The following is a 114,051-nucleotide window of genomic DNA, read 5'->3' as shown; positions in this document are numbered from 1 at the left end:
GATGCAGCCATCCTGTCTGTCAGAACACACGAAAACTGTTGCAAACGGGACGCGTTCATATAGAGGAGTAGTGAGCAGTAGCGTTTCAACGTCGTCAGGGCTTCGCGACAAGGCCGCCTATGTCGCCGAGATGGGTCGCGGATTGCGCGCGGCGCTGCCCGTCATGCTGGGTTTCGTGCCGTTCGCGCTCGTGCTGGGCGCGCAGGCCGCGCAGAAAGGGCTGAGCCTGTTCGAAGTGCCGATGATGACCGGCATGAACTTCGGCGGCGGCTCCGAATTCGCGGCGATCCATCTGTGGTCATCGCCGCCGCACATCGCGCTGATCGTCGCGATGTCGTTCCTCGTGAATTCGCGCCACATCCTGATGGGCGCCGCATTCGAGCCGTATATCCGCCGCCTGCCGCGCCGCCGCGCGTTCTTCGCGCTGTTCTTCATGTGCGACGAAAGCTGGGCGATGTCGCTCGCCGACGCAAGGGCCCGCTCGGCCACGCACATCAGCGTGCCCTATTACGCGGGCATCTGCATGGGGCTCTACCTGACGTGGATCTCGATGACCACGCTCGGCGCGGCCGTCGGCCCGACGATCGGCAACGTCGAGCAGTACGGCTTCGACATGGCGTTCACGGCCGTGTTTCTGGTGCTGCTGCGCGGGATGTGGAAAGGGATGCGTGCGAGCCGCCCGTGGTTCGTGAGCCTCGTGGTCGCGGCGGCCACGCACCTGGCCGTGCCCGGCGCGTGGTACGTCGCGGCCGGCGCCTGCGCGGGGCTGATCGCCGCGCTGCTGTGGGAGCCGCGCGATGCCTGATTTCCCGGATTTCAGCACGGTCGCGACGATCGTGCTGATGGCGTCGACCACCTATCTGTCGCGCATCCTCGGCTACGTGCTGCTGCGCAACCGCACGCTGAGCCCGCGGATGGCGTCGGTGATGGAGAACGTGCCCGGCTGCGTGCTGATCTCGGTGATCGCGCCGGCCTTCGTGTCGACGCGCCCGGCCGATCTGCTCGCGCTGGCCGTGACGCTGATCGCGGCGACGCGCCTGTCGATCCTGCCGACCGTCATCGTCGGCGTCGTGTCGGCCGGTCTGCTGCGGCACCTGCTCGGCTGAGCGGTTCCGACCCGCCGCGCGCGCCGCGGCACGGCCACCGACGAACGGGCGCGCGATGCGCCCGTTTTCACATCCGCGCCCGTCGCGCGACACGACGATCCTCACACGGGAATGCTAGCCTTGTGGCTTGCGCCACGCTGCATTCCCCTCTCATTGCCCAACTCCGCGAGGATCGTCCCGATGCAAGAAACCCGCCCGCTGTTCGACCGCGTCCTGCTCACCAACGACGACGGAATCGACGCCCCCGGCCTTGACGTGCTCGAACAGGTCGCCACGCAACTGGCGCGCGAAGTGTGGATCGTCGCACCGGCGGAAGACCAGAGCGGCACGTCGCACTCGCTGAGCCTGCACGAACCGCTGCGCGTGCATCGCAAGGGCGAACGCCGCTTCGCGGTGCGCGGCACGCCGGGCGATTGCGTCGCGATCGCGGTCAGCCACCTGATGAAGGGCGCGCGGCCCGACATCGTGCTGTCCGGCGTGAATCGCGGCGGCAACCTCGGTACCGAAACGGTGTTTTCCGGCACGGTGGGCGCCGCGATGACGAGCATGCTGGTCGGAGCGCCGGCCATCGCGCTGAGTCAGGCCTTCACCGATCGCAACGCAGTGCCGTGGGACACGGCACGCGCGCTTGCGCCGGACGTCATTCGCCGGCTCGTGGCCGCGGGCTGGGACAGCGACGCCTGTCTGAACGTGAATTTCCCGCCGCGGCCCGCCGATGAGGTGCGAGGGCTGAAGGTGACGAACCAGGGCGCCGGCACGCTGCAGGGCGTCGAGATCGTGTCGGGGCGCGACCCGCGCGACCTCGAGTATCACTGGCTGAAGCTCTCCCGCGCGCCGCGCGACGACGATGCGGATTCGGAAACGGTCGCGCTGGGTGAGGGGTATGTCGCCGTCACGCCGCTGAAATTCGAGCGCACGCACGATCAGGCACTCGCGCAACTGCGGTCGCGGCTCGGCTGATCGCGTCGCTCGGCAAGCAAGCGGTCGCGGTAATCGCGCGTGTGACACCTGCGCGCGGGTTCGCGGCCGCATCCGCCTTCGGTGCTTCGGTGCTTCGGTGTGTCACCGACTCTCGCCTCACGTCAGATTCATTCCCCCGTCGAGCATCACGATCTCGCCCGTCACATAGTCGGACGCGACGAGCATCGCGACCGTCTGCGCGATGTCGTCCGGCGTCGCCGCACGGCGCATCGGTGCGCGCTCGCGCCAGAGCTGCTGCGCGTCGGTCCAGTCGGCCGTGAGCGGCGTATCGACGAGCCCCGGCGCGACCGCATTGACGCGAATCGCCGGCGCGAGCGTTTTCGCGAGCAGCCGCGTCGTGTGATTGAGTGCCGCCTTCGCCGCCGCATACGGAATCGACGCCCCCTTCGGGCGCACGCCCGCATGCGAGCTGACGTTCACCACGCACCCGGCCCGCCCGTGCGACGCCGCCTCGCGCAGCGCCGCCTCCGCCTCGGCAACGAGCCGGAATGGTGCGATCACGTTGATCTCGTGCATCTCGCGCCATACGTCGGGCGTCGCCGCAGCAAGATCGTCATGCGGAAGCACGCGGCTCACGCCCGCATTGTTGACGAGCACGTCGAGCCGCCCGTGCACGGCAACGGCTTCGCGGATCAGCCGCACACGCTCGGTATCGTCGGCGAGATCGGCCTGCACATAGGCCGCGCCGAATTCGCGCGCCATCGCGCGTCCCACGTCGGCCGAGCTGCGCGAATGCAGGATCACCGCGTAGCCGTCCGCCGCCAGCCGGCGCGCAATCGCCGCGCCGATCCCCGACGTCGATCCGGTGACGAGCGCGACCGGCCGATGCACGCGCGACGCGCGCGGCTCGGCGACGGTTTCGGTTTCAGGTTCCGTTTCGGAAATCGGGGCAGACATCGGGGGGAGCGGCGCGTCCATATCGGGGAACCCTGTCAGTGGCGTTCCCGCATCATAAGCGCGACGACGCCCCATGACACGAACGTGACGGCGGCCACCACCGGGATTGAATCGGTGAGCGGTCGGCCGTCAGGTGCCCGATCCGTTCGATGCCGAGCCGGAGCGGCATGAGCGCGCCGGCCGGGACGGAGACCGTCGCCTGCTGTCGCGCCCCGTTTGCGTGTGGGCCGCCGAAGCAGTCACCGCGTTGGCGCATGGCTTCCCCGCCGCGCGGCCCGAGGACAGATCCCCGGGGCAGGCTGCTTCCTGCGTCGCGGCCGCGCCCCGCACCGTCAAATGAAGGGAAGGAGAAGCGGCCCGCGTCGCAGCGGGCCGCTTGCGGCGGCTACTTGCCTGCCAGTGCCAGCGACGGCGCGAGCGCGCTGTTCGGATCCTGCCCGTTCCAGGTGCCGACCCAGGCGTCGTTCGGCGTCGCCCCCATCACGAAGTCGAGCGTGCCGCCGGCCTTCATCTCGTCGTACGTGATGTACGGCCGATGCAGCGGCGTGCCGTTCAGGCTGACCGACTGGACGTAGCGATTGACCGATGACGGCGCGCCGCCGCCGGCCGCATGCGCGGTCACCTTGAAGCGCCGCGTTGCGCCGAACTTCAGGCTCTTTCCGTCCCCGCCGCCCGACGCGACCGGAATGTCGATCGTCGCCTCCTCGAACAGCGGCGTGCCGAGGTAGAACACGCCGCCCACCGGGTTCAGCGAATAGATGCCGAGCGCGGACAGCACGTACCACGCGGACAACTGCCCGCAATCGTCGTTGCCGGGAATCGCCGAATCGCGCACGCGGCGCGGATCGGCCAGCGCGGCCTTCAGGCTGTCGCCGCTGAGCAGCGCGCGATCACCGGCCGTCAGCGTCAGCGAGTACATGTCGTCCATCACCGAACGCACGCGATCCTGCGTCTTCGACGGCATGCCCGCGACGTCGTACAGGTACGGCAGGTGGTTCGCCGGCTCGTTCCCCGCGAAGAACTGGCCGCTGCGGCCGGTCAGGTCCGGAAAGCCCTGGTTGTAGAGGAAGGTCAGCGGGTTGGCCGGATCGAACGTGCGATCGAGCTGCGCGATGAACTGGCTCTTGCCGCCGAGCAACGCGACGAGGCCGGGGAAGTCGTGGAAGACGTTCCACGTATCGACCCACGAATTCGATTCGGAGAAGTCCGTCTTCTCCGCCGCCGTCGGGTCGAAGCCCGCCACCCAGTTGCCCTGCGGATCCTTCGGCTGGGCAAACTTCCAGCCGTTGTTCGGCGTCGTGTTGAACACGTTGCCGTAGTTCTGGCTGCGCTGCAGGTAGGGCCGATAGTCGGCCGTGCTCTTGCCCGCCGCCTTGCCGACCGCGGCCGTCGCCCAGTCGTCGAACGAATAATCCTGCGTCGTTGACACCGACGCGTTGTCGCCGGCGTACACGTAGCCGCTCTGACGATACTGGTCGAAGCCGTGTGCGCTCGCGCTCTGCGTGGTCTTCAACGCGGTCCAGATGTCGTCGATGCCCGCGCTCGTCAGGTGCTTCAGGTAAGCATCGGCGATCAGCGGGATCGACGGGTGGCCGGCCATCGTGAAGGTTTCCGTCTGCGCGAGCGGCCACACCGGCAGTTCGCCCTTGCCGTTCTGCCTGAACTGCGTGAGCAGCGACTTCACCCAGCCGTCGACGCGCTCGGGCTGCACCAGCGTCATCAACGGCGACTCGGCACGGAAGGTGTCCCACAGCGAGAACGTCGACGAATAGTCGAAGCCCGGATTCGCATGCTTGCTCGTGGTCGGCGGCGACGTCGTGCCGTCGTTGGTCGAATCGGTGCCGACGTAGCTGCCGTCCGCATTGTTGTAGACGGTCGGCGCGAGCATCGTGCGGTACAGCGACGTGTAGAACATCGTCCGCTGGTCGGCGCTGCCGCCCTTGATCCGGATCCGGTCGAGCGCGGCGCTCCACACGCGCTCGGCCGCACCGCGCACCTGGTCGAACGACTTCGCGCCGACTTCCGAGGCGAGATTGGCCTGCGCATCCGCGACGCTCGACGGCGAGATGCCGACCTTCACCGTCACTGCACCGCCGTCGTTGCCGTCGGCGAACGTCAGGTAGGCCTTGAAGCCGTCCGCGCTGAACGCGACGTGCTTCGTATCGAACGGCTTCGAGAAACGCGCGACGAAATACGTCGGCTTGTTGTTCGCCCAGTTGTTCGTGATCTCCCAGCCGGCGATCGTCTGCGCATCGATGACCTGGATTTTGCCGCTCGCGGTCGAGCCGCCGATCGGGTTGTCGATGCTGACGATCATGCTGCGCTTCTGCGCGGCCGCGCTCGGGAAATACGTGTAACGATGCACGCCCGCATGCGCGGTGGCCGTCATCTCCGCGAGGATCTTCGCGCCCTGCACGTTCCACGGCGTGTGGCCGCTGCCGACCGGCGCCATCTTCACGCGGTAGTAGCCGGGGCTCGCGGTTTCGTCGTCGTGGCTGAACGACGCGTGGTAGGTGATCGACGCATCGGCGGCGACCTTCGCCAGCGTCGCGGTGTCGACCGGCGCCAGCGTCGGCAGGAACCGCACTTCGCCGCCCGAGCCGATGCCGGTGCCCGACAGGTGCGTATGCGTGAAGCCGGTGATGAACGGATCGTCGTACTGGTAGCCCGACGTGCGATCCCAGTTCCACGGCAGCGTGTGCGCGCCGCCGGTCGTGTCCGGCCCGAGCTGCACCATCCCGAACGGCACGGTCGCGCCCGGGTACACGTGGCCGTGGCCCCGCACGCCGCTGCTCCAGTCCGCGTTGATGTCGAGATTCGCGGTGCCGATCATCGGGGCGACGCTGTGCAGCACCGACCGTTTGGTCGCGCCGCCGTTTTCGCCTTGATCGTTCTGATCGCCCTGGTCGTTCTGGTTGCCTTGATCGTTCTGGTTGCCCTGCGCGTTCGGCCGCTGCGCGAGCACGCTCGCATCCGTCGAGCCCTGATCGCCCCCGCACCCCGACAGCACGGCAAGGCACCCGATACCCACCACATGACGTAGCTTCATCCGTTCGTCCCTCCCTCTCTCTGCGTCGATCCTGTTGGCAAGAACCGCTCGTTGATCTCCCCGGCTGTTATGGCGCGCTGGCCGCCTGCGGGAACGACGGCATCGCGGATGCGTTGGTGCCCCACGTCGTGGCGCTCGCGTCGGCCGTCATCGCATACGACAGCTTTCCGCCCTTCGCGATCTGCTCGAACGGCAGCCACGCGGTGGAGTAAGGTGCGCCGTTCAGCTTCAGCGACTTCACATAGAACGACGCGCTGTCGCTCGACCCTGCCCCCGGCGCGACGATGTGCAGCAGGCGGTAGCTGCCGTCCTTCTGCCCGACGCGCACCGTGATCTTCTCGAACTGCGGGCTCGACAGCGCGACACCGCTCTCGCCCGGCACGACCGGATAAAGACCAAGCGCGGCCCACACGTACCAGCCCGAGATCGCGCCGAGATCGTCGTTGCCCGGCAGCCCGGCCGCGTCGGTGCCGAAATCGTTCGCGAGCGACGCATGCAGCACGCGCTGCGTATGCGACGGCGCACCGGCCCACGCATACACCCACGGCACGGCCATCGTCACTTCGTTGCCGACGTAGAAATACGGCTGCACGGTGCCGATGTTCAGGTGCGTGAAGAACGTGTCGAGCCGCTTGATGACCGGCGCGGCGCCGCCGGCCTGCGCGACCACGCCGGCGAGATCGTGCGGCACGTACCACGTGTATTGCTCGGCATTGCCTTCCATGAAGCCGGTGCCGTCGGTGACCCATGCGCCGGCCGACGTCTTCGGCTGGATCGCGCCCCGGTCGAACAGGTTTTCCCAGTTGCTACTCGACTTCAGCAGCGTGCCGGCCGTCGCCGTATCGCCGAGCGCCGTCGCGAAGCGCGACACCGCAAAATCGCGCACCGCGTATTCGAGCGTGTTCGAGGCGGTCTGGTTGTCGCCCGAGCCCGACGACGGCACGTAGCCGAGCCGGTCGTAGTCCGCGCGGCTGCCCATCACCGGCGTGCCGGCGCATGCGGCGCCCGGCGCCGTGCTGCGCTTCATGATCGACAGCGCGGCCTGCGTGTCGAAGTTCGTCGCACCGAACGCATGCGCGTTCGCGACGATGATCGAGCCCGCGTCGCCCGGCATCACGGCCGTCTCGGTATTGAAGTACGCCCAGCGCGGGAACGCGCCGCACGCCTTCGCATCGAGCACGAGCGACTGCACGATGTCGCTGGTCCGCACCGGATCGAGCAGCGCCTGCAGCTGGATGAACGAGCGGTCGATGTCCCAGCCGGAGAAGTTCGCGTACATCGTGCGGCCTTTCTCGACCTGACGTGTCGGCGCGGCCGCTGCGCCGTTCGACGCGTAGAAATCCGGGTACTGGCCGTTCACGTCGTTGAACACGTTCGGGTGCAGCGACGCGTGATACAGCGCGGTGTAGAACTTCGTCTTGTCGGCGTCGCTGCCTCCCGTGACCTGGATCGCATTCAGGCGCGCGTTCCACGCGGCGCTCGCAGCGCCGCGCACGGTGTCGAAGCGCCAGTTCCGGTTGCCTCGCGCATCCGTTTCCGGATTCTCGGCACGCAGGTTCGCCTTCGCATTCGCTTCACTGGCGAACGAGATGCCGAGCTTCATCATCACCTCAGGGTGCTTGCGGTCAACATTGAACGTCACGGTCACCGGGCTGTTGTTCGACAGCGCCGGCTTCGCCGCGAACGGCTGGCTGAATTCCGCGTAGTAGTAGACGGGCACCGCATGCCCGGCCCAGCAGAATCCGCCGCCCGCGATCGTGCCCGACAACGCGCGGTCGCCGACCTGGCGGATCGTGTCGCTCGTCGTGCCCTGCGCACGGTTGTTCAGCACGGTCGGATCGATCGCGATCGTCGCCTGCTGGCCCTGCGCGAGCGCCGGATACGTGAAGCGCGCGAAGCCGGTGCGCACCGTCGTCGTCAGCTCGGCCTTGATGCCGTTGCCGAGCGTGACGCCGTAATAGCCGGCCTGCGCGGTTTCGTTCGCGTGGCTGAAGCTGGCCGGCGTGCCGGCGTCGCCGGGCGCGAGCTGCGGCATCACGTTCAGGTAGCCGCCGTTCGCCCAGCAGCCGGTGCCGCTCAGGTGCAGGATGCTGAATGCGTTGATCGACGTGTCGCCGTACCAGTAGCCGCCGGAGAAGCCGGAGCCGTCGCCCTTGCTGCTGTCGTATTGGGCGGTCGGCGTCATCGGGCTCCATTGCATCATCCCGAACGGGACCGTCGGCCCGGGAAACGTGCCGCCGCCGAGGCCCGAGCCGACCGGGTCGGCCGGCTGGTCGGTCGCGTAGTCGGTGCCGATCAGCGGATTGACGTATTGCGCGACGCGGATGTCGGCGTTTTTCTTCGACGACTCGTTGCCGCTGCTGTTGTCGCTTTCATTGCCGTTGTCGTTGCCGCCGTTGCCGTTCTGGTTGCCCTGCGACTGCGCGGCAGCCGACATGTTCGCCGCAGCCACCGACGGCGAATCGCCATCGCCGCCGCAGGCAGACAAGACAACGCACAGCGCCAGCAGCGCCGTTCCCAACCCCCAGTTCCTGGACATCGCCCGTCTCCGTATCGTTCTTGAATCAGGATGTTGATTCGAACTACTGATCTTTAAATCAGGATGCTTTTGATGGATTCCGCTTGCCCGGCCGATCGGTCGAAAATCCCGGGTGCGTGTACTTATTTCCGTATTCGAGCACCTGGAAAAAGACGCGCCGGCATGTCGAAATACCGGCGCCCAGGAGCGGACAATGCGCACAAGCGTGCCCAAATAAACGCGTTTTCTCTACCCCGTGTTTTTACGAATTTTTATTTCGTTTATCTAAACACGAGGTTATTGATTCGGTTTTTATGCGAAATGGAACATTGAATGCACGATTGGCAATCAAGGCTGCTTCGGCAGATCGACATAGTCCTCGAGTTCGCCAGCGATATACAGCCGCTTGCCGAGTCGCGGGTATTCGCAGACGTCGTGTTCGAGCCGCTGCCCGCCGACGAGCAGTTCCAGCGGCGTATCACCGGTGTTCTGCACCGTATGCGCTTCACCGCCGCGCGGAAAGCCGATGAAATCGCCCGGTCCGATTTCACTGGCGCGTTCACCGATCGTGACCGCGCCCGTACCTGACAGCACGTAGACGAACTCTTCTTCGTACAGGTGACGGTGATACTCGGCCGATTCGTGACCGGGCATCAGCGTGAGCAGGTGAATACCGATTTGCGTCAGGCCGGTCAGGTCGCTGAGTTGTCGCTTGAAGCGAACGGCATTGGGATTCAGCGAATGCACCGCGCGCGTCGGTTCCATCTTCGCAATATCGGCGGCCTTCAGCAGTTCCCGGGGACAGGGAGTCGACATGGGGATCTCGCAAGCGTGAATTCTTTGGTTGAACGCGGCGCCGGCGTGGCGCGCGCAGCGGCCATTGTCCGACATTTTCACGCTTGCGGAGGGGTTGCGAGCCCCGCCATCGCGAGCGGCTAGCGCGCGTGAATGAGTGAACCTCCGCGCGCGCCGCCACTGCACTGTCGCCGCTCAGCGCACGTGCACGCCGCGCAGTTCCGTCAGCAACGCCACGAGACGATCGATGTGCGCGTCTTCGGTCCGCCACGACGACACGCTGATCCGGAACGCCGGCCGCCCTTGCCACACCGTCGCGCCGAACCACACGTCGCCCGACGCCTGCGCGGCCGCGAGGATCGCCGCCGTTTCATCGTCGGTGCCGGCGCGCACGAGCACCTGGTTCAGCACGACGCGGTTCAGCACGTCGTAGCCGGCGGCACGCAGGCCGTCCGCGACCCGCGCCGCCTGCGCGCAATGCTGCTCGACCATCGTGGCCACGCCGGCGCGGCCGAGCGAACGCAGCGCGGCCCACACGGGAATGCCCCGCGCGCGCCGCGAGAATTCCAGGTTCAGGTTCTTCTGCGCGTCCTGCGCGCCGCTCAGGTACACGGCGTCGCTGTTCATCGCGGTCGCGAGCGCGGCCGCGTCGCGGCAGATCACCATCGCGCCGTCGTACGGTGTGTTGAGCCACTTGTGGCCGTCGGTCGTCCAGCTGTCCGCGCCGTCGATACCGTCCGTCAGCGCGCGCTTCGACGATGCGCGGGCCCACAGGCCGAACGCGCCGTCGACGTGCACCCACGCGCCGGCCGCCTTCGCGGGCGGAATCAATGCCGCGAACGGATCGAACTCGCCGGTGTTCACTTCGCCGGCCTGCACGCAGAAGATCGTCATGTCGTCGAGCGGCGGCAGCTGTGCCGGGTCGATGCGGCCATGCGCGTCGACCGGTGCGACGACGAGGCGCTTCATCCCGAAACCGAGCACGCGCAGCGCTTTCTTCACCGTGATGTGCGCGAGCTCGGAGATCACGACCTTCACTTCGGGTGCGCCGATCAGGCCGTCCGCGTCGACGTCCCAGCCCTTGCGTGCGAGCAGCGCGCGCCGCGCGGCTACCAGCGCGACGAGCGTGCAGGCCGTCGCGCTCGTGCCGAAACCGACCGCGCTGCCTTCGGGCAACCCGAGCACGTCGACGACCCAGCGCGCGGCCTGGCGCTCGATCGTCGCGGCGACCGGTGAATTCGCGTACGACGACGCGCACTGGTCCCACGCGAGCATCAACCGCTCGGCCGCCGCCGCGGCCGGCAGCGCGGCGCCGATCACGAAGCCGAAGTAGTTCGGTCCGTTCGACGCGACGGTCGCAGGCGTGCCGCGCTCGTCGAGCAGGCGCAGCACGTCGTCGGCCGGGCGGCCCGTATCGGGCAGCGGCTCGTCGAACGCCGCCAGGCCGGCCAATGCGGCCGCGTCGGGAAACGCGCGCCGCTCGTTCGTCGCGGCCAGATACGCGTGCGCGCGCCGGTCGGCGTCGGCCAGCAATGCAAGTTCGTCCATGTCGGTTGCCTCGGTGGGAATCAGAGTTGCAAAAGATCGCGGCCGAGCTGCTGCAGCGCGCCGTCGATCCGCTTGTAGTACGTGAACTTGCCGGCGCGGGTCGCCTGCACGAGCCCGGCATCCGCGAGGATGCGCATGTGGCGCGTGGTCGTGGCCGGCGCGATGCCGAGCTTCTCGGTGATGTACGTGCAGCACACGCCGAGTTCGTCGAAATCGCCGTGCGGCTGCGGCGGGAAATGCTTGCGTGGCTGCTTGAGCCAGCGCATCACGGCCAGGCGGCTTTCGTTGGCCAGTGCGCTGATGCGGGTGACGTCGTCCATGGGTTCGGTTTCATTTAACGTTTCGAATATTAGCTAAATGACGAAATGTGGGCAATCGATTCGAAGGGCGACTTGAGCTGACGCTGTGGTGTGGCCGGTCGCCGTATCGGCACCGGATGCGATCGCGGCAGGCGCGTCGGTGCAACGCTTCGCACGCAGCGCCGGAAACGCGCTTCAGCTCGCCGTCGATGCTGAACGGCCATTCCGCGTACAAGTCTGGCCCGATACGCATTGCGATGCCGTCATGCGCGGCAGGATCGTCCGGATGCGGCTGCGTGCCGTGTGCGGCGAGATACGCGGGGGACGCGTACACCACGCGCCGCGCACGGTCGAGCGAGCGACTACGCACCGAACTGTCGCTTGGCGCGGCTCATCCGCCAATGCTGGGGATACAAGGGGCGCGCGTAAGCGTTACCGTGAAATGAAGGCGCGGTCAGTCAACGAACCCGCGCCCGCTTCCTTGTTCGAGAGGGAGGGTTCCCTCGCTCAATCCCACGGATTCACGATAGCAACGCCGGTTTCAACAAAATCGGCGACATTGCGCGTCACGACGGTCATGCCATGCACGAGCGCCGTCGCGGGCAATGAGTGCGTCACGCTCGGACCGCCGATCCGGTATAGGGAGTCGTGCGCATCGTTGCGCGATCGCCGTATCAACCGGCAGCACGCGACCCGCGAACTCCGGCAGGACATGCTCGTCAAGCCATGCCCGCAGAAGGGCGCCTTGAGCCGTGTCCCGGCGTTCGATCTGCAAGACGCCAGTCTCCAGTTCCATGATCGTGATTGCCGAAACAAAGCGCGTTGGCGCGTCAACGGTTGAACCCCAGGCCGCCAGGTTTCTGTCCGCCTTGCCCGTTCGTACCCTCCGGAGTTCCGACACGACGTTGGTATCGAGAACGAACATCATCAAAAATCAACCTTTTTGATACCGATCTCCACGCGCGGAGGGGCAAACTCGATGTCCTCGACACCGGGCATGGCCAACGAGTCGGCAATGTTGCGCCGTTGCTGCGTGAGACGCTGGTATTCCTCGAAACTCAGCAGCACATGGGCAGTCTTGCCACGGTCCGTAATGAACACCGGGCCATCCTTTGCTGCTTTCTTCGCTTTGGCCACGTCCTGGTTGAGCTCGCGACTCGAGAGCGTGGTGATGGTCATCATGCACTCCTCAAACCAATCAATGTAGGTGTGTTACATCAACAGATGAGATTGCGCGGCATTGCCTGCCCCGGTTGATCCGGCCCCGCGCGCGGCGTCTTCATCGATACCTCGTGCGCCTGCGCACGAACGCCATTTCCGGCGACAAAGTCGTCTAGCAGGAAGCGTCAATATGCACCGCAACGAATCGTCTCCGTTCGATCACGCGCCCCCGATTCCGAGGCCAACCCATGCCGAGCTTCGCCGTTGCCGAAACGAACACGCCACAATGGCCACCCGATGGGCATGGAGTTGGCGTCGCTGCATCGAATTCGACGCAACTGCATCGACATGCGTTCACGCCGGGAGCACCTCCGCCAACCTGTCGATCAGCGCCCGCACGCGCCGCGGCTGCACCGCGTTGCCCGGAAAGACGATCTGCAAATCGACGTCGCCCGGCGAGAACGCGCGCAGGACTTCCACGAGCGCGCCGGACGCCAGATCCTGTTCGACGTCGACCAGCGACTTCAGCGCGACGCCGTACCCCGCTACGCACCACGCGCGCACGAGGGCGCCATCATTGGCCACCCGCCGGCCGCGCACCGTCACGCGCCGGGGTTCGCCATCAACGCTGAACGGCCATTCGGCATACAGGTTCGGCCCGAAGCGCATCACGATGCAGTCGTGTGCGGCAAGATCGTCCGGATGCCGCGGCGTGCCATGCGCCCCGAGATACGCGGGCGACGCGCATACCACGCGCCGCGCACGGCCGAGCGAACGGCTGCGCAGCGAACTGTCGGCAAGCACCCCGCGGCGGATCGCGAAATCGAGCCCCTGCCCGACGACATCCACGTAGCCGTCACCCAGATGCAGATCGACCGTGACGCCCGGATGCTCGGCGAGGAACGCGTCGACGACGGGCACCACGCGCTCGCGTCCGAGATCGGCCGGCGCGCTTAGGCGCACGGGGCCCGACAGTGTCTGCACGCCGAGCCGCACGCGGCTTTCGAGTTCATCGGCCTCGGCCAGCAGGCGCCGCGCGCCGTCGACGAGCGTGCGGCCTTCGTCGGTCAGGCTGATCGCGCGCGTCGTGCGCGTGAGCAGCGCCGCGCCGTAGTGGCGCTCGAGCGCGGTCAGCCGCTCCGACATGGTGGCCGGCGACAGCCCGAACTCGCGGCCCGCCGCAGCCAGTCCGCCCTTCTCCACGATGCGCAGGAACAGCGCGAGATTGTCGAGCAGCATTATTCGCCCCTTCCGAACGATATTTTCGAAGTCTGCCCAATTATCCGAAATATCCGCAAGCGATACAGTGTGGCAACACTTGGCCACGCGGCCACCCTCGACACGTCGATCACCCAAAGGAAACCCGCTATGGAATACCGCACCCTCGGCCGCTCCGGCCTCAAGGTTCCCGTCCTGAGCTTCGGCGCCGGCACGTTCGGCGGCACCGGCCCGCTGTTCAGCGCATGGGGCAACACGGGTGTCGACGAAGCGCGCCGCCTGGTCGACATCTGCCTCGAAGCCGGCGTGAACCTGTTCGACACGGCCGACGTATATTCGGACGGCGAATCCGAGCGCGTGCTCGGCGCCGCGATCAAGGGACGCCGCGACCAGGTACTGATCTCGACGAAGACGGGCCTGCCGACCGGCAGCGGCCCGAACGACGCGGGCACATCGCGCGCGCGGCTGGTCCGCGCCGTCGACGACGCGCTGCGCCGCCTCGACACCGACTACATCGACCTGCTGCAACTCCACGCATTCGATGCGAGCACGCCGGTCGAGGAAGTGATTTCGACGCTCGACGATCTCGTGCGCGCGGGCAAGCTGCGCTACATCGGCGTGTCGAATTTCGCCGGGTGGCAGATCATGAAGTCGCTGGCGGTGGCGGACCGGCACGGCTGGTCGCGCTACGTGGCGAACCAGGTCTACTACTCGCTCGTCGGCCGCGACTATGAGTGGGACCTGATGCCGCTCGGCGCCGACCAGGGGCTCGGCGCACTCGTCTGGAGCCCGCTCGGCTGGGGCCGGCTCACCGGCAAGATCCGACGCAACACGCCGCTGCCCGAAGGCAGCCGCCTGCATGAAACAGCCAGCTTCGGGCCGCCGGTCGACGACGCACGCCTGTACGACGTGGTCGATGCGCTCGACGCGATCGCGGAGGAAACCGGCAAGACCGTGCCGCAGATCGCGCTGAACTGGCTGCTGCAGCGCCCGACGGTATCGTCAGTGATCATCGGCGCGCGCAACGAGGAGCAACTGCGGCAGAACCTCGGCGCGGTCGGCTGGGCGCTGACCCACGCGCAGGTCGCGAAGCTCGACGCAGCGAGCGCGGTGGAAGCGCCTTATCCGTACTTCCCGTATCGCCGCCAGCAGGCGTTCGCGCAGCTCAATCCGCCGCTGCGCGGGTAAGCGCCGGCGGCCTGCGGACCTGCGAACGCGGCCGTGCAGCGCTAAGCCGGCACGCGCGCATCGCCGAGCCGCACGACCTTGTCGCCCGGCCCGATGACCGAGCGCCGGTGCGTGATCGCCACGACCGTGACGTCGCGGGCCAACAGCCGCACGTGTTCCATGATGTCGCGCTCGGTGGCTTCGTCGAGCGCGGAACTCGCTTCGTCGAGGAACAGCACGGTCGGCTCGCCATACAGCGCACGGGCGATCGCGACGCGCTGGCGCTCGCCGCCGGACAGCTTCAGCCCGCGCTCGCCCACCGTCGTGCGGAAGCCGTCCGGCAGGCTCTCGATGAACGTCAGGATCGTCGCCTTCGCCGCTGCTTCACGCAGACGCTGCGCATCGCGCGGCCGGCCGAGCAGGATGTTGTCTTCCAGGCTTTCGTTCAGCAGCACGACATCCTGCGGCACGACGGCCACCGCGCCGTACCAGTCGGCGCGATCGATCTCCGCGAGATCGACGCCGTCGACGAGAATGCGCCCGCCGGTCGGCTCGATCGACTTCAGCGCGAGCTTGAAGACGGTGGATTTCCCCGCGCCGGTTTCACCGACGAGGAACGTGATCGCCCCCCGTTCGGCGACGAAGTCGACGTCGGTCACGCCGCGGCCGTTGTCGTACGCATAGGCGACGCGGTCGAACACGATGCGCCCGTCGCGCGGCGCGAACGCCGACGCGTGCGACACCTGCCGCTCCTCGGGCGCCGTCCACAGCGCCGCGAACGGCCCGAGCGCCGCGCGGGAGCGTGCGCACTCGCCGACCGCGCGCGCGATCATCTCGAACGGCTGGTTCAGCTGCAGCAGCAACGTGTTGAACAGCACGATGTCGCCGATCGACAGCGCGCCCGCCGCGTGGCGCGGCAGCAGCAGCCAGAACGTCACCGCGAACTGGATCGCGAGGCCGAGGCCCAGCGCCGCAAGATAGCGGACGTGCTGCAGCACATACGCGCGCCAGCTGTCGCGCACGACACGTGCTTTCTCCGAGAAACGTTCGTTCATCCAGCGATGACTGCCGAAATGCCGGAGCGTTTCCATCGCGTTGATCGCGCCGCCGACGAAGCGCGCATTCTCCTGCCCGGCCTCGATCGCGCGATCGAGGAACGCGCGCGAGCGCCGCGCGCCGACAATCGCGATCGTCACCGCGACCGCACCGTAGGCAGCGGTGATGGCCACGACCTCGACATTGATCAGTGCGCCGAGCGTGACGAGCGTCAGCACGATCTGCAGCGCGCCGGGGATCAGTTCCATGAGGCTCAGCTGCACGATCACCGACAGCGCCCGGCTGCCGCGCTGGTTCGCGTTCTGGATTTCGGCGGGATTGTGCTCGACGAAGAACGCCGTGGTCTTCTTCAGGATGCGCTCGAAAAAGCGCGTGCTGGTGATGAAGCCCAGATTCTCCGAGCTCATGAACGCCAGGTACTGCACCACGCGTTGCAGTGCGCTGGAGAGGCCCAGCAGCACCGCGTAGAGCACGAAGCCCGGGATCAGCGCGTGGACCACGTCGCGGTGCGACAGCGCGTCGATCAGGCGTGAGAACAGATAGGGGGCGGCAACCGCGCTCGCGCTCGACAGGATGACGACCGCCACGACCGTCAGCAACATCAGGCGATCGGCCTCCCAGTAGGCCCGCAGGACCTCGGTGATCGGATGCGACGCACGGGTGTCGTTCATGGCGGGATGAACCGGGCACGGCGCAGCCCGGTTGGCGGCGATGGGCGAAAAAGTCTAACAGAGTGAAAGGCGTGGCGTCGTTCGGGCGGGATGGCGGCGGTGTTGCGCGGAAGAAAGCCCGCGGCTCCAGAATGCGCGAAGGCCAAACCTGACGGCTCCAAGCGCAGCCGACGTGATCGCCGCGGGTTCTGCCTGACGGTCGACGTCGTGAGAATGTGTCGAATCGTGGCACCATGAAATGCGGTCATCATGGGCCTACCCATGGAGCCGCGAACTTCCTATCGTGAGACCTGCGACGCGCCGGCCGGATCGGCAGCGCACCCTCTTCTCCTCGACAGGTCCGCCAACATGAACGCCAACGACACCGGACTGACCGTACGCGCGGTCACGGAACACGACTACGACCAGTGGCTGCCGCTGTGGGACGGCTACAACCGCTTCTACGGCCGCTTCGACGACACGGCCCTGCCGCTGCGGGTCACGCAACTCACGTGGTCGCGCTTCTTCGACGGTTACGAACCGGTGCACGCGCTCGTCGCGGAGCGCGCCGGCAGGCTCGTCGGACTCGTGCATTTCCTGTATCACCGCAGCACGACGCATATCGGGCCGACCTGCTACCTGCAGGACCTGTTCACGCTCGACAGCGAGCGCGGCGAGGGCATCGGCCGCGCGCTGATCGAAGCCGTGTACGACGCCGCGCGTGCGCATCGCGCCGAACGCGTGTACTGGCAGACACACGAGACGAACCACACGGCGATGCGGCTCTACGACACCGTCGCGGAAAAAACGGGCGGAATTGTTTACAGAAAGACGCTGCCGCGCTGAGTACAGTTAGTCGGGTATTTATCCCCCGCTCATTCGACGCATTGGCGACCCGCCACGTGCGCGAGACCGTCGGTGGACATGTGCCGTCCCAACCCACGGTAGCCCGCGGGATACGAATTCGTCCTTTCACTGGATATTTGTATCCCCAAGGACACCATTTCGATATGTCAGTTTTCGTCGCTCATAATGGGGCCAGATTAACCCTCTGGACTGGCCATTCCCCTGCTCTGGAGCTTCAAATCTCGGCTATACACTCCCCGCACGTCCAACGAAATCAAACGTCTTCGGTCTCATCCGCCGCCCTCCCCGTCCCCGGTTGTTCCATTGGCGTGCCGTTGATCGCAGCCACGAGCGCCAGCACCCCGCGTTTTTCACGCAGCTTCAATTCTCGGAAGCCCGCAAGCAGCAGTTCTTCGTCGCGGGTTAGCGCCAAAGTTCCGGGGTCGGACGTGCGGCCGGTAAGCAAATACTGGACATCTACACCCAATTCCGCGATCCCTACCAGATAACTCACATCGGGAAGTCTGGCCCCTTTTTCGTAGTTGACCTGCGCATGTTGTTGAACTCCTCCCGCCGCCGCGAATTCGGTCTGGTTCATCCCCAGTCGTTTCCGCTCCAGCCTCAGGCGTACAGAAAATATATCCAGTTGATTCATTTCCATTGACATATGCTCAATTGACCCATAACATGGCTGGTATGGTCGATCGGACACTGACGGTAGCGAGATGCATCTGACAATGCCGTCGCTCTTTCGCAGGAGGCGATATGACTTCCACCTATGAAATCTGCGGCGCACTCTCCGTTGTCGGTGGCTTCCGACGCAATCACGCGCAGCAGTTCGCGCAAAGCTTGCCCGCTTCCGCGACCGTGTACTGCGTCACTGACGCCGTCACGCATTCGGTCATGATCCGCGTTCGCGGTGCACTTACCGATCAAGAGGTCACCTCTATCGAAGGCGATCTGAAAGAATTCTCCCAGAAGTGGGCTCGAACCGCCGCCGTATTCAGTCGCATACGGTTCGGCGAACAATCCCTCATGCCCCTCGCGCCGGGCCGACACGTCGAACGGTTGCAGGATCCGGCGAAAGAATACGTCCGGCATCACACGCCTACGCCGCCGCATTCTGATAGTCAAAACACTCAGATACTGTCGGCTCCGCTCGGATGATCCGCCAAGGCTATCTAAAAGCTGAGATTTTCGCCCCAATCGGGACACTGGTTTCCCCCCAACCTCTGGAGGTTCGCAATGGAAGAGCCCGCACCGTACAGCCTCTCAGGCGCACTGCCCGTCCAAGACGACTTGAACGATGAACAACTCGATCGGGTATCCCGGCACCTGAGCGGTATCGCCACCGTGTACGTGAAACACGACACCGTAGCGCATACCGTTTCATTGTGCATCTCGGGTACGTTGATGCGTGACGATGCGCGTTACATCGAACAACGCATCGAACGCTTCGCCGAGGAGCATGCTCGTGCGGCCTCTATTCTACTTAGCGAGTGGAACGGTGTGACGAGCGAGCTTGTTGTCGGAATGAACTGGGACGCCCAGTGCCTCATCAAGCTGGCAGCGATCCAGGAACAACTTGGAAAGCTTCCGGAACGATATTTCGATTTTCTCTTGCGACTGGAACCCGCGGGTGCACCAGCGCGTGGCAAGCAGTTCTTGTCGGTTTCGATCGAGACCAGCGACGAACAGCAGGTTGTGTAACGCAAGATCAGCGTTACAGATACTCCGCGCGAATAAGATGTCGAGGTGCCGAAGCACGGCGTTGGCTACCGCTCGTTTAGCAGGGGGCCGCCCGATAAGTCGGTAAACCATCCGAATTGAAAACCGCGCGAAACATCCGCGTCGCCGCTCATTCGCATGCGCTCAAAGCAGTGGCCGAGCCTTGATCCAGAGAAACAGCGGCACGCGCGCCCACTGTTTCAGTTGCTCCGTATCGGCATGATCGGGCGGCGGCTCACGCAGCGACACGATCGCAAACCCGGCCGCTTCCAATGCCTCCATGTATGCCTGCAGCGGCAGCGACCAACCCGCGAAGTGCATCGACAGCCCGTCGCGCGTTTCGACGCCATCGAAATGCTCGCGCCCGAAATAGCTGCCCTTCAGCACGAACGGCGCATCGTGTTGCGGTCCCGCGAAGCCACCGCGATCGCGGAACGGATGCACGAGCGAGATGAACAGCGTGCCGTCCGGCTTCAGCACGCGGCGCGCCTCGTTCAACGCGCGCTGCATGTCGTCGAGATCCATCAGCACGTTGTACGCCATCACGAGATCGAAGCTGGCCGCGTCGAACGGCAGCGACGCCGCATCGGCCAGCTCGTAGCGATGCGCGGAATCCGCGTGACGCGCGGCGTCGAGCATCGCGGGCACCACGTCGGTCGCGGTCACGTCGTAGCCGAGCGCCTTCAGCTCGCGGCTCACGCGGCCTTCGCCACAACCGATCTCCAGCGCGCGGCCGGTGTCGCGGCCAATATAGGCCGCGAGCCCCGCGCGGTATTTCCAGAACGCGTCGTGCCCCGGCTTGCCGGCCCAGTCGATCCATTGGTCGGCGACTTGCGTCCAGTGTTCGGTGATGGCTGTCGTGTCGGTCATGTGCGCTCCCGCCCGGTGTGCGTCGTTGGCTCAGGATGCGCATGGTAAGCCGAAGCGGCGGAACGCGTGAGCGGAGTACGCCGCTTTGCCGGTTTCCGTTTCCGGCCACGACGTTCTACAGTGACATAAAACAATCTGCGCCGTTGCACGTCGCCGCCGCCCGACGATACGCACCCGATTCCGAGGACATCCCATGCCGAGCATCCTGGCCGCGCCCGCCACTCTCCCCCCGAGCCCCGTCGCGGCAGAAACGCGCATGGTGCACGACGTCGCGACGCTCAAGCCGTCCGACTACCGTGCGGCGGACGGTGCGTCGTGGGTCATCGCCACCCTCACGCCGGCCGCGGACAGCGGCGCGAACGTAACCGGCACGACGTACTTCGACACTGCGAAAGGCCAGACCGTCCCGGTACCCGACGCGCGGCGCCGCTATGCGAATCGCGGCACGTGGCAGGTCGTCGCGAGCTCGAGCCCTTCCGTACCCGCCACCGGACGCTACGACTGGCTGACGCTCGCGTGGCTGCCGATCAACCGGCGGCCGCTGCCGCAAACGCCCGAGCACCTGTATTCACCGTTCATTCGCGGCGGCACGATCGTGTATCGATGGAATCCGGCCGCGGAAGGCGGCGAGCAGTTCGGCAACGTGCGGATGATCTTTCCGGAATGGACGCAGCAGGTGGCCGATGCGTTGCGGTCTGCGACAGCAGCGTCACCGGACGGGGCCAACGCGTCGTCTGCACCGCCACCGCTCGATCGCCTGAAAGCGGACACGAATCCGATGACCGCCGTGCTCGACTTCAGCGATGCACTGCGTGACGAGCCGGTCGAGAAGGTCGTCGCGCAGCTGCCGGGCCTGCTGCGGGTGAAGGATCTGCACGAACTGTCGGCGATCGTGTTCCTGTGCCTGTCCGGATCACGCGCCGAAGACCGGCCGCGCTTCGCGGAAATGATCCACGAGTCGATCGCATCGACCGACGACAGCGCGCGGCTGCTTGCGATCGCCTATGGCGCATTCGCCGCCGGCCGGGCGCGGCCTTATCCGTTCAACGATGCGGGGCAGACGGCGCGTATCAACGACGTATTCGGCGCGTTGAAGCAGCGGACGGCGGCACTCAACGTGCCGGTTGTGGAAGGGTCGCCTTGGTATGAGTTCTTCACCGCGTATCGGCTCGGCGGGGCAGTGTCGGGAAACCGCCCATAACGGGCAGCGGCACAACAGGCACGGTCAAACCGTCGCGCAACAGCCGCGTCGTCGCCCAAACTCGCCGCCGCCCGCCGTCTGACCCTCGCTAAGACCCGTCCTACGCAAACACCTGCGTGAATCGGCCCCGGCCGAATGATCCAGAAGGTGCTGCGTCTTACCATGGCATGACGCACCAACGACCGGCCGACCGACGTGTCGTTCGCGCCTCCGTCCGCCCGCTCCGTCGCACCTGCCACCGGCCCCGCGCGATTCGTTCGCGATCTGCACAGAAGATGTTCACCCGGCGGTGACGCGATTTCGACCCGGCCTCCCTATAGTTCGAACCACTCACTTTCCACCAGGAGCACACACATGTTTTCCTTCTCGATCCGCAACCTCGCCCGCTATGCCGTCCTCGCGTCGGCCGCCACCATGCTGCCCGCCGCCGAAGCCGCATCCAGCCTGCCCGCGACGCCGACGATCCGCGCAATGGCCGGTGCGCAGCCGATCGACCATCTCGATCCGAAGACGACCGCGCTCGTCGTCATCGATTTCCAGAACGAATACCTGAACGGCAAGATGCCGATCGCCGACGTTCAACAGGCGATCGCCAACACGAAGCGGCTGATCGCTTTCGCCGATCGCAACGGCATGCGCGTCTACCAGGTGCAGCACATCGCGCCGGCCGGTTCGCCAGTGTTCGCGCTCGGCGGCAAGACCATCGAGTTCATTCCCGAGATGAAGCCGCGTGCGACGGACACCGTCGTGCAGAAGGAAACGGTGAGCGTGTTCGCGAGCACCGATATCGACAAGCGCCTGAAGGCAGACGGCGTCAAGACGCTGGTGATCGCCGGCCTGATGACGCACGCGTGCGTGGCCGGCGCCGCCCGGGATGCCGCGCCGCTGGGCTACAACGTCGTGGTAGCATCCGACGCGTCTGCCACGCGCGCCATCGTCCGCGCTAACGGCCAATCGATCGACAAGGACACGCTGCACCGTGCCGCGCTTGCCGAGATCGAAGACACGTTCGGCGACGTGAAAACGACGGCCGACATCCTCGCGCTGCCGCTGCGCTGATCGCCCGTCGTGCCGCGCCGGCCCTGGCTGGCGCGGCGAATCCGGAAACCTTCCTGACCGCGCATCGGAACCCGCCATGGATCAGCTGCTCGCGATGCGCGTCTACCGAAACCTGGTCGAAGCCCGGGGATTCTCGGCCGCGGCCGATCGCCTCGACACGACCCATTCGACCGTATCGCGCCAGTTGAAGCTGCTCGAAGCGAGCCTCGGCGTGCAACTCGTCAACCGCAACACGCGGAATTTCTCGTTGACGCCCGCCGGCGCGCGCTACTACGACGCATGCGTCGACATCCTCGAACGCGTCGCGGCGGCATCGGAAGACGTGACCGACACGCCTGGCCAGCCGTCGGGCGTGTTGCGCGTCAGCATGCCGCTGTCGGTCGGCACGCTGGAGATGCCCGCATGGTTGCCCGCGTTTCGCCGCGCGTACCCGGACATCCAACTCGACGTGTCGTGCAGCGACCGCTTCGTCAATCTGATCGGCGAGGGGTTCAACGTCGCGCTGCGCATCAGCAGCGGCCTGCCGGACTCCGACCTCGTCGCGAGAACGCTCGCGCTATCCGATGAAATTCTCGTCGCGTCGCCCGACTATGTCGCGCGTCGCGGTCTGCCACGCACGCCCGCGCACCTCGAGAAACATGACTTGCTCGCCTATAGTGGAAGCGACGACCGGACGAGCTGGCGCGCCACGCCGCCGCGCGGTGCACCCGTCACGATCCGGCTCGACGGCCCGCTGCGCATCGACGCGATCACCGCGCTGCATGCGGCAGTGATCGCCGGGCTCGGCATCGCCGCATTCACGCACCATACGGTGCGGGACGACATCACGCACGGGCGGCTCGTCCCCATCCTGCCCGGCCATACGCTGGCGAAACGCCACTACTACGCGCTGTATCGGAAATCCCGGCATGTAACGCCCAAGGTGCGCACGTTCGTCGATTTCGTCGCAACGCTTTACGACGCGCACGCATGACGCGGCGGCGCGTTCGCGCCTGCTGCGCCGTTCAGGCCGTCAGCCGCAGCGGCCGCCGGCGCGATATTCAGTCGATCCGATTCGGGGAAATCGCGGCTCACGTGATCGAGCTCGAAAGAAAGCCATGGTCGACACGTGCCGAATCGATTTTCGATCTATTCGACCTTTTGAATCGCATCGTCCCGTGCTAGATTTCCGCCCGGCCACAGAGCCATCTCAAATAACCCGAACTAAAAAAGACCAAATCATGAAATCTGTATTCCGTCATGCCGCACTGGCACTGGTAACGATCGGCTTCCTGTCAGGCTGCGCGAGCAGCGTGACACGCGACGCCAGCGATCAAGCGGGGGCCATCGCAACGGCGTCGACGCCCAAATTCGGCTCGAAACCCGTGATCGTGCAAGTCACGCTCGACAACGCCGCCCAGGAAGCGCTGAAAGACAATCTGAAATTCAGCCCCGAGAACCTGAAAGGAAAAATCGAAAGCGCACTGGCCGCACGCAAGCTGCTGGCAAAGGCGGATTCGACCGATGCGATGCACCTGAACGTGGAAGTCACCGGCATTCGCGTGCGCTCGAGCTTCTCGGCCGTCATGTTCGGCTTCATGGCGGGCAACGATCATGTCGATGGCACCGTGACGCTCGTCGACGCCGACAATCATCAGGTCGACCGCTTCAAGGTGTCGGCTTCGTATGCGCTCGGCGGCATCGCCGGCGGCATGGACGATACGCGCATGAATTGGCTCTACGAGAAGTTCACCGAGAAGACGCTGACGACGCTCGAACCGGCGGCTGACGCGCAACAACAGGCAGACGCCGCGCAGGCGAAGAAGTTGTAATCGTCGACGCCCGACGGGCCGCGCATGCGCGGCTCGTCGGGCGGTCACCCCGGCGCGCGCCGCTTCGACGACGAAGCGGATATCGAACGGGGAGACGTTCAGCGGGCGCGTTCGTCCTTCAGCATGCCCTTCAGCAGCAGACACGCGCCCCCACCCACCGCGCTCACGCATGCGACATAGCCGAAGTAAAGCTGATAGCCGCACATGCCCGGATACGCGGTGGTCAACCAGCCGTTCAGCAGCGGCAGGAACACATCCGGCGAATAGCCGAGCAGCGAGATGATGCCGATCGCGAGCCCCGTGATGCGGGCCGACACGTCGCAGCGTTCGAGCACGCTCCAGTAGAGGCCGCGCACCGCATACGTCAACAGGCCGATCACGATCACGACGCCCACGAGCAGCGCGATCTGGTCGAGCGACGGAAACACGATCAGCCCGACGAACGCGAGCGCCGCGCAGAACAGCGCGCCGCCGAGCACGTTCAGTGTGCCGATGCGATCGCCGACGAAGCCGCCGCCGATGCCGCCGATCGGCCGCATCCACAACTTCAGCGACGCGATGAAGCCGGCCGCGACGATCGACATGCCGACGCCCTTCTGCTGCAGATACGGCGTAATGCTGTAGGTCGCCCACGACAGGTGGTAGCCGCAGAACACGATCAGCGCGAAGACCCGCAGCCGGCGATTGCGCGCGAGCGTGAGCAGGTCGCGGCCGAGGTGGCCTTTCTCCGCTGTCACCGCATCGTGCGCAGCCGCCCCGCCCGCATCCTTGACGAACAGCAGCAGCGCGCCGAGCGCGATGCATACCGTCGAATAGCCAACGACCACCTGTCGGAAAGCGCCGCCGTGCGACACGCCGCGCGTGTCGACGAGCCAGGCGAACAGCGCAAGCGACGCGGTCGCCAGTAGCGCCTCGATCAACCCGCGGCCGCCGTCGAGAAACCCGAAGAACCGACCCTGCTCGCTCGGCCGCGCGATCGTCTTCACGCGCTTGATCACGGACGCCCAGAACGTCAGGCCCGTCGTCACGCGCCAGCCGCAGAAAATCGCCATCAACGTCGCATACGACGGCGCGCTCGCATTCGCATACCAGAACCCGAGCGCGCCGGTGCCCACGAGCGAGAAGCCGATCAGCCAGCGCGGCGGCAGCCGATCGGCGAGCCAGCCGCTCGGCAGGTAGCAGACGAGGAAGGTGGTGCCGAGCGCCGAATAGAGATAACCGAGCTGCGTGCGCGTGATCTGGAACAGGCCCAGCATCGTGTCCTGGTAGAACTGGCGCAGGTACAGCATCGGGTAGATCGCGCCGGCCGCGCAGACGAGCAGCGCAAGCTGAACGTAGCGGCCAGTGGACGCAGTGGTGGCGGTGTCGCCGGGGGGCGCGGTGCGCAGCGCCGCGTCATGGTTCGTCATGCGTCTCCTCCATCGGGTGATCCCCGCCGGCCGCTGGCCGGCTTAATGCAATTCATGCAATGCGCGAGTGAATGCCCGGTGCTCGCATCTGGCAGCGGTCCTATTCCGTTTAATCAGCCGACATGAGTCGGTTCGCGGCCGCGCCCACCGGCCGCCACCAGGCATTCACGCCCGCACGCTTGACGACAAAAAATCGGCCGCCCGGGGAGAGCGGCCGCCAAGGAGAGATCCCTGTATGGGATGCCGGCGGATACCACTCCGGACCGGCCTGGGTATTGTTGACGAACGCCATTCCAATGACCATCAGACCGGTCTGAATTGCAGCCTGCCCGCCTGAAAATCACGGCGTCCCGAGCCTGCCGACTCCATCGAATCCGCAACGCGTCGTTACGTTCTCGACGGGAACCCCCATACGCGGCAACCTGTCGAATCGCCGCACGACCGTCGACGGCTTCATCGCCGTGGCGGACAATCACTTCTCCTCCTTCGCTCGTCCACGTCCAACTGTTCCTTTTCATGCTGAGCATCGGTCCCTTCTCGATCCGAGTCGTCGCGGTAGCCGCCGCCGCGCTGGTGGCGTGGCTCGTCGCGCGTTTCATCCAGCGCCGCCCGCCTGACGGGCATCACAAGACGGCATCGAGCTTGATACTCGACGTGCTGCTGCTCGGGCTGATCGCCGCGCGCGTCGGCTATATCGCGCGGTGGTGGAGCGACTATGCGGCATCGCCACGCTCGATCGTCGCGCTCGGCGACGGCGGCTTCGACTGGCGCATCGGCCTGGCGGCCGCCCTGGTATTCGCGGGCTGGCGCCTGCGCCGCTTGCCCGCGCTGCGGCGACCGGTGCTGGCCGGCATCGTCGCGGGCCTCGGTGCGTGGGGCGTCGCGCAAGGCACGCTGGCGACGTTGCAGCAGAGTGCACCGCCGCTCGCCGCGATGCAGCTTCAGGCACTCGACGCGACGCCCGTGTTGCCGGCGAGTTTCCTCGGCAAGCCGGTCGTCGTGAACCTGTGGGCGACATGGTGCCCGCCGTGCCAGCGCGAAATGCCGATCCTCGAACAGGCGCAGCGTGACCATCCTGGCATCACGGTGCTGATGATCAACCAGGGCGAAAATGCGCAGGTCGTGCGCGCGTTCCTCGAACAAAAGGGCCTGCGCTTCGATCACGTGCTGCTCGATCCGTCGTTGCACGCGATGCATGCCTATGGATCGCGTGGACTGCCGACCACGCTGTTCTTCAACGCAAAAAGCGAACTCGTCGAATCGCACATGGGCGAGCTGACCGCCGCGCGGCTGAAGGATACCGTCACGCAGCGCTTCGGGCAGTAATGCCCGGTGGCTGACCGGAAAGCGCCGCCACGCCGCTTCGTCACATCCGCGCTTCGACCACGACCAGCCGGTACACGAAGACCGATCCGATAGGCCCCGTCAAAGGCGTCAGCGCGATCGTGTCCAACTTGCGCGACGGCCTGCACATCGACCAGGAGACGGATGCCATCACGCCGTATCTGTATGCGGCGCTCCGCCTGATGGCATCGCCGATGTGGCATCGGCCTACGCCGAAGGGCTCGACTAGGAGCCGCGTGACTTCAACGCCGGACCAGAGCATGCGCGCAAGCAAATGCAAGCACTGCATGCGTCATCACTAGCGGCGCCGGCCTACGTCGTGGGCCGGTCAGACAGACGGACGCTGGCGCTTCACCCGGTGCCAATAGCCGGCGGCACCGCCGCACGACACCCGTGAACCATCAGCGCGTGCACGCTAAGCGTAGTATCAGTCTCGGTCAAATGGCGGATCAGGTACGGTTGGCCTGTCATCGACACTGCGCTGTCTTCCCGTGAAGTGGGCGATATACCCGTGCGCGACTGGGCGGTCACGATGTGAGCACTCGGTGGCCGGCTCGAGTCGGGTAGCGCCGGGATCCAATTGCCGTGCCGGCATGTGCTGCACAAAATCCACAATATCCATTGCCATGGTTCGGTCTTCAGGGATACCGGAATGTGCCAATGCTTGTGCGACCCCGCGCCAGACTGCCAATGTTTCGATATGTGCGTCCCATAACACCATTGTTGCCCGCTCATCGAGCACGGATCGGTAAAAGCGTGGGGCAACTCCACGAGACTGCATCCGTACAACGGCCTGCGTCCGAAAGCGTTGTGTCTCACCGCGAACCAGCCTCGGCGTTGCGTTGGCGTCGACCCCGTGTTCGCGCAACTGTCGCGCAAACACCTCGCGCCATGTGCGCAGATCCCGCTTGCGCGGATTCAGACACCGCCCGTCAGGACCACGCACCCGAACACACAGATGTACGTGCGGATGCGGTTGGTCATCATGCTGTGCGAACACGTACGATCGTCCGTCGCCGAATATCTCGCGCGCGAATGCCCTTGACGCCTCTCGGACGGCCGCGCGGTCCGTGCCCGCTGGCATTGATAGCATCAAATTGAAGGTTTCCCGACGCCGGCTTTCTTCCGGCATCCCCCAACCACCCCACCGCCATTCGTCAAAAAGGTCCTGCAGGGCAGCGTCTCCGACCAACACTCGCTCGTCCTGGTCTTCCAGCTCGACATGGCCATCGCGTGAAATATATTGCAGATGTCGCCGCACCGCACCCATGCCCTGTGCGCCTGACGCTCTGTTGGTAATCTTGACCATGACCTCGGGCGCGCGTCGAAGCGTCAAAGCCAGCCGTTCGCGCAGACGCAGCGCATCGCGCGGCAATGCCACGCCGGTCAGATGCGGCGCGCGCACATGCCGCAGCGGCTCATGAAACAGTCGATCGCCCCAGTTGACGAGCAGCGCATCGACGTACTGTCTGGGAAACGGCATCTCAACGGCTCCATCGGTCCAGATTGGTTTGCAGCAACTGTGCGACAAACCGCAGATGTGTGAGGATTACGACGCGCGAGTGCTCCCAATCGGACACGTGATGGCCCTCGCCCGTGTTGCGAGCAAGCTCACCCAGCCGCGTACGAATCGCGGCGAGCTGCCGATTCGATTCCGCAAGCAGCATCATCTCCCGGTTTCCCAATTGCGGCTCGCCGGTCAGATGAGCGCGAATTAACGCAGCAATCCATCGATTGGCGGTGAACCCCTGGACATGGGCCAGCCCTTTGATACATTGCAACTCGGCCGGCATCAGACCCACACCGATCCGTACAAACGGCTCGCTCGGCATCGAAAGTATTGCGGCCGTGTCCGGCGGGTCATGGGCAATGTCCAGTGCTTCGGCCACGAGCCGCCTGATCCCCTCGCCGGCGCTCACCCCGTTCTGCACACATCGTGCCTGCCACAAAGGCTTTAGCGCGCCCAGTTCGACCGCAATGCGCGCTCGGTTTCGCGATCCCATGTTCGTCTACCGTTGGCCAGGCAACTGCATGGCGGGCGCGTGATTGATTTCTCGCGACGGGGCAGACGATTGCTGGGGTTCGTCCTTTTCCGTTCGCGCGGAAGGAGCCGTCGGATCGAACACGCGAGGTCGGGGAAGCTCGACGCCCTCAGCGTGAAGCGCGTCGAGCATGCGCACAGCGCGACGCTTAACACGATTGACCGAACGATCACTGAAACCCTGCTCGCGCATAGCCGCCACAATCACGGCGAGCTGAATCTCATCGTCCAGCGATCTCGAGTGGCGCACCGGTGCGCCCATGGGACGGTCTGGACTTTCGCCGCGGGCACCCGCAGGCGTTGCAGTCGTCGCTGCTTGTGGCTGCAGCGCAAGATGCTCGGAATCGCGATCGCGCGTGTGTTCAGTCGGCCCGTTCAACTCAGCAAGGCGTGCGAGCTCGGCAGGCTTCGGTGTGTACCCGCTTACCTCAATACCGATTGAAGCGGCCTCCAGCCATACTTCGCGGCAAAAAGCGCCGTGTCCCGACACGCGAATGCGCGTCCACGCCTTCGCCTGCACCAGATCCATCATGGAAGCAACAATGTCTGTATGAGTGTGCGTCGTGACGAGATATCGCCCCCGATCCTCGAATGCCAGCGAGTATGGAGCATCCTTCAGGAAATATTGACCGCCGGCGCGCAGGTAGCTTCGCTTAACTCGCTCTGGCGCGTCGGCGATCTGCGTGAACTTCGGCGCCGAATTTATCGCGCCGGTGTCGGACACACCGTCCGTGCCGGCGTCGTCTCGCCCCGCCTCGACGCGGCTGCCACCAGCCTGCTCTCGTAGCAGGGCGCGCGCCGCATCAAACTCGCTGCGCCGACGCGCAAGCATTGCGAGGTAGCCGAATTGTTGTACTGGAAAGTGCTCCGACGGGGGGCGTCGCGCTATGTCGACGTCCGGAGTCCATTCAGGCTCGATGGCGTTCATGGCGAAGCTCGCACTGCGTGCGAAAAGCGTCGGCGACTGGGCATCATCCATCATGTACCTCACCGGTTTTGGGTCGCGCAATGCTGCGCTGCGCGGCGTCACCATACATATTGATATTGCGGACGACCGCATCGCTACCGCTGCGGGTCATCGACGTCGCCACGCCCGTCCACTCGTGACCTGGCTTGCGCGAGCGCGGCTGCACGCGCGGCTTTCACGCGAGCCCATGACGCTGCATGCAGCGCATCGAGCTTCGCGTCCATGCCATCGAATCCCATTTCCCGCGCAGATTTTTTCAGCGACGCAACCGCCCGCTCAAGCTGATCGCGGGCTCGGTCCCACGGGTAGAGCTTCGCGCGCTCACCTTCGTAGACAATCTGTACGTCTGCGCCGTTTAGGCGATGGCGCTCGTCCATCCACCGCAACCGGTCCGACACGAATGTCATCTTCCTCTTCGCGTGAAATACCACGCTGCGTGGTGCCACCTCTTGAACAAGGAAATGCTCGGTATTGAATACCTCCCCGCGATAGGGGCCTCCGTTCTCTCGTGGTGTGGACATCCTCAGCGCAGCCCCAAAACGCCGCTCGGCCGCCAACTTGACGTCAGTGGGCACGGCGTCGAGCCCGTATATGAGTTCGCCTGCCGCATGACGTGGCCCACGGTTCGAATGCTGCCCCTCGCCCGTGGTTTCGGTAATTGAGCTCGCCGCCGGTTCGTGAGTGAATGCCTGTTTCCCTTCCTCCGGGGTCCCGGATGGCCGTGTCGACGCGCGATCACTACCTGAGCTGTCGACCTCGGCGTGCCGGCGCACGTCGTCCGCCGCCGTACCCTTGCCCGCCTTCCTCGATCCCATATCTCCGTCTCCCGTCAAGTTAAACGCCATACCCTCGGTTCGCGCTCGGCTCGCCTTGGCCTCAGTCGACGCAGGCGCTGGCGTATCGAGTACCGCACGCCGCAACAGCTCGCCGACCGCGTCCTTTCCGTCGAGCACCGCCATATCGTTAAAGTCGGTCGGCAACTGATTGGCAATACGCGCCCCTGATGCGAACCGAGGAGCGACCAGTCGTGCATGCGCATCGCGCGCCGCGTGCTCCGCATGCGCATATCCAGCACCAAGATCGGCCAGAATCACAAGCTCATCCTTCGGGTGCTGCGCGCGCCATACCGTTGCCACTTTGGGCAAATTTCCGCTCGACAAAGCCGCAAGCGTGTACCACCCTGTCGCCTGCAATGCCGATACGGCAGTCGCCACGCCCTCGGCAATCAGAACCGGCAAGCACGCGTCGCGTCGACACTGTTCGGGCATAACCGACCACCAGCCCCCTGCCTTCGCACCGCCTGCCAGTGACGATTTACGCCCTTCGCAATCGATCAGTTCGAGTGTCGAGATCTGATGACCGATACGAACAGGCACGATCAACACACGTCCCAAGAGAGCGGCGTCATTGGATTTCGGGGCGTAGCCGAGCAGCACGTGCAACTCTTCTGCCTCAAGCTCGCGCAGGGTCGGCAACGGCGCAATCTGCTTGCGCGTCAGATAAGGATGATCGGGCGCCACGGGCCGTGCCCAATGCCAGATACTCAGCGCCTCACGGGCGACGGCGGCGCGGCGAGCCCGACGCTTACGCTCGAGCGGGGCTTCGGCGCCCACAATGAGGGCACGCGCCGGCGCGGGCCGAGCTGCGACATCGCCAACGGCGCGCGAGCCGGCCAGATCGAACCCATGCTCGCGGGCCAGCCAAAACAGCGACGCAAGCGTTATCGCCCCACTTTCGCTCGCCGAGCGCCATGTCGCACGCGCCGAGCGTGCATCGTAATTTGGCGCCGTCTGGCTCCATGCATCCCACAGATCAAAACCTGCCTCGCCAAGCCCCTGCTTCACGGCGAACGCCATATCGACCCATGTCGTATAGTCGTCGGCCGGAATCGTCGCCAAAGCCGCGCGCACGCGATCCGCCTCACTGATATATGCAACGCTCATTGAACACCACCACTTGCCCGCGCAGCAGGACTCCAGACGCGTTTGCGCGAGCCCGCCTCAGCATCGGTCATGCCGTCTTCGTCACGCGCTAACCGACGTCCGGCGCGCGCAACGTCATCTGCCGGCACCCCCAGCAGCGTGAAATGCCGATCCACATATGCAGCGGCCTCCTCGCAACTGATATCGTCCAAAGCCTGCGGCAACTCGCGCTGATCCCAGGCGTGTACAAGTTCCAGATAGTCCGGTCGCACATGCGCCAGCTCGCCTGTCTGATCATCGACTTCGTCATCGCTCAGTTCGCGCAGTCGCTGCTCAATTTGTGCACCAAATCGCACGAGATCGAGCGCAGGCACCGTAGGCGCGGCCATCAACCGTGAAGTGAACGCACGATCGCGCCAGTAGCAGATCCGGTCCGCCAAAATCGGCCTGGTATTCTCGAGAAGAATGATTTCCTTGTCGCGATCGAGCTCCTTGATCTCTTGCGGCAGCATTAGCGCACGACGTTGATCGGAAAAGCTCTCGCTCGCACCGCTGCGCGCACCGAACATGCCATTCGATCGGCTCGTCGTGCGCGATTGCTCCGTGCGCGTGCCGAGCATCTCGGAGTAAGCATTGGCGTCCTTCTGTTCGCGCGGGGCGAAGAGGATCTGCATCGCGTGATTCGTGACAATGGTCCGCGCGTCAGGTCGGCCATAAACAGATTCGAGCTGGGAGTCGGATTGCACGATCGAGAGCAGGCGCAGGTTGTAGCCCGCCATATAGGCCACCGCACGCGCGATAATCTGGATTTTTCCGATCGCCGTCATCTCGTCAAGCAGCAGCAGGCATTGAAATTTCAATGCCGGATTGTCCTCTGCCAACTCTTTGGTGTTCAGATTCACGAGCTGCGAGAACATCAGATTCATCAGTATCGCCGCCTCACTTAAGTGATCGGGCGTCACGCCAAGATATACGGACATCTTGCGGCGTCTGACGTCTCGAAGATCAAAGTCGTTCGCGCTCGTCGCCGCGTCAACAATCGGGTTGGCCCAGATCGTCAGTGGCGCATTAAAAGTCGCCAGAATGCTCGCTAGGACCTTGTCGTCATTCGCGAGGAACCGATTCAGTGCATCAATACAGGCTCGGCTCAAGTACTGTCGATGCTGTATAAGCATCCGATTCAAGTATGTTTTGACCGGCAGACCATTTCCCGATGATTGCCGCAGTACCTCGCCCATTGTGATCGGGTAGTCGGGCACCCCGCTCGCGCCAGCACGACGGGCCTCACGCCAATCGCACAGCAGCAGGACCAGTCCCAACAGAAGGTTGCGTGCCTGGTCCTTCCAGAATTCGTCATGCCCGCCGGCCGGATACAACACGTAACCGATCGCCAGAATGTCGCCGACGCGAAACATGCCGTCTGCCAATACCGACAACGGGTTATAGCGGTGCGTGCGGCCATCCCCTGCGAACGGATTGAACAGGTACACAGCGTGTCCGTGCGCGCGCCGGAAGCCCGCCGTGAGGCGAAAATTTTCCTGTTTGATATCAAGCACGACCACGGAGTCGGAATAGGTCAGCAGATTCGGAATCACAATCCCCACGCCCTTTCCTGAACGAGCGGGCGCGGCGAGTAGCACGAATTGCTGACCGGCAAAGCGCAGATAGCGGCCACGCCAACGGCCCACCACCAGCGTCGGTTGAGACTTCGCGGGTGCAATCTGTCTCATAACAGCCCCGCCCGACGAATCTCCGCCTCGTTCGCGAAGCGCGCGTCGCCATACAAGGGTCCGCGGCCGGCTTGTTCCAGCCACGCATACACGGCAAGCGCAGGGCCGCCGAAGGCGACGAGCAACCCCATGAGGCCCGCACCGAGCACACGTCGCCCCATATTCGGAAGACGGCCGTCGTACCATGCCCCTAACGCGTCAAGCCATGTTGACCAGCCTGCGCGGATGGGATTGCGGTGCATGCTTGCATACAGTACACATGAGGCCAACCATTCGGCTGCGGCCAATCCGGCGTATATCGCGATCGTGATGGCAAGCGTGAGAACCGTCACACGCCACGCTTGAGTAAGCGTCTCAGACACGTCATGCATCGCAGCACCTTTCGGCCTGGTTAAATTCGACGGCGGCCTTCTCGCGCGGGTCGAACCAGACTTCGGTCATCGCCCAGCGTTTGCCGACCTGGACACCGTGCGAGTCCAATACGGGCTGCGCCTCCATGTGCGCGATCACGTCGATGGTCAAGCGCAGCACGCGCTTGAGCGAAGCAATGTCCCAGGCGGCTGCCTCGGGATGCTCCTTTGCCATGAGCGCAAACCGCTCGATGGCAATGCCCGCACTGGACGCATGAAAACTCGTCATGGAGCCGGCGTGCCCCGTGGTCAAAAGCTTCAGGAAGTCGTACGCTTCAGCTCCTCGGAGCTCGGCAAGCAACACCCGGTCGGGACGCATGCGCATGGCGCAGGCAATCAAATCTGCAGGCGTTACGCGTGCGCGCCCCTGCGAGCCTTTGCTATAGAGCAGATGGACGCAGTTTTCGAGATGCCGAATGAACAGCTCGCGTACGTCTTCGATCGTCACGATGCGCTCGCTCGCGCTCAGGAATCGGCACAAGCTGCGCATGAAGCTCGTCTTGCCGGATCCCGTGCTGCCGACAATGACAATATTGCGGCGTGCTTGCACGGCGCTTTCGAAGAAGGCGGCAAAATCACGCGCTTCGAGCCGCTCGACGAGCATCCGATCGACTCCGCGCAACGCCAAGCCGGTCTTACCGAGACCGTCAACGTGTCGCCAAACCGTGTTCTCGAACATGCCGTCGGCGCGATGGCACTCAAGCGTCTTTTCATCCGCGCTCGGGCGCCTGATGGTGACCGATACCGTGCGCGACGGCACCACGGGCGGCACTACGAGTTGGAGGCGCGCGTTGTCTGGTAACAGCGCGGAAAGCAATGGATGCTCGGTCGAGACGCCCTGATTCGTCAATGTGGCAATCGCCACGGCGAACGCCATTAGTCGTTCGAAATCGAGTTCCGGTAAATCATGTGCCTGCCACCCCCGATGGGTTTCGGTCAAAATGCGCTGCGGTCGGTTGATCACGAGCTCCGTTACTGCCTCGTCGGCGAGTAACGGTGCGAATGAACGCATCAGCTCCGTCACCGATGCATCATCTGGTAACACCGGCATCGCATCGGCTACGCGATCGGTTTGCGGCTGAAGTGTTGCCTCGAACGCCTTCATCGCACACCCTCCGGCTCCAGTGCATAGACCGAGCTGAAATCCAGATCGCGAGCCAGGACAATCGTGAACTCGGTACCCTGATGTTGCCTGAGAGTTGGGGCAATATTGATGGTCTGATCGAGTACGCGCGTGGCCATGTCGTTGCCTTGCGCCTGTGTGTTCTGGTAGACAATCGTGCCGTTGCCATTGCCGCCGCGCGTGGCCAGATAACCGATTGCGTCTTGACTCAGTCCGAGCATCATGGCCGCGCCCACGCGCGCGCCCCAGTGATTATCGATCGATCCATCCATACCCATGCGGCCCAGCGCGTCGGCTACTGGCGAATCGATCTGTACGGTGACACCGTGCGGTGTAGCAACCCGTGCTGACAGAATAAATACACGTCGTTGCCCGGGCGCAAGATTCGCGCGATATTCGCAATTGATTTGCGAGCCGCGCTCGATGAGCACCACGTGCCCGTCGTCGGAATAGACGTTACGTGCGACCGTGCAAGTCGATATACCTGCTTGGGTGGAATCGAACGCGGTGTCGCCCGCGCAATCGATCTTCGTGCCCTGAGCGAGTAGCAAACTGCGGTTGCCGATAAACGCTGCCATCACCTTCGGCACGCGCGTCGGCGTGAGCGCCTGAGACAACGGCTGTGAGAAGGATTTCGCCCGCTCCTCGACCATACCGACAGTCGTATTCGACGGCTGCTGGTCCGCGTGCACGGGCAAAATACTGGGGGCAGCTGACTCACTCTCGCTCGCGTCTGCCATTTGCCCATTGCTGGCCCCCACGGCAAGCAACGGCGCGTCGTAGTAGCTGCGTACCGGTGCAGCACGATCACTGGACGGCGCAGCCTGTACCGCGGCCGGTGCTAACGTCGGTGTGGGCATTGCAGCGGCCGACGCAGACTCGGCAAATGCCGGCGCCTCGTCGAACACCTTTTCGTGTGCGCCTCGCGCATGGAGCGCACTGCGGCGCGAACGCACAGCATCGTCTCGGTGAGCGAGTACACCGTGAACTGTCCAGACTGCGCCTAGTAGTGCAAGTACGATGATCGCGAGCGGTATCAGCCAGTTGATGAACGATCGTCGCCCGAACCCACCTAGGCTGGGCATGCCGCGATCGAGCATGACAGACGATTCGGATCCCGTACCTGTATTCATATCTGCCTGGATGTCGCGACGGATCCTGTCGTCCGCCGCCGCGCCGTTGGGCGAAGTGTCCTCAGTCATGTTCGCGACTCCGCAGCGTGCGGCGCACGCCGTCGACCGTCACGCCGTGCTGCGGCGCGACACCATCAATGTCGAATGCGTCGTTCCACAAACCAACCGCCTCATCGCCCAGACGCAACACAAGTCGGCGGGCAAGCTCATGGACGACCACCACGTCGCGGTCCATGTGCTTGTCCACTACGCGTTCGGTGCCATCGTCCTCGACTCGGAAGATCGCGGGTATACGACGATTGTTGGGGATTCGAATGTACGTAAAGTGACCGTCATCCCATACTGCGGACGGTGCGATATCCTCGGCGTGTGGCATGATCTGCATCGAGTACGCGGCGTTACGCACGACAGACGGCTGAGACAGCCGTTGCTGCACACACGCCAAGCGCGCGGCAATAGACGCATCCGACGCAGCGGTGTCTGGGTACACGAAACTTACCCGGTACATCTCATGCGCGTTGCCAAAGCGTGCTTTCAAGGGCAGAACGAGAAGATCAAAGCTGTAGCTGCGCCGATCAGTCCGAACAATGAGATTCGTGTCATGAGCGGCGAGTTTCGGCTTCAGATAAACGTCATGGTCCCCCCGATTGGCTACCACATACCAGCCATCGCGGTCCCCTGGCGCAACCACAAGAATGTGCTCGGTCGGATCCAGCGCGACGTGGGTGGCAAAGCCGCGCTGCGCGATAATGCGCACGACTTCGTCCGGCACATAACGCACTTTGCGCACTCTGGCATCGCGCGTCCAGCCCGGCATGACGTGCGCGTCGACCGCTTGCGTCGCAAAGCACGCCAACAGGATCGCCACGATTGCGAGCGCATTCATTGGCCAGCTCCTGCACCGGGATGCAGAGCAGGTGGCGTATCCTCCGCATCTCGGCTGTACGCCGTCACCTTGAAGCCGAACGGATTCTCGATTGCCGAACGCTCCCGCACCAGCACCGTGGGACGGTAGGTAAAGGCGAGCGTAATCACAAAGCGCTTTGCTGGCTCACCGGTATCGATGCCGTTCTTGCGCACCGTGCGCTCCAGATGCACGACGGCATGCCCCGGCTCGTCGGGCACGAGCGTCGTCGATACTATTCGGGTGCGGTATTGTGTTGATGCGCCCAGTTGCTGATCCAACGCATTCGGACCGCTGTAGATTTGACGATATGCGCGCGCTACCGATTCGTCGCTCATCTCCAGGACGCGGTCGTAATCCATTTGCAACAGTCCCCAGTCGTAGCGCTCGCGAGTGCGTACATAGACTTCGACCCAGTGCTTGTCTTCGATCTCACGCAGCGGTACGTGTTTTGCGTCGAGCACCTCGATGAGTTGCGCCTCGCCGGTGAGCTTGTTCACCTCGATAGGCAACGGCACCACGCGATAAAACGGCATCATCACGGCAAGCGCCGCTACAGAACCGATCGCGACAATAACGGCGGCAAACGCCACTTGCCATGCGCGACGCTCGGAGCATGCCTGCAACGCGGTGAGCGACGCCTCAAAATCAAGCGCGCGCCGGTAATCGCTTTGGTCGTTCACGGACAAGCTCCATCCACCGACAGGCTCACCCCCGTCGGCACCGGTGGTTGCTGATTGACCGGTACCCGGTGAGCCCCATCGGGAAGCGCAAGCCCGGCCGGCACACTGTTGCACCCGGACATCGACATGCTCAACTCGATAAGCACGCATATCATCCAGCGTCGCGTCATCGCAGTTCTCCTTATCGGCCAAATGTGACCGGCACCATCTGATCCTGGAGTCGACGTGTGTTGCCCGCTCGCTTCAGGAGCAGTTCAGTCTGCTGTTCGGCAATCAAGCGATCCTCGGTTTCCGCGAGCATCTTGAACATCTGCAACTTCGTCATTTCGTTGCCGACTGCCACGCTCTCCGACTGGATTCGTGCTTGCAGTTCCGCGATACCCTTCGGATCCCGTGTCGTATCGATGTGCTGCATCAGACGCTCAATCCGGTCGAGTTCGGCAAGCTCAGTCTGATATGCCTCCAGGCCAAGTGCCTTATCCTGAAATGGCTTGTTTAACGCACGCTGACAAATTCGCTGATCGATGCCACGCTGGTCTTCACAGTCGTAGAGCTTGCTTTGCGCGCGCAGCGCCTGAGCCGGACCAGTCAGCCCGGCATACCCGCCCTCGCGAATCGCGGCATACACGCTCTGCCAATTGCCCGGTAGCGCATTGACTACTCCCGGTCGGTCCAGCAACGCGCCAAAGCCGCGCGCGCCACTCATGGAGCGGTACAACGCCATCTCCTGCTGCACTTGTTGTTTGAGCTGCCCGACCATCGCGATCGCCTGGGCAACGTTCTTCTCGTCATAGACCGAATAGACTTCCGCATTTGCCGGCTCAATAAAAGACGCCGCACCCGCAACAACGGCGCCCATCAGCACGGTATGCGTGAATAGGTATCGCTTCATGGCTTCGTCTCCTGTTCAGTCGTGCGCACGGTCAAGCTGCTCGCGTGCAGCCCGTTGATAGGCGGGGGAGTGCGGCGAGACGGTGCTCACCAATCCGCCTGGCCTCGATATTCGACCGCCGGAAGATGCGCTTCGGTTTGCACCGCGCAGTGCGAAGGCCATCGCACCGGCCGCCTGTCTGGATGCGTAGCCGGCGACAAACGCTCCAAAACCCGAGACAGTCGCACCGCCCGCAAGCCCCGAAGCCACGGCCGGCAACTGCCACCCAATCATCGCCAGCAGCACGGACGTAACAAACATGCCGAAAGCTGCCGCCCACGGGGCGCTTGCTTGAAGTGCTTGACGGGCTGCAGCGGCCAGCGCATCGGCAGAAGCTTCCGGATCAGCAGTCGTTACTTGAAACGGTGCGAGGTTAGCCGAGAACGCCGCGAGCGCGAGACCGAGAAAAGCCACAACCAACACCTGCAACAGCGCATAGTTCACGAGCTTGGCAGTCCACGCTTCGAAAAATCGGACAGTAGGACTAAATGCTCCACATGTAATGAATATGGGACCCAACGCGAGTACAAGGTCGAGCAGCATGCGCGCCATCATCACTTCGACGCCGAGCACCATCAGAAAGATTGCGCCACCGAAGGCGGCAACCAGACCACAAGCGAGGTCGCCGATACCTGCGACGATGCCGCTCATGCTCAGACCTTCATGGGTCGCCTTGTCGAAATAGGCGTCGACCACGAGGTTAAGCTGCCGGTCATAGCAATCGAGCGTCCGGTAAATTCCCGCGGCATGCTCGCTTGCCTCGCTCGGTTGCTCAACCGACCCGCATCCAATATTTCCCGCGCCGGTGTGAACGGCTGCTGTCTGAATTGCCTGGGCGACGCCAGTTGTCGCCTCGCTCACGGAGGTGACGACCTGGGACTGATACAGACCCGCACTTAGCGCGAATGCGAGCGTGATGACGACTTTCATACCTCGCCAGGCAAATGCCGGCACCGGCTCGTGTGCCTCTCCGCGAATCACCGCCATGCCATACGCGAGAATCCAGATCACCGCTCCCGTGGTAGCCACGGGTACTAACGCGGACGACAACGCAGACGATGCATCACTCACGTACGTGTGCATGCCATTTTCGAGCGTACCGCCCACCGCGCTGAAGAGGCCATTCATAGAACACCACCTTGCACGTGTGTAGCGGTGCTCGACAATGAGGTTTGAAACGCACTCGTCTGGCGCCGGCGAGCGGTCAGGGCATCATGAAAGCGCGGCAACCACACATCGGGGTCGTCCCCGACCTTGGCTCGGATCGCATTGAGCAACGCAACGTTGTCTGACGTGCCCGACAGGACATCGAGCACGTCACCCAATCCCGAGAGATCGAGTCGCCCGATTGCCGAACGATGACCCTGCTTGACCAAGAACAACCGGCTATGCTCGCCCATACGTCTCACAATGTTGAATTCGGCTTCGGTCAGCTTGAAACCGTGGACATAATCATCGTGGTCCGCGCTCGGGTTGGGCAGGAAGAAAAACGTAGCCGTCTGCTCCACGAGCGCACGAGAGATCGGACGGCTCAGCACGTCCGCAGGCGACTGGGTGTCGAAGATACCCAGTCCGTTTTGCTTTCGAATGGTCTTTTGCTTGTCGTTGGCAAACTCGCTGAACACCGGATCGCGCAGGCGCTTCCAGAATTCGGTCATCACATAGATGAAACGCCGCCCATCGATCAGGCGTTCGGTCAGATGCAGCAGCACCATCGTCAGTGGCGCACATACCTCCGGATCGTCGAGCAGTTCTGTGTCGTCAAAGCCGAACAATTGGTGCGCATGTAGATCAATCAGGTCAACCGGGTTATCAAGCACCCACCCGAGGCGCCCGCCGGCGCACCATTTGGCAAGCCGCGCATGAAGACTGTTATCTCCAACGTTTGGCAAGAGTTGCCTGACCATGGACAACCGACGCAGCGATCGATCCATGCGTGCGACCTCCCGGATCGCGCGAGAAATATCGAGCTCATCCTTCGCGGACAGCGGTACTCCGTTGTCGACCAGCTTGCACACAAGACGCATCCAAAAACTGTGTGTCGCCTCGCCCACCTCCAACTGGAACGGGTTCATGCCGGTGGGTGCGCCACGGTGAAATACCGTGTACTGACCACCCATAGCGCGAATCCCGATCTCCGCTCCTCGGTCCTTGTCGAAGAGCACGCCCATCACACCGTACTTCATTGCCATCGCGAGCAGGAACAGTTCAAGCACCGTCTTGCCTGCACCTGCTCGGCCGATGATCTGCGTGTTGGCAAGCGCCTTCTCGTCGTTTGAGTCGACTTTCTCGGGCGTTGCGTGAAAATTGAGATAGAGCGGTTGCCCGCTGGGCGTTTTGACAATCGTGATAGCTTCGCCCCACGGATTGCCATCTCGCTTTCCAGTCGCGAAATTATGCAAACTGGCCATCGCGCAAAAGTTGCGTGACGTGAGCTTCGCTTCTCGCGGTCGGTATCGCCAGTTGCCGGGGCACTGCGCGAACCACGCAGCATCGGCGACCAGATCAATGAGCGCACTCTGAAAGCCGGCGTCTGCAAGCTTCGTTCGCGCCTGAGCGACATGCCGCACTACCTCGTCCAAGGTATCTCCCAGCACAGCCAACGTGTAGTGGTACTCGCCCAAAACGAAATCGCCATTGACGAGATCGTTCGCGGCTCGATCCATTGCCTCGATCTGCGAGACAGCAACGTCATCTCCCGCAATCAGTTGGTTGCGCTGGCGCTCGAGTGCCTCCTTGGCACTGGGACGGTCGAGCACGGTAAAGCTTTGCGTTTCGATGTACTCGAAGTCGCCGTAGAGCAGTCCATTGAGCATGCCTGGCTCGGTTTGCTCCGGATAGTCCTTCAGGTCGAGCAATGCCGCATAGCGGGTGCTCGTAGGTGTGCGGATCTCGAGCTTCTCACGGTGGAAGAACAGGCGTGAGGTTGGTAAAGTGTCGCAAATTCGACTGGATCCAACTGGTACCGCCTCCCACGTTCCGTTCACCAGGTAGCCAAGCATCTCGAGCGTGGCGGAATAGCGACCGAGCCGCTTGGTCAATGGATCGCAGCGTTCATACACACTGAGCGCACGCGGCGACCACGGTTTGAGACCAGACTCGATCTGCGCGGCGATATCGGCCAACGCACGCAATGCGTCTTGCTGATCGCGCTGAATATCGTCAAGTGTACGGCGTGCCGCACGGCTGAACAGCCGCCCCAATCGCGTCCGGTGAGGACGATATACGACGCTCACGTAGAGCTCGTTGGTCATCATCGTGTAACCGGCAAAGCTCGCGTAGTAGCGCTCCGCCAAGTCCTGACAGAACCGGTTGGCATAGGTCGTCTCGAACCTGTCCGTAGTACCCCGCCGCAGCCGATGCGTCCATAGCGCGACGTGGCCACCCGGCAGATTGCGCACCAACTGGTTGAAGGTGACATGACGCGCGAGAATATCGGCAGGATCGGCCGTCTCGAATGCAATCCCGGGGACCTTCCAGATTTGTATATAGTCACCCTCGCGCGTGCGAATCACGCGGTCCGTGACATGCGACGAAAACGGGATGAAATCTGCGAGCACCACTTCGCGCGGTACGAGGGTTGCATGTGCCGACGGTGTTCTCATGTCACCCTCGCGCCTTAAACCGGATCGGCGCATAGGCATGCGCGCCCCAGAAGCGCCGGTTGCGCTGACGCAGTCTCATTTTCACGCGTAGCATGCGCTGTGCAAGACGTTGGTCGTCCTGGCGCGCAATCATGCGCATCGTCGCGAATACGGGAATGATCAACAATACGATTGCAACGCCCAAAGGCGCGCTCGCCATCAATACCCAGACTGCCGGGATCAGCATGCCGCCACTGACCATCAACAGCGGGACAAGTGGAACGCCCCATAGCATCGCTGGCCGCGTGCAGCCTTTGAATACGGGATCGGAGAGTGTGTCCACAATCAGCTCCGTGTTCATGTTAGGCCGTCGGAATCAACATGCCAGCAATGACCGTTGCGCAGCCAACGAAAAGGCCGCCGATGAAAACATGCGCGATATCGCCAAACCGGGCGTGCTGGAACATCATCTTGAAGCCGGCCCAGATGATGGAAATTGAACACACCACCCCGCCCACACCGAGCAACGTGTTCTGAATAGTGATCAGCAAGGTATTAACCTGACTGAGTTGCGCAGAAGCCGTGGGGGCCGCCACGACAAGCACGCTGAGCACGGCGATGCGGCGCCAATTTAATGAGATCCACGCAATACGTGCTTTTCTCAATCTCACATCGCTCATATTCATTAGTTGTACTGATTTCATAATGCACTCCATTCAGCCGAATTCCACCTGCCTTGCTCAGAAGATCACGGCACTGTTTTCAGTTCCACCGTCATTTGAGCTTCGCGCTGCGTCACCGGTCGGGGGCGAGGGCGAAGGAGCCACAGGTGTCGAGCGCCCGCGGCTCTCAGCCCGGGATCCAGTCACACGGTCGGGTATTACTGGAATCGGCTTTACCGATGACGACAGCGCAGGGACGATCGTGTCGTCCGACGCCGCGGCCTCCACGATCCGCCGTACATACCCGACGCGAAAGCCGGTTTCGAAATTCCCGCTCGCATAGCACGACAGCGCTGCGCGCAACGCCTCTTGTGGATCGACATGAATGACGCGAGCCCGCATGAAGCATGCTCGAAGAATTGCCGCACCAGCGCTCAGGTTCCGACAGACGTCGAAGACGGTCCTCGCGGTCAAATCGTAACGAGACCAGTTTTCGCGATTGATTTGCGTGAGGCCGGCGCTGTAGTTCCATCCTGCCGCTTGCAATGCCTTGACCGTGGCGATCGCTTCGTCCTCGCGCCGAGGCTGTCTCACCAAACGGCCATGGACAACACCGATTGCATAGGGATTGAATCCCGATTCGATCCGAACAACGGCAGCTAAAGTCTGCGGGGCGACTGCGGGCGCACACTGCTGAGCCATCGCCACGAAGTCTTGCGTGGTCATCGCCCATCTCCGCTCGCGCAGCCCGCGCTGATATTATCGCGTCGACATATCATCAATACGGACGGACCTGCCATCCGCATGGCAGTCGCACTCTCGGCTCGGCCGCGAAGCGATATCAGGCCCACATTGTCGTGCACACGCATGATCTGTCCCCTCGCCGTCGGTCCCGCGCAAACGATGGCGGGAACACGAGGGAATTCAAGCAGCGGTCAAGCACAGACCCAAACCCGTCTTGTCGACGGGTTTTCCCGTCGGGTTGGCTCTGTATCGCCGATTGAAAACGGAATCGACTCGAACGTGTGTGTCTATTGAACCGTGTCAGTGCGCCCCGGTTTGCCGCGCCGCTCGATGCCCGCTCACGGCGCTCCGAAGCAGCTGAAGGTCGATTCAGTTTGCGTGAAGTACCGCATCCCAACCGGCTCGTCGCGTTGCCCACAGACACAACAATGCGCGGGCCTGTGCCCGAACCCGGCACTATCAGGGCTCGCTTCCTAGGCTAACCAGCGGACTGTCAGGGTGGCGGCATCGGCGTAATTGAAGCCCCAATGTCCAGCTGAAATCTACTTCCATATCGCCGCAAACCGAATACTCGGTATGCCGGTGCGTTCAAGTGCGGAGATTTCGACCTAGGCACTACAAGGCTTTCCGGCGACAGATACAATTATATCAATCGTAGCCCGAACCAATTAGCCTACTTGACGCACTTATAGCGTCGACCGTTGTACTGGTCGTCTCGGGCGTTCTCATCCGAGTAGTGATGAATCGGAGCATGGCATGAGCACGTCAGGCCGAGCCGAATTCACGAAAGCTACGAAGGAACAACTCGCGCAGGCAGCGGACAATCGCTGTGTTCGGCCGGGGTGCGCGAGAAAGACCCACGTTTTCAGTCGAGCGGCCGGCGTGTACCGGCACTTCGGGGCCGCCGCACACGATGCCGCGGCGTCGCGTAATGGCCCCGGCCTAACTACGAAATGACTGACGAGCAGCGTCGCGCGTACCAGAATGGCGCATGGCTCTGCATGAGTTGTGCGACCATCGTCGACGTTCTTCCAGACTGGTTCCCGAGAACGCGTTTCTTTCGTTCAGGATGTAGCTCGTCGAGCCAGGCGACGAGCGTCCCGCGTCCTGGATATCCCAAGGCCTTTGTCGTTGCAGCCAGACACTGGCCATGGCTCATATAGTGGTCTGTGGCCGCCTTCTTTTGTTCCGCCGAATAGCGCGGCCTCAAGCAAATACGTTCCCTCGGCAAATCCAGACATCGCTCGTACGTGTGATACCACCGTTCGAGAGACTTCGTGGTGGGATAGCCCAATTGACGAACGGTCGCGGTAAGGCGCTTTCCAAGCTTCAAGTAGAGTTTGACTGCTCGGATGCGGTCTTCGTACGAATACATGGACTAGCTCCCAAATAGTCCAAGAATTCCGCCGCACCCCCTTTCCGCTAAATAAAAATGTCGTGTTTTTGACTGCTGGCATGCTGTACGGCTCGTTGAGCAAGCGCGGAGCCGACCATGCAGCCAGCCGGATTGGTGTCAGGCAAGCGTGGGCGCCCCAGCAATCATCAGTTGCCGGCTGGAAAGGTACAGCGGGCGCTGGCATTGATCCGCGGGCGCTACGCGGATTTTGGCCCGACGCTGGCTTGCGAGAAGCTGCGGGATGCCATGGCATTCGGCTGGCCAAGGAGACCGTCAGGAAGCTGATGATGGACGCTGGATACCGCGCCGGCAGCGTCCGCCGAAGGTCTACCAGTCGCGGCCGCGCGGAACGCGCAAGCACTGCTGGATTGCAGTCATTTGCACGCCCGGCTGCTGCGCGGCGGAGGCAGTCAGGCTTGACCGCCCGTCTTCGCGATCGGCGGTGACGTGCAGCACGTCACCCTCCGAGCGCCTGGTCACCCGCTATCCGATACCGGAAATACTGCTTATCGACACACTCGACGCCGCGTCGCCCGTCGGCGAGCATCTCGTTTTCCACGCGCACCGAGCCGAACGGCTCGAAACCGAGCCGCTGGTAAAGCCGGTGCGCGGCGAGCGCGTTGCTGTTGCTGCGCACGATGACGTCGCGATAGCCGGGGGCCGCCTCGTCGATGCAGCGCCGTACCAGCGCTTCGCCGAGCCCGCGTGAGCGCCAGTGCGGGGCGACGGCCAGTTCGGCGATCGACATCACGGGCCCGTCGCCGAGCGTGGCGCGCAGCGACACCGGCAATTTGCGGTCGTAGCCCGCTTCGGCGGAGAGCAGGAAACCGGCCAGCGCGTCGCCGGCCACCCACAGATGGCAACGCGCGGCATGCTCGATGAAGAGTCCGTAGATCCAGCCGCGCTCGGCCGCCTCGTCCAGGTAGTGACCGGCATACGGTCCCGTCGTAAACGCGTCTATGTAAAGCGCGAGCACCTGCCGCTCCCATGCATGGAACAGGCCGATTCCGCCGGACAGAATCTCGTTCGTCGTCATCTCGCCCGCCTACCAGTCGAGCCGATAAGCCGTGCTCACCAGCAGCGACGAGCACAGCGTGGCCTGCTTCACGAGCGGCAGCCCGGCCGAATCGAACCCGTAGTTCGGATAGAAATACTGGCCGAGCCCCTGCACCTGCCGCTCGATCACGATCACGCTGCGATCGCGCGGCGCCGTCTCGATGATCCGTTCGACGATCTCCACCTTGTTCTCGATATGAATCGACAGGATGACGATGTCGCACGCACCGTAGTCGTACGCCGCGCCATCCGCGTGAACCATCTCGATCGCCGCGCGGCGATAGCGCGCGGGGTTCGATGCGCACAGGTGATCGACGAACCGCTCTCCGGTCCTGAGCGATTCCTCGCTGAGATCCAGCCCGACGATGCGGGCGCCGCTGAACGACTGCATGAACAGGAGCGACAGCGGCATCCCGCCGGAGCCGACCATCGCCACCGTCGAATCGGCGGACATGTCCGACAGGAAGATCTCGGTTCGTGCGAGCAGCCGGTAAATCTCAGCGTAGTATTCCTTGATGATCAGGAGCAGCCCTTCGCTCGACGGCCCGGCGCGCAGCACGTCGCTCATCTGCCGCTCGAAGCGGACCTCGTTGTCGAGCGACAGCGCCTGAAAGCGCTTCATGTACTCACGCACCGTCGCGTCGCGCAGGAAGCGCTCGGTCTCGATCGCATCGAGCACCGGCGACAGCAGGTAGTTGCGGATCAGCAGCGTCTTCGCGAAACACGCTCGCAGATCGTGCCGGTCGGGAGACGTGAACATCTCGTCGATCCAGCGATGGATCTGGGTCTTCACGAAGTCGATGCGGCGCTGGGTATCGTTGGCCGCACAATGCGGCGCATGCGGCAGGTTGGTCAGCATGTCGGTGTCGATCCAATCTCGGGTTGAGGGGCGCCGGCGAGCCGGCGTCAGATCCAGGCCTTCGGCAGCGCGGCGAGGCGTTCGCGCGCCACCGGCCGGGTCTGGCCGAACGGCGGGTGCGCCTTCTTCTGCAATGCGTGCGCGAGCATCGTCGGCATCCGCGCAAACAGGAACACCGGCGTGGCCAGCACGGCGGGCATCCCCAGTTCGAGCAAGGTGGCCGCGGCGGCCGCATCGATGTTCGGCGGCAGCCCGCGCAGCTCCTGCATCGCGCCGCATACGGCCCGATACGCATCGAACGCCGCGCCGTCGACACCCAGCCGCACCGCGTGGCGCTCGAGCACGGCCGGTCGCGGATCGCATTCGAGCAGCGGATGGCCGAAGCCGGGAATCCGGTCGCCCGCCTGCACGCGCTGCGCGACGCGATCGCGAATCTCCGCAGGGGGCTGGCCGACGAGACTTGCGAGAAACCGCGTCGCGTCGCTGCACGCGCCCACATGCGCGGAACCGCTGCCCGTCAGGCCTGCGATCAGGTTCAGGTCGATGCTTGCGTAGGTGCTCGCCGAGAAGCGCGGCAGCGCGATGGTCGGCGCAACGAGGCCGAAGCCGCCGTGCAGCGCAACCAGCAGGACGTCGAACAGGCGGGCCTGTGCGTCGCTCGATTCGACGCCGCACAGGCAGTCCAGCACCGATGCGCTGAAACCTCGCGCGACATCTGTCGGCTGTGCCCAGGCCGGCGCCTCGTCGTCTGTCGCGCGCCACACCGCCAGCAGGCGCGGCAACGCGGCGACGATGCCAAGGCCCGTCGCCGCCTCGTCGCCCTGCCCGATGCCCGACAACGCGTCGGGCCAGGCGACCGGTCGCGACCGCGGCCCGGCGGTCAGCCCGGCCGCGATCGCCGCGACCAGGAACACCTCGGGCCGGCGCTGGCGGCGGGCCAGTTGTGCGGCGAGCAGGCCGTCGTCGGGTGGCCCGTCGTCGGCAAGCCGCGCCGCCAGTGCGCGATCGAGTGCGCGCACGTCGCCCGCGTCCGGCATCCGGCCCGCGAGCACATGCAGGATCGCAGCAGGGAAATCGACGGACTCGATCAGCTGCAGGAGATCGACACCGCGTACGGAAAGCCGGTCGGGCGAGATCGAGACCGCATCGATCTCGCTTTCGTCACGTGCGGCGCGCGGACGGGCGGCGTCCGGCGCCGGCAGATCGTGATCGGTTCGCATCGGCAAGGCCCCGCTCACTGCTGCGCCGGTTTCGCGATCAGCACCTCGAAGCCGATCGCGAGCATCCCCGATCCCTTCGATACGCTGGCGTGCTCGCCGATGCCGGCTTCGTGCAGGTGCCCGATCGACTCTGCGACGGTGAACTTGCCGTCGAGATGGACCGGATGAACGCCCGCGGCCGCGCGTCGCTCGTTGAAGAACGCGAGCGCCTCCGGCGCTGGATCGCTGCAGGGTTCGTGAATCAGCGCGAAACCGCCGGGCGCCAGCGTGCGGAAGATCTCCCGGTAAGCGCCGACAGGGTCGGCCCAGTGATGCACGACCGAACGGCCGATCACCGCGACGAACGTCCCGTCGTCGAACGGCAGCGCGTGGACGTCGCCCGCGCGGATCTCGATACGCCCTTCCAGCCCTTCCGCGCGCACGTTCCGTTCGGCGCGCTGCACCATGTCGTCGTAGTAGTCGACCCCGACGAAGCCCAGCGGCGAGAGCGACGGGACGCGGGCCAGCTCGATCAGCGTCCGCGCGGTACCGGTGCCGACATCGAGCAACCGGCCCGACGCGATGCGCCGCTGCGCGAGCTCGTGCTCGACGCGCTGCACCAGATTGCGGTTCCATTCGAGCGTGAACGTGTCGACGTAGCGATCGTAGGTGTCGGCGTTGACTTCGGCGGGGGTATTGGTACGCATGCAGGTCTCCAGTCGTGAGGTCTAGGGATACAACGGTCGTGGAATCATCCGGCCGCGGCGTGCACGCCGGCCGGCGGTGCCGCAGGCGCGGCGCCGAGCCTGCGCATGAGCCGCAGGAAAATCGTCAGGTATACGGCCTGGCGTACGACGCTCACGCCCGCGAGCAGCGCGAACAGTTGCGTGAGCGCGAGATGGTGCGTGACGCCGAGGTAGATCGCGCCCGGGGTGACGACCCAGGAAAAGAACAGCCCGAGCGCCATCGCGCGCGCCGGGCGTTCGAGAATCTGGAAGCAGCCGGTCACGAGGTTCGTCAGCAGATAGCTGAAGACGAACAGCGGCACGTAGTCGAGCAGCGCGGACGCAACCGCGATCACGCCCGCGTCCGACGCGAGAAAGCGCAGCGCGAGCGCGCGCAGCAGGAAGAACGCGATGCTGATCGCCGCCGTGAACAGCACGCCCAGCAGCATCACCGACTGCAGTGCCGCGCGGGACGGTGCCCGGCTGCGCACGAGATGACCGATCCGGATCATGAACACCATGCTCAGCCCCTTGATGAGGATGAATCCGATCGTCATCAATTCGAAGCCGATGCCGTACCCGCCGATCGCGCGCACGCCGTAGCGGGCGATCAGCGAATAGACGGCCGTATTCGCAAGAAAGGTCAACGCCTCGAGCGCGGCCGAAGGCAGGAAGATGCGCAGCAGCCGTCGCTGCGTCGGCCATTCCACGCCGGGACGCGGTAGCACGACCTGCTCGCGGCGCAGCCGCGGGCGGATACACCGGACGCACCAGCCGAGATACAGGCTCTTGGTGATCCACGAGGTCAGCGCGAGGCCGAACAGCTGCAGCGACGGATGCTGGCCGAACAGCCCGAACACGAGCAGCGGATCGAGGATGTTGTTGACCACGCCGCACGCGATGCTGATGCGGGCGGGCGACTTGGTATCGCCGTACGTGCGCATCGCCGCGGAAAGCGCGGTGCTGAGCAGCGTGAGCGGAAAGCTGCCGATTACGAGCGCGTAGTAGCCAAACATGCGCTCGCCGTGGAACTGGCCGCCGGAAATGAACGTCATCAGCGGCGCCCGCGTGCCGATCAGCACTAGCACGACCAGCGCGCCGATCGCGGCCGCGAACACCAGGCTCTGCACGAACAGCCGGCCCTGGTCCTCACGGGGCGCCTTGGCGAACACCGCGACGAACGACTCCTCGAAGCTCTTGCCGAGCAGGAACAGGAAAGTCGCCACGCTGCCGTTGACGAGCGCGAGCAGCGCCATGTCCTCCGCCGGCAGGTCACGAATCCAGCGATAGTCGAACAGCGTCATGCAGTAGCCGAAAATCGACGACAGCACCATCGGATAGAGCATCAGCCAGGTCGCGCGCACCTCGGCCGCGAACTGTCGCATGCGGTCGGCCCGCGACGCGCGCGTCGAGGCCAACGCGGCAGTTGTCGCGGACGCGGCGGCCCCAGCGGGCCCGGCAGACGTGGTAGGCGCGACGGTGGCGCGATCGTCAGACATGGGCATGCCTCTCGTCGATCAGGCGCGGCAGCTTCTGGCGCGCGGAGAAGCGCAATGCATCGCGACCGAGCACGTCGAGGCGACCCTCGCCCTTGTCGATGCATTCGCGCACGTCCTCGATCTCGAACAGTGCGCCCGTCAGCCGCGACGCGAGCGGCGCAAGTTCGTCGTCGCCCAGGTCCAGCGCGACGGTCAGGCAGTCGCGCCCCTGCGCGTCGGCGTCCAGGCGAAACTGGCAGTCGAGCGGCCGGCCGACGCACGCCGCCAGCCGCTGTGCCAGCAGCTCGGTGCTGACGAGGTTGCCCGCGAACTTGAAGCGCTGATCCGCGCGGCCCTGCAGCACGACGACCGAGCCGCCCTCGCCGCACGTGCAGCGCACCGACGGCCCGACGCGCACGCGATCGCCGATCCGGTAGCGCAGCATCGCGAGGCCCGGGTTCGCGCGGCTCGTCACGAGGAGCTGCCCGTCCTCTTCCTCGAGGAAGAACCAGTCGTCGAGCACGTGGTAATGCCCTTCCGCGCAGCGCGGCGTGTGATAGCCGAGAAAGCCCGTTTCGGTGGCGCCGTACAGCCCGAAGAATGCCGCATCGCGCCAGCGCCGCCGCACGATCGTGCGCTTGCGCTCGGAGAATGCCTCGCCGGTGTAGACGATCTTCGTGACGTCGACATCGACACCGTGCGCGTCGAGCAGCCGCAGGCACTGCAGCACGCTCGTCGGCGTGCCGACCAGGACGTTGGGGCGGGCGCGGCCGATCAGGTTCAGCATCGCGGGCAAATCGGCGCCGTAGGCGTCCAGCCGCCCGATGGGGAGTACGTTCGCGCCGATCGCTTCCAGCAGCCGGTTCACGCCGTCGTACAGCGTGGAAAAGCCGCCGGCGGTAAACAGGTTCGCCACCCGGTCCGTCGGCGCGATCGCCGTTCCCGCCAGCGCGTTCGCGAGCGCCCGGCCATAGGTCGTGTCGAGCCGCTTGCGCGCCGGCGCGTTGAGCAGCAGCTTGACCTCGCCGCTCGTGCCCGACGTGGTGTAGAACGTCGCACCGGCCAGATCGTCGTGATCGAGACGGTCCAGCACGCGCCGCTTCAGGTCGTCGGCCGTCTCGATCTCGACCAGCGTGCGGAAGGCCGCGTAGCTGGCCACGCCCGTTGGCAGCGCATGCGCATAGCGGGCGTCGTACGAAAGCGCTTCGCTCACGGCGGAGGCATCGAAGCGGGTCGTGCGGTCGGACATCGTGGGCTCCAGGTTCAGGCCGCGGTCACGCGCTTTCGCGCAGGAGACGCAATGAGATCTTTCCGGTGCTCGTGACCGGGAGGTCGTCGACGAACTGCACGTCGGCGATGCGCGGATACAGTGGGAATGCGGCCCGGTAGCGGCTCAGGATGCGCGCCTTGAAATCCACCTCCGCACCGGCCGGCGCCAGGCCGGGCACGACGAACACCGTCAGCGCGCCGGTCTGCGGATCGGCGAGAAAATGGCTCTTCGCGATGTCGTCGAACGCGTCGAAATGCTGGTGCAGCAGGCTGACGTTGATCAGCCGGCCGTTGCACTTGACCGTCTCGTCCCGGCGGCCGACCCAGAACACCACTCCGTCGTCGCGGCGGAACACCAGGTCGCCTGATTCGAGCGTCGTGAAGCGCCGGAGGCTGCCGTCCGGCAGCAGATAGCCGTGCATCGCATACGGCGTGCGGTAAAGCAGATGGCCCGGCTCGCCGGGGGCGCACGGCCGGCCCTGCGCGTCGACGATCGACAGCTCGATGCGCGGATCGATCGGGCGACCCGGCGCGAGGACGCCCTCGAAGCAGTACGAATCGACGTGCGGCAGATCGTCCGGCGTGAGCGGCAGCGCGAAGATCCGCGGGCCCGATTCGGTCTGGCCGAAGTTGTTCCACACGCACGCGCCGAGCGCGAGCAGGCGGCGTACCTGCGCCGCGTAGATGCGGTCGGATGCATTGAGCACGACGATGCCGTCGAACCGCATGCCCGGCGTCACCTCGGCCAGGTCGCACACGCGTTCGGCAATGCTGCGGATCAGCGGCACGAAGCGGATCCGGCCGCTGCCCAGGTAGCCGAGCACCTCGTGCGCGGTCAGCGACGCCCGTTCGAGCCAGACGGTCGCGCCGGCCAGCAGCCCGTTCATCATCGTGGAGAAGCCGTACATGTAGTGCGTTGGGAACATGCACAGCACGCCGTCACCGGGCTGCACGCCCAGATAGCGGCCGACGGCCAGCGCGTTCTCGACGAGTTGCGCTTCGTCGTAGACGACCAGCTTCGGCGCGCTCGTCGTGCCCGACGTCATGAAGACGATCTGGCAGCGCGGCGCGCCGGCGTCGGCCCACGCGAACGCGTCGGGCCCGGACGCTTCGGCATCGGCCCGCGCCGGGTCGAGCACGACGACGGGCAGCCCGTCGCATGCGATCGACCGGGTCGCGACGACCGCGAGTGCATCGAGCCGGTACTGGCGCAGCGCGGCGGACAGCATCTTCGGGTCGCACAGGACGATCCGGCAGCCGAGCGTCGACGCGAGCAGCGTGAACAGGAAATAGTCGAACCCCGAGAAGCCGACCGCGATCAGGCAACCGCGCCCGAGCAGATGCGGCTCCAGCGCGCCGAGCGCACGCCGCGCGGCCCGCAGCCGCGCGCGCAGGTCTTCCGCCGTCAGGCGCGCCCCGTGCAGCACGATCTGCCAGTTCGCCTCCCGGGCAAGCAGCGACGCGAACTTCATGCAGCCGCTCCTTCCAGCACGAGCGAGGCCGCGAGGCCGCCCATCCCGAACGAGTTCTTGAGCACGCGCCGTGTGTCGCTCGGCGTCGGGGCGCGCACCACGTTGACGGGGCATTCCTGCGCCTGTTCGTCGAGGTTGATGGTCGCCGGAATGAAGCGCTCCCGCAGCCCGATCGCCGTGTTCAGCACTTCCATCGCGCCCGCCGTCGCGATCAGATGACCGTGCTGCGACTTGTTGGCGGTGACGGGTATCCCGGGCCGCGTCGGGAAGATCGCGCGGATCGCCTCCGATTCGTGCTTGTCGTTGAGCACCGTCGACGTCCCGTGCGCGTTGACGTAGTCGATATCGTCCGGCGCGCATCCCGCATCGTCGAGCGCGCGCTGCATCGCGAGCCGCATCTCGAGCGACTGCAGGTGCGGGATGACGATGTGCTCGGCGGCCAGGCTCGCCCCGTAGCCGGCCACACGCGCGAGCGGCGTATCGCCGCGGGCGCGCACGGCCGATTCGCGCTCGAGCAGCAACAGCACCGCGCCTTCCGCGAGCACGAAGCCCGAGCGACGCACGTCGAACGGCCGCGAACGGTGCCGGGGATCGAGATTCAGGTCGGTCGAGATCACGTCGAGCGCTTCGAGCCGCGCGAGATTGAGCGGATTGACCTTGCCGGACACGCCGCCAACGATGGCCGCGTCGACCCGCCCCTGGCGCAGCGCGAGCATGCCCATGCCGATCGCCTGCAGCGACGCGGAGCACAGGCCCACGTGCGCGAGCGCGCAGCCGCTGAACGGAATGTGGCGATGAATCGCGCCGAACACGGAGGTCGCGTCGCCGCTTACGAACTCGCTCATGCGCATGTGCGACACCAGCACGCGGATCAGCGCGTCACGCGATTTGTCGCCGTTGACCTTGTCGACGAGCTCAAGCGCACTCTGCACGTCGGTGGCCGGCACGTCGACGCCGACCAGGCAGCCGATGCGCTCCGGCGCGTAGTCGCGCACGACGAACGGCGCCTGCGCGAGCAGCCGCGCGGCGGCGAGATCGCCGTACAGCTGCTCGGTCCCGATCCGCCGCGTCGAAGGCCAGCGCACGCGCTCGTTGCCTTCGTCGGGCACGCCCGCGTGCTGGGTCGTGTAGGTCGAGCAATCGAATTTCTCGATCCGGCGAATGCCGGAGCGGCCTTCGCGCAGCGCGGCATGCAGTTCGGAGTAGCTGCCGCCGAGCGGCGTGACGGCGCCGAATGCACTGATGACGATGGCGTCCGATCGCGGCTTCATCGCCCCACCCCGCTCAGCTTGCGCACCAGGATCGCACCGAGACCCGATGACACGCCGATGCCGTTGACTAGCACCGGCGCGCCGACCGGAATGGCCGGATCCGCGAACGCGAGGACCATGTCGATCAGGTTGTTAGCCCGCCCGGTATAGCCGACATGCGGCTTGTACGCATGCGTGACGGCATTCGGCCACGCCTGCTGGACGGCGTTGCGCTCCGCCTTGCCCAGCGACGGCTCGCCGTTCTGGTACAGCACGACGTGCGGCACGCCGAGCGCGGCCTCGCCGGGAAAGCGGGCGAACAGCCTCGACCAGTCGGCGCTCGACACGGACGTATCAGGCTTGTACAGCGAGTGCACGTCGAGCACCTGCGCGCAGGGCGCGCATCCATCGCGTGGCATGCGCTCGACGACGGCGCCGACGGCCCCGAACGCGGGCACGATGCCGACCGGGTGCGAGGTCGTGCGCAACAGGCCCATCTTCTCGAACGCCGCGACGTTGTCGGCCGACGTCATGTCGCCGACGGCCGCGATGACGGCCCGGTCGATCGCGCCGCCCTCGATCTGCCGGTGCGCTTCCTCGAGCGCGCACAGGCTGGTCAGCGACATCCGTTGCAGCGGATAGCCTTCGCCGCGCAGCCCGAACAGCTTCGATATCTGGTACAGCGCGTTGGTGGTCAGCAGGCGCAGCATGTCGAGCGGATTCAGGTCCGCCTTGACCTCGCCGAAGTAGCCGCAGCCGTCAAGGCCGTGACGCGCGTGCAGCGGCGTGAGCACGGCCATCGTCGCGTCCTCGCCTTCGACACCCGTGAATACCGCGAACCGCTCGCGCTCTTCGTCCGTGTAGGGCCGGCCGGCCGATGCCGCGTCGAACGCCTCGGCGGCCACCTGCAACGCGAGACGCGAACCCGGGTTCAGCAGCGAACGATCCTCGCGCGCCATGCGCTGCACGAGCGGAAACGGCAGGTTGGCGCGCACGTAGTCGCCGGGCTTCGCGGCCGGCGCGAGCGGCGCGCGCGCGGCGAAGTCGACGTCCAGCAGCGACGCGATGTCGGGAAAAGCGGCCGTCGCGATGCCGAGGCCGGTGATGTACGACATGGCAAGTCCCCATTCACGTGAGTCGAAAGCCGGGCGGGCGCGCGATGCCGCGCCGCACGGTGCGGCGTTCCTGCGACGTGGGCGCAGCGCCCGGGTCAGCTGAGCTGCGCGATGCGGTGCTCGATGTAGTTCACCGAGAAGTGCTCGTAGAGATCCTGCAGGCTGCATTTCTCGTGACCGTTCCAGCTCATCACGTCGCACACCTGCTGCCAGCCGGCGTCGGTCCACTCGGTGCCGGTGTGGCACTGCGGATCGAGCAGCATCCGGTTGAACGGCCACAGGTTCTCGAGGCTGATGCGGTTGTCCACCTTGTCCTTGAGCTCGTAGCACAGGTCGACGTAGTCGATCGAGCTCATGTTCAGCTCGCGGAACAGCGACGCGGAATCGGTCACCTGCTCGGGACCGCTCAGATAGAGGATTTGCGCGACGATGTTCTTGATGTCTTCCTTCATGGTCCACTCTCCTTGAGTCACTGGGTCAGCCACTGATGTTTTCGCCATTGCCGAGATCGACGACGCTGCCGGTCGTTGCGAGCGAGCCGTTCGCGAGCAGCAGGACCGCGCGCGCGACCTGGTCGGGCTCGAGGATCTTTCGCATCGGAATCTGGCGATAGAACGCCGCCGCATCCTGCGACGCGAGGAAGCGCTCGAACAGGTCGGAGCGCACGAACCCCGGTGCGACCGCGTTGACGCGCACGCCGAAGCGCGCCATCTCGAGCGCGAGCGTCTTCGTGAAGCGCTCGATTCCCGCTTTCGACGCGCCGTACGCGCCGTTGCCGGCCTTCGGCTTGCGCGCGGCAACCGACGAGACGTTGACGATCGCGCCGCGCCGGCGCGCCTGCATTCCGTCGCCGAACGCATGGCAGAACGCCATCGTCGCGCCGAGATTGATCCGCAACGCCTCCCAGTAGCGGGCGAACGGGCTGCCGATCAGCAGCGTGTCATCGTTGATGCCCGCGTTGTTCACGAGCACGTCGACGGCCGCTTCCGCGTTCACGTGGTCGGCGAATGCCTGCACGGCGTTCCAGTCGCCGCCGTCGACCCGGAAGCCGCGCGCGGCGCCGTCGTACGCGCGCTCCAGTGCGTCGGCCAGCTCGGGATTCGATCGGTAGGTGAAGTAGACGGTGTAGCCGTCGGCGATCAACGCGTCGACGATCGCGCGTCCGATCCCGCGGGTGCCCCCCGTGACGATGGCGAGCTTCGTCATGCGTCGCGCTCCCAGCTGAAGATGCCGTCCATCACGCCGTGGCCGTGCGCATTGCGCAGTTCGACGTGCGCGGTGGTGCGAGCGCCGTCCTGCTGCAGGCGCCGCAGACGCGCGGTCAGGCGTTCGCCCGGCCGTACAGGGCAGATGAAGCTGACCTTTCGGAGTGTGAGTGCCGGGGCCGGCCGGTTCGCCGCGAGGCCGAGTGCGTCGAACAGCATCGCGATCACTAGGCTGAGGCTGAACGAACCGGGCAGCACGGGAAACTGCTCGAAGTGTTCGTCGAAGAGCGGTGCGGCGTTCGCCACGTCGATCACGCCGAACTGATCGCCGGCGATCGTGGTGGCCGCCGTCGCGGTGGCCGGCATCATGCCCGTTCTCCCGGTGCGGCGAACGCGGTCGGGCGAACCGGCATCAGCGCGACGAACACGGTACCCGACGCGACGGCCGGATACATGCCCGCATCGGCATCGCGCGCCGACACGTCGACCCGGTATCCGTCGCCGTGTTTCGCGACCGTACCGGCCAGCGCCAGCCGCGGATAGCCGTCGACACGGTGCAGCGTCAGCTCGCGCAACTGCGCCGGCACCATCAGCGCCGGCTCGCCGTGCATCGTGCGCGACGCCTTGACCGCGAACTGATGCAGCGCCTCGATGACGAGCAACGCCGGCCGTGCGCTCGACCAGTCGCAATACCGCCGCGGATCGGCATCGCCCGCGAAACGCGCCGGATCGGACGGATCGCGGACCACTCGACAAAGGGCAAGAAAGCCAGGCCGCGCCGTCTCGCTCCCCCTCTCAAACCTGGTATGTCTCATTTTTATGCCTTGTTATGTCTGTGTTTTGGCTTCTCGCCCCCCCGGTGACCGCTCTCAAGTCGGCCGATGTGGTGCGGATCAAATGCTGATCGGCTGCGAGTGTATCGATTCGTCGTCGAAAGAAACGATCATGCGACCAATTGCAGAAACGGGCGACGAACCGCGCATGGAGCCGATGGAATGCAACGCGGGCGGATGGCCGCCGGCGGGCCCTGACCGGCTCGCCGCGCCGGTGCGCGGCAGCGCCCGCCAACGGCCGCCGTTCGTCGGGGAAGAATGCCGTTCGTCCGCGCGTTCCGCCGTTCGTCGCACTGCGCAATACGGGGGTGAGGTTCCCGCTAAGGTGGCGACATCGATCGAAGACCCTGGGAGGTGTCCGTGTTGGCGGCCAGCTTGAGTCATGTCACGAAAACCTATGGAACCGGCCCGCTCGCGGTCGCGGCGGCCGACGATGCGTCGCTCGATATTCTCGCGAACCGCTTCACGGTGCTGTCGGGCCCGTCCGGCAGCGGCAAGACGACGTTGCTCAACCTGCTCGGCGGCATCGATCGCCCGGCGCGCGGCGCGATCACGGTCGCGGGCCGGCGAATCGATGCGATGGGCGAGAATGCGCTGGCCGATTTCCGTGCGCGCCACATTGGTTTCGTGTTCCAGTCGTTCAACCTGCTGCCCGTGTTCAGCGCGTTCGAGAACGTCGAATATCCGCTGACCCTGCTGGGCGTCGCCCGCGCGCGGCGACGCGAACGGGCGCTCGCGCTGCTCGACGCCGTCGGCATGGGCGACAAGGCGAATCGCCGGCCCGGCCAGCTGTCGGGCGGCCAGCAGCAGCGCGTCGCGATCGCACGCGCGCTCGTTACCGAGCCCGCGCTCGTTCTGGCCGACGAGCCGACGGCCAACCTGGACAGCGCGACGGGCGCGGCCATCATCGCGCTGATGCGCACGATGCAGCGCGAGCGCGCGACGTCGTTCGTGTTTTCGTCGCACGACCCGCAGGTGATCGCCGCCGCGGACGACGTCGCGATGATCCGCGACGGGCGCGTCGTCGAAACCCGCTCCGCCGCCCCGTACGAGGAGGCCTGCCAATGAGCCTCTTGGTCCTCGCCTTCCGCAACCTGTTGCGCAACCGCCGCCGCTCGTCCACCACGCTGCTCGCGATGGTCGTCGGCCTGACCGCGATCCTGCTGTTTGGCGGCTATGCGCGCGACATCAACTATGGGCTCCAGACCAGCTACGTGCGCCAGGGCGGCCATCTGCAGATCCAGCACCGCGACTATTTCCTGTACGGCAGCGGCGACCCCGTCTCATACGGAATCGCCGATTACCGGAAGATCATCGACACCGTGCTCGGCGATCCCGAGCTCGCACGCGAGGTGACGGTCGTGACGCCGGTGCTGACGATCAACGGCATCGCCGGCAACTTCGCGGCGGGCGTATCACGTACCGTCTCGGGCAGCGGGATCGTCGTGGCCGACCAGAACCGGATGCGGCAGTGGAACGACTACGGCTTCGCCGACCGGGCGACGCCCGTCGCGCTGACCGGCAGCGCCGCGAATGCCGCCGTGATCGGCACGGGTGTCGCGCGCGTGCTGCGTCTGTGCGACGCGCTGCGGGTACCCGATTGCCGCGATCCGGCGACGGCCGCTCCGGCCGACGCGTTGGACCTGCCCGACGACATCGCATCGCTGTCGCGGGCCGAGGCCGCCGCGAAGCCCGCGCGCCGCAGCGGCGTCGCCCGTCTCGAACTGCTGACGTCGAATGCGTACGGCGCACCGAACGTCGCCGAACTGTCGGTGATCGCGGCGCAGAAGCAAGGCGTCAAGCAGATCGACGACTTGTTCGTGCAGGTGCATCTGCCGCAGGCGCAGCAGCTCGTCTACGGCGGCGGATCGAATGCGAAAGTGACGTCCATCGTCGTGCAGCTGAAACATACCGCCGAGCTGCCGGCCGCCCGCGGGCGCATCCAGATGCTGCTGCGCACCCGGCTTGCCGGCGAGCCGCTCGAGGTGCTCGGCTTCGCGACGCTGAATCCGCAGTACGGCCAGGTCACCGGCATGTTCGGCGCGATCTTCGGCTTCATCGCGGTGCTTATCGCCACGATTGTGCTGTTCACGGTCGGCAATACGATGAACATGGCCGTGATGGAGCGGACACACGAGATCGGCACGCTGCGCGCGCTCGGCCTGCGCGGCGCCGGCATTCGCCATCTGTTCGTCTGCGAGGGGTGCCTGCTCGGACTCTGCGGCGCGGTTGCAGGCACCGTCCTCGCGCTCGCGGCGGGTATCGGGATCAACCGCGCCGGCCTGCACTGGACACCGCCCGGACAGACCGATCCGGTCGCGCTGTCAGTACGCGTCTGGGGCGAGTTCGGGATGATCGCACGCTACGCGCTCGGCGTGATTGTGGTCGCGACGTTCTCGGCGTGGCTGCCCGCGCATCGTGCCGCCCGCCTGCCGATCGTCGACGCGCTGCGTTTCGCCTGACCAGGAGCCTTCAACATGACATTGCCGATCCGGATCATGCGCGCCGCCGCGATGCTGCTCGCGATCGCTGCGACCGCGGCGGCTGCGGCGGCGCCGTCGGCGCAACAGCTGCTCGCGCAAAGCGACGCGGTGCGCAACCCCGACAAGCCGTTCGGCCTGACGACGACCCTGCTCGAATTTCGCAACGGGCAGCAGACGGACGCCGAGGTGCTGAAGATCTACTCGAAGGCAGACCCGGCGACCAGCCAGTTCCGCACGCTAGTGCAGTTCGTCGCGCCTGCCCGCGACGCGAACAAGCTGATGCTGAAGAACGGCAACGATCTGTGGTTCTACGATCCGTCGAGCCAGGCCAGCGTGCGGATCTCGCCGCAGCAGCGCCTTCTCGGCCAGGCCGCGAACGGCGACGTGGTGACGGTTAACTGGGCGAACGACTACGACGCGTCGCTCGCGGGCGAGGAGAAGATGGCGGACGGCGAGCACCAGACCCGGCACTGCTACCGGCTGCACTTGACGGCGCGCGCGCCGGACGTCACGTATCACGCGATCGACCTGTGGATCGCGAGCGACACGAAGCAGCCAGTCAAGGCGCGCTTCTTCGCGGCGAGCGGCAGCGTGCTGAAAATCGCGTATTACCGGCACTATCAGGATCAGCTGGGTGCGGCACGGCCGACGGAGACCGTCATCATCGACGGGCTCGATCCCGGCTGGGTCACGGTGATGCGCTACTCCGATTACGCGTGGCGCGACATTCCGGACGCGTGGCTGCAGCGCGCATACCTGTCCCGCTTCAAGGCCGACTAGACGATGTCGCGATCCCGGGTCGCGATGCTGGTCTGCGCGGCGGGCCTCGCGACCGCGCACGCCGCCCTCGCGGCCGACGACGCCGACGGCGACGCGCTGCGGCTCGCCGACACGGCGACGGCGACGCCCGTGACGCCGAGCAACTGGCGCGGCACGTTCGAGGCCGCCGTCGCGAACTACACGGCGGCGAACCAGACCGCGCCCGTGACCCTCAACGACAACGTGCGCGTGTCGAACACGCTGTCGTACGACGGCACGTCCGGCAACTGGCGGGCGATCGTGTCGAATCGCTTCGATGCGGGATGGCGCGCGGGCACGTCGCAGTACAACGCGGTCGACACGCTGAAGCAGGCCTACGTAAGCTGGCAGCCGAGCCCGAACGCGATCGTCGACGTCGGCCGCGTGAACCTGCGCGAAGGCGTCGCGTCGGGCTTCAATCCCACCGACTTCTTCAAGGCCGGCGCGCTACGCTCGGTCGTGTCGATCGATCCCGAAAGCCTGCGCGAGAACCGGCTCGGCAGCGTGATGGCGCGCTGGCAACTGCTGTGGAGCGGCGGCTCGATGACCGCGCTGGTGTCGCCGCGGCTCGACACGCATCCGAACGATGCGACCTTCAATCCCGATCTCGGCGCGACGAACGCGCGCACCCGCTACATGCTGAGCGGATCGCAGCGCCTGTTCGGCAACTTCTCGCCGCAGTGGCTGCTGTATGGCGGCGAAGGCATCGCCCCGCAACTCGGCGTGAATGCCACCACGCTGATCGACGATGCGACGGTCGGGTTCGTCGAATACGCGATCGGCCGCGGCAGCGTGGTCGCCGATGTCGCGCAGACCGAATCGTCATGGACCTCGAAGCTCTCGACGGGCGTCACCCATACCTTCGCGAACAAACTGTCGCTGACGCTCGAATACGACTACGACGGCGCCAGCGCGAGCGCCGCCGCGTGGCGGGCGCTGCAGCGCGACCCGTCGCGATACTGGCGCTATCGCAACACCGCGAGCATCGCGCAGGAGCTGATGACGCGGCGCTCGCTGTTCGTCTACGCATCGATGCCCGACGTCTTCATCCAGCATCTGGCGCTGGCTGCGATGGCGCGCTACAACCTCGATGACCACAGCTACTTCACGTGGCTCGAAGCACGGTATCACTGGCCGCGCACCGATTTCGCCGTGCAATGGCAGGGCAACCACGGCTCGGCGCGCAGCGTCTACGGCGCGCAGGCGCAAAGCCAGATCGTGCAGGTGATCGCGACGTTCTTCTTTTGAACGGGAAAGCGTGGCCGCCGGCGCGCATCATGCTAGAACGCGCCAGGCGCGATGCGTGGGGCGCGGAAAACGGCGTGGCGGCGTGTAGCGCGCGGCCGCGTTTGCGCGGGAACGGGCGGCGCGGACCATTCCGCTCGCCGGGATTTCGCCGGGGCGCGATGTCCACCCTCGCCGGCGACCCGGCTTCGTTCAGCGCGACTCGAGCGCCGACCCTCCGCCTTCCCCCGACGCGCCGTTCGCATGACGGATACAGCGCGTCACCACGTTGATCGCGCGCCCGAGCGGCATGCCGACGAGCCCGCCCCAGACCGCGAACGACAGCGCCGCGAAAGCGCTGGTGGCCGCCCACGGCCGCGCGGTGGCGATCGTGTAATGAATGAAAGTTTCGGCGACGAACGTCAGCAGCAACGTGACCAGCAGGCTCGCGTCGCCCGGCAAGCGGACGAACATGCCTTCCGGCCCGGTCCTGAACTGCAGGCGCCAGCGGCGCGCGTGGAACCAGCCGCCCGCCGTGCCGGCCACGAGCATTGCGGAGACCGCCGCGTAGGCATCGATGCCCGCCCGTGGGAATAGGTGGCCGAGGCTCGACAGGCCGAGACCGACGAACACGACCGGAAACAGGATTGGACGCACGGGCCGAACTTCGCGCACGAAGCAGCGCTTCACGCCGATGTAGAGGAGCGCGCAGAACAATACGTAAACGTAGGTCGGAAGATGTGGCATGGGGTACCTGTTCGGGAGCGCCGCAATCTGCGGATATGTTGCGACTATAGTGGCCGGCCGGACCGCGCGCCGCGCATTGCGATGAACGGTGGAAATCGGCCGACGAACGGCCCTCACGCCCGGCGAACGTCCGTGCGAACTGCCGCATGCGCGTCGCGGCCGATCGCCGATGGCAATGCCGTCGAGAATTGCGCTACCATCTCCGCAATCCGCCCCTGCTCGCTGCCATGCCAAGCAAGCCGCTCGCCTTCCTGTCGTCCGAACCGCATGTCGGCCCCGCGCATCGAGGCCGCTCGCTGCTGGGCCTTTTGTGTTTCAACTCGGCGGTCGGGCTGATTTTCTGGGCAACGCGCCGCAACGAGGCGCTGCTGCCGTATCTGGTCGTCGCGAACGGCATCGGTTTCAGCGCGACGCTGCTCGGCATCGCGATCGACCGGCTCGTGCGCGGCAAACTCGCGCTGGTGCCGAAGATCCTGATCGTCGCGCCGGCCAGCGTGTTCATCGGTTTCGAAATCGCGGCCTCCACGATCGGGCACGTCCCGCACCTGCTCGGCCATGCAGGCGTCAAGGTCTGGCTGGCCTACGGCTCGTCGTTCATCGTCGCCGGTGCAGCCTGCGCGTTCGTGTCGGTGTTCGTGCAGGCCGCTCGCATGCGCACGTCGCTCGAAACCCAGCGGCGCGAGGCCGCCGAGGCGCGCCAGGCCGAAACGGCCGCTCGGCTCGCGCTGCTGCAGGCCCAGATCGAGCCGCATTTCCTGTTCAACACGCTGGCGAACGTGCAGAGCCTGATCGAGCGCGATCCGGCCCGCGCGACCACGATGCTCGACAGCCTGAACCGTTATCTGCGCGCGAGCCTCGGGCGCACGCGCAAGGCCACCTCCACGCTGGGGGAAGAACTGGAACTGGTCGAGGCGCTTCTGAAGATCGCGACGATCCGGCTCGGCGAGGAACGGCTGCGCTATGCGATCGACGTGCCCGACACGCTGCGGGCCCTGCCGCTGTCGCCGCTCCTGCTGCAGCCCCTCGTCGAAAATGCGCTGCTGCACGGCATCGAGCCGTCGGTCGACGGCGGCGAAGTGCGCATTCGCGGCACGCGCGACGACGGTCTGCTCATCCTGAGCGTGAGCGATACCGGCGCGGGACTCGGCAACGGCGGCACGAAGCTCCACGGCGGCGTGGGACTCGCGAACATTCGCGCGCGAATGATCAGTCTCTATGGCGAGCGCGGCTGCGTATCGGTCGGCACGAATGCCGACGCCATGCGGGGCGTGACCGCAACCTTGCAGATCCCGATTGCCTGATATGCCGACTGCCCTGATTGCCGACGACGAACCCAACCTGTCCGCCGAGCTCGCAGCGCGTCTCGGTACGCTGTGGCCCGAACTGGAGATCGTCGGGATGCCGCGCAATGGCGTCGACGCACTCGCCGAGCTGAATGCGAAGCGCCCGGATTTCGCATTCCTCGACATCCGGATGCCCGGTATCGACGGACTGAAGATCGCGAGCCTCGTGCCGCACGTGCACGTCGTATTCGTGACGTCCTACGACGAGTACGCGGTTCAGGCGTTCGATCAGTCGGCGATCGACTATCTGCTGAAACCCGTGACCGACGATCGCCTGCTCCGCTGCATCGTCAAGCTGCAGCGCGGCGGCCCCGCACCAGCCGACACCGCGCTGCTGGCCAGCGCGCAGGAGCAGCGCGATTCCGCGCCCATCCGGTGGCTGACCGTGGGCCTCCGGGACACGACCCGGCTCGTCTCGGTGGACGACGTGCTGTATTTCCAGGCGGCGGACAAATACACGGAAGTCGTGACCGCGAGCGAGCGGCACGTGATCCGCACGCCCCTCAAGGAAATGCTGCAGCGGCTCGATACCGAGCGTTTCGCGCAGGTGCATCGCGGCGTGATCGTCGCGTATGCGGCGATCGATCACATCGAACGCGACCTGCTTGGGCGCCTGCGCATTCATTTGCGAGGGAGCTGCGATGTACTGCCTGTCAGTCGGGGGAGTGCCGGGCTGTTCAAGCAGATGTAACGGTATTGTCAACTTGTTCGGCACGCGGACGGCGAGGTCAGCGGAAGCGAAGATCGCGTGCCTTACGCCGCCGTGCGGGCGCACGACGCCCAATCCAAAGCCCCGCTGGCTTGGGTGCGCGCCTCGCGGCTGTGTTGCGCATTCCGGTTGTAACTGTAGGAGTTCACAATCAATGCTAGCCGTGCCCAAAGGAGTGCTAGCAATGTTCACTAATACTGCTAGCGTAGTGTTTTGCTCAGCCTAAGCGGTGGGCATCGATAACGTGATATCGCCCGCAGCGCGGCCTCGAAATTCGGAGCTCTGGCGAAAATCGATTGCGGAACAGTCTCGAGCAGGCTGTGGTGCACCCGGCAGTAGTCGGCTGACGGATCGAGCCACTCCCTCTTCCACCGTGATGCAGTGACATCGGCGTCGTTCAGAACAAGACATCTGAAGCAATACACCAAGTACTTCTGGTCGAAGACCCACTCATGCGGCGTCTGGATCATGCTCAGAATGCCGTCGTTGAGCCGCGCAACGCGAGATAGACGGCTCAGGGCTGGGGATGGAACTGGGGGAAAGAGGATCCAGCCGGCCTTGGTCAGGCTAGGCATCGCTACGCCTGTGCCCGATTCCCAGATCAAGTCTACGCTCGTCTGATACCGCGCCGCGATTCGACCCAACCAGCTACCAAACGCCTCTTCCAGGAAGGGGCGAGGGGCGAGGTGCGATGGGCCACGGCCTGTGGGTGTCAGACATGCGCGCGGGCAACTCGTTCAAGGTGAGCGATATCGATGCACTCGTCATCGTTCCTGATCGCCAACTCTGCTGCTTCGTTGAGGATCGTAGATATGGCACCAGTCAGCCCCCCGCTTATCTCGAGAACGAGCTGGACAATCTCACGTCGCGACAGATTCGATGGTTTTCGTAGCGGCAAGACTTTCTCGAACGCAGCCATGAGCCTACGAAGACTTTCACTTTCCCTCCACCTTGGGATCTCGAATGGTCTGTATCGGCTGATCATCTGTGAATCGGTCTGAAGCCCTAGAACGGCATCGCGCGTACCGACAAGGACCATGCTAATCTGCAGGTCGTTGGCCAGGTATTTTAGAAGGTTCAAAGAGGCACGTTGCTCACGGTACGTTCCGGCGAGCAGGTGATGAACCTCGTCTACGATTAGCATCTGCGGCGACATCCGCCGCAAGATATCGCGAGCGAGCCGCTCGAGTGTGGCAAGCCCCGCGGCGGGGTTATGTGGCGCACCGAGCTCAAAGAGCAAGGCGGCGTAAAAGCGGTGCTGATCAGGGGTGGGAGGCATCTGTACGCTCACGACCGGACACCGCTCTACCCCGGTTCTCTCGTCGAACTCGCTGGGGTGCGCTCGCCTGAACTTGGCCGTTATCTTGGTTTTCCCGATGTTCGAGTCGCCGTGCAACAGAAGACACGGCATGCGCTCACGTCTCGGCGTGTCATAGAGCCGCTGCAGTAGCTGCAAGGCTTCAGTCGCTCGGGGATAGTCGATCCACCGGTCACGTAGCAGACCCTTTATGCGATCCTCTTTTCCGAGCAGGACCTGATCTCTTGCTGCGGGTAGCAGATGCGCGAAATCACACTGCTTCATGCTGGCCCCCTACCACTGTTCAACGTCATACGCGGTAACTGGTGCGTCGTAGTTCACCTGCTCGACCTGCCGCTGTTCAGTGAGTGAAAGATCTTCGATGCTGCTCTTCGGAACCAAACCGCCAGCTTGACGTGCCATGCGGCGTCGCGCTCGAGTAGCCCGCTGGGAAGTGACGACCAGTTGTCGCTGCTGCTCAACAGTCTCGAATATCTCCCTCTCCGATACTGCCCGTTGTCCCCTAGCCCGGATAGCTCGCAAAGCTGCCCGCTGTTCGAACAGCGAGATGGGAGGCCGACGCAAGTCCGCGTATCGCACTTCAACGAAACTGCCTCTGCCAGCGCTTACGAAGATGCGCGAGAGATCTTCTGGGTGATAGCGGATCGTCACGGACCGGCGTGTTTCCCGCCATGCCGCGAACAAGGGATGCCAATAGCGGATCAGGAAGAGCTTCAGGCCGTCCCGCTGAATGGTCCTGGATGCGACTGGCAGGAACCGGATCAGAAACTTCAGTTCGGCATCCGGTTGAGTTGGCAAGCATCGTGAATCCGCTGCTCGCCATGTTTCCTGCCACTTTTGCGCGGGCTGAAGTCCCAACAAACCGCGGTGGGGGCTGCAGTGATAACGCCTGCCGATCTCGACAGCCAGCCACTGCTCGAACTGCTTCAACGTAAGTGAAGCTGTCTTTTCGGCCTGGCGCGCCTTGCGCCCTTTGACTGACGATCCAGTCGAACCAGGGAGGCCACGCACGCGCTCCATCAAGGTCCTGTTCAGCCGCTCGATGTGGCCACCAAAGTGCGGCTTGCCCACCGGTCGGTACATCAGCTCAATGCCGTACTCGCGGCATCCACTGCGAAGGGCACGGCTTTTGAATTCGGCCGCGTTATCAAGATGCAGCGTTCGTGGGATACCGCGCATCGGCCAGTCAGCCTCAACGCCTAGTCTTTCGAGCCACGGCTCTTTCCGTAGAACTACGCGCGAGAGGAGCAAGCTTACCGTCGCAGTCCCCGGCCTCTCCATTGCGACATAAAAGCCAAGCACACATCTCGTAGCAACGTCGAGAGCCACAGACAGCCACGGTCGACCGATAATCTGTCCGTCCAGTTCGCTAACGAGCAGGATGTCCGCTTGCGTGTGATCAACCTGCACGATATCTAACGGATGTCGGACCTGGAATGTGCCAGGGGCAACTGCAGCGTTCGGGAGGGCCGCTCTGTTGATTTCCACCGAGTCTTAACCCACCGATTTCATCTAAATCTGACCCACCCCGAGACAGCGTAGTACATCTATTCCGGTGTGGATAACTCTTCGTTACCCGCTGGTTTTGCTGCTCTCTTTCTTGTCGTCTTCGCCTTGGCAGAACTGGTCCTGAAGCGCCACGATTCATTGCCCGTTTCAACGATGTGGCAGTGATGGGTGACGCGGTCCAGCAGCGCTGTCGTCATCTTTGCATCCCCGAACACGCTCGCCCACTCGCCGAAGCTGAGATTGGTCGTGATCGCGACGCTCGTGTGCTCGTAAAGCTTTGAGAGCAGATGGAACAGCAATGCACCACCGGTCTGGCTGAACGGCAGATAGCCCAGCTCATCGAGAATCACCAGATCGACGTACATCAGCTTGTGGGCGATCTGGCCTTGTTTGCCGATGGACTTCTCCTGCTCCAGGGCGTTGGTCAGCTCGACGGTCGAGAAGTAGCGCACACGCTTGCCGTGGCGCTGTACGGCTTCGATTCCGATCGCTGAGGCGAGGTGCGTCTTGCCAGTGCCCGGACCACCGATGAACACGACGTTGTGCGCGCTTTCGAGGAACGACAGCTCGCTCAGTTCGCGCACCAGCGCTTCGTCGACGTGTGCCTGCGCGAAGTCGAAGCCCTTCAGGTCGCGGTGGGCCGGGAAGCGCGCAGCGGTCATTTGATAGGCGATCGAGCGCACCTGCCGTTCGGCGGTTTCAGCCATCAACAGCTGCTTCATGAAGCGCTCCGGCTCGAAGTCCGTGTGGCGCGACTGCGCGAGCAGCTCCGGCCACGTGCTCGCCATGCCGTGCAGTTTAAGACCCTTGAGCTGGGCCGCGATATCGTTAGACATGACGATCCTCCGGTGGGTTGGCGCGCAGCGTCTCGTAACGGCTCACGTCGGCCGCGGGCTCTTCCTTGAGCTGGAGTTTCGTCGTGGCGAGGCTGCCATTCGTGACGGGCGCCTTCAGCCGGCTCAGCACGTTCAGGACGTGCTCTGCGCTGGGGCGTCCTGAATCCAGCGCAGCCTGTACGGCGAGCAGCACCGCATCGAGCCCGTGTTCGCGCACCGCAGCGAGCACCTGCGTCATGACGCGATCGCCGCCCGGGTGTTTCAGCAGATGCCGCTGCAGCAGTTGCAGCGGCTGCGGCATCGTGATGAACGGCGCGCCGTTGCGCAGTGCGCCGGGTTTGCGCTCGACCAACGTGACGTAGTGGCGCCAATCGTAGAAGGTCATGTGCCGCTCGAAGCTGCGTTCGTGGCGTGCGATCTCCTGGGCGTTGGCGACGACGCTGAGATATGCCGGATAGCAGCGCACGCTCACCAGCTGGTTCGTGTACTCGGTGGGCACGCTGTAGCGGTTGCGCTGGAAGTGAATCAGGCTGGTCGACGAGACTCGCAGGGTCTGCTCGATGTAGCCGTCAAACGGCCGTGGATTGGGCATCAGCCGGGTACGCTCGTCCTGCAGCACATCCTCGACCGTCAGCTCAGGCCACTGCGGGTGCCGCATGTGCCACGCCTCACGACACTGACCAGCGACCCATTCGTTCAGGACCTCCAGCGTTTCCCAGCGCCGTAGCGCTGCTTCGTGCCAGATCTGACGTCGCCGGTCCTGAACGTTCTTCTCGACGATGCCTTTCTCCCAGCCTGCAGCCCGGTTGCAGAACTCCGGCTCGAACAGGTAGTGACTGCACATCGCTTCGAAGCGCGCGTTGACCGCACGCTCCTTGCCGCGGCCAACCTTGTCCACGGCGGTCTTCATGTTGTCGTAGATGCCGCGCCGCGGCACGCCGCCGAACGCGGCGAACGCGCGGGCGTGCGCATCGAACAGCATCTCGTGACTCTGTGTGGGATAGGCGACGAGCCAGAACGCGCGGCTGGAGTTAAGTTTGACGTGGGCGACCTCCAGGCGTCGCCGCAGCCCGCCAATAAAAGCGTATTCGCAGCTCCAGTCAAACTGGAAGGCTTCGCCGGGTTCGAAGGCGAGCGGCACGAAGGCCTGCCTGCGAGGCGCCTCAGCCTGCTCCTCGTGCCAACGCCTCACGAACGCGCTCACCCGGCCGTAGCTGCCGGCGTAACCCTCGGCGCGGATCGCCTCGAACATGAACCGGGCGGTGCGCCGGTCACGCTTCGGGCGATGACTGTCGGCACGCAGCCAACCTGTCAGCTGTGCGGCCCAGTCGTCGATGACGCTCGGGCTGACGCGCTTCGGATACTTCGGCTCGACGGCATCAGTCTGCCGCAGCCAGCGGCGCACCGTGTTTCGGGACAGGCCCGTATGCCGCGCAATCTCGCGCAACGGGACCTTCTCGCGGAAATACATCCGCCTGATCTTGGCCAATATACCCACCGTGATCACCTTTGTATCCCCTGCTCAAAGATTGAGCAGAGCATTCAATCACGTGGGTCAAAATTCGATGAAAATTTCCAGCTCTAGTGGGTCAGTTCTGCGCGGACATCAACAATCCGCTTCACGGCCGCGATCAGCGCTTGCTGATTCCTGTCGGCATCGGCGACGCGTTTGTCATCGGTCCAGTTTTCACGGCCGAGTTCTTGCTTGATCAGAGCGCTTGCCGACGAGTGGATCCATTCACCAGATTCAGCGGCCGGCTTACACAAGTAAGTCTTTCCGACGGCATGAACGCCAGCGACGAACGTATTCTTCATACTCACTCCCCTGGAAAGAGTCGCGCCATCACGAGCGAGAATTCGTCTGGCGAGAGGTACTGAAACGACTGCGGCGGCCGAAAATCTGCAAACAACTCTTTCGGATCGACGGTACTACGCGCGACCCTCACGTGGTCAATCAGGATTCCGTATGCACGTGATTTCCCGTGAAAGTAGCCGATCAGTTCGTCGCGATCCAGCCCGCCTCCATATACTTGTGCAAGGTCCCACAGACCGTTTGGATCTCGCTCTTCGATACGGTCGATGTACGCAACGCCGACGAGCTGCTGAACGGGCGAAGACGAGTATAGGATCATCGCGCCGATATCCGGCCCCGGCCAGCTACGACGGAATTCAACCCGCTTCGAGCCGGCAAGAATCAAATCGCAGAAACGTGGCTTGATCGACAGCAGGACGGCCCTACCGCCTTGCGGCGCGGAGGATTCTGGAAAAAGTGACATCGTCGATTTCGCGGGTAGATTGAATATTTCCGCGAACCTGCCGCGGAATCTGGTTTCGGGGAACCACCTGTTCGAAATGCTCAATTGTCCGAAAGAGCATGACTCGAACACCGGTCGGATGGCGCGCCATCTGGGCGATCTCAGCGTCCGTATAGACGGTGCGACGACTCACTTTCTGTGCGATCAGATTCGGATCCCTGAGCGTCATGAAATCCTCGACAACCACGAGCGTTGTGAGCGATTGCCAATCATAACCACGATAGAACAAGACGACATCACCGCGCCGGACTTGCCTCGACGGCGAATGCGACAGATAAGCAAGCTTGATCGCATTGCCGACGTGCTCACCATGCCCAAGGGGCCGGTGCCCGTTATTATCGGGATGATCTGGAAATAGAACGTTGTGATAACGCGGCTTGATCGGAATGATGAACTTCCGGATATCCTGATCGGCACGGTAGTGAGGATAGAACTGCCGCGTGTACTCGAACCGATCAGCAGCCGCAGGGTCAGCAATGGGAGCGGCGATAGGATGGTGCTTGACGTAGACGCCATCACCATTGCGACTGCCTACCCTACTGAAGCCGAAGTCCTGCAGTAGCGCAATCAGCTCCGGATGACCGAGGTCAGGGTTGGCGTTCTCTCGCACCTCGATAAACACGTGTTCGCACGCATTCGCGGTCGCGTATCGAAACGCCATCTTCAGGAACAGCTCGCCGATCTTGCGACCGCGGACTAGCTCTCCCACCTTGAAGGTGCAGAGTTTTAGCGCTCGGCCTTGGAGCCGCTCGTTCGTGTCGGTGATTTCCTCGTCCGTCTGGACGTCGTAAATACAGATCGCGGAAAGATCATTCGCCAGCGGGTGGCGATAGATCCAGGCATGCCGCCCTTCCCTTGCCTTCTCGCGAAACCAATTATCGAAAGGGGCGTACCCGTTCCGCAAGCTATCGAAGAACGGCTCACCCAGTTGATCGGTCAACTCGTTCAGTTCAACCTCGACAATGTCCGGCAGCTCGACGGTCGCCGGCTCATGAAGTCGGCTGAGCAGGTCCTCGATCGTCTGGATGAAGTAAACCCGGGCATCTAGGCCCCGCGCGAGCGCCTTGGCATGCAACCCGCGATCTTCCGTCACCAGGACGTGAGCCGCGTCTCGCTGCAGGGCATACAGGATCGAGTTGTCGCACTGATCGTTCTCGGACAACCCCGCGCCATTGTTCCAAGGGCACGCGGGCCCTTCGGGTAAACGGTGATACTGGTTGACCCTCGCCAGTGTCCGTTCCCGCCGCTCCGGATCACGGTCCCGTTCGATGTCTCTTACTGAGGCAGGGTGATAGACAAGCCGATGGCGCCCATTGCACATCTCCATCACATGCGCCAGGTTGGGCACAAGCACGGCAAGGGAGTCCTGAAGCGGAATCAGGATATTGGTGTCCAGCAAGATTCGCAGTTGCAGCGGCACGTATGACCTCTCGTTATCTGTTCTTCTTTGCCATTGCCGCACTGCCGAGTCGCCCGCCACAAACGACGACGCCACCTTTCGGTGGCGCCTAGCTGGGTCAGAAAGACTGCGGTCGGCTACGACTCCGATTCCGCAGTGCGTCGCGTACGCACCCGCACTTTCGCGCGGTACGTTTCACGAGCCGTCTTTTCCGTCAGTGCGCCGCTCTCAGCCGCCGCCTCCGTACGCTGGAGGATCATGGCGACCCCGCGCTTCTGCAGCGCTATCACCTTCGGGCGAAGCTTGCTAGATGCGTTCAAAGCCATAGAAACCTCCTTCGTCAGACGCCGGCCGGGTCACGCAGCGAAACGATACCCCAAATTCGCCACGCTCGAATTTCCTAGCGAGCCTATTATATAGCGCGTCAAGTTTACCTGTCTGCGGCATATAAAAGTACTGCGTTGTCTCAGGGAACGCGTCGGCATGACCAATTAGGGCCATACCAAGTGCTTCGCTGAACTGCCATATCATCGCCGGATCGGGCAATGGCCACTCAGACGGGTAAAACATCGTCTCCTGATTCGCCTCAGCCCGAAAAAACTTAACCAGCCGAGACTGCGGGGCCGGGACGAATCCTCCGTTCCACGCAACCGCCGTGTCCTGAATGTATTGCTCGTCGTGGCCAGCGTACGCCATGACATCGGCAAAAAATACCAAGTGACGGGTTCCAGCAAAGTCGATCCCGCTCGCCTCGGTCCCTGCGTCGACCGCAACAGGCCCCACGACGCGCAAGAGATCCATCTCCCCAACGCCGGGCGGAAATAGCGCCGCCAGCAGGGCGTCGCTCACGTACTCGATCATCGAACTGAATTCTCCACTCGCAAGATTCGAAGCATTTTCTCATCAAGTGTGCTCAACCCAAGTTCCACGAGCCGTCCCGATATTGGTAGGCGCTTCCGAGGATACCGGCCAGCCATGTCCTGACTGTCGCTGTCTTCATACCCCCAAACAAGACCAGAAACTCGTTGTCGGTGCTCATCAACATAGCGACCGGTAACTCGGGCAGCATACCGGTCCCGATGCCTTCTCGCGGGAACACGTTGCCGAAATCGCGCTTGAGCAGCAGGCGTGTTGTCGACCTGCTCAAGGTAAGAAAAGTCTCATGGCGGACCAGCCAGTAGCATTCGACACCCGAGGCGATGTACCGCTCCTGGCGCCGCAGGAAGTCGCGCAGGTGCTGGTAGGAGCGTTGCAGCTCGATCACGATGGTGCGCCCGGCAACTGAGAAGAGCACATCCGCCGCCCATCTGTCGCCGCCTGGCGATGCCCCCGGCACCTCCTCGGCACCCGCGATGCCCATGCCGTTCAGCGCCGCGAGAACGGCGGTTTTGCCCGACCTATGCCATTGGGTCTCCGGCGCAGTGGCGCACTCGACCGACAGGTGAGCGAAGAAAGGTAAGCCGTTGATGCTCGTCTTGAGCACTGCCGGCGCCCTGCAACACGGCATCAGAAAGTCACCGAGCTGCGTCGACTCCTTGAGCAAATCCCACTCGGAAATCGAGAACGCGGCCGCGTCTACGGGACGCCCGTCGCGGGTCCAGGCTGCTTGCGTCATGAGCGTGATCGGGGAAATGGGTGCTGAGCGGTGCCCCGAGCGCCGGGGCTCAGGAGCGACACAATTTTAGTTGTCGGAGCGCGCCGGAAATAGCGTATATGCATGGATGTCCCGAAATGAAGGGTAACATAGTCCTTAATATGTTCTCCTTCATTTCGCTAGACGCCGTCTCTCGAATGCCTTCTTCGGAATACCTTAGCGCGATTGCGCGGCACTAAACCTACGGCAAAATTGTTCAGCCAGTCTCGCGTTGACACTATCGGAATCCAGCGGCGGCCACCGACCAACATCGCGCCGGTGCCGCTCCAAATCGTGTGCCGCGTATCAGCGATGCGGAACAATTTCACGCCGGCAGCCCGTAGAAGAGCTTCCAGAGCAGCTCCTCAACGCGCCGCGCGCCGAGTTCGGTAAGCGCAACATCAAGCGGGGTACGCCCTTCGAGTTCCGGATGCGGGGTCGACAAGAACTCACGTGCGTCATCCTCGTCGCTCAAGACAGAGGTGGCCGTCGCAACGATCCATGCGAGGCGCCCTGGACCGACCAGCCTTTCGACTTGACGTGTTTGCATAGCAAATCAAAACCGCATCCGCACGCCCGCTCCGAGGCCATTTCCTGATGAGGCATGCGTAATCGTGTCATAGCGCCAAGCCGCATAAATGTCTGTGCGCTTCGAGAGGGGGTAGTCGTAGCCCAACGCGAACGTCGACCACCGGATACCGGAACCGGTGACAGGACGCCGACGCGTGCCCGCCCACGACAGCAGCATACTGCCCATTCCGAATCGCGCGCTTGCTCCCACCTGCACGGTGTCGTCGGTCACGTTGCTATTGTTGCTCACCCGCTCGTACTGGAACATGAGCTTCGTTGCGTGGATCCGATAGGCACCGCCGACAAGCCATGCCGTTTGTGCCGTCGCACCGTTAAGAAAAAGCGAAGCTGTGTGCAAACTTTGCACCGCAGCCGTTGCCGAAAACGGGCCGGCGAAGTAAAGCACGTTGGCACTATAGTTCGCCTGCCCAGTGTGGCCGGCCACACCCGCATTGCTATAGAGCAGGCTTCCAGAGAGCCCGCCGACCTCCGGTGTCTGATACAACACCGAACTGTCGATCGCCGTATCGCTTTGCACGGAAGCCGCCCCCATAGCCGAGCCCAGGTATCCGTGGGAGATCATCGGCGAAAACGCGAACGAGTTACCGAATGGATTGAAGAGCAACGTGGAGACGAACAGGGGTGCCGTATTGCGCCCGAGCGTCACTTCCCCAAAGCCTCCGCTCAGTCCGACAAAGGCATTGCGGCCGAAAAATGACTGACCATTGAATGAACCGAGCTGACCGGCGTTGACTCTAAAAAAGCTCTCCAGCGTGAATACCGCTTTCATGCCCTGGCCAAGATCCTCCGATCCCGACACGCCCCAAAATGACGTCGTCATCCCGCCTGAGCCAACCTGCCAGGCACTGCCGGCAGCGCCTGGCGCATGCGTTTCGCCGACAAAGGCGTCGATCAAACCGTAAAGCGATACCGAAGACTGTGCGTGGACGATTCCCGTGGCGCCCCACATCCCAACCGAAACGGCGCAAGCGCGCGCCATGCCCCAAACCAACTTCTGCATAGGTTCTCCTCCTCGTTGTTCGTATCGATCGCGCGCAACCGGGGCGACGCGTCTACGCGGGCACGACGCGCGCAAGCGGCCGACCGTGCTCGGCCAATGCGACGGCCACCACGAGTTCATCCGGCGCAGGAGAATCCGGCAAAATCAGCGACGCGGTATCGAAGTGGTCGAAGTTCCACATGTCAACCGCGCCATGCAGCGGAATGTCCAGGCACGCACCTGCGGCGCCGCGCTTCGTGACTGACGGAATGAGCGAGGTAGTCCCCGGTAAACAGGCGCGTATCGCCTTACCCATTCGTGGATGTAACAGTGCGGCCGCACACTCGAGCGGCACCGCCGTGCCCACCAAGGCAGCCTTGCCGTACACTTGAATGGCCGAGCGTTGGACACCCAGTGCGCATCGGGCGTGTTCGGTTAGCGACGTCCCCAGCTCCGCACCGAGCTCGTATAGAAACTCGAGCGGATCGTCTGTTCGCCAGTTCTGCCGCGACAGGACCGCAGCCGCAATGGCCTGGCGGTGCGCTGGATAGATCGCGGTGCCCAACTCGGCACGCCGATCAACCAGATGCACCACGATCTTTGCGATTTGAACGCTCACGGGGTTACCTCCGTGGCCACTGCGTGCTCGCCCTGCAACAGGGGCGCCGTGGGAAACGCGCCGCGTGCCGACTCGTAGGCGCGTGCGGCGCGCAGCACGAGTGCATCCGCGTGCAGGCGCCCAACGATCTGCACCCCCGTGGGCAAACCACCGGGCAGGCCGCACGGTATGCTGGCGGCAGGCAGCCCGGTCTGGTTGCACCACGATGTCTGCTGAGGCGCCGTGAGCAATGTCTTCGGCAACCCGGGCACCGGCAATGGACCGCAGTGAAACACCGGTGTCACGAGCAAGTCGTAGCGCTCGAAGAACGCGGCCATCTCGACACCCAGCAGATGACGTGCACGCAGTGCACCGGCAAGTTCTGGCGCGGTGACTTGCAGACCGGACTGCACAAGGACCTGTACGTCCGAGTCGAGCTGCGCACGTTGCGTCTCGCTCATCGCGCATGCACGTTGCGCAAAGAACACCGACCACTGAATCGCGTGCATACGACTGTCCAGATAATTGGCCAGCGGCTTCACATCGACTTGCTCGACGTGCGCACCCAAGGCCGCGAATACGTCCGCGGCCTGAGCGACACTTGCAGCGACCATGGGGTCAACCGTCACGCCCGCAATGCTAGGGCAATACGCCACGCGCAACCCGGCGACGCCATCCTCCAGTCCAATGCGATAGTCCACCGGGCGATCTGACTCTGACCGAAAAAGATCGTGCGCTTCCGATGCAACGCTGAGCATCAACGCGGCGTCACGCACATTGCGCGCGATTGGTCCGAGCGTGGACAGTCGCGTCCAGGATCCGGCTACACCGGTCGGCACGAGATCGAACGTGGGCTTAAAGCCTACGACGCCACTCCAGCACGCCGGCACACGAATCGACCCGCCGCCGTCGGTGGCCAGCGACAAAGGACCCATGCCGAGCGCGACCGCAACCGACGAGCCGCCGCTGCTGCCACCCGGCGTCACGCGCCGATCCCAAGGATTGCGGGTAATGCCGGTGAGCGGGGAGTCCGTCACAATCTTGTTGCCGTATTCCGATGTCGTCGTTTTTCCGAACAACAATGCACCGGCGCGGCGAAGGCGCGAAACCGCAGGCGCATCGCTACGTTGCAGTGTGTCCGGGCTCGTCAATGAGCCATACCGTGTCGGAAATCCTTGTACATCGATGAGATCCTTGACCGATACCGGCACGCCATCGAGTAGCCCGCGCGGCTCGCCACGCATCCAGCGCTGCTCCGATTCGCGCGCTGCCTGCAGCGCCACATCTGCATGGAAGCCGCACATGCAATTCACGAGCGGATCAAACTGCTGGACGCGCTCCAGCACTGCCTCCATACACTCACGTGGCGACAGTGCGTGGCGTCGATACTCGACAAGCAACGTCTCGACACTCATCATGGATATATCATTCATATCGCACTCCTTAGTAATATAGATAAAGTAATGACGGGATGTTGCGACCGCTTTATCCCTGACAGGCTGGCAAAATCGGACCGACCGAATCCAAAAGCGCAAAGCTGTTATCCGCCTGCGCCTGAGCGATGCGCGTCATGCACGTGACGTGATCGCCCGCCCGGCTCACACCCGTCTTACCGCGCGGCAAATTCAGCGAAATACCCGACAACGCCGTCTTGACACGCATGACCTCGACGCTGCCAGCGTCCTGTGCGGCCTGCGCAAAGAGTCGAATACCCGCGTACGTGCATTCCCCGTGAGGCAGCATCACCGCATAGGGGCCTAATCGCGGCGCACGGGTGTCGGCCACACGCGCGGTGTAGCGAGCAAGAAAGCGATGATTTTCAGCGCTATCGATGCTCATAAAATACGACGACACACCGATGGCGCCCGTTGATGCGCCCGCAGTTGCAATCGATAGCGATTCGTGCGTGATATCCGTGACCAACTGCGGCCTCATCGCAAACGACCGATACTGTTTGACAAACGTGACCGGATCATCACCGATGCTGTGCCATACGAGTTGCGGCTGCTGCGCCGCAATCCGTTGAAGCACGGCACCGTAATCGCGCGTGCCGAACGGTAACCAGTACACGTTCAACAAGCGGCCACCGTGACGAGATACGGCCGCCTCCAGCGCGGGCACCAGCACCTTGCGGTTGCTACCGACGTCCGAGACCACCGCGCTGACGCTTTTTGCACCACCACGCATGATCCACGTAATGAGCGGTTCGACCCGCTGAGCAACGCTCAGACCGGTACTTAACAACAGCGGATCACAGCGGCTCTCGTCGAAATTCGGATAGACGACAAGACGCGCGGACGTCTTAGCGGCCTGCAGCGCCGCCTCGCGCTCGGACGGCAGCACCATGCCTGTGAGCATCGCCACTTCGTCACGCATCAATAGCTGCCTGGCCTTCTCGAGCGTCACTGCCGTCGACATCTGCGTATCTTCGACGGCCAGTTCGAGTGGCCGCCCGAGCAGCCCGCCGGCAGCGTTGATTTCTTCAATGGCGAGCATCGCACAGTGTCGATTGGTCTCGCCAACCCGGGTAAGTGGGCCGCTCAACGGCGCAAGCAATCCGATCTTGATCGGCGCCGCCGCTCGGACAAGGTTCGGACAAGCGGCGGCGCTCAACGCCCCAAGCGCGCCCCAAAGAGCAGATCGTGAAAAGTCGCGTCGATTCATGTAGGTTCTCTTTCAACGAATGCTGCTTGCGAATCAGCCGTTCGTTCAGCAGCAGGTGACAAGAATTGGGCCAACGGGTGCGCGCTGTCCGTGCCGCGTTGCGGTTCGATTTTTCCCGCATGGGCGAGCTGCCCGTTCTTGAGCACAATGCATCGCTGCGCGCAGCGCAAGACGAGGTCAAGATTCTGTTCGACAAGCAGCACCGCCAACTTCGAACGACGGCACAGCACCGGGATCACATCGCCGATCAGCTCGACAAGATTGGGTTGCACGCCGTCAGAAGGCTCGTCCAGCAACAACAGTTTCGGTCGACCACACAATGCACGCGCGATAGCCAGTACCTGTTGCTCGCCGCCCGACAGCGTTCCGCCATGTTGCGAGAGCCGCGTTTTCAATACCGGGAAATACTCGAACACCTCCTCCAGAATCTCGGCGTCGCCCGCCGCCGCGGTTCCCATCATGAGGTTCTCGCGCACCGTGAGCTTCGGAAAAATCCATCGCCCCTGCGGCACCAACCCGATACCCAGTCGAGCGATTTCATGCGCGCGCATGCCGTTGATGACGTGCTCGCCAAAGCGAACCTCGCCGCTCACGTGCGGCAAAAGGCCCATGATCGCCTTCACAAGCGTCGTTTTTCCCGCTCCATTGCATCCGAGCACCCCCACCACTTCGTTAGGCTGAACGGCAAGCGTGATCTGGTGCAAGACAGCGATGTCGCCGTATCCGGCCGACAGATTTTCAATGTGCAGCATGACTTGCCCCCTGCCCCAGATAAATGCGTCGGACTTCCTCGTCCTTCGCAATGTCGTCGTAGCGCCCTTGGCGAACGATTTGCCCCCGGTGCATAACCCACGTCTCGCAATTGAGCGACTGCACGAAACGCAGGTCATGTTCGATGGCAAGTACCGCACACTGCTCACGCAGGCGGTGGATGAGGTGCACAAGCCGCTGAGCATCAGTGGCGGATAAACCCGCAGCAGGCTCGTCGAGCAGCAATAAGGCGGGGCGACACATCATCGCCATGCCGATTTCCAACCACTGGCGCTCGCCGTGTGGCAGATGCATCGCCAGCATGTCGGCTTGCGCGGCAAGTCCGATTTGCTCGAGAACGCCATCGAGATCCCGTATCGAAAACGCCTGTCGATTCGACACACCGAGCGCGGCCACTTCGAGGTTCTCGCGTACGCTCATCATCTGGAAGACATTTGTTCCCTGGAATTTCCGTACGACGCCGCGCCGGCAGTATTGATACATCGGTCGGCCGGTCATTCGCTCGCCTGCGAGATACAGCTCGCCAGCCCCAGGCACAATCGCACCCGACATCAACCCGACCAGCGTGCTTTTTCCAGCGCCGTTCGGGCCGATAACGCAAAGCAAGTCTCGTGCGCCAATTTCTACGTCAACGCCCGCAATCGCGTTAATGCCGCCAAATGCACGGTACAGTCCGACACCTTTGATGATCGGCGCGTTCATCACGACCCTCCTTCGACGCGCTGCGCACAAGAGCGCGGCATGCGTTTGAGCGATATTCCAGTGAATTGACGCAGTCCCTTGAGCATGCCCCCAAGACGCACGCCGTTCGGCAGGCAAAGCACGCACGCGAGAAAAACTGCACCGAGAATAAGCGGCCACCACTGTGTGCTCAGACTGGACGCACCATGCTTGAGTAGCGTCAGGCCGACGGCGGCGAGCGCGGGACCGCCAAGCGAGCCACGTCCGCCTATGGCGACCCAGAGGATGACTTCGGTGGCCAATACCGGTGAAAACACATCGGGCGCAACAACGCCGGCGGTTGCTGCCATCAAGCAACCCGCCACCGCGGCCAACACCGCCGAGGCCACGAACATCAACAGAAGATGCCAAGACGTGTGATATCCGCACGCCAGCGCGCGCCATTCGTTCGTCGAGATCGCCGCGAGCACCTTCCCGTATCGGCTCCGACAAAGCAGCCACACCGCACCCAGAAGCGCAACGAGGATTGTCGCGACGGCGTACCAGGACGCGACCGGGCCACTCAAATCGAGTGTGTGCCCCGCAAGTTGGAAGGACAGTCCCGGAATACCCAGCAAGCCCGTGTCTCCGCCTGTCACCGACTGCCAGCTCGTTGCAAGCTGCTGCGCGATAATCAACACTGCCATACTGAGAATGGCAAAGAAATGCAGCCTCACCCCTGCATACAGCAAGAAGTAACCGAGAACGGCCGCTGCGACGGCAGCACAGGCAAGGCCAGCGAGAAATCCGACGAACGGCGTCTGCCCAAACTGGACCGTAGTCACGGCGAAGCCATATGCCCCAATGCCGAAGAAGGTCGTGTGGCCCAGCGTCAGAACACCGGCACGCCCCCACAGCAGGTCATAACTGAGCGCCAATATCGCCAATACGAGTGCATCGCGTATCACGGTAAGTTGATACGCCCCAACGACGAAAGGCAGAATCGCGCCGGCCACAACCATCGCAAAACCGGTCATAACCGGAGACACATCGCTGCGGCTCAAGGCGGGCTGTGACAACCAGGTCCGTGCACGAGAAAAATGACGGTCGAACATTGCCTTACCCCTTTCCGAGAAGCTGATGCGCCGCACTAAAGCCGGGGAGCAGACCCTGCGGCCGGAAACGAATCAGGACAATGGATACAATCAGGACAATCGCCGACGCGAGCGACGGATCGACGCGATAACTGAGCAAGGTCTCGATCGTGCCGACAAAAGCGCTGCCGAGTATGCTGCCGGCCACCGAGCCGATCCCCCCCAGCACGATCACGAAAAACGCCTTGGCAAGATAGGACACCCCGAGATGGGACTCCACCGACACCATCGGCGCCACCAGAACACCGGCGAGCGAAGCGAGCGCGGCGCCCCCACAAAAGGCCACCCGATTCAGCCTTCTGGTATTGATCCCGACGGCCTCAGCCATCGCCGGATGTTGAATGACTGCACGCAGCTTCGTACCAAAACGCGTGCGGGTGAACAGCACCCAGCATCCAGCGGTAACAGCCAGTGCCACACCGATCACGAACATCCGATAAGCAGGATAGCTGCCGCCCGGCACTTCAACGGTTGCGTTGAACGGCGCATAGACCAGCATCGGCTGAGTGCCGAAGACGAGCTCGATCGCCTTCTGAACGATCAGACTGACCGCGTAGGTCGCCAGTAGCGTATCCAGTGGACGAGCATAGAGCAGTCGGATGACGAAGCGCTCGAGACACCACCCGAGCCCCGCGCCGACAATCGGGGCGGCGAGCAGCGCAGCCCAGAATGCGTGTTGACCTCCCACGGACTGCGCAACCGCCAACGTGTAAGCCCCCATCGTCACCCACTCGGCATGCGCGAGGTTCACGATATCCATCAGGCCGAACACGATCGCAAGGCCCAATGCCACAAGCGTAAGCACGCTAACGTAACTAAGAATGTTTAAGATCGTCGCCATTACTCCAAATCCTGTGTTCAATGACCGCCCAACCCACCCAGCCCTCGCTAGGCATGTGACAGCGAAGCCCACCAAGACGACACAGAGATGATGCATGTCGCCACCCAAACTAAGTAACGCTTAGCCTGCAGACTAAGAAATACTTAGCAAAAAGTCCATTAAAAATTAAGAAACTCTTAGGATGCGTCGGACCTCATCGACATCCTCGATCTTTCCCAAGCGTCTCAGAGAGGCACGTCTACGCTCGGGCCTGAGCCAGGAACAGCTCGGCATCGAAGCCGGGATTGATGAATTCTCGGCAAGCGCACGCGTGAATCAATACGAGACCGGTAAACACGCGCCCAAGCTCCAGACGGCTCACCGTCTCGCCCGAGTACTACACGTCCCAACCAGCTTCCTATACGAAGGCAATGACCTCCTTGCGCGGCTTCTCGTCGTGGCCGCACCGCTTCCGCAAGACAGCCAAGAAGCACTTCTCGAATACGCCGAGCGACTGTCACGAACCGCCGCCTCCTGATTCCCGATATCGCCCCGACTAAGAGTTACTTAGCAAACCAGGCAATCGATTCCTGGACACTTGATGCATGTCCAGCGACTCGACCGTCACCTCTGTGTTTTCGAAACGCCTGAAGCAGGCGCGGTTGCGTACCGACCTCACCCAGGAACAGCTTGGCATTCTGGCCGGAATCGACGAATTTTCCGCCAGCGCTCGCGTCAACCAGTACGAGAAGGGCAAGCATGCTCCAACCGTACAGACCAGCCAGCGGCTTGCCCGAGCGCTTCTCATTCCGACAAGCTTCCTGTACGAGGAGGACGACTTGCTGGCCAACCTCCTCTTAATTGCTGGGCGACTGAGCAAAGAAAAGAAGCGGGCCCTTGTCGCAGCGGCAGAATCGCTCGCGCAAGAATAGCCCGTCACTCCCGTCGGTGAATAGCACACCCACTGCGCACTTTATCAAGGCCCTTGGAGACGAAGTTCGCACTCTTCGCCAAACAAAAAAGCTCACCCAAGTGGGCCTCGCGACGCGGGCCAACGTCCATCCGAACACGATCTCTTTGGTCGAGCGTGCCCAAATAGTCCCCAAGATCGACGCTCTGCTTGCGCTTGCTGCAGCCCTCGACACCTCTCTCTCGCAATTGGTTAAAGCAGCAGAGGCTCGGGCAGATCTTCACCAGATCCCGTCGGCCTCACACATACAGCAACCATGAGCCTCTCGCTGGCGGCGATCGGCCATTCGTCACTCACAAGCCGTCCGCTACCGATCGCCGCTGCCTTGGAATAAAACCTCGCCTGCCTCGACCTGACGCGATGAACCACCACGGAGATCGGTCGGACCGGCACACGTGCAGCTTCGGTCTTGACGTCTATTTATTATCATAAATTTACGACCGAATATCTCACCTGGTCAAGCGACAAAATGTCAGCGTTTACCCCGGAAATTCCCTTCGATCTCCTCGCCTATGTACCCTCGCGATGAGCGCACCTACTCTCATTTAGTTAATTTATTGTAATTAATCGGCGCATTGTGACCGACATGTCATAAACTTCGGCGGGCATCCGCAGACCATGCGATGGCGCACCCGTGCTGTTCGTGGATGCCGCCTCAGGACGCGTCGCGGCTCATCTGCGTATCGAGTTCGGAGTCGAGCACAAGCCTTTGCCTCAACGCGGCATGTACTTTCTGCAGTTGCGCCTCGGCCTCATCCATATGCGCGGCCATCAAGCGCTCCACTGCCTGAGCATCGCGCCGCCGTGCAGCCTCGAGGATTGCACGGTGCGCAGCGAGCGTCGTACGGCCGAACGCCTGATAGTCACGCTGCGTGACGTTGCCCGCCACGATCACCAGCGAGTGCAGCATCTGATTAATGATCTGGCAGAGGCACCGTAAAAACGCGTTCGGATGGGCCGCAGCCAGCACGTCGTGAAAATGAATATCCTCGCAGCGCTGATCGAGCGCCTGCTCGTGGCCGATCACAAATGGCTCACACACTGAAATGCTGCGCTCGAGTGCTTCGAAATCTGCATCCGTCAAGTGCGCTACTGCGCCAGCAGCGACAATCGGCTCGAGCGTGCGTCGCACCGCATAGAGCTCCTCGAGCGCGATGTTCTCGAAGAACAAATAGTTCTGCAGTGCTTGGAACGCCCGCGCAAGCGGCACACGCGTAATTGTGGCACCTCCCTCTGGGCCGGTACTGAGACTCACGAGTCCCTGCACTTCCAGTGCCTTGAGCGCATCGCGCATTGAGCCGCGGCTCACGTTGAACATCTGCTGTAGCTCAGCTTCCTTGTTCAGGCGCTTGCCCGGGCGCACCCGCCCGTCATTAATCCAACCCTTGATCAGCTCGGCCACCTGATCGCCCCGCTTGGTCGTACGCGGGCCGCGTTTGTCCGGCGACATAGATTGCGTTTTACGCGTTGCTCGTTGTCGTTCTGCCATATTAGTCACGTCCGTGGTGGCCAGCGTCATTCCATATCGGCGCCATTATCGGGCATCGCTATCGCCGCTGGCGAAAATCCCTGACCTGCGTCACCCGAGGCCACCCTCCCTAGGTTGGGAGGTAGCAAACCCTCTCTCAGATGCCTACGCTGCATGTCACACGGCATGGACGCCGCGCGAGCATGTCGTCCATGCCACGCCATCGGCCGGCGCGCGTGCGCCATTCGGAACGATCGGACATGCCAGACGCTCTGCAAACATCACAACCGCACCATGAAGTCGCAACGCTTAAGGCGGCCCTGGCAGCCTCCGGGCTGGATCTCGATCGACTGTGCGCGCAAATACGCGCACATCGCGACGAAGCAGACCGGACCGGACAAATCCCCGCAACGTTCTGGCAAAGCGATATGGTCCGCGCGTTGAACCTGAATCTCGTGCCGAGCCAATACGGGGGATGCCCCGGGGTGCAATCGCTCACCTCACGCGTGATGCTGATGGAATATCTGGGCTACGCGGACGCCGCGCTCGCGCTGGCCCTGCCCGGCCCAGGACTTGCCATGCCGCCGGTTCTCGCGCTCGCCAACGAACGGCAGCAGGCAGCATTCTTTGCGGGCTTTCACAGCGACGCGCCACGCTGGGGCGCGTTTGCGATTACGGAGCCCGATTGCGGGTCCGACGCAACAGCCATGCGGACATCGGCCCGCAAAACCGCGCACGGCTGGGTGCTCAATGGCACCAAATGTTTCATCACGAACGGCGCGCGCGCGAACACGATCATCACGTTCGCAACGATCAACCGCAACGCGGGTCGCTTCGGCATCCGAGCATTTTGCGTCGAGCACGACGCGCCGGGGTTCTCGGTCATGCGTGTCGAACACATGGCCGGGCTGCGGGCCAGCCAACTGGCCGTGCTGTCGTACAGCGATTGCGAAGTGCCCGACGATACTTGCCTCACGCACGACGACCAAGCGCCATTGAGCGACGCATTTTCCGGCGCACAACGGTCATGGGACTATTTTCGGCCGCTGCTCTCCGCAGTGATGGTCGGTACGTGTCGACGGGTACGTGACGAACTTGCAACCTATTTCGAATCAGGCTCACATCCGGCCGATCTGCGATGCGGTCCCGGCGACGTCGACGTGCATCTTTTGGATCTCGACCGGCATATCACGACCGCGCGCCTGCTCTGTCATCACGCAGCATGGCTCGCAGATCAGGGCCACCCGAGCGCCATGCACGCCTCGATGGCCAAGGCATACGCCGCACGCGTGACAGCCTACCTCACTCGAACAGCCCTCGCACTCGTTGGGCTTGGCGGTATCGCGCATTGTCCATCGCTCGAACAATGCTGCCGAGACGCCAAGGCGTTCGACATCATGGAGGGTACCGGCGACATGCAGCGGCTGATGATCGCCCGCGCGGCGCAACGCGCGCCGCAATTGCCGTGGGAATCCACTTCAAACGCGCTTGCACATTCGGCCGCCTTGCCGCGTGCATGACCTCACCTGCCCTTCATACCGGAGACGTTCATGACATCCAATTCCGTATCAAATCGCCCTGACGATATTGCTACCGCGCTCAAATCCTGTTTGCTGTCAACGCTCGGCACGCATCTGAGCACCGAGCTCATCGATGGCGACACAAACCTCTTCGACCTTGGTGTCGATTCAATGAACATGACCGAGCTCCTGCTGCAAGTGGAGCAGCGCTTCAAGTTTGTGCTTGACCCTGAAGATCTGAGCAGCGACCTCTTCCTGCGATTCGACAATCTGGTTGCATTCGTCGCCTCCCATGTTCCCTCGAACTGAGTCCAGGGTTCCCGCGCCCAGGATCGTCGCCACCGCTCAGTACATTCCATTCGCACGCAGCGCGCACCCTACACGCACAGACGTGAGCTCGCGACTGCGGCAATGCCCGTTTGATTCCGTGATGCAAGCGGTCTACGGCGACACACTGCGCTGGCGTGACAAATGTGAGCCCCGACGCGATCCAAAGGCGCCTTCACCGCCTACGCTTTCAGACGAACTCGTCGTAGCCGAGTCGAATCTTTCACTGTCCGACATGGCACTACGCGCGGCACGCCTGCTGTATGACGGTGCATCACAACTTCCCCGGCCGGACCAGATCATCGTTTGCTCGACCAGCTTCGAACACGATCTGGCATTGTCCTGTGCGGGACGTTTGCATAACGAGCTCGCATCGCGTCGCCCGCCATTCGCGATCGGGCAGCTTCAGGACGTCTCGTTTGCAACGGCGCTCGATCTCACGCTAGCCATGATGGATGCGGACACCGAGCTAAATACCGTCCTGATTGTCGCGGCCGAGCGCTGGCTTCCCCCCTTTTCTCGGCACGTTGGCTTACACACGCTCCTCGCGGATGGAGCCGCCGCCGCTCTCGTCACACGCCATCCGGCACCTGGCTGGCGCGTGCGCGGCCTGACGATCTGTACGCCGGCCACGCACGGTGCATCCAGCGTCATCGCAATGCCCGTCGATTACGCCACGCTTATGGGCGCCATCAACAAGGCGATGGCTCGAGCTGCCTGTCAGGCCACACAGATGGACTGGGTTGTCCCAGCGAAGACGGATAACGGGCTGTTGCGCACTATCCGTACACACGGCGACTTGCCGCTCGAGCGCATCTGGCTCGCAGATGACACGCCCGGCCATCTTTGCGCAGCACACACACCTGCACGTCTTGATAGCCTCACAAGGGCTGTCTCGCCGCGCGATGACCAACATCTGCTTATATGGTCTACGGGATTTCACGGCCAGGTCGCCTGTGCGATTCTTCAATTCTGCGTAGCGCCATCATGAGAACGAGTCCCTTCTCGCTTTCCGCGGTCGCCCACAGTCTGCCGGCTCAAACCGTACATGTAAATCAGTGGGTCGAACGTTGCGGCCTGTCTAACGCGCGCGCTCGTGCACTGCGCGATCACGGTGTGGGGCATTTCCACGACGCCGAGGGTGAGTCACCAGCAAATCTGGCCGTACATGCGATCGCGAAACTTTTGCGCGAAACCGCCACACCACGCTCAACAGTCGATGCCCTCATTCACACACATACGATACAGACGAGCGTGCTCGCGCCACCTGCCAGTACGGCCCATTACATTCAACGCCATTGCGGACTGAACCGGGCATTGACGTTTTCCGTCACGCAGCAGCAGTGCGTATCTCCGATGGCAGCCATCCGGGTGCTGCTCGCGCTTGCGGCGCGACACCCCACCATCGAACGCGCCATCATCGTGTGTGCTGACGTCATCGGTTCGGGCTGCGATCGACTTCGCGCGATCGGGGACCTGGCGCTGCATAGCGACGGCGCATGCGCGTTGCTACTTGACCGGGGGGCCGAACACAACGTCATCGCCAGCTTGCATCTATATACCGATGCGCGCTTCTTTCGCGGTACGGATGACACCTTGCAGCCGATTCCCGACGATCGGTACTACTGGTCGGCTTTTACCACCATGCGCGCAGCTATTCGCCAGGCAAACATCGCACCCGACGACATCGCGCACGTACTGCCTCACCACGTCAATCTACCAGGCTGGGCACGGTTGATGGGAATGCTCGCCATTCCCGAGGCGCGGCTATTCGCCACGAATTTCGGCACGGTTGGCCACGCATTCGGTGCAGATCCGTTCATCAATTTCGAGACCTGTCGCAACCAGCAGGCCGGAGAATGGTCGTTGCTTTTTTCTAGCGGTCTGGCCGGCTGCTTCGGCGCCGTGGTGATTCGTCATTGACGTCCAACGAGCATCTTCCTCAACCCGACGACTACATTCCACACCATGCGAAACATACTTGACCTCGTGCAGACAACCGCACATCAGGCACCCGATTCGCACGCGATCGTCTTCGGCGATATCCGCCTGAGCTACCAGGAGCTTGCTGAGCGCGCATGCGCACTTGGCCACGCGATCACCTCGCTCGGTATCGCGCCCGGCGCACGTATCAGTATCTTTCTGGACAAGCGCATCGAAACCGTCGTTTCGCTGCTGGGTATTGCCGCCGCAGGCTGCGTTTTTGGTAAGCGCTCTTTGATTGACGCCATTGCACGGCGAGGCTGATTCACCGAGGCTACGTGTCCATGTTCAATGAGCGTGGACAGGTGTGCATGAACGAGCAACGCGGAGGTTTGCAGAGCCGATTGGTGGTCGATCGCAAGCGAGACGGACGGCGTAAGTACGACGAGGATGCGAAGCGCGAATTGATACAGGCGTGTCTGAAGCCCGGGGTGTCGATCGCGCGGACGGCCATGGAGCACGACGTCAATCCAAACCTCGTTCGGACGTGGATTTCCAAGTATCAGCGCGAACAAGCCGCGGGCGAGATAGTCAGCTCCGTGACGGAGCCGTCACGAGAGGCTCGCGTCGAACTGCCGGCGGCTTGCGTGCCTGAGGAATCAGCCTTTATGCAGGTCGTCACCTCCGCGGTTGCTCCCACTCCGACTAAATTGGCTGCGGCATTCTCACTGAATGTGCACCTGCCAAACGGCGTTTCCTTAGAATTGGGCCCGGCGAACTTCGATGAACTGACGGCCGTTGTGCAAATGCTCGGGAGGCTGCCATGTTCCGGTTCGACGAAGGGCTGAAGGTTTATCTGCATCGCGATCCAGTCGACTTCCGCATGGGCATCAACGGACTGTCGATCCTGGTCGAACAGGCGATGCGCCTGAACCCGATGACCTCGGCGCTGTTCGTCTTCGGCAACCGCCGGCGCGATCGAATCAAGATTCTCGGCTGGGGCGGCAACGGCTTCTGGTTGCTGCTCAAGCGACTCGAAGCCGATCGCTTCATCTGGCCGAACGGAGGCGACACAATCACGCTCAGCGCCGAGCAATTGCACTGGCTGCTCGACGGCATCGACCTGGCCGTGATCCAGAAGCATCCCCAGCGATATTACGCGCGGATGAGCTGAACACCGCGCGGGTGACATGGTCTAATCGGCCATGCCGAACAGCCCCGTCATGCCGAGTGTTGAGGAATACCAGGCACTGCTCGCCGAACGCGATGCGCTGCGCGGTGAGCTTCGACTCGTGACGGCCCAGCGCGATCTGGCCGAAGAGAAGCTGCGGGCCTACAAGCACGAACTGTTCGGTGCATCGAGCGAGGCGCGCCATGCCGACCAGCTCGGCCTGTTCAACGAAGCAGAGGCATTGGCGGCGACTGCCGACGCGCCCGCGCGTGAAGACGTGCCCGGCACCTCGGTCGCCGCCCACACGCGCGGCAAGCGCGGGCGCAAACCACTCAATCCGAGCCTGCCGCGCGAGGTCGTGCGGCACGAGTTGCCAGAAGCTGAACGATTCTGCGCGCACGACGGCCACGCCCTCGTCGAGATTGGCGTAGAAACGAGCGAACAGCTCGACGTGATTCCCGAGCAAGTGCGCGTCGTTCAGCACCAGCGGGTCAAGTACGCCTGCCCTTGCTGTGATCTCGGCATTAAGGTCACGCCAGCGCCGACGCGCATCATCCCTCGCGGGCTGCTCACGGAATCCGCGCTGGCGTGGATCATCACTGGCAAGTACCAATACGGCATGCCACTGTATCGCCAGGCCACGCTGCTGCGTCGCTTCGGCGGCGACATCTCGTCGAACACGCTGGCCGCTAGCGTGGTGCGAGTGGGGCTTGCTACGCAGCCGGTGATCAACCTGATGCGTGACGCGCTGCTCGAATCCGACCTGATCTACGGCGACGAGACAACGTTCCAGGTGCTGAAGGAACCGGGACGAAGGCCGCAGGCAAAGAGCTACCTGTGGGCGCAGGTCAACGGCTCAGGGCCGCCCGTGCGGATGTTCTCGTACTCGCCGGGACGTGGTGCCCAACATGCGCAGAAGCTCTATGCCGGCGTGCAGCCCGGCACTGTGCTGATGACGGACGGGTACGAACTCTATAACGGCATCGCCCACGATCACCAGCTCGTGCATCTCGGATGCTGGGCGCATGTACGCCGCGGCTTCATCAAGGCCGAGGAGTCGGTGCCGAAAGCGGCACGCTCATCGGATCTGCTGGCGACGCGCTTCGTTAAGCTGATCGGCAAGCTGTTCACGGCCGAGGCGCGAAGCGCGAAGTGGACGCCTGAACGCCGGCAGCGATTGCGTACCCGATACAGCGCCCGAGCGCTCTCCCTCGTCGAATGCATGATGGTCGAGCATCTGCCCGCCGTCGTGCCGTCGAGTCTGCTCGGCAAGGCGCTGCAATACATGAGCGGGCAATGGCCCAAGCTGGTCCGCTACATCGAGAACGGCAACTGGCCACTCTCGAACAACCTGTGTGAAAACGCGATCAGACCGTTCGTCGTCGGCCGCAAAGGCTGGCTGTTCTCCGACACTGTCGCCGGCGCGCAGGCCAGCGCCAATCTGTACTCCCTCGTCGAGACGTGCAAGGCGAACGGCATCGAACCGTATCGCTACCTCGTCTGGCTGTTCACGAAGCTGCCTCTCGCTGCAACCGCCGACGACTACGCGGCCCTCATGCCATGGAGCATGCCTGCCACTCCCAACCTCTGATGGGTGTCGTTAAAAGACCGCATACCGTTTTTGTGCCGATCAATCCGCTGCTCAAACCGCAACAGGTCGCACATATCCTGCACGACTGCGGCGCGATCTGCCTGATTACCAGCGCAATGCGTGCACGCTTGCTGGCCGAGAACGGGCCGCTCGCCCTCACCCATACGATCCTCACAGATGCCCCCGATGAAACGGCACCTACATACGACGGGACTGCACGGGTCCGTCGTTGGAGCGAGTGCCTCGCCCGGGACGCTGTCGACACGCAACGAAAGGCATCCGATGTCCCGGCATCGGGCATTGATACGGACCTCGCGGCCATTCTCTATACATCCGGCTCGACGGGGCGACCCAAGGGCGTCATGCTCAGCCACCGCAACCTGCTCGAAGGCGCGTGGAGCGTCGCTCATTATCTAAACCATACGCGCGCTGATCGAATCCTGGCCGTACTACCGCTTAGCTTCGATGCAGGCCTGAGCCAACTCACGTCGGCGTGGACGAGCGGCGCCACTGCTGTGCTTGTCAATTATCTCTGTCCACAAGACGTGATAGAGGCCTGCGCGCGTGAGCAAATCACCGCGATCACGGGCGTGCCTCCCTTGTGGATGCAGTTGGCCCATGCTCGCTGGCCCGATGCAGCGCGCGCCACGCTGCGCTACTTTGCCAATACCGGCGGCCGCATGCCCAGGGCAGTACTGCAACGCCTGCGTGCGCTGTTTCCGCAGGCCAAACCCTACCTCATGTATGGTCTGACCGAGGCGTTCCGCTCGACCTACCTCGACCCCGCCGAAGTCGATCACCGCCCTGACTCGATCGGCAAGGCCGTGCCCAACGCACGCATTTTGGTCGTGCGCCCCGATGGTTCGCCGTGTGTGCCTGATGAACCCGGCGAACTTGTACATGTCGGCGCATGCGTCACGATGGGCTACTGGGGGGATGCAGCGCGAACCTCTGAGCGCTATCGTCCCTCTCCCGAGCAAAAACCTGGCGGGGCTGCGCCGGACACCGCGGTCTGGTCGGGGGACCTCGTGCGACGCGATGCACACGGCTTTCTGTATTTCATTGCGCGCAACGACGCGCAAATCAAGAGTTCCGGCTACCGGATTAGCCCGGAAGAAATCGAGGAAACCATCCACGAAAGTGGTTTTGTTTCCGAAGTCGCCGCCGTGGGTGTGCCCGATGATGCGCTTGGCGAGACGATCACGCTGGTCGTCGTGCCGGCAGCCACGCCGTTTCTCGCCCAAACGCTGCTGTCGTGGTGCAAGCAACGCCTGCCCGGCTACATGGTGCCGCATCGCATCATCGTTCAGACGGACATCCCGCGCAACGCCAACGGCAAATTCGATCGCGTGGCCTTGCGAGAAGCACTCGTGAGCGCGCCGAACAACCAAGCGAGGCCAATATGAATCGATCATTGACCCGCCGCCATGACGTCCTGTTCGCCGACAGTATCGATGTCACGCGGCTTGCCAATCGTGCAGGGTCCACGCCCTTTTTCGTCTATGCGCGCGCCGCAATCGATGCCCGCGTGTGCCAGTTGCGTGCAAAACTGCCGGCGTCGATACAGTTGCATTACTCGCTCAAGGCCAATCCAATGCCTGCTGTCGTACACCATCTGGCCACGCGCATCGACGGCTTTGACGTGGCCTCCGGCGCCGAGTTGGCATTGGCGCTCAACGCAGGCATGCCGCCTGACCAGATCGGCTTTGCCGGTCCGGGCAAAACACGGGAGGAACTGCGATGTGCAGTGGCCAGCGGCGTGAACCTGCATATCGAATCGCTCACTCAACTGCATCTGGTGGCAGCCCTTGGCTGGGAGCTGGGCCTGCGCCCAAACGTGACAATTCGCGTGAACCCGGATTTTCAGATCACGCACGCCGGCATGCGCATGGGCGGGGGAGCGACTCAGTTCGGCATCGACGCCGAACAGGTTCCGGCACTACTGCAAGAACTGGGCGCATGTGACGTGACACTGGCGGGGTTTCATGTCTTCTGGGGTTCGCAGTGCCTGCACCCAGCTACCATCGTCGAAGCACAGCGGCGATGTGCCGAGCTCGTCATGCAGCTCGCATCCGATTTGCCACTGCCGCCCCGGTACGTGAATCTGGGCGGCGGTTTTGGCATTCCCTATTTCGAAGGCGAAGTGCCGCTCGATCTCGATGCCGTCGCCCAGCCGATGCATGCCTGGCTCTCGCGCATGCAACGGGCTTTGCCCGGTGTGCGCCCCGTGCTCGAACTTGGGCGCTACCTGGTCGGCGAGGCCGGTGCCTATGTATGCCGCGTCATCGATCGAAAAGTTTCACGCGGCACCACCTTCCTTGTCACCGACGGTGGCCTGCACCACCACCTCGCGGCCTCGGGCAACTTCGGTCAGGTATTGCGCCGCAATTTCCCAGTAGTACTCGGCAATCGGTTCGGCGATACACCAACTGAACGATGTCACATCGTCGGCTGCTCGTGTACTCCGCTTGATCGCATCGCCGATGACGTGCTGCTTCCGGGAGCTCAGATTGGCGACTTCGTTGTCGTTCTGCAATCGGGTGCCTACGCGCGCTCGGCAAGTCCCCGGGATTTCCTCGGTCATCCCGAAGCAATCGAGATGCTCGTCTGACACCGATGACTCACACCCAATACGGAGAGAGCCATGATGCGCAACCCCATACCGTCATCGTCCGATCTGGTGCCGCCCACATGGGCCGTATCTGCCGATCAGCGCGCACTCGCCACCGCCTGCCAACGCTTCGCTCGAGACTGGCTCGAGCCTTTACTCGCTGCCCCGCCGTCGCAAGCGGACTGGCGCGGTATCGTCACACATGCAAGCTCGCTGGATCTGGGAACCATGATTTTGCCGACGTCCTTAGGTGGTATGGCCATCGGCCAGCACGATCTGTGCGGTATTGTAAGCACGTTGGCCTGTGGCCCGATTGAACGCGCCGTACAACTCACTCAGAGCATTCCGGCGCTCATGACGCTGCGCGCATACGACACACTCGACGTGCTCGTGCCTCACCCCATCGGTGACTACTTTAACGGCACGCGCGTGATTGCGCTTACGGTGCCAGATTTTCACACCGCCACGCTCTGGCATCTGCACGATCAAGACTGCACGCCCGTTGCACCGCTGATGCTCGCACCGCACGCCTGCAGCCTCGCCCTCATCGACTCGACCCACGGGGGCGCTGACGCACGCCGCCGTTGCCTCGTTGTGCTTGGTGCCCTTTCACTCGAGCAATGGCGCTGCAATGGCACACCGTGCGCCGCCGCACTCGCCACGATCAATCAGTGTGGCGCGCAAAGTGACTCTCCCGCGCAGACATGGCTCACCAACATCGCCCTGTACTTGTCGGCCTTGCTCAGCGGTGCCATGCAGCACGACGTTGCATTTGCACTGCGCTACGGGGCCGAGCGACGCGTATTTCGCAAGCCGATCATGCTACATCAGCGCGTGGCCACCCGGCTGGCCGACATGCTCATTGCAACGCAAGGCACGCATCTTTTCTTGCACGCGCTCACGCTTGTCGAGCCGAACATATCGATTGCGCACGTGCGTCAGCTGATCCGTCACATTGCAGCCGAATCCGTGGAGCTCACCCACGAGCTTGTTCAATTTTGCGGCGCGCACGGTTATGTCTCAGGGTTGCCGCCCGCTGCGCGCCTGACGACATGTCACTGGTTCGCGATGTTGCTCATGCGTGTCGATACGGCGCTCGGTCAGCTCACGGCTCGACATACGTTCGACTCCACCACTGGCGCATCGACATGAATGCGCAGGATTGCTCCCGCCATCGCCGCTCGTGCGAACCCCATTCGGCTAGATCCGCGATGTCGCTATATGAGTGCTGGCTGCGCGAAGCAAATCGTGACGACATACGCGATATCGTCGACTGGTTTGCGCGTCCGGCCATTGCGCAGTGGTTTGACTTCGGACTCGGTCGACAATCGCTTACCATACTCGCGGTCCAGGCGATGGCGCAAAGTGATCGACATCGGCTACGCGTATTTGGCGTACACGGCACGAACCGCCCAAGCGGACTGGTCGCGATCAGCGATGTTACTCACCGGTTTGGTCTCGGCTCCTTCTGGGTGCTACGCGACCCCACGCGCGCCGCATGCGCGAACATGACACTCGCAGCTTCGAGACAGGTGCTTCGAGAAGGTTTCGAGCGCGATCAACTGCATTGCATTGGCGCGTGGGCGGCGCAAAGCAATGTTCGATCACAGCGACTGCTCGCACGTTTGGGGTTTCACCTCATCGGTTTGCAACGCGACTGCCATTTCATCGACGGCCAACGCATGGGGCGTCTGCTCTACGACCTGCTCCCGCACGACCTAAGCGTTCCGACGCCAATATGAGGTCCCCGGTCGTCACCGCACTGTGCTCCTACGTGCCGCCCGTCATGGAGCTCGACGGTTCGGTATCGGCCACGGAGTCCACCGCGACGAGGCCGCTTGCCGGCTGGGATGCGTGGATGACCTTGTGGCGCACAGAATGGACACCGTTCGGGCCGACAGCAATGCCTCGTATCGGTCCGGGGGATAGGTCCCTGCGTGCGCCGGTCGCCCACACCACCGATTTGTCGGGGCTTGCGGCATACGTCACGCGGGCGATCTGTGCCGCTCGGCCTCGCGCTGCCGCACCGGTTGACGTTGTCATTTTTTGCCACAGCAGTGTCGACGAACATGTCTCGACAACGACCGCGGGGCGTCTGGCAAGCGTGGTAGGCGCTCCAGGTAGCCCCTGTTTCTCCTTCTCGATTTCGCAGCAGGGCAGCGCTGCCCCATTCACGGCCTTGCGGCTGGCTCGGGACCTGTTCGTCGCCGAACCCGACGTGCGTACGATCCTGATTGCCGCCGCGGAGAAGTGGGCGGCACCGTTTTCTCGCCATCATGGAATCGTCCCACTACAAGGGGACGCGGCCGCCGCCGTCCTTCTGGAGCGCTTTGGTGCGAGCACGCGCGGCTTGCGCCTCATCGACGCTCAAACACACCCTTGTCCGGCACCACGCGGCGACTCGCCGCATCGCCACGCGCCCCCTGACTCACATCTACTTCAAACGATGCTCCAATTGATCACCGCGCTTCTCGCAAAACACGCGATTGCCCCGTGCAACGTCACCGCCGTCGGACAAAGCCACACGCACGAGCTTGCAGCGGCACTGCAGCAGAAACTCGGCATCGCCTCGCTTGCAGGCGTGCGCACGCACGATGCGAATCTCGGTGCAGCGGATTCGATCGAACAATTGACGAGCATGGTCCAGACGCATACCTTGCCATCGCAAGGCACCCTCTTGCTATGGAATATCGCGTCGTGCGGCTATGTAGGCTGCGCGCTACTCGACCCACATAGTGCGCCTGTGCTCGCGCGCTCCCTTGGCGCGAACTCCTCATGGTAGACACCACAATCGGCATCCCGTGCGTCGCCTACCATCTTCCGGAACATGTCGACTCCGTTCGCCACTGGGCACGTCGCACCGGTCAACCCGCTGCTGTGGTGGCAAAGCTCGAGCAGGCCGGCGTACGCAATTTTCACGTGGCACGCGGGCAAAGTGCCTTCAGCCTCGCGATCCAAGCTGTCGACTCGCTGCTGCGCAATGCACCAATCGCCCGCGAGTCAATCGACTGCCTGGTCTACACTCACACGCTGCAGGGCAGCATCGCACCGCCGCCAACGTCTTTGCCTCGGCAGCTATGCGAGCATTTTGGCCTTGTAGGCGTCCAGTCGTTCTCGTTTGCCCAGCAACACTGCGCGTCCTCGCTCGGTGCGTTGCGCATCATTCGTGCAATGTTCATCGCACGTCCCGCCCTCCATCGCGTACTGCTCGTCGGGGCGGACCTGATGCCTATGGAGACCGAACGCGCGATGGGCGCGTCAGGGCTGCTGGGCGACGGCGCATTCGCCGCGTTGGTCGAGCGCCGTGCGCGCACCAATCGCCTCGTCGCACTGGCCACACACGCGAGTGGTCGCGGCTGGCGCGGAATGCTAGGGCAGGCCGAAGCGAGTTTCCTTGCGCAGTACCAGCTCGTCGCGCGCAAACTCATCACGCAAGTCACCCAGGATGCACACATTGCGCTCACCGAGCTCTATCGCATCTTGCCGCCTCATCTGAATCAGCCTGCGTGGCGGCGTCTCGTCCAATCGATGGGCCTGCCACCCGAACGCCTTTTCGCGCACAATTTTTCCCGTATCGCGCACGTCACCGTAAGCGATCCATTTATCAACCTGGCCGACTGCGGCCCACTCGCGCCAGGCGCCCCCTTGGTGCTCTATGCACAGGGCGTGGGAGGATTTTCAGCTGCCGCATTGCTGATTCATTAGATGCGCACACTCCACACCCGATCGGCCCTGGAAGCCCACGGCCCCATGCCATGCAGCGGCGAATCGACGCGATATACGCGAGTGTGTTGGTCGATGTATCAAAACATTACATTTTTATGGCTGTGATATGGCGGCAAGCGACTACACTTTTTTTGCACGGCGCATCGAGCGACCAGTAACAAAACAAGCGTCACCTCAATCGCCACGCATTGTGCTACTTCAATCCCAAACGACGCACGCACGGCCACCGCACCGTGCGCCAGCGCGCGAAGTTCCTGCGAGAGGGCCCCAGTGGATCGAGTCTGTCAACGCGGCGCGGGTAACCCACCCACCGTACCGCTGCCTTCAACAATAAACCTGGCCAGCCGATGGGCACCGCTGGCCACTGCCTTTCTCAATACCGTGGACCTATCGTCTTTGCTAAAGTTGTTCGGTGACGTGTCCGCTTCGTTGGGCTTCCCACGCTTTGCCATTAGCCGAGTATCGCGAAGACACGCGGGGAACGGCCGGGCAATGGCGGTCGAGACGCTTTGCGCGCGCTATCCGGATCATTGGGTCGCGCATTACGCGCAACGAGACTACGGTCCGGTCGATCCGGTCCATCGAATGGCGTTTGCCCGTGCCACGCCCTATCGATGGGCCGACATCAGAGGCTTGAATCGCATTGAGCAACGCGTGCTCGGTGAGGCACGCGACGCGGGATTAACCAGTGGCGTGAGTATCCCGCTTCGCGAGGCCAACGGTGACATCCTGCTGGTGAATCTCGCCAGTCCGTCACCGGAGATCAAGACAGAAGTCCACCTGCGGCTCGCGAGCTTAATTGGCGCACTCTTTCATCAAGAACTTCATCGTTTGATGAAGCCACGTCGGCCAGAGCCAACACTTCAACTCTCTCCGCGCCAGCAAGAGTGCCTTGCCTGGGTCGCACGGGGTAAATCGTCATGGGCGATCGCCGCCATTGTCGGCATATCGCCTCATACCGTTGACTACCATATCGCCGAAGCAATGAAGATTCTGGGCATCAACAGTCGAACCGCGGCAGCCGTGCATGCCGTCGCAACCGGCTTGATCCAGGTGTAAGCGGCCAGCAGGACCATCGACGGCAGTTCCTGCCGGCCGCCCCACCATCGACCGGGCCTCATCGTGGACTCGCGGCGCCATCAGCACATTCGGGCTTGCCCGCGCGTACTCACACAAATCGCATGCATCGCGAGGGCGACTCGCAACCGGCGTCCTGTCAACTTTAGCGGCATCGCACCTCCCTACCTAACTAGTTCACCTCACCTCTCGCGCTTGATAGCGTGGCATCGGCTATTTTGCGTGAGGGGAAAACCGTGCCATCCATCTTCGCTGGCAGTCTCGACGACATGCCAACCACGATGCATCGACGCCTTGGCGCGTTCCGATACGACGTATTTGTAGGTCGACTGGGTTGGCAGTTACCCGGAGCGGACGCGACCAGCCTGACCGAATGGGATCAATTTGATCGCGGTCGTACGATTCACGTTGTCTCGGTCGATCAGGCTCAGCACATTTGCGGGTGCGCACGATTGATACCGACCACACAGCCGTATTTGCTCCAGGCACTGTGTGCGCCTTCAGCGACTCTGGACTTGCCGTGTGCACCCACGGTCTGGGAACTGTCGCGGTTTGCCGCCCGCTCGGGGATAAGCCCCAAGGCGCACGCATCAACTGGAATGCAGCTATTTCCATCGATTCTCGCAATCGCGGCGTCACTGGGCGCGACATGCGTCATCGGTGCCATGACACGTGCCGTGGCACGGCATTACCAGCGTTGCGGTCTGGCGCTCAAACTCGTCAACACACTCGAAAACGCAGGTCGTCCAGCCTACCTGATCGGTGCAATCGAAATCAACCGATCGACGTTCACGAACCTGGGGTGCGACGCTCACGCGCTACTGGGTGCCGTGACATGGCTCGGTGCCCGTCACACGCGAGCGGGACTTTCGACGTTATCGCCTCCACCTGAAACCAGCGGCCATTGATCCAGGCCGCTGGCCGGTGCCGAACTCCGTGTCCGAGCAGAAACTGATGCCGCATCTCAGCGAGATGTCGCACCGCGCCCCGGTTTGAAAACGCCCACTCGGCGCGAACCTGCTACATGCGTGGGCCCGAGCGATGATGTCGGCGATCCGCGTCTTTCACCCAGTCCGGCCGAATCGCAGATGCATAGGCCTGAGCACTGCGTGACGCTTCGCCATTGGCCTGAGCAGAAAACCCAAGGCGCTCGTCGATGGCGCGCGCCACGGTCGACGATTTGGGCAGCCGTCGAGGATCACAATCGACCCAAAACGTGAACATGCTCTCGAACAGGACGCCCAAGATAGTGGTCGTATAAGGCAATTCGACCGTGACAAGCTTGCCGGTTGAATCAGCTCGTATGGGCAAATCGGTCATTGGCATTGCGGTGTCGCCCATGCCCGTACACATCGCCTGAAGCTCGCGTTGCAAGCGCGTCTCGACGTCGCAATGGCTGATCGAAGAATTGACAATTACACGGGTCAGTTTGGCGAGTTCCTGGGTTTTCAGTTCGAGGCGATTGTGCAATCGACCGACTTCCTGTTCTACTCGCCGCACCCGCGCTTGCAGCGACGAGCGTTCGTCGGGCGGCGGCGAACACCGCTCGTTCGTGTAGTCAGCCTTCTCGGGGCGTTCCATGCGTCCACCTCTTCGCGACCATGATCCCCTCGGCACTGAGCCGCAATAGGATCAACCAATTCAAAAGCGGTAACACCGCGCGCAAAAAAACAGCTGAATCGCTACGCATTCGATGTGCGATGTCGTCGCATATCGTTCGCCGGTCCGCCAATGCAGTGTTTGTTGCAGAACGACGCATCGTCAACTAGGAGACTATGGAGGTCAGAAGCGTCGGGGTTTCCGCGACAATTCATGCGAACACACCCCTCTCGCTTTCGCCAGCCGGTCTAGTCAGCCGAGCGAGCCGTTTTTTCAATTGCGAGGCGACGCGAGCTCACCCGATAGGAGTCGATTCGATGCCAACGTATCTCGAATTGAAGGCGCAAGCTGAACAGCTCAGACAACAAGCAGAACAGGCCCGCTTGGCTGAGCTTGACGTCGTTCTGGCTGAAGTTCGGGCGCGTGTGGCCGAATACGCGCTGACTGCCGAGCAGATCTTTGGGCGCCGGCGCAGCGCATCCGCCACGCGTGTGGGGCAACGCCGTATCCCGGCCCGGTATCGCGATCCCAAAACAGGCGCGACGTGGAGTGGCCGCGGTCGCGAACCCGGCTGGATCAAGGGGAAAAAGCGCGAGCGATTCCTGATCGAACAGGCCTAGAGGGGCATCGCGTGGTTTTCCGGCCCGTCTCATACCGTGCGCGCAAGGTACATCAGTTGCTTTGAGCTGGCACAGCACACAACATCTCGGGACTACGCTCGATGAGCGCTGATACAGCCCGGTGCAGATCTGCGAAGCACATGCATTAATGACTTAGAACGGCACCGATAGGCTGAGCGGCGCCAACTCGAGACGTGCCATTGCGTCCACCTTGATGGTTTCCGACGCACCCCTATAAACAGAGCACGAACCGGGCTTCAGACAGGCTCATATCGGACAGGTCCGATTGGCCCGGCGAGATGCCGTCCGTACACTGCGGCACATGATTTCGCTGATCCAGTCCTCCTTCGATACGGCGCGCGAGGCCCTCACGCATGTCGCGCGGTGTCCTTCGTTCCTGCGCAAGCTCGACATCGCGGTGCTCGTGCTGATTGTCGCGAGCGTGCTCGTCGTGATGGCCGACAGCGTGCAGGACTTGCACGCGCAGTACGGCCCCACGCTCTATGCGGCCGAATGGGCGTTCACGCTGCTGTTTTCGGCCGAGTACCTGCTGCGCCTTTGCACCGCGAAGAAGCCGGCCGCATATGCACGCAGCTTTTTCGGCATCGTCGATCTCGTGTCGATCTTGCCCACCTATCTCGCATTCTTCTTCCCCGGCCTGCATGCGCTGATCGACGTGCGGCTGCTCCGGCTGCTGCGCGTGTTCCGCATCCTCGGGCTGTCGATCTACCTCGAGGAAGGGCAGATGCTGATGCGCGCACTGACCCGCGCGCGGCGCAAGTTCTTCGTGTTCATCGGCGGGATGTTCGTGCTGGTGGTGATTCTCGGCACCGTGATCTTTCTCGTCGAAGGGCCGGAGAACGGCATCACAAGTATTCCGGTGGGTGTGTACTGGGCGGCCGTGACGATGAGCACGACCGGCTACGGCGACTTGACGCCGCATACGCCGCTCGGCCGGCTCATCACGTCGTGCGCGATCCTGCTCGGCTACGGAATCATCGCGTTTCCCACCGGGATCATGGGTGCCGAACTCGTGGCGTCGGCGCTGGAGCGCACACGCACCAACGCGCGGCCGGCCGCGGGCGACGCGCCGTGCTGCCCGCATTGCGGTGTCGCGCTGCCTGCCGGCGGCGCTGCCGATGCGCCGCATCCAAAATAAGCCCCGTCCTATTCAGCTTCCGCTCTCCGTGGTCGAAACTGGGCTCATCGAGCGGTTCTGTCGCTGCATCGCCGGTCATCACGACACGCGATGCGCACCGTGGATTCGCCGCTCGCTTTCCAGCCATTTCGATAAGGAGTTCCCATGATCATTCGATCGACCCTGGCGATGCTCGTCGCCGCTACGCTGACCACCGCCGCTTCCGCGCAAGTCCTCCGGGAAAAGACCTGTCGCTGAACCTCGCGACCGAAATCGCGCAGCAGACCGTTCAGGCCTGCTTGGCCAGCGGCTACAACGTGGCCGTCACCGTCGTCGACCGCAGCGGCATTGCACGCGCGATGCTGCGCGCCGACCATGCCGGCCTGCATACGGTGGATGCGTCGCCACGCAAGGCCTACACGGCGCGGTCGACGAAGACGCCGACCAGCACGTTCGCCACGAACCTGCAAAAGAACCCGGCCGCCGCGCAAATGACGGCCATCGACGGGTTCCTGGTGCTGGGCGGCGGCGTGCCGATCAAGGCCGGCGACGAAGTAATCGGCGCGGTCGGGGTCGGCGGTGCGCCGGGTGGGCATCTCGATGAAGCGTGTGCGCAGCAGGGGATCGCGCGCATTCAGGCGAAATTGCTGTAACGCGACGGGCCGAACCCTTCCCGGTTCGGCCCTGCTTCCTTCCGCACGACGCGCACGAAAGCGCTTTCACCTCCTCATCCCGCCTGCCCGCCCAGCGTCTGCACGAACGCCGCCAGCCCCGTCAGCATGATCTGCACGCCCACGCACAGCAGCAGGAACGCCGACACCCGCATCGCCACTTTCGTCCCCTCGCTGCCGAGGTAGCGCACGAGCGTCGTCGCGCGGCTGTAGATCTGCCAGATCGCGAACGCGACGAGCGCCGCGACCGCAACCGACACCACACCCGATGCCAGATAGTCGGTAGCCGTGCGCGCACGGTTCGCATGCAGCGCGATGCCGGCCGCGATCGAGCCGGAGCCGACCGTGCTGCGTAACGTGATCGGCCGCGGCCCGCTGCTGAGCCGCGGCCTGCGCAATGCAGTCGCCGCGCTCGTCGCGCTGCTGTATGTCTGCGTGTATGCCAACGCGCGTGCGCTGTTGCCGGAATTCATCTTCCGCGACGCGGACAAGATCCAGACGCAGATCGGCGGCGGCTCGACCTACGACGGCTCGTCGTTCGATGCGGTCGGCAAGCTTTATCAGGCACTCGGTGACGCAGGCACCGCCGTGTTCGTCGTCGCGCTCGGCATCGCCACGATCGCGATCGCGTTGCGGCACGCACGGCGGTTCGGCGAAGGGGTCGCCTATCTCGCGCTGATCGCACCGTGCCTGTTCTTCAACCTGTTCGTCCCGAGCAAGGACACGCTCGTCGTCGCGATGTCGATCGCGGTGCTCGCGGCCGTGCGCCTGCGCGGCACGGTCAGGCCGATGCTGATCGCCGGGGTGCTCTATCTCGGCTACGCGGCGACGATCCGCAGCTACTTCGCGCTGATCCTCGCGATCGCGCTGGCGGCCTGGGCGTTTCGCCGGGCATCCACGCTCCCGCGCATCGCCGGTGCGTTGCTGGCCGTCGCCGTGCTGATTGCGTTGCCGAACGCTGTCTACATGCTGCTTCAGCAGCCGCGCGACCTCGCCGTCGACTACCTCGTCTATTCGTCGCCGTTCGGCGCGCGCACGAGCTTCTACAACCCGTTCCCGCCCGATTCGTTCGTTCATTTCGTCGGCAACCACGCGTACTCGCTCGTCCGCCTCAACCTGCCGGTGCTGTTCTCGTTCGATCCCAAAGGATTCGCGATGCAGGCACTGATCGCGCTGTTTCTCGGCGCCGCGTGGCGACGTATGCCGGTGCCGCCGGCGCACGTCCCGGCAATCGGCTTTGCCCGCCACGGCGAGCTACTGGCGTGCCTGCTGCTGGGCCATGTCGCCGTGTCGATGCTGTTCGAACCCGATCTCGGCAGCTACCTGCGGCACCTGTCGAGCATCGCGCCGTTCGCGATCGTACTGTGGTCGGTCCGCGTGCGACGTGGGCCGGCGTGATTACCGCGCAGACGGCGTCGCGCCCAGCGATTCCCGCACGGCATCAAGCGCGGGCTTCGGCGACCGGTCCGCATGCACGAGCCCGTAACTGCGCTGCGCGGCATCGCTCGCGTTTGCGGTGTCGGCCCATTCGTAGACCGAAATCAGCGGCGTATCGAGTTCGCCACGTGCGTCGAGCAGCGCGCGCAAGCGCTGCGCCTGGCGCGACTCGCCATCGGTGTTCATCGAGGCTGCGCCGTCTTCGGTGACGATCGCGGGTACACCGCAGCGCACGTCGATATCGTGCGCGGCCGCGCGGATCTGAGCGGGCGTCATCCCGTATGCGTGGTACGACACGGCGGCGAGGCAGCCCGACACCGACGCGTGCATGCCCGCCAGCAAGCGATCGGGCACGCTGCCGGGCGACGGCGGCCGCGCGAACCCGAAACCGACGACCGGCGTGGCAGGTCGATGTTCGGCGAGCCGTCGGCACAGCCCGTCCGCGAATGGCGGGAACGTGCGCGTCACGTCGCCGGTGGGCCAGTAACGACTCAGGTCGGGTTCGTTCCACACTTCGACGTCCGCGAGTTCGCGCTCATATTGCGCGGCCAGTTGCACGACCGTGTCGGCAAGCCGTGCGCCGGCAGCCGCAAGCATCGCCGTCTGGTCGTTGCCGGTACTTTTTCCGTCCGCTTGCCCGAATGGCGCAAGCGCGCGGACGGTGAGCAACACCGGCAGATGGGCCGACCGGGCCGCCGCGAACGCCTCGTCGACCTGCCGACGGTAGTCGTCGCGGTCCAGGCGATCGGTCCACACGCCGAAGCGCACGAGATCGAATCCGGTCTGGCGGATCCGCCGGGCATGGTCCACCGTGAATGACTGGATCTTTACCTGCACACCGATGCGTGGCTTCTGTTGCGAAGCGGTGGGCCAGCGCGTCGGACCAGTGGTGGCCGATAGGGATGCAGATGCCGCGCAAGCGAGCGCGGTTGCGATGAGCAGCAATGAAATCCAGAGCGTGGGCATCGGCGATTCGACGGTAGGTGTGGGTGCATGGCGGGTACCGGCCGACCTGCGCCGCTTCGCCAGGGTTTCGGGCGTTCATTGTTGCGGAGCGCCCACCGCTTCACCATCAGACTGGTCCGAGCACTTCGTCGACCTTCCGGCTGGCCTGCGCCAATGTCGAGTGTCCCGCGCCGATTCGCTCAGGGACGCGACAGCACCAGCACGCGCCCGCCCACCCGATGCAGCTTGAGCCACCCCATGTCGGCGGTAAAACGCAGCTGCTGCAAGTTGAAATCGAACTGGGCTCGCTCGGCCGCCTTGATCACGGCATCGGCGATCCAGCGAATCAGCACCTTGCCCTCTTCGGTGGTCTGATGGCCGGTCTGGCCGCCGCAGAAATGGTGATTCCCTGCGTTGACCTGCATCTGCAGCTGCATCCAGTGGCCGGGCAGGCCCGGCAGGGTCCGGAACAAATCGGCCACGCGCTGCGTCGTCAAGCTGCGCGCCCACAGCGCGCTGTCACCGTCCGGCCGCTCCAGGTTGTGGCGATCCGCGGCCTGGGCCTGGCCCTTGATGTTGCCTTTCAGGGTGTCGGGTTTCGTCATGACGCTTTCCTCGCGATGGGCCCGGCGGCGGGCCGGTTGAATGGACAAGGACCACGGAGCGTGGTCGGCCCGAAACACGGGGCGGGTTCGATCGTGAAGCCACGGCCGCCACGAACGACAGGCCGACAGGACGCGTCGTGCCTGACCATACGGATCGCGCAATCGCCGCCGGACCGGTGCCCCGCCTGAGCCGGATGAACGATACGCCCATTGCAGGAATTCGACGCCTGTCAGCTATGTCAGGCCCGATATCGGCCATCCGTCCCCATCACACCTTCTTCCCCTTCAACACGAACGCCATCGCCGTACACCCCACCATCGCGACACCCGCGATGAGGAACGTATCGCTGTACGCCATCAGCAACGCCTCGCGCATCACGCGCTGGTTCAGGAGCGCGAGTGCCAGCTCGTGCACACCGCCGGTCGACGCACCCGGCAACGCATCGGCACGCGGTACGTGCACGCGCGACAGCAGCCGTGCCAGCATCGCCATGCGTTCCTGAAAGGCTTCCGAAAACGGCGAAACGGCCTCGCCGATCTGCATCGCATGCAGCTTCTGCCGCTCGACGACGATCTGGCTCGCCACCGCGATGCCGATCGCGCCGCCGACGTTGCGCACCATGTTGAACACGCCCGAGGCCGAACCGAGCTGCGCCTTCTCGATCCCGTCGACGGCCATCACCGACAGCGCGATCACGACCAGCGACTGCCCGATCCCGCGCACGACGAGCGACGGCACGATCACGTTCGACGCCGCGTCGTCGGTCAGGTGAATGTTCATCAGGCAACCGGCCGCGACGAGCGCGAAGCCGAGCACGATCGTCGCGCGCGGGCTCGTGCGGCGCATCAGCGGCGGCGTCAGGAACGACATCACGAACTGCACGAGCCCGTACGGGATCATCGCGAGGCCGATGTCGCGCGCGCTGTAGCCGTGCAGCTCGGCGAAGTAGTTCGGCACGAGAAACACGACGCCGAACACCACCGCGCCGAACAGGAACTGCATCAGGCTCGCGATCCCGAAGTTGTAGCGGCCGAGCAGCCGCAGGTTGATGAACGGCTCCTTGCGCCGCAGCTCGATCGCGACGAACGCGACGAGCCCCGCCGCCGCGACGATCGACAGTTCGACGATCAGGTCGGACGCGAACCAGTCCTTGCGCCCGCCTTCCTCCAGCACGATCTGCAGCGCACTGAGGCCGAGCGCCATGGTCGCGATCCCGAACCAGTCGGCCTGGCGCAGCTTCGACAACTGGACGGGCACCGGGCGGATCGCCCACGCGATCGCCGCGATCAGCGCGATCGCGGGCGGAATCTGCAGGTAGAAGATCCAGCGCCACGAATACATGTCGGTGAGCCAGCCGCCGAGCGACGGGCCGGCCGCCTGCGCGACGTTGTTCGCCACCGCGAACAGCGCCATGCCGAGCGGATGCTTCGACGGTGGCAGCTCGGTGACGATCAACTGGAACGACAGCGGAATCAGCACGCCGCCGAACGCGCCCTGCAACGCGCGCGCGACGATTATCGACGAGATGGTCGGCGCGACCGAGCACGCGATCGAAAACGCAAGAAACCCCGTTGCGCCGACGAGCAGCACGCGGCGCGCGGAGAACACCTGCACGAGCCAGCCGGTGAGCGGAATCACGACGATCTCGGCCACGAGGTATGCGGTCGAGATCCACGAGCCTTCCTCGAAACTCGCCCCCAACGACCCGCGAATGTCGGGCAGCGACGCGTTCGTCACGTGCACGTTCATCCCCGCCATGAAGCAGCCGAACACGCCGCCGAGCACCGCGACCCACGCGCGCAGCGAAACGGTTTCGTCGTGCGCGGCCTGCGCAGCCTGCCCGGTTGCGGCGGTCACGATCCGGCTCCCGGCGCGCCGCGCGTATCGACGCGCGCGATCACCGACATGCCGGGCCGCAGCACGAGGCCCGACGGCGGCGCATCGAGGCGGATCTTCACCGGCACGCGCTGCACGATCTTCGTGAAATTGCCGGTCGCGTTGTCGGGCGGCAGCAGCGCGAATTCGGCACCCGAGCCCGGTGCGAGCCCGAGCACGCGGCCATGCAGCGTGTGGCCCGAGTAGGTATCGACGTCGATCTCGACCGGCTGCCCGTCATGCATCGCGCCGAGCTGAGTCTCCTTGAAGTTCGCGACGACGTACACGTCGCGCAGCGGCACGACCGCGAGCAGCGGCATCCCGACCTCGACGTACTGGCCCGCGCGCACCGCACGCTGGCCGATCGTGCCGTCGCGGGTCGCGCGGATCACCGTATGCTCGAGATCCAGCTGCGCCAGCGCGAGCTTCGCGCGGGACGCCGCGAGCCGAGCACGCGCCTGCTCGATCGCGGCCGTGCTTTGCGCGCGGCGGCGGCGCAGCACCGTCTGCTGGTCGTCCTGCGCGCGCACGGCCGCACTCGCGCGGGCCAGTTCCGCGCGCGCCTTCAGCGCATCGGCGTGCGCCTGTTCCCAGCGCTGCCCGCTGGCAGCCGATTCGGCAAGCAGTTGCCGGTAGCGCACCGCATCGGCATCGCGCCGCGCGGCTTCGGCACGCGCGGCCGCCGCATTGGCCTGCGCCTGCTCGATCACGCTGCGCTGCTGGCCGACCTGCGCGTCGAGCGTCGCGGCGGCGGCTTCCTCGGCCTGCAGCGTCGCTTCGGCCGCGGCGACAGCCGCCTGCGCATCGTCGAGCTTCGCGCGATAGTCGCGATCGTCGAGCGTGACGAGCACGTCGCCACGCTTCACGGGCTGGTTGTCGTCGACCGCCACGCGTGCGACATAGCCCGCCACGCGCGGGCTGACGGTCACGATATCGGCGCGCACGTACGCATCGTCGGTATGCTCGATGAAGCGGCCGACCGTCCACCAGCGCCAGCCGAACCCGGCCAGCACGATGACGGTGATGAAGGCGCCGGCGGCAATCCAGTGGCGCCGCGCGAAACGGGCGGATTTCTCGGGTACGGCTGTGGTGCTCATGATCGGAATCGGAATGGTTGTGTGCGTGCGAATGGACGTGCGGATTCACGAACGGCCGGCTAAGGCTGCCAGCCGCCCCCCAGTGCCTTGAAGACGGCCACCTGATCGAGCGCGACCTGCTGCGTCGACGCGGCCAGTGCGGCATCGACCGCGACGAGGCTGCGCTGCGCGTCGAGCACGCCGAGAAAATCCAGCGCGCCCGCGTCGTAGTTCAGTTCGGCGAGCCGGTAAGCGCGCGCGTGCTCGGCGCGCGCGGTGTCGAGTGCGGCCTTGCGACGCCACTCGGCGCCATAGCGGGCGAGCGCCTGCTCGGTTTCCTTCAGTGCGCGCAGCACCTGCGCATCGAACGACGCGCGCGCGGCGGTATCGTCCGCGCGAGCCTGCGCGAGTTGCGCGCGGCTCGCCGCGAGATTCGGAAAACGCCACGTAATCAGCGGCCCGACGCCCCACGCGATCGCGTACTTGTCGCCGAGCGACGACGGATCGCCGGTCGTCGACAGCCAGTTCACCGACCCGCCGAGCACGATCGACGGGTACAGCTCGGCCGTCGCGACGCCGATCCGTGCGTTCGACGCGGCGAGCCGGCGCTCGCTTTCGCGCAGGTCGGGCCGGCGCCGGAGCAGCGCGGCACCGTCGCCGACCGGAAACGGTCGCGCCAGCGCCGGCGTCGCGTGGCAGCGCGCGGCCGCGTCGGGAATCGCACCGGGTGCGTGCCCGGTCAGCACGGCGAGTTCATACAACGCGGCGCGGCGTGCGCCTGCGAGCGCGGGCAGTTCGGCGCGCGTATCGTCGGCAAATGCACGCGAGCGCGCGACTTCGAGATCGGACACGAGACCGTGCGCACGTTGCCGTGCAGTCAGCGTGGCGAGGCGCTCGGCGATCGCGACCGAGCGCTCGGCCACGTCGATCCGCTCGCCATACGCGCATGCCTGCGCATAGGCGGCCGTCGTCTCGGCGGCCACCGCGACGCGCATCGCATCCGACGCCGCCTGCACGGCCTCCGAATCGGCACGCGCGGCATCGACGAGATGGCCGACACGCCCCCACAGATCGACTTCCCACGACAACGCGAACGACGGCGAGTAACCCCAGCGCATCCGCGCATCGGTGCCCTTCGCGCTCGCGACGATCTGGTCGGGCGCGTGCTTGCCGTAGTCGACGCCGAAGCCGGCTGTCGTATCGGGCAACCGCGCGGCGCCCGCTTCGTCGAGCACGGCCCGCGCCCGCGCGACACGTGCCGCAGCCACCGCGAGATCGCGGTTCTGCGCGAGCGCTTCGCGCACGAGTGCGTCGAGCGTCGGATCGTCGAACAGCTGCCACCAGCGATCGGGCAACGCGCCGCCGGACGCGACGGGTGCGTCGGCCGCCGCGTCGAACGGCGCCGTGCGCGCCGCATCGGCCGCGGGTGGACGGTACGGATCGCCGACCGAACAGGCGGCAAGCGTCGCGGCGCTCAGCAGCGCGATGGCAACGGACAAACGGAACGAAACCGGAGGAAATGACGAGGCGCGCATCGTGCAATGGCTGTCGAACAAACGATGGGCCTATGGTAATTTCGACCCATTCGGTCGATCTCGCGCGCAAAGCGCATTCGTCGTCGAGAAAAGGACACGTGGATCAATTTTTCAGTGCGCTCGAGCGCAAGGACAAGCACAAGCAGATCGCCGTCGTCGCGTCCGACGCGGCGACCGGCAGCGCGTATCCACCGCATTCGCATCGACATGGCCAGTTGATTCACGCGATTTCCGGCGTGATGATCGTGCATGCGGATGCCGGCAGCTGGGTCGTGCCGACGGGGCGCGCGGTGTGGGTGCCGGGCGGCACCCGGCACGAGATCCGGATGGCCGGCGACGTGCAGATGCGCACGGTGTTCGTCGCGCACGAAGTGCGGCCGAGCCTGCCGCGCGAATGCCGCGTGATCGAGGTCGGCACGTTGCTGCGCGAGCTGATCGTGACCGCGTGCGAACTGCCGGCCGATTACGACCTCGCGCATCGCGCGGGCCGCGTGCTCGCGCTGATCCTCGACGAAATCGAGATCGCGCCGCTGCTGTCGCTGCATGTACCGATGCCGCGGCATCCGGCGCTCGCCGCGCTGTGCACGCGGCTCATCAACGAACCGTCTTCAGTCGTCACGCTGCAGTCGTGGGCGCGCGACGCGCACATGAACGAGCGCACGCTCGCGCGCACCTTCAAGCGTGAAACGGGCATGACGCACGGTGCGTGGTGCCGCCACGCGCGCCTGCTGCTGAGCCTGCCGCGCCTGGCCGCCGGCACGCCGATCCTCGAACTCGCGCTCGAACACGGCTACGACAGCCCCAGCGCGTTCGCGGCGATGTTCCGCAAGGCACTCGGCGTGCCGCCGAGCGAATACTTCTCGCGACGCTGAACCGGTCTGTCCGTTTCGCGACGATCGAGCGCTGCCGTGCGCGCGCGGCGCGACAGCCCGCTCGCTACAGTAGCGGCATCGCACGACACTGGCGTCACGCGCCCGCCCGCCGATGGATCTGATTCAAAGCATGCAGGTTTTTGTCACGCTCGCCGACGCGGGGACTTTCACCGAGACCGGCAAGCGGCTCAACCTTACGACCGCGCAGGTCAGCCGCACGATCGCGTCGCTCGAAGCGCATCTCGGCATCCGGCTGCTGAACCGCACGACGCGCTCGATGTGCCTGACCGAAGCCGGCGAACGCTATCTCGCGCGGGCACGCGACATCACGCTTGCCGTCGATGCGAGCGAACGCGAAGCGCGCGGCGCACAGCTGCATCCGCACGGCCGGCTGCGCGCGCACTGCAGCGCCAGCATCGCGAACCGTTTCGTGATTCCGCTCGTCGCGCGCTTCCAGACCCGCTATCCGGACGTCAGCGTCGACCTGACGCTCGCGCCGCAGGTGCCGGACCTGATCCGCGACAGCTACGACGTCGCGGTGATCGCGATGCCGAGCCTGCCGAGTTCCGATCAGGTCGCGATCGACGTCGGGCGGATCGGCAGCGTGCTGTGCGCTGCGCCCGCGTATATCGCGCGGCACGGAATGCCGGACACGCCGCGCGCGCTTGCGCGGCATCGCTGCCTGCAACTGGTCGCACCCGCCTACCCGGCGCGCGAATGGACGCTGACGTGCGGTGCGGATTCGGAAACGGTCGCGTTCGAGCCGACGATGACGGCCGACGTCGCGGCATCGCTCGAGATCGCGGTACGGGAAGGGGCGGGAATCGGCCTGCTGCCGGCGTTCGTCGCGGACGACGGGCTGCGTTCAGGCGCGCTGGTGCACGTGCTGCCCGACTATCGGGCTGAAGACGTGGGCGTGTTTCTGGTGTATCCGTCGCGCAAGCATCTCGACGCGAAGATGCGCGCGTGGGTGGATTTCATGAAGGCGGAACTGCGTGCCGCGCTCGCCGGACCGTGCGGCGGCAACCGCACGGACGACGACGCAGCCGCGCCGGACACCCCCGGCGCGGCCGCCAGGCCCCCGCTTACGCGACAGCCTTCACCGCCGGCTGTACCCCAAAAAACGTCGCCTGCGCCGCCTCGTCCGCGCGCGCATACGCACGGTTGATACCGCTGATCACCGCACGGATCGACGCGGTCGTCAGGTTCGCATCGATGCCGACGCCGAACGCGCTGCCGCGCACGCCCGTGCCGGCCAGCTCGGCGATCGCAATCGCCTTCGCATCGGCACCCTGCGACAACGCGCGCTCCTCGTAGTGCTGGATCCGCAGCGGCGTACGCAACGCATGCATCAGCGCATCGAGCGGGCCATTGCCTTCACCGCGCAGCACGCGGCGCTCGCCGTGCACGTCGGCGGTCAGCACGATCGTCTCGCGGCCGTCGCGCTCGGTCAGTTCATGGCCGACATAACGCAGCGGCGCATCGCCTTCGACGTATTCCTGCTGGAACAGCGACCAGATCTGCGCGCTCGTCACTTCGAGCCCACTGTCGTCGGTCAGGCGCTGCACGGCCGCGCTGAAATCGACCTGCAGGCGGCGCGGCAGCGCGACGCCATAGCTCTGCTCGAGCAGGTAAGCGATACCGCCCTTGCCCGACTGGCTGTTCACGCGAATGATCGAGTCGTACGTGCGGCCGACATCGCTCGGATCGATCGGCAGGTACGGCATTTCCCACAGGGCATCGGGGCGCTGCACCGCGAAGCCCTTCTTGATCGCGTCCTGGTGCGAGCCGGAGAACGCGGTGAACACCAGGTCGCCGACATACGGATGGCGCGGGTGGATCGGCAACTGCGTGCATTCCTCGGCCGTGCGCGCGACTTCGTTGATCTGCGAGAAATCGAGACCCGGATCGACGCCCTGCGAGTACAGGTTCAGCGCGAGCGTGACGAGATCGACGTTACCGGTGCGCTCGCCGTTGCCGAACAGGCAGCCCTCGATCCGGTCCGCGCCGGCCATCACCGCGAGTTCGGCCGCCGCGACCGCGGTGCCGCGGTCGTTGTGCGGATGCACGGACACGATCAGCGCGTCGCGGCGCGCGAGGTTGCGGTGCATCCATTCGATCTGGTCCGCGTAGCAGTTCGGCGTGCCGACTTCGACGGTGGCCGGCAGGTTCACGATCGACTTGCGCTCGGGCGTCGGCTGCCACACGTCGAACACGGCGTCGCAGACTTCCTTCGCGAAATCGAGTTCGGTCGCCGTGAAGGTTTCCGGGCTGTATTGCAGCGTGAAATGCGTGTCGGTCGCGGTGTCGGCGAAGCGCTTGATCGTGCGCGCGGCGTTCACCGCGAGCGTCTTCACGCCGTCGCGGTCGAGGCCGAACACGATCTTGCGGAATTCCGGCGCGGTCGCGTTGTACAGGTGCACGATCGCGCGCTTCGCGCCGCGCAGCGAGTCGAACGTGCGCTCGATCAGGTCGTCGCGCGCCTGCGTGAGCACTTCGATCGTCACGTCGTCGGGAATGTGGCCGCCTTCGATCAGCTCGCGCACGAAGTTGAAGTCGGTCTCGGACGCCGACGGGAACGCAACCTCGATCTCCTTGAAACCGATCGCGACCAGCGTCTTGAACATCCGCATCTTGCGCGCGGCGTCCATCGGCTCGAACAGCGCCTGGTTGCCGTCGCGGAGGTCGGTGCTCATCCAGATCGGCGCCTTCGTGATCGTGCGCGACGGCCACGTGCGGTCGGGCAGGTTGACAGGCGTGAACGGTCGGTACTTCGTCGCGGGGTTCTTCAGCATCATGATGTTCGGTCCTCGGTCTGTTTATCGGTGAAGCGCGGCGCGGCAGCCATCGTCGGCAGAAGCCGGCTGCACGCACAGCGGTAAAAACGGCAAGAAAGCGGCACAACGGCAAAGCGGTACGGCGAACGACAGCCTTGGCGGTTGAGCGACCGGGACGGAGCGGAGTGGTGACGGAAGAAAGACGAACTCAGGCGCCGGTCGACAACCGGGGCCAGGTCAGTGATGCGGGGGAAATCTGGCGCTTCAGGAAAGAAGCAGATGGAAAGCGCGCAGCCGCAGACCCAGCCCGGAGAAACGGGCTAGTAGTCGTAGCGAGAAGAGGGGCTGGGCGGCTTGCATGGCCGAAATCAAATCACAGGGGGATGGGGGTTGTCAACGGGCTGGGCGCACATGGCGCCGAATTCGATCGTTCAGAATCAGTCCCGTCCGATAGGCGGCGCGCCGCCCCGTCGATATGCTTCATGGGTGCGGCGCCGGTGAGGCCCCTGTTCACGTTCGGAGTGAGTTGGTCTACGTACTTCGCCGGTTGCCGCACCCGTT

110 protein-coding genes and 7 pseudogenes are annotated in these 114,051 nt (G+C 64.0%); 44 read left to right on the top strand and 73 right to left on the bottom strand.

The genetic code is table 11. From position 1 onward, the window contains the following. The first annotated feature begins 70 nt into the window (after positions 1–70). From CFB50_RS19705 to surE, 3 genes are all read left to right on the top strand, one after another. Positions 71–805, top strand: coding sequence for an AzlC family ABC transporter permease (locus CFB50_RS19705; RefSeq protein ID WP_069250571.1), 735 nt, complete (start codon positions 71–73; stop codon positions 803–805). Further along, complete coding sequence (locus CFB50_RS19700) at positions 798–1,106, top strand: AzlD family protein (RefSeq protein ID WP_069250570.1); 309 nt, start codon at positions 798–800, stop codon at positions 1,104–1,106. The genes CFB50_RS19705 and CFB50_RS19700 overlap by 8 nt, the downstream gene beginning before the upstream one ends. Positions 1,107–1,286: 180 nt before the next feature. Beyond that, a complete protein-coding gene (gene surE, locus CFB50_RS19695) occupies positions 1,287–2,066 on the top strand; it encodes a 5'/3'-nucleotidase SurE (protein ID WP_069250569.1) in 780 nt (259 codons plus the stop codon). Positions 2,067–2,183: 117 nt separating this feature from the next. On the opposite strand, the gene CFB50_RS19690 is transcribed toward surE, so the two are convergent. From CFB50_RS19690 to CFB50_RS19645, 10 genes and pseudogenes are all read right to left on the bottom strand, one after another. Beyond that, complete coding sequence (locus tag CFB50_RS19690; RefSeq protein WP_069250568.1) at positions 2,184–3,005, bottom strand: SDR family NAD(P)-dependent oxidoreductase; 822 nt, start codon at positions 3,003–3,005, stop codon at positions 2,184–2,186. Between the two features lie 364 nt (positions 3,006–3,369). Then, the gene (locus tag CFB50_RS19685) at positions 3,370–6,033 is read right to left on the bottom strand and encodes a GH92 family glycosyl hydrolase (protein ID WP_089446949.1); all 2,664 of its coding nucleotides are present in this window, start codon (positions 6,031–6,033) and stop codon (positions 3,370–3,372) included. 67 nt (positions 6,034–6,100) lie between these two features. Next, a complete protein-coding gene (locus CFB50_RS19680) occupies positions 6,101–8,572 on the bottom strand; it encodes a GH92 family glycosyl hydrolase (protein WP_089446948.1) in 2,472 nt (823 codons plus the stop codon). A gap of 327 nt (positions 8,573–8,899) precedes the next feature. Further along, positions 8,900–9,367, bottom strand: a complete 468-nt coding sequence (locus tag CFB50_RS19675) for a cupin domain-containing protein (protein ID WP_069250565.1) — start codon at positions 9,365–9,367, stop codon at positions 8,900–8,902. Positions 9,368–9,541: 174 nt separating this feature from the next. Continuing rightward, a complete protein-coding gene (locus CFB50_RS19670; RefSeq protein ID WP_069250564.1) occupies positions 9,542–10,894 on the bottom strand; it encodes a pyridoxal phosphate-dependent decarboxylase family protein in 1,353 nt (450 codons plus the stop codon). A gap of 20 nt (positions 10,895–10,914) precedes the next feature. Next, a complete protein-coding gene (locus CFB50_RS19665; protein ID WP_069250563.1) occupies positions 10,915–11,214 on the bottom strand; it encodes an ArsR/SmtB family transcription factor in 300 nt (99 codons plus the stop codon). A gap of 166 nt (positions 11,215–11,380) precedes the next feature. Then, positions 11,381–11,575 (bottom strand): annotated as a pseudogene (locus CFB50_RS40065) (LysR family transcriptional regulator); the annotation flags it as partial. Positions 11,576–11,700: 125 nt separating this feature from the next. Then, positions 11,701–12,121 (bottom strand): annotated as a pseudogene (locus CFB50_RS19655) (type II toxin-antitoxin system VapC family toxin). Further along, positions 12,121–12,372 (bottom strand): type II toxin-antitoxin system prevent-host-death family antitoxin, encoded by a 252-nt coding sequence (locus CFB50_RS19650; RefSeq protein WP_069252830.1) that lies wholly within the window; start codon positions 12,370–12,372, stop codon positions 12,121–12,123. The pseudogene CFB50_RS19655 and the gene CFB50_RS19650 overlap by 1 nt, the downstream one beginning before the upstream one ends. Before the next feature lie 336 nt (positions 12,373–12,708). Beyond that, complete coding sequence (locus tag CFB50_RS19645) at positions 12,709–13,593, bottom strand: LysR family transcriptional regulator (protein WP_089446947.1); 885 nt, start codon at positions 13,591–13,593, stop codon at positions 12,709–12,711. 129 nt (positions 13,594–13,722) lie between these two features. Between CFB50_RS19645 and CFB50_RS19640 the strand changes: the two genes are divergently transcribed. Then, on the top strand, positions 13,723–14,760 hold the full coding sequence (locus CFB50_RS19640) for an aldo/keto reductase (protein ID WP_089446946.1): 1,038 nt from the start codon (positions 13,723–13,725) through the stop codon (positions 14,758–14,760). Between the two features lie 41 nt (positions 14,761–14,801). Here CFB50_RS19640 and CFB50_RS19635 read toward each other — a convergent pair whose 3' ends face one another. Next, a complete protein-coding gene (locus tag CFB50_RS19635) occupies positions 14,802–16,466 on the bottom strand; it encodes an ABC transporter ATP-binding protein (protein WP_089446945.1) in 1,665 nt (554 codons plus the stop codon). Between the two features lie 348 nt (positions 16,467–16,814). Here CFB50_RS19635 and CFB50_RS19630 point away from each other — a divergent pair, with 348 nt between their 5' ends. After that, the gene (locus tag CFB50_RS19630; protein WP_069250559.1) at positions 16,815–17,291 is read left to right on the top strand and encodes a GNAT family N-acetyltransferase; all 477 of its coding nucleotides are present in this window, start codon (positions 16,815–16,817) and stop codon (positions 17,289–17,291) included. Between the two features lie 274 nt (positions 17,292–17,565). Here CFB50_RS19630 and CFB50_RS19620 read toward each other — a convergent pair whose 3' ends face one another. Continuing rightward, on the bottom strand, positions 17,566–17,952 hold the full coding sequence (locus tag CFB50_RS19620; protein WP_373452964.1) for a helix-turn-helix domain-containing protein: 387 nt from the start codon (positions 17,950–17,952) through the stop codon (positions 17,566–17,568). A 104-nt stretch (positions 17,953–18,056) separates the two neighbouring features. On the opposite strand from CFB50_RS19620, the gene CFB50_RS19615 reads away from it, so the two are divergent. Beyond that, positions 18,057–18,458, top strand: a complete 402-nt coding sequence (locus CFB50_RS19615; protein WP_069250558.1) for a hypothetical protein — start codon at positions 18,057–18,059, stop codon at positions 18,456–18,458. 78 nt (positions 18,459–18,536) lie between these two features. Further along, a complete protein-coding gene (locus CFB50_RS19610) occupies positions 18,537–19,001 on the top strand; it encodes a hypothetical protein (protein ID WP_069250557.1) in 465 nt (154 codons plus the stop codon). Positions 19,002–19,163: 162 nt separating this feature from the next. Here CFB50_RS19610 and CFB50_RS19605 read toward each other — a convergent pair whose 3' ends face one another. Then, the gene (locus CFB50_RS19605; RefSeq protein WP_069250556.1) at positions 19,164–19,889 is read right to left on the bottom strand and encodes a class I SAM-dependent methyltransferase; all 726 of its coding nucleotides are present in this window, start codon (positions 19,887–19,889) and stop codon (positions 19,164–19,166) included. Positions 19,890–20,082: 193 nt separating this feature from the next. Between CFB50_RS19605 and CFB50_RS19600 the strand changes: the two genes are divergently transcribed. The 4 genes from CFB50_RS19600 (at position 20,083) to CFB50_RS19580 (ending at position 23,960) form a co-directional block, all read left to right on the top strand. Then, the gene (locus CFB50_RS19600; protein WP_089446944.1) at positions 20,083–21,090 is read left to right on the top strand and encodes a hypothetical protein; all 1,008 of its coding nucleotides are present in this window, start codon (positions 20,083–20,085) and stop codon (positions 21,088–21,090) included. Between the two features lie 354 nt (positions 21,091–21,444). After that, positions 21,445–22,149 (top strand): cysteine hydrolase family protein, encoded by a 705-nt coding sequence (locus tag CFB50_RS19595; protein ID WP_083266038.1) that lies wholly within the window; start codon positions 21,445–21,447, stop codon positions 22,147–22,149. Between the two features lie 76 nt (positions 22,150–22,225). Beyond that, positions 22,226–23,122 (top strand): LysR family transcriptional regulator, encoded by an 897-nt coding sequence (locus CFB50_RS19590; protein ID WP_069250554.1) that lies wholly within the window; start codon positions 22,226–22,228, stop codon positions 23,120–23,122. A 247-nt stretch (positions 23,123–23,369) separates the two neighbouring features. Next, complete coding sequence (locus CFB50_RS19580) at positions 23,370–23,960, top strand: DUF4410 domain-containing protein (RefSeq protein WP_069250552.1); 591 nt, start codon at positions 23,370–23,372, stop codon at positions 23,958–23,960. A gap of 98 nt (positions 23,961–24,058) precedes the next feature. On the opposite strand, the gene CFB50_RS19575 is transcribed toward CFB50_RS19580, so the two are convergent. Next, positions 24,059–25,369, bottom strand: coding sequence for an MFS transporter (locus CFB50_RS19575; protein ID WP_089446943.1), 1,311 nt, complete (start codon positions 25,367–25,369; stop codon positions 24,059–24,061). Between the two features lie 516 nt (positions 25,370–25,885). Here CFB50_RS19575 and CFB50_RS19570 point away from each other — a divergent pair. After that, positions 25,886–26,695: a TlpA family protein disulfide reductase gene (locus CFB50_RS19570; protein ID WP_089446942.1), complete on the top strand. Its 810-nt coding sequence runs from the start codon at positions 25,886–25,888 to the stop codon at positions 26,693–26,695. 445 nt (positions 26,696–27,140) lie between these two features. Here the strand turns inward: CFB50_RS19570 and CFB50_RS19560 are convergent, their stop codons facing one another. From CFB50_RS19560 to CFB50_RS19480, 17 genes and pseudogenes are all read right to left on the bottom strand, one after another. Beyond that, positions 27,141–28,196, bottom strand: a complete 1,056-nt coding sequence (locus CFB50_RS19560) for a relaxase/mobilization nuclease domain-containing protein (RefSeq protein ID WP_083266036.1) — start codon at positions 28,194–28,196, stop codon at positions 27,141–27,143. A gap of 1 nt (position 28,197) precedes the next feature. Beyond that, positions 28,198–28,716 (bottom strand): hypothetical protein, encoded by a 519-nt coding sequence (locus CFB50_RS19555; protein WP_089446941.1) that lies wholly within the window; start codon positions 28,714–28,716, stop codon positions 28,198–28,200. A gap of 6 nt (positions 28,717–28,722) precedes the next feature. Then, complete coding sequence (locus CFB50_RS19550; RefSeq protein WP_179254203.1) at positions 28,723–29,736, bottom strand: LPD7 domain-containing protein; 1,014 nt, start codon at positions 29,734–29,736, stop codon at positions 28,723–28,725. Between the two features lie 80 nt (positions 29,737–29,816). Then, positions 29,817–31,664, bottom strand: coding sequence for a PriCT-2 domain-containing protein (locus CFB50_RS19545; protein ID WP_089446939.1), 1,848 nt, complete (start codon positions 31,662–31,664; stop codon positions 29,817–29,819). Continuing rightward, on the bottom strand, positions 31,661–33,373 hold the full coding sequence (locus tag CFB50_RS19540) for a type IV secretory system conjugative DNA transfer family protein (protein WP_089446938.1): 1,713 nt from the start codon (positions 33,371–33,373) through the stop codon (positions 31,661–31,663). The genes CFB50_RS19545 and CFB50_RS19540 overlap by 4 nt, the downstream gene beginning before the upstream one ends. Then, positions 33,370–33,744: a hypothetical protein gene (locus CFB50_RS19535; RefSeq protein ID WP_174948192.1), complete on the bottom strand. Its 375-nt coding sequence runs from the start codon at positions 33,742–33,744 to the stop codon at positions 33,370–33,372. The genes CFB50_RS19540 and CFB50_RS19535 overlap by 4 nt, the downstream gene beginning before the upstream one ends. Continuing rightward, positions 33,737–34,888 (bottom strand): P-type DNA transfer ATPase VirB11, encoded by a 1,152-nt coding sequence (gene virB11, locus CFB50_RS19530; RefSeq protein ID WP_089446937.1) that lies wholly within the window; start codon positions 34,886–34,888, stop codon positions 33,737–33,739. Before virB11 ends, CFB50_RS19535 begins: the two co-directional genes overlap by 8 nt. Then, positions 34,885–36,108 carry a type IV secretion system protein VirB10 gene (gene virB10 / locus CFB50_RS19525; protein ID WP_089446936.1) on the bottom strand — a complete coding sequence of 408 codons (1,224 nt, stop codon included), beginning with the start codon at positions 36,106–36,108 and terminating at the stop codon, positions 34,885–34,887. The genes virB11 and virB10 overlap by 4 nt, the downstream gene beginning before the upstream one ends. Further along, on the bottom strand, positions 36,101–36,925 hold the full coding sequence (locus CFB50_RS19520) for a TrbG/VirB9 family P-type conjugative transfer protein (RefSeq protein WP_089446935.1): 825 nt from the start codon (positions 36,923–36,925) through the stop codon (positions 36,101–36,103). Before CFB50_RS19520 ends, virB10 begins: the two co-directional genes overlap by 8 nt. After that, positions 36,922–37,626, bottom strand: a complete 705-nt coding sequence (locus tag CFB50_RS19515; protein ID WP_089446934.1) for a virB8 family protein — start codon at positions 37,624–37,626, stop codon at positions 36,922–36,924. Before CFB50_RS19515 ends, CFB50_RS19520 begins: the two co-directional genes overlap by 4 nt. Before the next feature lie 181 nt (positions 37,627–37,807). Then, the gene (gene virB5 / locus CFB50_RS19510) at positions 37,808–38,518 is read right to left on the bottom strand and encodes a P-type DNA transfer protein VirB5 (RefSeq protein WP_089446933.1); all 711 of its coding nucleotides are present in this window, start codon (positions 38,516–38,518) and stop codon (positions 37,808–37,810) included. A 15-nt stretch (positions 38,519–38,533) separates the two neighbouring features. Further along, complete coding sequence (locus CFB50_RS19505) at positions 38,534–39,685, bottom strand: type IV secretion system protein (protein ID WP_089446932.1); 1,152 nt, start codon at positions 39,683–39,685, stop codon at positions 38,534–38,536. Next, positions 39,682–42,162 (bottom strand): VirB4 family type IV secretion/conjugal transfer ATPase, encoded by a 2,481-nt coding sequence (locus CFB50_RS19500; RefSeq protein ID WP_089446931.1) that lies wholly within the window; start codon positions 42,160–42,162, stop codon positions 39,682–39,684. Before CFB50_RS19500 ends, CFB50_RS19505 begins: the two co-directional genes overlap by 4 nt. Before the next feature lies 1 nt (position 42,163). Next, positions 42,164–42,484 carry a type IV secretion system protein VirB3 gene (locus CFB50_RS19495; protein ID WP_208450630.1) on the bottom strand — a complete coding sequence of 107 codons (321 nt, stop codon included), beginning with the start codon at positions 42,482–42,484 and terminating at the stop codon, positions 42,164–42,166. 19 nt (positions 42,485–42,503) lie between these two features. Further along, positions 42,504–42,857 carry a TrbC/VirB2 family protein gene (locus CFB50_RS19490; protein WP_089446929.1) on the bottom strand — a complete coding sequence of 118 codons (354 nt, stop codon included), beginning with the start codon at positions 42,855–42,857 and terminating at the stop codon, positions 42,504–42,506. A gap of 24 nt (positions 42,858–42,881) precedes the next feature. Further along, positions 42,882–43,529, bottom strand: coding sequence for a lytic transglycosylase domain-containing protein (locus tag CFB50_RS19485; protein WP_089446928.1), 648 nt, complete (start codon positions 43,527–43,529; stop codon positions 42,882–42,884). Between the two features lie 1,051 nt (positions 43,530–44,580). Further along, positions 44,581–44,922, bottom strand: a pseudogene (locus CFB50_RS19480) (IS3 family transposase); the annotation flags it as partial. A gap of 123 nt (positions 44,923–45,045) precedes the next feature. Between CFB50_RS19480 and CFB50_RS40060 the strand changes: the two are divergent. Beyond that, a pseudogene (locus CFB50_RS40060) lies at positions 45,046–45,289 on the top strand (ISNCY family transposase); the annotation flags it as partial. Positions 45,290–45,400: 111 nt separating this feature from the next. Here CFB50_RS40060 and CFB50_RS19470 read toward each other — a convergent pair. The 13 genes from CFB50_RS19470 to CFB50_RS19410 all read right to left on the bottom strand — a co-directional run bounded on the left by CFB50_RS19470 (position 45,401) and on the right by CFB50_RS19410 (position 57,320). Further along, positions 45,401–45,979, bottom strand: coding sequence for a GNAT family N-acetyltransferase (locus CFB50_RS19470; RefSeq protein ID WP_089446927.1), 579 nt, complete (start codon positions 45,977–45,979; stop codon positions 45,401–45,403). 9 nt (positions 45,980–45,988) lie between these two features. Continuing rightward, entirely contained in the window at positions 45,989–46,858 is an 870-nt protein-coding gene (locus CFB50_RS19465) for a class I SAM-dependent methyltransferase (RefSeq protein WP_089446926.1), read from the bottom strand. Positions 46,859–46,905: 47 nt separating this feature from the next. After that, a complete protein-coding gene (locus CFB50_RS19460; RefSeq protein ID WP_089446925.1) occupies positions 46,906–48,078 on the bottom strand; it encodes a citrate/2-methylcitrate synthase in 1,173 nt (390 codons plus the stop codon). A 14-nt stretch (positions 48,079–48,092) separates the two neighbouring features. Continuing rightward, on the bottom strand, positions 48,093–48,764 hold the full coding sequence (locus CFB50_RS19455) for a class I SAM-dependent methyltransferase (RefSeq protein WP_089446924.1): 672 nt from the start codon (positions 48,762–48,764) through the stop codon (positions 48,093–48,095). 44 nt (positions 48,765–48,808) lie between these two features. Beyond that, the gene (locus tag CFB50_RS19450) at positions 48,809–50,167 is read right to left on the bottom strand and encodes an MATE family efflux transporter (protein WP_235986690.1); all 1,359 of its coding nucleotides are present in this window, start codon (positions 50,165–50,167) and stop codon (positions 48,809–48,811) included. A 106-nt stretch (positions 50,168–50,273) separates the two neighbouring features. Next, complete coding sequence (locus CFB50_RS19445) at positions 50,274–51,509, bottom strand: hypothetical protein (protein ID WP_089446922.1); 1,236 nt, start codon at positions 51,507–51,509, stop codon at positions 50,274–50,276. Between the two features lie 25 nt (positions 51,510–51,534). Next, entirely contained in the window at positions 51,535–53,001 is a 1,467-nt protein-coding gene (locus CFB50_RS19440; protein ID WP_089446921.1) for a class I adenylate-forming enzyme family protein, read from the bottom strand. After that, positions 52,998–54,272, bottom strand: a complete 1,275-nt coding sequence (locus tag CFB50_RS19435) for a beta-ketoacyl-[acyl-carrier-protein] synthase family protein (RefSeq protein WP_089446920.1) — start codon at positions 54,270–54,272, stop codon at positions 52,998–53,000. Before CFB50_RS19435 ends, CFB50_RS19440 begins: the two co-directional genes overlap by 4 nt. After that, positions 54,269–55,366 (bottom strand): beta-ketoacyl synthase N-terminal-like domain-containing protein, encoded by a 1,098-nt coding sequence (locus tag CFB50_RS19430; RefSeq protein WP_089446919.1) that lies wholly within the window; start codon positions 55,364–55,366, stop codon positions 54,269–54,271. Before CFB50_RS19430 ends, CFB50_RS19435 begins: the two co-directional genes overlap by 4 nt. Positions 55,367–55,461: 95 nt before the next feature. Then, a complete protein-coding gene (locus CFB50_RS19425; RefSeq protein ID WP_089446918.1) occupies positions 55,462–55,818 on the bottom strand; it encodes an acyl carrier protein in 357 nt (118 codons plus the stop codon). 25 nt (positions 55,819–55,843) lie between these two features. Beyond that, the gene (locus CFB50_RS19420; protein ID WP_089446917.1) at positions 55,844–56,572 is read right to left on the bottom strand and encodes an SDR family NAD(P)-dependent oxidoreductase; all 729 of its coding nucleotides are present in this window, start codon (positions 56,570–56,572) and stop codon (positions 55,844–55,846) included. After that, entirely contained in the window at positions 56,569–56,940 is a 372-nt protein-coding gene (locus CFB50_RS19415; protein ID WP_089446916.1) for a hotdog fold domain-containing protein, read from the bottom strand. The genes CFB50_RS19420 and CFB50_RS19415 overlap by 4 nt, the downstream gene beginning before the upstream one ends. Continuing rightward, entirely contained in the window at positions 56,937–57,320 is a 384-nt protein-coding gene (locus CFB50_RS19410; RefSeq protein ID WP_235986691.1) for a hypothetical protein, read from the bottom strand. Before CFB50_RS19410 ends, CFB50_RS19415 begins: the two co-directional genes overlap by 4 nt. Positions 57,321–57,764: 444 nt before the next feature. Between CFB50_RS19410 and CFB50_RS19400 the strand changes: the two genes are divergently transcribed. The 4 genes from CFB50_RS19400 to CFB50_RS19385 are packed head-to-tail and all read left to right on the top strand — an operon-like array spanning position 57,765 to position 61,933. Then, the gene (locus CFB50_RS19400; RefSeq protein WP_373452963.1) at positions 57,765–58,472 is read left to right on the top strand and encodes an ABC transporter ATP-binding protein; all 708 of its coding nucleotides are present in this window, start codon (positions 57,765–57,767) and stop codon (positions 58,470–58,472) included. Further along, positions 58,469–59,866, top strand: coding sequence for an ABC transporter permease (locus CFB50_RS19395; protein ID WP_089446912.1), 1,398 nt, complete (start codon positions 58,469–58,471; stop codon positions 59,864–59,866). The genes CFB50_RS19400 and CFB50_RS19395 overlap by 4 nt, the downstream gene beginning before the upstream one ends. A 15-nt stretch (positions 59,867–59,881) precedes the next feature. Beyond that, complete coding sequence (locus CFB50_RS19390) at positions 59,882–60,667, top strand: outer membrane lipoprotein-sorting protein (RefSeq protein ID WP_089446911.1); 786 nt, start codon at positions 59,882–59,884, stop codon at positions 60,665–60,667. Positions 60,668–60,670: 3 nt separating this feature from the next. Next, positions 60,671–61,933, top strand: coding sequence for a hypothetical protein (locus CFB50_RS19385; protein WP_089446910.1), 1,263 nt, complete (start codon positions 60,671–60,673; stop codon positions 61,931–61,933). A gap of 189 nt (positions 61,934–62,122) precedes the next feature. Here CFB50_RS19385 and CFB50_RS19380 read toward each other — a convergent pair whose 3' ends face one another. Next, on the bottom strand, positions 62,123–62,656 hold the full coding sequence (locus CFB50_RS19380; RefSeq protein WP_089446909.1) for a DUF6622 family protein: 534 nt from the start codon (positions 62,654–62,656) through the stop codon (positions 62,123–62,125). Between the two features lie 227 nt (positions 62,657–62,883). On the opposite strand from CFB50_RS19380, the gene CFB50_RS19375 reads away from it, so the two are divergent. Both CFB50_RS19375 and CFB50_RS19370 read left to right on the top strand, forming a co-directional pair. Continuing rightward, positions 62,884–63,957 carry a sensor histidine kinase gene (locus tag CFB50_RS19375; protein WP_089448371.1) on the top strand — a complete coding sequence of 358 codons (1,074 nt, stop codon included), beginning with the start codon at positions 62,884–62,886 and terminating at the stop codon, positions 63,955–63,957. A gap of 1 nt (position 63,958) precedes the next feature. Continuing rightward, complete coding sequence (locus tag CFB50_RS19370; protein WP_089446908.1) at positions 63,959–64,690, top strand: LytR/AlgR family response regulator transcription factor; 732 nt, start codon at positions 63,959–63,961, stop codon at positions 64,688–64,690. 730 nt (positions 64,691–65,420) lie between these two features. On the opposite strand, the gene CFB50_RS19360 is transcribed toward CFB50_RS19370, so the two are convergent. The 19 genes and pseudogenes from CFB50_RS19360 to CFB50_RS19270 all read right to left on the bottom strand — a co-directional run bounded on the left by CFB50_RS19360 (position 65,421) and on the right by CFB50_RS19270 (position 81,976). Next, positions 65,421–66,290: a TniB family NTP-binding protein gene (locus tag CFB50_RS19360; RefSeq protein WP_089446907.1), complete on the bottom strand. Its 870-nt coding sequence runs from the start codon at positions 66,288–66,290 to the stop codon at positions 65,421–65,423. Between the two features lie 9 nt (positions 66,291–66,299). Beyond that, positions 66,300–67,205 carry a Mu transposase C-terminal domain-containing protein gene (locus CFB50_RS19355; protein WP_373452962.1) on the bottom strand — a complete coding sequence of 302 codons (906 nt, stop codon included), beginning with the start codon at positions 67,203–67,205 and terminating at the stop codon, positions 66,300–66,302. A 368-nt stretch (positions 67,206–67,573) separates the two neighbouring features. Further along, on the bottom strand, positions 67,574–68,371 hold the full coding sequence (gene istB, locus CFB50_RS19350) for an IS21-like element helper ATPase IstB (protein ID WP_060091270.1): 798 nt from the start codon (positions 68,369–68,371) through the stop codon (positions 67,574–67,576). Then, positions 68,364–69,842, bottom strand: coding sequence for an IS21 family transposase (gene istA / locus CFB50_RS19345; protein ID WP_373452940.1), 1,479 nt, complete (start codon positions 69,840–69,842; stop codon positions 68,364–68,366). Before istA ends, istB begins: the two co-directional genes overlap by 8 nt. 110 nt (positions 69,843–69,952) lie before the next feature. Then, positions 69,953–70,186, bottom strand: coding sequence for a hypothetical protein (locus CFB50_RS19340; RefSeq protein ID WP_089446906.1), 234 nt, complete (start codon positions 70,184–70,186; stop codon positions 69,953–69,955). Positions 70,187–70,188: 2 nt separating this feature from the next. After that, complete coding sequence (locus CFB50_RS19335) at positions 70,189–70,647, bottom strand: hypothetical protein (RefSeq protein WP_144020672.1); 459 nt, start codon at positions 70,645–70,647, stop codon at positions 70,189–70,191. Further along, a complete protein-coding gene (locus tag CFB50_RS19330) occupies positions 70,607–72,106 on the bottom strand; it encodes an N-acetyltransferase (RefSeq protein WP_217481561.1) in 1,500 nt (499 codons plus the stop codon). Before CFB50_RS19330 ends, CFB50_RS19335 begins: the two co-directional genes overlap by 41 nt. Positions 72,107–72,391: 285 nt before the next feature. Then, positions 72,392–72,946 (bottom strand): hypothetical protein, encoded by a 555-nt coding sequence (locus CFB50_RS19320; protein ID WP_089446903.1) that lies wholly within the window; start codon positions 72,944–72,946, stop codon positions 72,392–72,394. A gap of 52 nt (positions 72,947–72,998) precedes the next feature. After that, positions 72,999–73,700, bottom strand: a complete 702-nt coding sequence (locus CFB50_RS19315; RefSeq protein WP_089446902.1) for a competence protein CoiA family protein — start codon at positions 73,698–73,700, stop codon at positions 72,999–73,001. 272 nt (positions 73,701–73,972) lie between these two features. Continuing rightward, positions 73,973–74,047: pseudogene (locus CFB50_RS40435) on the bottom strand (RES domain-containing protein); the annotation flags it as partial. Further along, positions 74,044–74,229, bottom strand: a pseudogene (locus CFB50_RS19310) (antitoxin Xre/MbcA/ParS toxin-binding domain-containing protein); the annotation flags it as partial. The pseudogenes CFB50_RS40435 and CFB50_RS19310, both read right to left, overlap by 4 nt. 45 nt (positions 74,230–74,274) lie before the next feature. Further along, entirely contained in the window at positions 74,275–75,309 is a 1,035-nt protein-coding gene (locus CFB50_RS19305) for a porin (RefSeq protein WP_069250544.1), read from the bottom strand. 52 nt (positions 75,310–75,361) lie between these two features. After that, positions 75,362–75,907 carry an amino acid synthesis family protein gene (locus CFB50_RS19300; RefSeq protein ID WP_069250543.1) on the bottom strand — a complete coding sequence of 182 codons (546 nt, stop codon included), beginning with the start codon at positions 75,905–75,907 and terminating at the stop codon, positions 75,362–75,364. After that, the gene (locus CFB50_RS19295; RefSeq protein ID WP_089446901.1) at positions 75,904–77,319 is read right to left on the bottom strand and encodes an amidase family protein; all 1,416 of its coding nucleotides are present in this window, start codon (positions 77,317–77,319) and stop codon (positions 75,904–75,906) included. The genes CFB50_RS19300 and CFB50_RS19295 overlap by 4 nt, the downstream gene beginning before the upstream one ends. Before the next feature lie 52 nt (positions 77,320–77,371). Next, complete coding sequence (locus CFB50_RS19290; protein WP_089446900.1) at positions 77,372–78,550, bottom strand: ABC transporter substrate-binding protein; 1,179 nt, start codon at positions 78,548–78,550, stop codon at positions 77,372–77,374. Beyond that, the gene (locus tag CFB50_RS19285) at positions 78,547–79,302 is read right to left on the bottom strand and encodes an ABC transporter ATP-binding protein (protein ID WP_089446899.1); all 756 of its coding nucleotides are present in this window, start codon (positions 79,300–79,302) and stop codon (positions 78,547–78,549) included. Before CFB50_RS19285 ends, CFB50_RS19290 begins: the two co-directional genes overlap by 4 nt. Further along, entirely contained in the window at positions 79,289–80,023 is a 735-nt protein-coding gene (locus CFB50_RS19280) for an ABC transporter ATP-binding protein (protein ID WP_069250539.1), read from the bottom strand. The genes CFB50_RS19285 and CFB50_RS19280 overlap by 14 nt, the downstream gene beginning before the upstream one ends. Next, entirely contained in the window at positions 80,023–81,096 is a 1,074-nt protein-coding gene (locus CFB50_RS19275; RefSeq protein WP_089446898.1) for a branched-chain amino acid ABC transporter permease, read from the bottom strand. The genes CFB50_RS19280 and CFB50_RS19275 overlap by 1 nt, the downstream gene beginning before the upstream one ends. A gap of 4 nt (positions 81,097–81,100) precedes the next feature. Then, the gene (locus CFB50_RS19270) at positions 81,101–81,976 is read right to left on the bottom strand and encodes a branched-chain amino acid ABC transporter permease (RefSeq protein ID WP_069250538.1); all 876 of its coding nucleotides are present in this window, start codon (positions 81,974–81,976) and stop codon (positions 81,101–81,103) included. Between the two features lie 181 nt (positions 81,977–82,157). Here CFB50_RS19270 and CFB50_RS19265 point away from each other — a divergent pair, with 181 nt between their 5' ends. From CFB50_RS19265 to CFB50_RS19255, 3 genes are all read left to right on the top strand, one after another. Continuing rightward, positions 82,158–82,493 carry a helix-turn-helix transcriptional regulator gene (locus CFB50_RS19265; protein ID WP_083266034.1) on the top strand — a complete coding sequence of 112 codons (336 nt, stop codon included), beginning with the start codon at positions 82,158–82,160 and terminating at the stop codon, positions 82,491–82,493. A gap of 67 nt (positions 82,494–82,560) precedes the next feature. After that, complete coding sequence (locus CFB50_RS19260) at positions 82,561–82,887, top strand: helix-turn-helix transcriptional regulator (protein WP_012338904.1); 327 nt, start codon at positions 82,561–82,563, stop codon at positions 82,885–82,887. Positions 82,888–82,903: 16 nt separating this feature from the next. Next, positions 82,904–83,185: a helix-turn-helix domain-containing protein gene (locus CFB50_RS19255; protein WP_083266033.1), complete on the top strand. Its 282-nt coding sequence runs from the start codon at positions 82,904–82,906 to the stop codon at positions 83,183–83,185. 395 nt (positions 83,186–83,580) lie between these two features. On the opposite strand, the gene CFB50_RS19250 is transcribed toward CFB50_RS19255, so the two are convergent. Next, positions 83,581–84,414 carry a FadR/GntR family transcriptional regulator gene (locus tag CFB50_RS19250; RefSeq protein WP_089448369.1) on the bottom strand — a complete coding sequence of 278 codons (834 nt, stop codon included), beginning with the start codon at positions 84,412–84,414 and terminating at the stop codon, positions 83,581–83,583. Between the two features lie 239 nt (positions 84,415–84,653). On the opposite strand from CFB50_RS19250, the gene CFB50_RS19245 reads away from it, so the two are divergent. From CFB50_RS19245 to CFB50_RS19170, 16 genes are all read left to right on the top strand, one after another. After that, positions 84,654–85,913: an acyl-CoA dehydrogenase family protein gene (locus tag CFB50_RS19245; RefSeq protein WP_089446897.1), complete on the top strand. Its 1,260-nt coding sequence runs from the start codon at positions 84,654–84,656 to the stop codon at positions 85,911–85,913. 30 nt (positions 85,914–85,943) lie between these two features. Further along, on the top strand, positions 85,944–86,222 hold the full coding sequence (locus CFB50_RS19240; RefSeq protein WP_089446896.1) for an acyl carrier protein: 279 nt from the start codon (positions 85,944–85,946) through the stop codon (positions 86,220–86,222). 121 nt (positions 86,223–86,343) lie between these two features. Beyond that, positions 86,344–87,231: a 3-oxoacyl-ACP synthase gene (locus CFB50_RS19235; protein ID WP_235986598.1), complete on the top strand. Its 888-nt coding sequence runs from the start codon at positions 86,344–86,346 to the stop codon at positions 87,229–87,231. Next, the gene (locus tag CFB50_RS19230) at positions 87,228–88,163 is read left to right on the top strand and encodes a 3-oxoacyl-[acyl-carrier-protein] synthase III C-terminal domain-containing protein (protein WP_089446894.1); all 936 of its coding nucleotides are present in this window, start codon (positions 87,228–87,230) and stop codon (positions 88,161–88,163) included. Before CFB50_RS19235 ends, CFB50_RS19230 begins: the two co-directional genes overlap by 4 nt. Positions 88,164–88,208: 45 nt before the next feature. Further along, a complete protein-coding gene (locus tag CFB50_RS19225; protein WP_089446893.1) occupies positions 88,209–88,487 on the top strand; it encodes an AMP-binding protein in 279 nt (92 codons plus the stop codon). Between the two features lie 47 nt (positions 88,488–88,534). Then, complete coding sequence (tnpA, locus tag CFB50_RS19220; protein ID WP_144020614.1) at positions 88,535–89,011, top strand: IS66-like element accessory protein TnpA; 477 nt, start codon at positions 88,535–88,537, stop codon at positions 89,009–89,011. Continuing rightward, positions 88,987–89,337 (top strand): IS66 family insertion sequence element accessory protein TnpB, encoded by a 351-nt coding sequence (tnpB, locus tag CFB50_RS19215; protein WP_027810102.1) that lies wholly within the window; start codon positions 88,987–88,989, stop codon positions 89,335–89,337. The genes tnpA and tnpB overlap by 25 nt, the downstream gene beginning before the upstream one ends. Positions 89,338–89,368: 31 nt before the next feature. Continuing rightward, positions 89,369–90,925, top strand: a complete 1,557-nt coding sequence (tnpC, locus tag CFB50_RS19210) for an IS66 family transposase (RefSeq protein WP_089444703.1) — start codon at positions 89,369–89,371, stop codon at positions 90,923–90,925. Further along, the gene (locus CFB50_RS19205) at positions 90,925–92,331 is read left to right on the top strand and encodes an acyl-CoA ligase (AMP-forming), exosortase A system-associated (RefSeq protein ID WP_256979145.1); all 1,407 of its coding nucleotides are present in this window, start codon (positions 90,925–90,927) and stop codon (positions 92,329–92,331) included. The genes tnpC and CFB50_RS19205 overlap by 1 nt, the downstream gene beginning before the upstream one ends. Next, entirely contained in the window at positions 92,328–93,536 is a 1,209-nt protein-coding gene (locus CFB50_RS19200; RefSeq protein WP_089446892.1) for a pyridoxal-dependent decarboxylase, exosortase A system-associated, read from the top strand. The genes CFB50_RS19205 and CFB50_RS19200 overlap by 4 nt, the downstream gene beginning before the upstream one ends. A gap of 33 nt (positions 93,537–93,569) precedes the next feature. Continuing rightward, positions 93,570–94,688 (top strand): acyl-CoA dehydrogenase family protein, encoded by a 1,119-nt coding sequence (locus CFB50_RS19195; RefSeq protein ID WP_089446891.1) that lies wholly within the window; start codon positions 93,570–93,572, stop codon positions 94,686–94,688. After that, positions 94,685–95,278: a GNAT family N-acetyltransferase gene (locus CFB50_RS19190; RefSeq protein WP_089446890.1), complete on the top strand. Its 594-nt coding sequence runs from the start codon at positions 94,685–94,687 to the stop codon at positions 95,276–95,278. The genes CFB50_RS19195 and CFB50_RS19190 overlap by 4 nt, the downstream gene beginning before the upstream one ends. Positions 95,279–95,322: 44 nt before the next feature. Next, entirely contained in the window at positions 95,323–96,318 is a 996-nt protein-coding gene (locus CFB50_RS40050) for a 3-oxoacyl-ACP synthase (protein ID WP_235986599.1), read from the top strand. After that, complete coding sequence (locus CFB50_RS19180; RefSeq protein WP_089446889.1) at positions 96,312–97,241, top strand: 3-oxoacyl-ACP synthase; 930 nt, start codon at positions 96,312–96,314, stop codon at positions 97,239–97,241. Before CFB50_RS40050 ends, CFB50_RS19180 begins: the two co-directional genes overlap by 7 nt. Before the next feature lie 291 nt (positions 97,242–97,532). Beyond that, positions 97,533–98,321 (top strand): LuxR family transcriptional regulator, encoded by a 789-nt coding sequence (locus CFB50_RS19175; RefSeq protein WP_089446888.1) that lies wholly within the window; start codon positions 97,533–97,535, stop codon positions 98,319–98,321. 287 nt (positions 98,322–98,608) lie between these two features. Further along, positions 98,609–99,247 (top strand): acyl-homoserine-lactone synthase, encoded by a 639-nt coding sequence (locus CFB50_RS19170; RefSeq protein WP_306427284.1) that lies wholly within the window; start codon positions 98,609–98,611, stop codon positions 99,245–99,247. A 112-nt stretch (positions 99,248–99,359) separates the two neighbouring features. On the opposite strand, the gene CFB50_RS19165 is transcribed toward CFB50_RS19170, so the two are convergent. After that, positions 99,360–99,920: a hypothetical protein gene (locus CFB50_RS19165; RefSeq protein ID WP_089446887.1), complete on the bottom strand. Its 561-nt coding sequence runs from the start codon at positions 99,918–99,920 to the stop codon at positions 99,360–99,362. A 335-nt stretch (positions 99,921–100,255) separates the two neighbouring features. Here CFB50_RS19165 and CFB50_RS19160 point away from each other — a divergent pair, with 335 nt between their 5' ends. The 3 genes from CFB50_RS19160 to CFB50_RS19150 all read left to right on the top strand — a co-directional run bounded on the left by CFB50_RS19160 (position 100,256) and on the right by CFB50_RS19150 (position 102,349). Next, positions 100,256–100,558: an H-NS histone family protein gene (locus CFB50_RS19160; RefSeq protein ID WP_089446886.1), complete on the top strand. Its 303-nt coding sequence runs from the start codon at positions 100,256–100,258 to the stop codon at positions 100,556–100,558. A 322-nt stretch (positions 100,559–100,880) separates the two neighbouring features. Further along, entirely contained in the window at positions 100,881–101,717 is an 837-nt protein-coding gene (locus CFB50_RS19155) for an ion transporter (RefSeq protein WP_089446885.1), read from the top strand. After that, the gene (locus CFB50_RS19150; protein WP_306426989.1) at positions 101,651–102,349 is read left to right on the top strand and encodes a GlcG/HbpS family heme-binding protein; all 699 of its coding nucleotides are present in this window, start codon (positions 101,651–101,653) and stop codon (positions 102,347–102,349) included. Before CFB50_RS19155 ends, CFB50_RS19150 begins: the two co-directional genes overlap by 67 nt. 74 nt (positions 102,350–102,423) lie before the next feature. On the opposite strand, the pseudogene CFB50_RS19145 reads toward CFB50_RS19150, so the two are convergent. Next, a pseudogene (locus tag CFB50_RS19145) lies at positions 102,424–102,714 on the bottom strand (MarC family protein); the annotation flags it as partial. On the opposite strand from CFB50_RS19145, the gene CFB50_RS19140 reads away from it, so the two are divergent. Continuing rightward, positions 102,713–103,765: a hypothetical protein gene (locus CFB50_RS19140; RefSeq protein ID WP_089446884.1), complete on the top strand. Its 1,053-nt coding sequence runs from the start codon at positions 102,713–102,715 to the stop codon at positions 103,763–103,765. The pseudogene CFB50_RS19145 and the gene CFB50_RS19140 sit on opposite strands and share 2 nt — an antisense overlap. Here the strand turns inward: CFB50_RS19140 and CFB50_RS19135 are convergent, their stop codons facing one another. The 5 genes from CFB50_RS19135 to CFB50_RS19115 form a co-directional block, all read right to left on the bottom strand. Then, complete coding sequence (locus tag CFB50_RS19135; protein WP_235986601.1) at positions 103,766–104,614, bottom strand: beta-xylosidase; 849 nt, start codon at positions 104,612–104,614, stop codon at positions 103,766–103,768. A gap of 335 nt (positions 104,615–104,949) precedes the next feature. Beyond that, positions 104,950–105,354, bottom strand: a complete 405-nt coding sequence (locus CFB50_RS19130) for a peptide ABC transporter ATPase (protein WP_069250536.1) — start codon at positions 105,352–105,354, stop codon at positions 104,950–104,952. A 268-nt stretch (positions 105,355–105,622) separates the two neighbouring features. Next, positions 105,623–107,212, bottom strand: a complete 1,590-nt coding sequence (locus CFB50_RS19125; protein ID WP_069250535.1) for a DHA2 family efflux MFS transporter permease subunit — start codon at positions 107,210–107,212, stop codon at positions 105,623–105,625. Continuing rightward, positions 107,209–108,327 carry an HlyD family secretion protein gene (locus CFB50_RS19120; protein ID WP_069250534.1) on the bottom strand — a complete coding sequence of 373 codons (1,119 nt, stop codon included), beginning with the start codon at positions 108,325–108,327 and terminating at the stop codon, positions 107,209–107,211. Before CFB50_RS19120 ends, CFB50_RS19125 begins: the two co-directional genes overlap by 4 nt. Before the next feature lie 59 nt (positions 108,328–108,386). Then, a complete protein-coding gene (locus CFB50_RS19115; RefSeq protein WP_231937878.1) occupies positions 108,387–109,805 on the bottom strand; it encodes an efflux transporter outer membrane subunit in 1,419 nt (472 codons plus the stop codon). Between the two features lie 134 nt (positions 109,806–109,939). On the opposite strand from CFB50_RS19115, the gene CFB50_RS19110 reads away from it, so the two are divergent. Both CFB50_RS19110 and CFB50_RS19105 read left to right on the top strand, forming a co-directional pair. Continuing rightward, on the top strand, positions 109,940–110,713 hold the full coding sequence (locus CFB50_RS19110; protein WP_089448366.1) for an AraC family transcriptional regulator: 774 nt from the start codon (positions 109,940–109,942) through the stop codon (positions 110,711–110,713). Between the two features lie 112 nt (positions 110,714–110,825). After that, positions 110,826–111,881, top strand: coding sequence for a LysR family transcriptional regulator (locus tag CFB50_RS19105; protein WP_089446882.1), 1,056 nt, complete (start codon positions 110,826–110,828; stop codon positions 111,879–111,881). On the opposite strand, the gene leuA is transcribed toward CFB50_RS19105, so the two are convergent. After that, positions 111,799–113,508 carry a 2-isopropylmalate synthase gene (leuA, locus tag CFB50_RS19100; RefSeq protein ID WP_179254248.1) on the bottom strand — a complete coding sequence of 570 codons (1,710 nt, stop codon included), beginning with the start codon at positions 113,506–113,508 and terminating at the stop codon, positions 111,799–111,801. The genes CFB50_RS19105 and leuA overlap by 83 nt on opposite strands. Positions 113,509–114,051: the final 543 nt, after the last annotated feature.

Source organism: Burkholderia sp. AU33423 (assembly GCF_002223135.1).
GTDB lineage: Bacteria > Pseudomonadota > Gammaproteobacteria > Burkholderiales > Burkholderiaceae > Burkholderia > Burkholderia lata_D.
The sequence above is the reverse complement of the archived record's forward strand: the minus strand, read 5'-3'. Positions and strand labels throughout refer to the sequence as shown.

Bases quoted from the DNA above. Each gene is read 5' to 3' on its own strand.
- CFB50_RS19390 (WP_089446911.1), top strand. From the start codon at position 59,882: ATGACATTGCCGATCCGGATCATGCGCGCCGCCGCGATGCTGCTCGCG.
- CFB50_RS19320 (WP_089446903.1), bottom strand. From the start codon at position 72,946: ATGATCGAGTACGTGAGCGACGCCCTGCTGGCGGCGCTATTTCCGCCC.
- CFB50_RS19520 (WP_089446935.1), bottom strand. From the start codon at position 36,925: ATGAATGCGCTCGCAATCGTGGCGATCCTGTTGGCGTGCTTTGCGACG.
- CFB50_RS19340 (WP_089446906.1), bottom strand. From the start codon at position 70,186: ATGAAGAATACGTTCGTCGCTGGCGTTCATGCCGTCGGAAAGACTTAC.
- CFB50_RS19575 (WP_089446943.1), bottom strand. From the start codon at position 25,369: ATGACGAACCATGACGCGGCGCTGCGCACCGCGCCCCCCGGCGACACC.
- virB10 (WP_089446936.1), bottom strand. From the start codon at position 36,108: ATGACTGAGGACACTTCGCCCAACGGCGCGGCGGCGGACGACAGGATC.
- CFB50_RS19335 (WP_144020672.1), bottom strand. From the start codon at position 70,647: ATGTCACTTTTTCCAGAATCCTCCGCGCCGCAAGGCGGTAGGGCCGTC.
- CFB50_RS19620 (WP_373452964.1), bottom strand. From the start codon at position 17,952: ATGGAAATGAATCAACTGGATATATTTTCTGTACGCCTGAGGCTGGAG.
- CFB50_RS19500 (WP_089446931.1), bottom strand. From the start codon at position 42,162: ATGAGAACACCGTCGGCACATGCAACCCTCGTACCGCGCGAAGTGGTG.
- CFB50_RS19200 (WP_089446892.1), top strand. From the start codon at position 92,328: ATGAATCGATCATTGACCCGCCGCCATGACGTCCTGTTCGCCGACAGT.
- CFB50_RS19680 (WP_089446948.1), bottom strand. From the start codon at position 8,572: ATGTCCAGGAACTGGGGGTTGGGAACGGCGCTGCTGGCGCTGTGCGTT.
- CFB50_RS19630 (WP_069250559.1), top strand. From the start codon at position 16,815: ATGAACGCCAACGACACCGGACTGACCGTACGCGCGGTCACGGAACAC.
- CFB50_RS19545 (WP_089446939.1), bottom strand. From the start codon at position 31,664: ATGAGCGTTGCATATATCAGTGAGGCGGATCGCGTGCGCGCGGCTTTG.
- CFB50_RS19445 (WP_089446922.1), bottom strand. From the start codon at position 51,509: ATGTCCGACCGCACGACCCGCTTCGATGCCTCCGCCGTGAGCGAAGCG.
- CFB50_RS19555 (WP_089446941.1), bottom strand. From the start codon at position 28,716: ATGGGATCGCGAAACCGAGCGCGCATTGCGGTCGAACTGGGCGCGCTA.
- CFB50_RS19595 (WP_083266038.1), top strand. From the start codon at position 21,445: ATGTTTTCCTTCTCGATCCGCAACCTCGCCCGCTATGCCGTCCTCGCG.
- CFB50_RS19155 (WP_089446885.1), top strand. From the start codon at position 100,881: ATGATTTCGCTGATCCAGTCCTCCTTCGATACGGCGCGCGAGGCCCTC.
- CFB50_RS19380 (WP_089446909.1), bottom strand. From the start codon at position 62,656: ATGCCACATCTTCCGACCTACGTTTACGTATTGTTCTGCGCGCTCCTC.
- CFB50_RS19615 (WP_069250558.1), top strand. From the start codon at position 18,057: ATGACTTCCACCTATGAAATCTGCGGCGCACTCTCCGTTGTCGGTGGC.
- CFB50_RS19290 (WP_089446900.1), bottom strand. From the start codon at position 78,550: ATGAATCGACGCGACTTTTCACGATCTGCTCTTTGGGGCGCGCTTGGG.
- CFB50_RS19600 (WP_089446944.1), top strand. From the start codon at position 20,083: ATGCCGAGCATCCTGGCCGCGCCCGCCACTCTCCCCCCGAGCCCCGTC.
- CFB50_RS19295 (WP_089446901.1), bottom strand. From the start codon at position 77,319: ATGAATGATATATCCATGATGAGTGTCGAGACGTTGCTTGTCGAGTAT.
- CFB50_RS19205 (WP_256979145.1), top strand. From the start codon at position 90,925: ATGGGTGTCGTTAAAAGACCGCATACCGTTTTTGTGCCGATCAATCCG.
- CFB50_RS19260 (WP_012338904.1), top strand. From the start codon at position 82,561: ATGTCCAGCGACTCGACCGTCACCTCTGTGTTTTCGAAACGCCTGAAG.
- CFB50_RS19505 (WP_089446932.1), bottom strand. From the start codon at position 39,685: ATGAATGGCCTCTTCAGCGCGGTGGGCGGTACGCTCGAAAATGGCATG.
- CFB50_RS19165 (WP_089446887.1), bottom strand. From the start codon at position 99,920: ATGGAACGCCCCGAGAAGGCTGACTACACGAACGAGCGGTGTTCGCCG.
- virB5 (WP_089446933.1), bottom strand. From the start codon at position 38,518: ATGAAGCGATACCTATTCACGCATACCGTGCTGATGGGCGCCGTTGTT.
- CFB50_RS19190 (WP_089446890.1), top strand. From the start codon at position 94,685: ATGAATGCGCAGGATTGCTCCCGCCATCGCCGCTCGTGCGAACCCCAT.
- istA (WP_373452940.1), bottom strand. From the start codon at position 69,842: ATGTATTTCCGCGAGAAGGTCCCGTTGCGCGAGATTGCGCGGCATACG.
- surE (WP_069250569.1), top strand. From the start codon at position 1,287: ATGCAAGAAACCCGCCCGCTGTTCGACCGCGTCCTGCTCACCAACGAC.
- CFB50_RS19490 (WP_089446929.1), bottom strand. From the start codon at position 42,857: ATGGAGTGCATTATGAAATCAGTACAACTAATGAATATGAGCGATGTG.
- CFB50_RS19605 (WP_069250556.1), bottom strand. From the start codon at position 19,889: ATGACCGACACGACAGCCATCACCGAACACTGGACGCAAGTCGCCGAC.
- tnpB (WP_027810102.1), top strand. From the start codon at position 88,987: ATGTTCCGGTTCGACGAAGGGCTGAAGGTTTATCTGCATCGCGATCCA.
- CFB50_RS19225 (WP_089446893.1), top strand. From the start codon at position 88,209: ATGCGAAACATACTTGACCTCGTGCAGACAACCGCACATCAGGCACCC.
- CFB50_RS19305 (WP_069250544.1), bottom strand. From the start codon at position 75,309: ATGCAGAAGTTGGTTTGGGGCATGGCGCGCGCTTGCGCCGTTTCGGTT.
- CFB50_RS19665 (WP_069250563.1), bottom strand. From the start codon at position 11,214: ATGGACGACGTCACCCGCATCAGCGCACTGGCCAACGAAAGCCGCCTG.
- CFB50_RS19280 (WP_069250539.1), bottom strand. From the start codon at position 80,023: ATGAACGCGCCGATCATCAAAGGTGTCGGACTGTACCGTGCATTTGGC.
- CFB50_RS19590 (WP_069250554.1), top strand. From the start codon at position 22,226: ATGGATCAGCTGCTCGCGATGCGCGTCTACCGAAACCTGGTCGAAGCC.
- CFB50_RS19130 (WP_069250536.1), bottom strand. From the start codon at position 105,354: ATGACGAAACCCGACACCCTGAAAGGCAACATCAAGGGCCAGGCCCAG.
- CFB50_RS19425 (WP_089446918.1), bottom strand. From the start codon at position 55,818: ATGAAGGAAGACATCAAGAACATCGTCGCGCAAATCCTCTATCTGAGC.
- CFB50_RS19470 (WP_089446927.1), bottom strand. From the start codon at position 45,979: ATGACGACGAACGAGATTCTGTCCGGCGGAATCGGCCTGTTCCATGCA.
- CFB50_RS19415 (WP_089446916.1), bottom strand. From the start codon at position 56,940: ATGATGCCGGCCACCGCGACGGCGGCCACCACGATCGCCGGCGATCAG.
- CFB50_RS19430 (WP_089446919.1), bottom strand. From the start codon at position 55,366: ATGTCGTACATCACCGGCCTCGGCATCGCGACGGCCGCTTTTCCCGAC.
- CFB50_RS19690 (WP_069250568.1), bottom strand. From the start codon at position 3,005: ATGGACGCGCCGCTCCCCCCGATGTCTGCCCCGATTTCCGAAACGGAA.
- CFB50_RS19250 (WP_089448369.1), bottom strand. From the start codon at position 84,414: ATGGCAGAACGACAACGAGCAACGCGTAAAACGCAATCTATGTCGCCG.
- virB11 (WP_089446937.1), bottom strand. From the start codon at position 34,888: ATGAAGGCGTTCGAGGCAACACTTCAGCCGCAAACCGATCGCGTAGCC.
- CFB50_RS19685 (WP_089446949.1), bottom strand. From the start codon at position 6,033: ATGAAGCTACGTCATGTGGTGGGTATCGGGTGCCTTGCCGTGCTGTCG.
- CFB50_RS19235 (WP_235986598.1), top strand. From the start codon at position 86,344: ATGCAAGCGGTCTACGGCGACACACTGCGCTGGCGTGACAAATGTGAG.
- CFB50_RS19440 (WP_089446921.1), bottom strand. From the start codon at position 53,001: ATGAAGTTCGCGTCGCTGCTTGCCCGGGAGGCGAACTGGCAGATCGTG.
- CFB50_RS19285 (WP_089446899.1), bottom strand. From the start codon at position 79,302: ATGCTGCACATTGAAAATCTGTCGGCCGGATACGGCGACATCGCTGTC.
- CFB50_RS19485 (WP_089446928.1), bottom strand. From the start codon at position 43,529: ATGACCACGCAAGACTTCGTGGCGATGGCTCAGCAGTGTGCGCCCGCA.
- CFB50_RS19315 (WP_089446902.1), bottom strand. From the start codon at position 73,700: ATGACGCAAGCAGCCTGGACCCGCGACGGGCGTCCCGTAGACGCGGCC.
- CFB50_RS19645 (WP_089446947.1), bottom strand. From the start codon at position 13,593: ATGCTGCTCGACAATCTCGCGCTGTTCCTGCGCATCGTGGAGAAGGGC.
- CFB50_RS19265 (WP_083266034.1), top strand. From the start codon at position 82,158: ATGCGTCGGACCTCATCGACATCCTCGATCTTTCCCAAGCGTCTCAGA.
- CFB50_RS19580 (WP_069250552.1), top strand. From the start codon at position 23,370: ATGAAATCTGTATTCCGTCATGCCGCACTGGCACTGGTAACGATCGGC.
- CFB50_RS19240 (WP_089446896.1), top strand. From the start codon at position 85,944: ATGACATCCAATTCCGTATCAAATCGCCCTGACGATATTGCTACCGCG.
- CFB50_RS19170 (WP_306427284.1), top strand. From the start codon at position 98,609: ATGCCAACCACGATGCATCGACGCCTTGGCGCGTTCCGATACGACGTA.
- CFB50_RS19370 (WP_089446908.1), top strand. From the start codon at position 63,959: ATGCCGACTGCCCTGATTGCCGACGACGAACCCAACCTGTCCGCCGAG.
- CFB50_RS19460 (WP_089446925.1), bottom strand. From the start codon at position 48,078: ATGCGAACCGATCACGATCTGCCGGCGCCGGACGCCGCCCGTCCGCGC.
- CFB50_RS19560 (WP_083266036.1), bottom strand. From the start codon at position 28,196: ATGCCGTTTCCCAGACAGTACGTCGATGCGCTGCTCGTCAACTGGGGC.
- CFB50_RS19540 (WP_089446938.1), bottom strand. From the start codon at position 33,373: ATGAGACAGATTGCACCCGCGAAGTCTCAACCGACGCTGGTGGTGGGC.
- CFB50_RS19465 (WP_089446926.1), bottom strand. From the start codon at position 46,858: ATGCTGACCAACCTGCCGCATGCGCCGCATTGTGCGGCCAACGATACC.
- CFB50_RS19375 (WP_089448371.1), top strand. From the start codon at position 62,884: ATGCCAAGCAAGCCGCTCGCCTTCCTGTCGTCCGAACCGCATGTCGGC.
- CFB50_RS19435 (WP_089446920.1), bottom strand. From the start codon at position 54,272: ATGAAGCCGCGATCGGACGCCATCGTCATCAGTGCATTCGGCGCCGTC.
- CFB50_RS19570 (WP_089446942.1), top strand. From the start codon at position 25,886: ATGCTGAGCATCGGTCCCTTCTCGATCCGAGTCGTCGCGGTAGCCGCC.
- CFB50_RS19195 (WP_089446891.1), top strand. From the start codon at position 93,570: ATGATGCGCAACCCCATACCGTCATCGTCCGATCTGGTGCCGCCCACA.
- CFB50_RS19270 (WP_069250538.1), bottom strand. From the start codon at position 81,976: ATGGCGACGATCTTAAACATTCTTAGTTACGTTAGCGTGCTTACGCTT.
- CFB50_RS19700 (WP_069250570.1), top strand. From the start codon at position 798: ATGCCTGATTTCCCGGATTTCAGCACGGTCGCGACGATCGTGCTGATG.
- CFB50_RS19635 (WP_089446945.1), bottom strand. From the start codon at position 16,466: ATGAACGACACCCGTGCGTCGCATCCGATCACCGAGGTCCTGCGGGCC.
- CFB50_RS19275 (WP_089446898.1), bottom strand. From the start codon at position 81,096: ATGTTCGACCGTCATTTTTCTCGTGCACGGACCTGGTTGTCACAGCCC.
- CFB50_RS19675 (WP_069250565.1), bottom strand. From the start codon at position 9,367: ATGTCGACTCCCTGTCCCCGGGAACTGCTGAAGGCCGCCGATATTGCG.
- CFB50_RS19355 (WP_373452962.1), bottom strand. From the start codon at position 67,205: ATGCGCGGTATCCCACGAACGCTGCATCTTGATAACGCGGCCGAATTC.
- CFB50_RS40050 (WP_235986599.1), top strand. From the start codon at position 95,323: ATGGAGCTCGACGGTTCGGTATCGGCCACGGAGTCCACCGCGACGAGG.
- CFB50_RS19535 (WP_174948192.1), bottom strand. From the start codon at position 33,744: ATGCATGACGTGTCTGAGACGCTTACTCAAGCGTGGCGTGTGACGGTT.
- istB (WP_060091270.1), bottom strand. From the start codon at position 68,371: ATGTCTAACGATATCGCGGCCCAGCTCAAGGGTCTTAAACTGCACGGC.
- CFB50_RS19230 (WP_089446894.1), top strand. From the start codon at position 87,228: ATGAGAACGAGTCCCTTCTCGCTTTCCGCGGTCGCCCACAGTCTGCCG.
- CFB50_RS19395 (WP_089446912.1), top strand. From the start codon at position 58,469: ATGAGCCTCTTGGTCCTCGCCTTCCGCAACCTGTTGCGCAACCGCCGC.
- CFB50_RS19385 (WP_089446910.1), top strand. From the start codon at position 60,671: ATGTCGCGATCCCGGGTCGCGATGCTGGTCTGCGCGGCGGGCCTCGCG.
- CFB50_RS19640 (WP_089446946.1), top strand. From the start codon at position 13,723: ATGGAATACCGCACCCTCGGCCGCTCCGGCCTCAAGGTTCCCGTCCTG.
- CFB50_RS19450 (WP_235986690.1), bottom strand. From the start codon at position 50,167: ATGCGACAGTTCGCGGCCGAGGTGCGCGCGACCTGGCTGATGCTCTAT.
- CFB50_RS19180 (WP_089446889.1), top strand. From the start codon at position 96,312: ATGGTAGACACCACAATCGGCATCCCGTGCGTCGCCTACCATCTTCCG.
- CFB50_RS19610 (WP_069250557.1), top strand. From the start codon at position 18,537: ATGGAAGAGCCCGCACCGTACAGCCTCTCAGGCGCACTGCCCGTCCAA.
- CFB50_RS19420 (WP_089446917.1), bottom strand. From the start codon at position 56,572: ATGACGAAGCTCGCCATCGTCACGGGGGGCACCCGCGGGATCGGACGC.
- CFB50_RS19670 (WP_069250564.1), bottom strand. From the start codon at position 10,894: ATGGACGAACTTGCATTGCTGGCCGACGCCGACCGGCGCGCGCACGCG.
- CFB50_RS19245 (WP_089446897.1), top strand. From the start codon at position 84,654: ATGCCAGACGCTCTGCAAACATCACAACCGCACCATGAAGTCGCAACG.
- CFB50_RS19360 (WP_089446907.1), bottom strand. From the start codon at position 66,290: ATGAAGCAGTGTGATTTCGCGCATCTGCTACCCGCAGCAAGAGATCAG.
- CFB50_RS19550 (WP_179254203.1), bottom strand. From the start codon at position 29,736: ATGATGGATGATGCCCAGTCGCCGACGCTTTTCGCACGCAGTGCGAGC.
- CFB50_RS19650 (WP_069252830.1), bottom strand. From the start codon at position 12,372: ATGACCATCACCACGCTCTCGAGTCGCGAGCTCAACCAGGACGTGGCC.
- tnpC (WP_089444703.1), top strand. From the start codon at position 89,369: ATGCCGAACAGCCCCGTCATGCCGAGTGTTGAGGAATACCAGGCACTG.
- CFB50_RS19160 (WP_089446886.1), top strand. From the start codon at position 100,256: ATGCCAACGTATCTCGAATTGAAGGCGCAAGCTGAACAGCTCAGACAA.
- CFB50_RS19105 (WP_089446882.1), top strand. From the start codon at position 110,826: ATGGATCTGATTCAAAGCATGCAGGTTTTTGTCACGCTCGCCGACGCG.
- tnpA (WP_144020614.1), top strand. From the start codon at position 88,535: ATGAACGAGCAACGCGGAGGTTTGCAGAGCCGATTGGTGGTCGATCGC.
- CFB50_RS19455 (WP_089446924.1), bottom strand. From the start codon at position 48,764: ATGCGTACCAATACCCCCGCCGAAGTCAACGCCGACACCTACGATCGC.
- CFB50_RS19120 (WP_069250534.1), bottom strand. From the start codon at position 108,327: ATGAGCACCACAGCCGTACCCGAGAAATCCGCCCGTTTCGCGCGGCGC.
- leuA (WP_179254248.1), bottom strand. From the start codon at position 113,508: ATGCTGAAGAACCCCGCGACGAAGTACCGACCGTTCACGCCTGTCAAC.